This window comes from Sphingosinicella xenopeptidilytica (genome assembly GCF_042676985.1).
GTDB classification, from domain to species: Bacteria; Pseudomonadota; Alphaproteobacteria; order Sphingomonadales; family Sphingomonadaceae; genus Sphingosinicella; species Sphingosinicella xenopeptidilytica.
Genome location: NZ_JBHTIK010000002.1, coordinates 173,015 through 282,561, shown reverse-complemented (window position 1 = coordinate 282,561; position 109,547 = coordinate 173,015). Strand labels below are relative to the sequence as shown.

The following is a 109,547-nucleotide window of genomic DNA, read 5'->3' as shown; positions in this document are numbered from 1 at the left end:
TTGAAGCCCTTGGAATAGCTGGCGTAGAGGTTGTGATCCGGGTTCGGCTTGAAGCTGACCGAGGCGCGCGGGGTGAATTCCTTGAAATTCGCCTTGCCCGTGAAATCGGACGTGGTGGCAAAGAGTGTGCCGCCGCCCCCGAAAAAGGGCGAGCCGCCGCCAAGGTACGTCTGCCTGAGGATCGTCGAGCTGCGCTCGTCCCACGTATAGCGACCGCCGACAGACAGGCTGAACTGGTCGCTGAGGTCATAGGTGAAATCGCCGAAGACCGCGAAGGTCTCCGTATCGACATCGCCGAAGGTGAGCGCGGTGACACCGCCCGGCAGGCGCACGTCGAACGCCGTCTGCGAGCTTGCATCGAGGAAGTATCCGCCTATGAGGCCGCTGAAACCGCCGTTCTGGTAGAGGAACTGGATTTCCTGCGAGAGCTGCTTGTTGTTGTACGTGGCAGGCACATCGACGTTGACCGACGGAAGCGCATCGAAATCGATCGGCGTGCCGCTGTCGTCCTTGCGATAGGAGGTGATGCTGCGCAACGTGACGACATCAGACGGGTTCGCCTCGATGAACAACGCGGTGCCCCACGCCTTCACTTCCTGCTTCGGATCATCAAGTCCGCCGCGGCTGTCGTAAACGTCGTCCAGCACCGGCGTGCCGCTCGTGATCCCGGCGATCAGGCGGTGGCCGCCGCGCGGATTGCTCTTGTCCTTGGTGTAGTCGCCCGAGAGACGGATGAAGACGCTGTCGCCGTGGACCTCGGCAGTGGCGCGGCCCGCCCAGATATCCTTGTTGTAGTTGTCGTCGCCCGTGGTGAGGTTTTTGCCGAAGCCGCCGCGGCTGAGACGCGCGACCGAACCGCCAAGGCGGAGCGTGCCATCGCCCACAGGGATGCTGCCGGTAACGACGAGGTCCGCCTGCTCATCGGTGCCGAGCGAACCACGCAGGCGCAGCATCGGATCGGCAGCGAGCTTCTTGGTGACGTACTTCACCGCGCCGCCGATGGTGTTGCGGCCATAGAGCGTGCCCTGCGGGCCGCGCAGCACCTCGATGCGTTCCACATCATAGATGTCGAGCACGGCCGCCTGCGGACGGTTGAGGTAGACGTCGTCGAGATAGAGGCCGACGCCCGCCTCGAAGCCCGCGACCGGATCCTGCTGGCCGACGCCGCGGATGAAGGCGGTGAGCGTGGTGTTGGTGCCGCGCGACACTTCGAGCGTCACGTTCGGTGCGGCCTGGCTGATTTCGGTGATGTCGAGCGCACCCTGCCGCTCAAGCGCGGCGCCGCTGAACGCGGAGATCGCGATCGGCACGTCCTGCAGGCTCTCCTCGCGGCGGCGGGCGGTGACGACGATCGCGTCCTCGATGGCCTCGCTGGCCGCAGTGTCCTGCGCGAACGCCGGAAGCGGCGCGAACGCGGCAAGCGCGGTGGTGGCGACAAGAACGGAATGAATCGAAATGCGGCGCATTCTTCCTCCCCAATGCTGTAAGGCCGAGCCCGATGGCTCTTGTGTTGAATCGCCAATACTGAAAGTTGAACCACCTTTCAAATTGAATTATGGGGTCGGGAAAGAATGAAGGGGAGCTCGATGCCAACCGATGCAATTCCGCAACACACGGACCGCGAGCCGCGGACCGCGCGCGGGCGCAAAACACAGCGCGCGCTGCTCGACGCCGCCGCGGTCGAATTCGGCGAAAAGGGCTTCCATGAGGGCTCGATCAGCGGGATCACGCGGCGTGCGGGCGTGGCGCTCGGCAGCTTCTACACCTACTTCGAATCGAAGGATGAAATCTTCCGCGCGCTTGTGCGCGACATGTCCGCCCGCGTCGGCCAGCGCGCCGGTGAGGCGATCGCCTGCACCACGGATACGCTTTCGGGCGAGCGCGCGGCGCTGAAGGCTTTCCTGGAATTCGCGCGCGAGCACAAGGAGGTCTACCGAATCATCGACGAGGCCGAGTTCGCGGACCCCGAAAGCTACCGGCAGCACTATCAGGGCACGGCGCGCCGCATCCTCGACAGGCTGAAGGTGGGCGCCGCGCGCGGCGAGATTCGCGAGGACGTGAGCGAGGCCCACGCCTGGGCGATCATGGGCATCAACGTCTTCCTCGGCCTGCGCTACTGCGTGCTCGACGATTCGTCCGACCCGGAAACCGTCGCGACGCTCGCCAACGAGATGATCGCCGAGGGGATTCGGCGGCGCTAGTCTTTGATTGCGGGAAGCGGCGCGGCCTCGATGTCGTGCGCGGGCAGTTCGGTGAGAGCTTCACGGCCTTCGATTGCCGGGCCTTCCTGCGGCAGTGCAGCGGCGGCGCCCCGTGTTTTTCCGACTGACGGGTTGGCGATACCCGCACGAACGGCGGCGGAGATGGTGGGCAGTGTCGCCGAAGGCGGGCGGTAGCCCGGGGTCGCGGCGTCGGGCACCGGCGGCGGCACCACGGTGCTGCCGTCCGACAGCGTCTCGGTGAGCGCAGGAAGCGGGACGGGCTCGTCGATGATATCGCCGGTGCCCGGCAGCACGGCGAGTTCGGGCTCGGAGAAGCCCGGCGCGGGGCCTTGCAGGACCGGACGCAGTTCGCTGGTTGCAGGTCGCGCGGTCTCGGGAAGATGCAGGAACGCGGAGATGCGGTCCCACCCGAAAGTATCGACCGCGTAGGCGAGCGCTGCCGCGATCAGAAGGCCGAGGGCCCCCGTGGCCGCGATGAAGCCGCGCGCGCCGAAACGGCGGCGCGGTTCTTCCGCTACCCACGATTTCATCGGCTGTAGTGCTTCGGGTTCCGGCTCCGCAACCACGATCGGCGCGGGCTGCAGCGGCGTGGTACGCTGCGGCCGCTGCGGCGCTTCGAGGACATAATCGGGCTCCGCCGCGGGAAGCGGCGGGCGGGCGGCGATCGCCGCGAGCACGTGGCGCTGCTCGACGACGACCCCGCCCTCGAACATCGCCTCCAGAAGCGCAGCGCCGGCGATCTGCTTCAGAACGCGCGGATTGCCCGAGACCGCCTCGACAATCGCTTCCTGCGCGGCGACCGTGAACAGATCCGGCCGTCCCGCGGCGGCGGATGCATCGACGAGGAAATCCGCGATTTCGCTGCCCGCCATCGGCGCCAGCCTGACGAGCCGCCCCGGCTTGCCAAGCCGCGAAGATTCGAGCGCGGCAAGCACGGCGGTGACGCGGTGCTGCGCGGCCTTGGCGAGCACGGCTTCAAGCACGCGCGGCGCAGCGGCATCGGCCTCGTCGACGAGGATCGCATCGAGATTGGCGAAATCGGCCTGTGCGGCGAGCGTGGGGCCGGCGAAGCTCGCCGCCGAAACGCCGCGCGCGGCAAGCTCCCGCGCTGCCGCCGCCAGCAGCTGCGATTTGCCCATGCCCGCGGCGCCCGTGAGCGTCACGCCCTCGCACGCCAGCACGGCGTCCACGATTTCCGAGAGTGCCGTCTCGAAGCCATGGTGCAGATAGAGCTGCCCGTGCGGTTCCTGCCGGAACAGCACATGCTTCAAACCGAAATGCCGAAGAACGTCCATGAAGATCCATCGCGCCGTGGGGCCGGTGAAAGAGGAACGCCTACAGACCCGATACGGCGCATGTGCCGCAGCGCGGCCGGAGCGTCAACGTCATGACGTCATGAAAGTCGCCGATTCGGCCTTGCGTTCATTCGATACGGCCACCGCGCCCGGCACCGCCGGCGAAACGCGCTGCGCCCGCCCGACCCTCATCCGAGGCCAGCGTTTCCATGCCGAGCGCGAACTCGCGCGCCATCGCCTCCACTTCCGGTGAACCCCACTGGCCGCGCGCGCTGGCGCGGTCGTTGCGAAGACAGGCCTGCGGGAACGCAGAGATCGTTTCCGCCAGCGCGACCGCGGCCTCCAGAGCCGCACCATCCTCCACGACGCGGTTCGCGAGGCCCCAGCCGAGCGCCTCCTCCGCCGCAACCGCCCGCCCGGTGAGGATCATGTCGAGCGCGTGCGATTCGCCGACGAGGCGCGGCAGCCGCACGGTGCCGCCGTCGATCAGCGGCACGCCCCAGCGGCGGCAGAAAACGCCGAACACCGCCGAGCGCGCGGCGACGCGCATGTCGCACCAGACGGCAAGCTCCAGCCCGCCCGCGACCGCATAACCCTCGATCGCGGCGATCACGGGCTTCGAAAGCACGAGGCGGCTCGGCCCCATCGGTCCGTCGCCCGCGACATCGACGCGGTTTCCGCGTGCGGTGCCCATCGCCTTCAGGTCCGCACCCGCACAGAAATTGCCGCCCGCGCCGGTCAGCACGGCAACCGACAGCGACGCATCGGAATCGAACGCACGGAAAGCTTCGACGAGCGCGGCGGCGGTGGGGCCATCGACGGCATTCCGCGCATCCGGACGATTGATCGTCACGACGAACACCGGGCCACGGTGTTCGCTGAGGACGTTTATTTCGGAAGAACCTGCCGCCATGCCGTTACCGCAACCGAGGCGAACAGCCCGGCCTGCGCATAGGGATCATCCGCCGCGAACTGGATCGCGGCCTTGCGATCATCGAAGTCGATGATGAGCAGCGAGCCGATCGGCCGCCCCTCTTCATCGAGCAGCGGCCCGGCGACGAGGAGGCGATCGCCGACGCTTTCCAGATGTTCGAGGTGCGTGGGCCGGGTTGCGGTACGCAGATCGCCGCTGGCGGGCTTGTCGATGCAGTGGATCGCGAAAAGAGGCATGATTCCCGTCTAGAACGGAAAGATCGGCGATGAAAGAGCGGTTTGCGTGCACCCGGCCCGGCGAGACTTTTGGGATACACTGCGCTATGCCGGGGCATCAGCGAGGCGTGCGGGGGTGCGGTGCCGCAGTGGCTTGAAGCAGGCTTGTGGGGGTTCGGCAGCGGCTGCGCGCTGCTGATCGGCGCCGCGTTCGCGACGCTCCGCCGCCCGTCGCAGCGGCTGATCGCGGTGGTGATGGCGTTCGGTTCGGGCGTGCTCATCTCCGCCGTCGCCTTCGACCTGATGGACGAGGCCTATCGCCAGGGCGGCTTCGATGCTGCTGCCGTGGGCTTCCTGGGCGGCGCGATCCTCTACACCGCCGCCAACATCGCGATATCGCGCCGGGGCGCGCAGCACCGCAAGCGATCCGGCTACAACCCCGGCGAAAGCCAGACACCGGCCGCGGAGAGCGGCGGGCTCGCCATCGCCGTCGGCGCACTGCTGGACGGTATCCCCGAATCGATCGCGATCGGCGTCAGCCTGCTCGACGGCACGGGCGTCAGCCTCGTGATGGTCGCCGCCGTGTTCCTCTCGAACGTGCCGGAGGGGCTTTCCAGCGCCGCCGGGATGCGCGCGGCGGGGCGCGGGCCAACATATATCTTCGGCGTTTGGGGCGGCATCGCGCTTGCCTCGGGGCTGGCAGCGATGCTCGGCAACCTGCTGCTCGCGGGCGCCGACCCGAACGTGCTCGCCGCGACCACGGCGGTTGCGGCAGGCGGCATCCTCGCCATGCTCGTCGACACGATGATCCCCGAGGCGACCGAGGAAACGCCCGAATTCGCAGGGCTCATCGCGGTGACTGGATTTCTGTTCGCCTTCGTGCTTTCGAAGCTCGGCAGCGGATGAGCGCGGTTGACGGGGAGGCCTGCCTCCCCTATAGGCGCCCACTTTCAAGCCACGGCTGAAACACAAGATTCGAGGACGAAAAGCATGTCGCGCGTTTGCGAGCTGACCGGTAAGGGCCGCCAGGTGGGTCACAATGTGTCCCACGCCAACAACAAGACCAAGCGGGTGTTCCTGCCGAACCTCCAGAACGTGTCGCTGATTTCCGACGCGCTCGGCCGCACGGTTCGCCTGAAGGTTTCGACGCACGGCCTGCGCTCGGTGGAGCACAATGGCGGCCTCGACAACTGGCTGGTCAAGACGCGCGACGAGAAGCTGAGCCTGAAGGCCCGCCGCCTGAAGCGTGACATCAAGAAGAAGCTGAACGCCGCCACAGCCGCCTGAGCGGGTTCATTTTCGAAGATTTCGAAGGGCCGGTGGAGATGATCCGCCGGCCCTTTCTCTATGCGGGGCTTACGGGAGCAACTCGAACTTCAGAAGCAGCGTGCGCTGCGCGGCGTTGAAGTTGTCGTCGCTGACGAGATAGATGAACACGCGCCCGTCCTCGCGGCGGATGTCGATCCCCTCCATGTTGTCGATGCTGACAGGCGGCCGCAGCCGCGTGATCTCGCGGCCCTGCACGGTGGCGCCTTCCTTGATCTCCACGAGCGGCACCTCGACGAGCGCCATCGCCACGCCGGTAAGCGGCGAGAACGCGCGGTTCAGGATGATGAGGCGTTCATCATCGAGGAGCGCGGCGTCGGTCGGCGAGAAATTCGCGGGCGGGCGGTAACGGAATGCAAGGTTCGCGCGCGTGCCTTCCGGGCGCTTCACCGCGCCGATGGCGATCGCGGGCCGGTCGCCGCCGTCCGGCGCCTCCTCGGCGATGACGAGCGGTACGCCGCCGGGCAGCATGACAAGCGTCTCCGCGCCGCCGTTCAGCGGCCAATCCTTCATTTCGGGAAGCGTGTAGACCTGCCTTGCGCGCCATTCCGGCTGCCCCAAAGGCACCACCCACAGGCTGTTGGACCGCTCGAAACCGACGAGCGCCTCCGCGCCGCCGGGACTGAGCACGAGCGATTCCGCATCGCGCGCCGCCTTGGCCCCGGCCGCACCTTCGCGATCGAGAAGCGCACCGCCACGGACATTTTCGATGCCGACGAGCCGGCCGTTCCGCTCCACGCGGTCGAAGCTGAGGAGAAAACCGGCATCACCGACCGCATAACAACGATCCGGGCAGCGTAGCCCCGAGAGGCCGCCGAACCATGACGTCGCCGAGCGCAGCGCCACACCGCCCGCATAGCTGAGGCGTCCCTCCCCCTGCCTTGCAGCGTCGCGCGCATCGAAGGGCACGGCGATGCTTTCGACGGCAAGCGGCTCAATGGCGGGCGGGGCGGCGTTGCCGCAGGCGGCGATGGCGAGCGAAAGCAGGACGGGGACGCGCATGGGCAAGCGGCATAAGCGGGGCCAACGGCGAATGCAAACAGCGGCCCGCGGGCAAAGGAGACCGCGAGCCGCTGCAGGCGTCTATCCGGGGATTACCAGTAGGGGTTCACACCGTAATGTGAATAGACGCGGTGCTGATACGCGCGGTCGAGCGCCGTATCCGTATTCGCCTCGTCGAACGTCGGACCGCTGCGAAGCTGGTCTTCGGTAACATCGAGACGGTAGCCATCCACATCCGTGTCGTACTTCAGCGTCGACCACGGCAGGCTGTGATACTGCTCGCCGATCCCCAGGAAGCCGCCGACGGAGACCACGGCGTCCGTCACACGGCCCCCACGTTTCTCGATCATCAGCGACTTGACCGACCCGATCCGTTCGCCGTCGCGGGCATAAACGGAGGTGCCGTCCACCTTCTCCGAAGAGATGAGGTCGTTGGTCTCGCGCGTTCTTTCGTTCTGCATGATGAGCTCTCCTCCTTTGGATGTGCTTGATCAACGGAGGCATCCCCGGCCTGTTCCCGCCATCGGGACGAGCCGTGCACCAAAACGCGCGGTTCATCGCATCCGCCCCGTTGACGCGCGCCGCGCAGACGGCATTGTGCGCGCGAGGAGACAGGTATGCGCATCGGAATTCCGGGAGTTACGGCACGGCTGGCAATGATCGCGGTGGCGGGAGGCCTTGTCCTCGCCGGGTGCGAGAAGAAAAAGGACGCGGAAAAACCGGTCGAAAGCGAAACGGCCGCGTCGCAGCCGTCGCAGACGCCTGCGGCCGCGCCCGCCGCGCGGCTGCCCGAGGGCAATCCGCCGCCGCCCTCCGAACTCTCGCGCGACGTCCCGGCCATCACGCGCGGCAAGGCGCTCGCCGAAGCGAACTGCACACGCTGTCACGCGACGCAGGCGGGACAGACGAGTTCGCACGCCTCGGCACCATCATTCGCGACGCTGTTCACGAACTACCCGCCCGACTACATCGCCGAAGCTTTCGCGGAAGGCGTGTTCGTCGGCCACGGCGACATGCCGGCGTTCGAGTTCTCGCCCGAGCAGATCAACGACCTCGTCGCCTATCTCAAGACGCTCGGTCCTCCGGGCTGAGCGGATCGCAGAGCGCCGGCAGGCGGCGCGCATCGTCGACACCGTCTGCAAGGCGCTTCAGCACAACGTCGAGAAGCGCGCGGCCCGCCATCCGCGCATCGTCGTCCTGCCCCGCGTCGAACAATCCACCGACATTGATGGCATCGAGCAGCGCCTTCGCCTCGCTGACCCGCCCGGCCAGCGCAAACGCCGCGCACGACTGGCAATTACTGCACATTCGATTTGCCGATTGGCATCTCACGGAAACGCACGGCATCGCGCCGCGAATCCGCGACTCTGGTGTCCAGCATGTTTCGAACCCGCCACCCCTTTCGGGGCGACGCCTCCTCAGGCAACCGCTGAAAGCGCCTCTTCGGACGGCAGCAGCGATTCCTTCACCCCCCAGTTGCGGCGGATCAGCGTCAGCGTTTCAGGCGTGACGTTGATCCGCATCGCGGCGATCGATTCCGTGCCGTCCTCGCGCGGCAGGCCGAGCAGCTCGATATCCCAGCCCACCGACAGGATCGTGGGTACCCAGCTCGAATGCGTGACGAAGATCAGCTGCTTGATATCGCGCATCAGCGCGAACTCGATCGCGGCGACCGTGATGTTCTTGCGGCCCGTCCACTGGGCGAGCTTGTCCTTCACGTTCGGATTGGCGCACAGGCGCGTCATCTCCCACGCGGTATCGTCCGCCGGGACCGGGCTCTGCACCATATCCGCGAAATGCTCCGCCATCAGCGTCGGCACCGAGCACGGCAGCAAGCGGATCGAGGCGACGTGGTTGCCCTCCGCATCCACGTCGATGATGTAGATGGCGTCGTCGGTGTCGTACTGGTCGATTTCCTTGTCGCCGACGACCGGGATGTTCCACTTCAGCCAGTCCACGAACACGCGCTTGCGGTCCTGGTGCATCTGATCGATGAGCGCCCGATATTGCGACTTGTTCTTCGCCGTTATGAACTTGATCATAGCCCCCTCACGAAACACCGCGCCGTACAGCGCACCAGCAGTATTTCCTTCTTAACTCAAAAATATGCATGGTTACTATCCCGGTAACTACCGGGGGCGATTTATAAAGTGCGGCACCCCCTTTCACCAGCCCGACGCCCGCCTGCGCACGGGCAGGATCACGCAGAGTCGCGTAGCGCCAACAAGGGAGTCGCATCCCGTCAATACGGCTGCCGTTCGAGCGGTTATCAGCACCGAAGATTAACGGGCGAGCCGCTTCGCCCATTTTGAGGTGCTATCGCAATGAACCGCTATGGATTTCCGAGCCTTGCCGCGCTGAAGGGACACACTGCAGTTGCCGCTCTCCTGTTGCTCGGCTCGGCAATCGCAAACCCCGCGCTGGCTGGCGCTCAACTTAAAGCGGTCGTAAAAACCGGTGGCAGCCACGCAGCGCTGGTCACATTCGACCCGGTCACGGGCGAGAACGTCGGCGGTGCGCATCTCAACACCGACGGCGCCAGCTACGACTTCGACAGAATCGGATCGATCACCGCCGCGCCTGACGCCACCATCCGCGGGGTCGTGAAAACCGGCGGCAGCCATGCCGCGCTGGTTACCTTCGACCCGGCCACGGGCGAGAACATCGGCGGCACGCACCTCAACACCGAGGGCGTCAGCTACGACTTCGACAGAATCGGATCGATCACCTACGCTTCCGACGGCACCATCCGCGGGGTCGTGAAAACTGGCGGCAGCCATGCCGCGCTGGTTACCTTCGATCCGGCCACGGGCGAGAACATCGTCGGCACGCACCTCAACACCGGCGGCGTCAGCTACGACTTCGACAGAATCGGGTCGATGGCCTATGCCTCCGACGGCACCATTCGCGGCGTCGTGAAAACCGGCGGCAGCCACGCAGCGCTGGTCACATTCGACGGGCTTACCGGCGAGAACATCGGCGGCGTCCACTTGAACGACCTTGGCGTGAGCCTCGACTTCAGCGACGTCGGCTCCATCCTGTTTGCGCCCGACGGCACCTTCCAGGCGCTCGTGCGCAGCGCCGGCAACTTTGCAGCGCTGGCGACCTTCGACTTGGCGACCGGCACGCAAATCAGCAAAACCTACCTCAACGTGTCGGGTGTGAACTATGATTTCGACCGCCTCGGTTCGCTCATTTACGTCACGTTGAGCGACGGCGTTCCCGGCGATGTTCCTGAGCCCGCCTCTTTGGCGCTGGTGATCTGCGGCCTCGGCGCGGCAGGTATTGCCATGCGACGCAGGCCGGTAAGCCGGGCTTAGGCAAACGAAGGCGCCGCCTCAGCGGACGTCGCCGGGCCTGAGGCCATATTCCTGACGGAACGCCCGATTGAGCGCGGACGCTTCGGGAAAACCGCACTCGAGCGCGATCGAAAGGATCGTGCGGCTCGCGCTGCGCGGATCTTCCAGCAGCGCCCGCGCCTTCGCCACCCGCGCGCGCCGGAGCATGTCGTTGAAATGCAGGCCTTCGCGCGCGAGGATGCGCTGAAGATGACGCGGCGTGACGTTCTGCCGGGCTGCGATCCATTCCAGCCGGAGGTTGCTGTTGCCGAGATGAGCGGCGATTTCGGCCCTGATGCTGTTCAGCCGAACGGCGGCAACCGTTGTCTCTTCCGCGTGCTTCCGGAAATCGGCCGAGGCACCGATCGCGAGCGACATCATCTCCTGCAGTTGCCGCACGACCATTTTTTGCTGGGTCGCGCCGGCCAACGGCTCGGTTTCAAGAATGCGCCCATATCGTTTCAAGAGCGACAACATCGGCGTGCCCGCCGGCAGGGAAAGGACAGGCGCCGACCCAAGGCCCGGGACCATCGCGGCAATATCCGCATGAGGGACACGGAGCGCCCACGCATGTCCCGCATCAGGGTGCACAATGCGCATTTCCCTCGCCTGCGAAAACAGAACCGCCTCTCCGGGCCGGACTTCAAGATCGTTCGCGCCTCGCGCCTGTATGATCATACGGATATCCGGCACCACAAGCATCAGGTCGTCCTGACCGTCCTGGGCGAGCGTTGCGGTGCGTGTCGTCACGACCGCGGATGCATAGGCGCTTCCCCAGCTCGCCCCGGGCACAACGCACAGGCCCGCAGAATAATCGATCGGCGTTTCCGCAACGAGCGATTCAACCTCTACGCGCATCATGTCGGCGAGATAATCGCGCATTGCATGAAGACGGATGTCGGTGGGAAGAGCCTTGGTTGAGAAGGTGATCGCCGATGCGTTTTCCGCAGTCTCTGACGCCATGGCTACTTTCCGGTGTTGTCGGCCTGCACTCTAAACAAGCCATGCGGGCTAACAAGACGGCTCAGCTCAGGATATCCGCGAAGCTGAGCTGGCCGTTCCAGAGCACGCGCGCGAGCAGCTGCTGGCGGGTCGCGACGCCATAGCGGCGCTTGGCGATCTCGATATGCTCGTTGCACGTCTTGGGGCTGATGCCGAGCAGCCGCGCCATCATCGCGTCGCTCTTGCCGCGCGCGTAAAGCACGATGCAATCGAGCTGGCGCGGGGTGAGCGCCGCCGCCGGGGGCAACAGGATCGGCTCGTGCGTGCTGATGCGGCGTGCCGCCTCGAACGCGAACCAGCCGACCGATTGCGCAGCGGCCGCGCCATAATGATCGTTGCGACGTTCGCGGCGCGTCGCGAACGAGCAGAGGCCGACCGTAGTGCCGCCCTTGGGCATCGGAACGGTGAAGCCGTCGAGCAGGCCTTCATCGCGCGCGACACGCATCACGTCGCGCTGGCGTTCGCTCAGCACGACCATTTCGGGAATATGCTTCCACGGGAAGCCCGCAACCGCGATCTCGCAGGCCGCGAACACCGGATCATCCACCCAGTAGGCGCGGTCGCGCACCATTTCCACCCACGCACCCGGATAGGTGGTGAGCTGCACGGTTTCGGCCGGCACGCGGTTTTGCCGCGGCGAATGCAGCAATGCGAAACAATCGAAACCGAGCTCTTCGGTGATGGCTTGTGTAAGATCGGTCAGGGTCAGCAGGTCGTCGGCCTTCTTGGCCTTGTCCACGAACGCCTGCACTTTTTTGAACAGCATTTCTCGTCCCTTGCGGTGACGACCCCTTGCACTCCCGGAACCCATGATTCGGATAAAATCTATCCGGCATCGGCACTTAGACTCAAATGTTGAGGCGAGTGTTAACGCCGCGCCGCAAAAAATTCGCGCAGCAGCGCCGCCGCGGGGGACGCGGAAATGTCCGGGTACACCTCCGGCCGGTGATGACAGGAGGCGGCCGCGAAGATACGCGGGCCATGTTCGACGCCGCCGCTCTTGGGATCGGACGCGCCGTAGTAGAGCCGCCGGATCCGCGCCGCGCTGATCGCCGCCGCGCACATCGGGCACGGTTCCAGCGTAACATAGAGGTCGCATCCGGTAAGCCGCTCGGAGCCGAGGCGCGCGGCGGCTGCGCGGATCACCAGCATCTCGGCGTGCGCGGTGGGATCCGAATGTTCACGCGTCCGGTTGCCGTCCGCCGCGAGCACGGTTCCATCCGCATCGACGATGACGGCGCCCACCGGAACCTCGCCGCGTGCCGCCGCCGCCCGCGCCGCGCCGAGCGCCACGCTCATCGGACCTTCCTGCCCCGGATTCGCTTCGTACTTGGTGCCCATGCCGATGCTGCATAGAGCATCGCGGTGCAGCGGTCATCGGGTGCTCGGAACTCGAAATACTGAGCGCCCCGGCGGAGGGGGATTCCGGCCGGGGCGCTCGACGGCAACAGCAGGCTTATTGCTTGGCGCTGCCGTCGTCTCCGGCCGGTTTGATATCCACCGTCGGAACGTCGATTTCGACGTTGTCGGTTTTCACGTCGACCTCGGGGACCGGAACGGTTGCCTTTTCGGTACCGATATTGATCTCGCCGGTTTCGACCTGAACCTCCGGTATCTCACCGCCCGTGACGCTGACTTCGGGCGTCTTCAGATCGCCGCTCGCATCCACGTTGAACAGGCCCAGCGCATAACCCACCACGGCCAGCAGAACGATCACGGCAACAACGATCACTATGGTGCGACTGCCTTTATCCACGGCACGTCTCCCTGTTGTTTCCACTGAGCCGCCAACGCGTGGCCCGCGCGTTTGGTTTCATCCATTGTTTCAGGGTCGACACGATTTTCCGCCCGCGTTCTCTTGCAACCGCGCGCCGCATCGTCCAATGCCCGTGCCGTTCGAACCCGAGAGCAGGAAAGCCGGAAACGATGACTGAGGCCCCGACCGCGAAGCCCTGGATCAGCGCCATCGAGGCTTATGTGCCGGGCCGCGCGAACGCCGCACCGGGCGTGACGCTCGTCAAGCTCTCCTCGAACGAGAACCCGCTCGGCGCGAGCCCCAAGGCGATCGAGGCGATGCGCGCCGCCATCGGCAAGGCCAACCGCTATTCCGACGGAAGCAGCCACGACCTGCGGGAAGCCATCGCCGCGGCACACGGCATCGAAGCGGATCGCATCGTGTGCGGCACCGGCTCCGACGAGATCCTGCAATGCCTTGCACTTGCCTACGCAGGTCCGGGCGACGAGGTGCTGTTTTCGCGCCGCAGCTTCATGGTCTACCCGATCGCGGCGCAGCGCGCGGGCGCCACGCCCGTTGAAGCCCCGGACACCGATTATACGGCCGATGTCGATGCACTGCTTGCCGCCGTCAGCGAACGCACGAAGCTGGTCTACATCGCCAACCCCAACAACCCTACGGGAACGCTGATCTCAGGGGCCGAAATGAACCGGCTGCACGCCGGCCTTCCGCCGCACGTGCTGCTGGTGATCGATTCCGCCTATGCCGAATACGTCGACGACCCCGAGTATGACGACGGTATCGCGCTCGCCCGCACGTATCCAAACGTCGTGACGACGCGCACCTTCTCCAAGATCTACGGGCTTGCCGCGGAACGCATCGGCTGGGCCTACGGTGCGCCGGACGTGATCGACATGGTGAACCGTATCCGTGGCCCGTTCAACGTCACGAGCGCGGGGCAAGCCGGTGCGGTCGCGGCGCTGGCCGACCCGGACTGGCTGGCGAAGTGCCGCACCGACAACGCCCGCAACCGCGCGGCGCTCGTCGAAGCGGTGGAGGCGCTTGGCAACAAGGGGCTGGGCACAGTGCCTTCGGCCGCCAACTTCGTCCTCGTGACGTTCCCCGAAACGGGCGCGCACACGGCCGGGGCGGCGAACGCCTACCTCACCGAGCGCGGCTTCCTGACGCGCTGGCTGCCGAACCAGGGCCTCGGCCACGCGCTGCGCATCTCGATCGGCACGGACGAGGAAACGCAGGCCGTGATCGCGGCGCTGCGCGCCTTCCTCAGCTGATGCTGCCCTTCTCTCGCGTCGCCATCATCGGGCTCGGGCTCATCGGTTCGTCGCTCGCGCGCGCCGTGCGGCTGCACATGCCGACCGTGCACCTCGTCGGCTACGACGGCAGCGACGCGGTGCGCGCGCGTGTCGATGATCTCGGCCTCGTCGACGATGTCGCCGACACACCCGGCGCCGCCGTGATCGACGCTGATCTTGTCGTGCTGTGCGTACCAGTGGGTCAGATGGGCGCAGCAATCGAGGAAATGCGCGACGACCTGCCCGAAGGCGCCATCGTCAGCGATGTCGGATCGGTGAAGGCGAGCGTCGCTGCACTCGCCGGGCTGCTGCCCGAAGGCGTGCACTTCATCCCCGCGCACCCGGTGGCGGGCACCGAAAAATCGGGGCCGGACGCGGGCTTTGCTGAACTGTTCCACCAGCGCTGGTGCATCCTGACGCCGCTTCCGGGCACGGACGAGACGGCGATCGAGCGCCTTGCGGAATTCTGGCGGCGGCTCGACAGCAAGGTAGAGACGATGGACCCGCAGCACCACGATCTGGTGCTCGCGGTGACGAGCCACCTGCCCCACCTGATCGCCTATTCGATCGTCGGCACCGCTTCCGACCTTGAAGGCGTCACGCGGTCCGAGGTGATCAAATACTCGGCGGGCGGCTTCCGCGACTTCACGCGCATCGCCGCGTCCGATCCCCAGATGTGGCGTGACGTGTTCCTTGCCAACAAGGACGCGGTTCTAGAGGTGCTGCAGCGCTTTACCGAAGACCTGACCGCGCTTCAGCGTGCGATCCGCTGGGGTGACGGCGACACTTTGTTCAACCTCTTCACGCGTACCCGCGACATCCGCCGCACGATCATCGATGCGGGACAGGACACGGCGGCTCCTGACTTCGGACGGGACCACCGGTAGCGCCTTCGGGCTCGCCGACGACGAACCCCGCCGCGCTGTCTCCGGTGAGCGCCATCGTGCGGGCACGGCGCGCGCGATATTCAGCAGCCGGGGCCGCGCCTTCGAGAAGCGCCTTCACCGTGAACGGACATTCGCTCCTGATCGTGCCGGAGACGGCGATGCGGCCATCGGGGAGCGGTGCGAGCGTGGCGTCGATATCGGCGAGCGGCTTGTCCTGCGCGAGAAGCTGCGCGCCTTTCACCTCGATCGTGCCGCCGTTCCGCCAGCCGTCTATCGCGCCGATCGGCGCGCGCGCGGTCACGAACAGCGGAATGTCGATGCCGAGGCTGGCACCGGCGCGGTCCAGCGTTCCGGCGATGCGCGCCTCGGCCTGAACCGGCAGCGTCGGAGACGTCCCCTGCGGCTCGCCACCGGGCGTTTCGCGCAGGTGCAGCTCGAAATTCTTCGCGTCGAACGGCCCGCCCGTGAACGGCAGCCACACCTTCGCGGTTTCGAATTGCATCGACAGGCGTTCGAGCGTGTCGCCCGGCCGCCGCACGCTCGCCAACATCGCCGGCGCTTCGACATCGAGACGCATTCCAGCGAGCCGCGTGAGCGCGATCTGCAGGCGCGGCTGCTCCGCCACGATCACGACATGCCCCGTTCGCCACGGCTGACGATTGACGACCATGGAAGACGCATGTGCCGCAAACGAAAGCTCGCGCGTCTGCCGCCGGACCGCGATGTCGGCCGCGCGTGCCTCGATCCGGTACGGGAAGCCTGCCGTCTCGACGGGCACGCCGACCCGCGCGGCCACGACCTCGCCGAAGGCTTTCGCCTCGCCCTGCCAATACAGCCAATACGCGACGAGCCCCAGCAGCAGCGGCAGCACCGGCACCCAGAACGGCAGGCGACGCATCACGGCACCTCGTTGATGGCGGCGTGCAGCCGCGCCTCGAACGTCTTGCGGTCGAGCCCGGCGGGAATCACCTCGCCGAAACGCATGGTGATCGTGCCGGGCCGCTTCCAGAAACTGCGGCGCGGCCAAAGCGTTCCCGAATCGAGCGCAACGGGAACGACCGGCAGCTTCATCAGCCTGTAGAGCCCCGCCACGCCGGGCTTCAGTGGCGGCGCCTCACCCACCGGCGTACGCGTGCCTTCGGGGAAGATCACGATCTCGCGGCCTTCGGCGACCGCCTGCTCGGCAACGCGAAGCATCGTGCGCATCGCCGCCGAAGACGCATCGCGATCGACCGGGATCGAGCCGTGACGGCGCGCGACCCAGCCCCAGACCGGAATCTGCATCAGCTCCGCCTTCATCACGACGGCCGGCCATTTGAAAAGGCGCGGCGCGGCCATCGTTTCGTAAGCCGCCTGATGCTTCATCGCGACGATCACCGGGCCTTTCGGCGGTTCACCGACGATCTTCAAGCGCACGCCCGCGATCCGCGACGACGACCACAGGAAGAACGCCGACCAGCGCCGCGCGCCGACGTGCGCACGGCGGCGCGAGATCAGCGCATCAAACCCCGCGGCAATCACGAGGAGCGCACCCACGACATAGAAGACAAGGGCAAAGGCAATCGAACGCAACACAACCATCAGGCCTCACCCAGTAGCAGCAGCAGGCGCCGGAACAGGAACTTGCTGTATTCAAGCGCGAGCAGGCGCGCAGAGAGGCGCGCAGGGACCGCATCGGGAACGAGCGTGACCCCCGCGCCTATGCGCGCGCGCGCTTCCGCCGTCGCGCGCTTGATGTGGAACTGCGAGGTGACGAGGCGCACGGACTTGTATTTGTGCTGCTTCACCCACGCGGCCATCTCCTCGCCGTTGCCGCGCGTGTCCGCGGCCTCCTTGCCGAGATCGATGCAGCATTCGAACACGTCCGCCGGCACGTTCAGCTCGACGGCGAGCTCGATCGGCCGGACGCTGGCATCGACGCCCGAGATGAGCAGCCGCTCCGCCTTCTCCGCGCGCAGCAGATCGACGCCGCGCGCGATGCGGCCGGGGCCGCCGGTGAGCACGACGATGCCTTCGGTGCGGATGTCATCCGGCGCGGGTTCGGGCAGGCTGAGCACAAACCAGACGAAACCCGCGATCCATGCGAGCGCGAGCAGCATGGCGGAGCGCACGAGAACCGCGGTCATAACTGCTGCCTCAGCCTCCGTCCGACAGTGATGCGTACCGTGAGGATCGTGAGCAGCGCCACGAGCAGCGGCACGGCGGCAAGCGCCGTCCAGCCGAGCGGCGACAGGCTGACTTCACCCGCAAGCCCGCCGCCGAACTGGCCGAGCAGATTGCCGATGACGATGATGACGGCGAGCCCCGCGATCGCGCCGATCACGCCCCCGACGAGGCCCTGAATGGCATAGCGATATTCGAACAGCGCCGCGACGGTGCGATCCTCGGCGCCCATGATGTGCAGCGTCTCGATCGTCGGGCCGTGCGTGCTGAGCGCGGCGCGGACGGAGAGCGCGACGATCGCCGCGGTCGTGGCGACGACGAGCACGCCGATCGAAACGGCAAGCCATTTCAGCACCTCGACGACCCCCGCGAGCGGGCGGAACCACTGGGCGTGCGTGTCGATGCGGGCGGTGGGGGCGAGTGCGCGAACGGCCTCGCCGATCGCGGCCATGTCGCCCGTACCGGTCTTCCAGCGCGCATCGATCATCGTCGGAAGCGGCAGCTCCTCGCCGATGTTGCCGGAGCCGAGCCACGGCTCGACCAGCGCACGCAGTTCGCTGTCGCCGAGCACGACGACGTCCGCGAGATCGGCACGCGCGCGCAGCAAAGCGGCGACGGCCGCGGTCTGCTCGCGCTTCAAATCAGGGTTCGGCTCGACGATCTGCACGGTGAAGCTGCGCGAAAGCCCCCCGGTGAGCGCAGCCGCACCATTCGAAAGCGCCATGCCGCCCGCGAGTGCGAGCGTTGCGAGAAACGTCATCATGCCGATGATCCACGGCAACGCGCCGCCTGCCCAGCGCCCTTCGGGCAGGAACCGATAGCGCTGCGCGCGCGGTTGCAGCCACGCGATCATGCGCGAAGCTCCGCGGGCTCGACCGGCGGCGGGTTGCGCAGCACGCCCATCGGATCGAGCATCTCGCCGCGATCGAGCCGCAGCGTGATTGCGGAAGGCACGCGCGACATCAGGTGCAGCGCGTGCGTCGCCACCACGACCGTGGTGCCGAGGCGGTTGAGTTCATGGAACAGGTGCAGGAGCCGCCCGGCCATCTCGGGATCGACGTTGCCGGTGGGCTCGTCGGCAAGCAGGATATCGGGCCGCGCGATCACTGCGCGCGCGATGGCGACGCGCTGTTGCTCGCCGCCCGAAAGCACGGCGGGGCGCGCATCGCGCCGCTCGGCGAGGCCGACCCATGCCATCAGCTCGTCGACATGCGCCTTCACCTCCGCCTCGTGCACGCCCGCGATGCGGAGCGGCAGGGCGATATTGTCGAAGGCGGTGAGGTGCTCGATCAGGCGGAAATCCTGAAGCACGACGCCGATGCGGCGGCGGAGCGCAGGGAGCGCCGTGCGCGGCAGGCTGGTGATATCACGCCCGAACATGTCGATGCGGCCGCGCGACGGGCGCTGCGCGAGATAGAGCAGCCGGAGGAGCGAGGTCTTGCCCGCGCCCGACGAGCCGACGAGGAACATGAACGCGCCGGTTTCGAGCCGGAAACCGATGTCGCGCAGCACCTCCGCGCCCGTGCCGTAGCGCAGGCCGACATTGTCGAAGCGGACGATGGTGCTCATCCGGGTATCACGGCTTGGCAAGCCAGTCCGGCACCGGCAGGCCTTTTTCCGCCAGCCACGCGGGATTGTAGAGACTGGAGAGATAGCGCAGCCCGGAATCGCAAAGCACGGTGACGATCGTGTGACCCGGCCCCATCTCGGCGGCGAGCTTTTCCGCGCCGACGATGTTGATGCCCGAGGAAAGCCCTAGGCTGATCCCCTCCTCGATAAGCAGATCGTGGATGGCGCGGAGCCCCTCCTTGTCCGTCACGCGGAACTGCGTATCGACCGGCGCGCCGTCGATGTTCGCCGTGACACGGCCCTGCCCGATGCCTTCGGCGAGCGACGAGCCCTCCGGCTCCAGCACGCCGCGCGAAAACCACGAATACATGGCCGCGCCGTAGGGATCGGTGAGCGCAATACGGATCTCCGCGTTCTTCGCCTTGAGGCCTATCGCCGTGCCCGCGAGCGTGCCGCCGGTGCCCACAGAACAGGTGAAGCCGTCCACAGCGCCGCCGGTATCCGCCCAGATCTCCTCGGCGGTGGTCTCGATATGCGCCTGCCGGTTCGCGAGATTGTCGAATTGCCCGGCCCAGATCGCGCCCGGCGTTTCCTCCGCGATGCGCCGCGAGCGATGCTGGAAATGCTCGGGGTCGGCATATTTCGTCGGCGGCACCAGCACCAGCTCGGCGCCGAGCGCGCGCAGCGTCGCCATCTTTTCGACCGACTGGTTCGAGGGCATAACGATGATCGTGCGATACCCCTTGGCGTTCGCCACGACGGCAAGCCCGATGCCGGTGTTCCCGGCCGTGCCTTCGACAACGACGCCGCCGGGTTTCAGCCGGCCTTCGCGCTCCGCCGCCTCGATCATGTAGAGCGCCGCACGGTCCTTCACCGAGCCGCCGGGATTGAGGAACTCGCACTTGCCGAGGATCGTGCAGCCGGTCCGTTCGGATGGGCCGCGCAGGCGGACAAGCGGCGTACCGCCGATAAGCTTCAGGATATCGTGCGCTGGCGCGCGGGAGGCGTGACTTGGCATGGTGAATGCAAGGCTTACCGACGCGCGCCGCCCCATGCAATCGCGCCTTCATGACAGGGTGCATGAAAGATCGGCGGCGCATTTCTGCGCCGCCGGCAAAGTCGGTTTGGGGGAACCGCAGCGCGCAGGAAAAGACCTCCGCGCTTCGAGAATCTGAGCCTAGCGCACGTGCGGGTCAGATTCGTGACGAAATCCAAAAACTCGTGGCTGAAATTGCCACACTGCTGGTCTGGACCGCGATCGTTTCAGGCTTCTTCAGCCTGAAACGTGAATCGCTGTCCAAAGCTAATAATAGAGACTGATTCACGTTTGGGATGAAAGCGCACTGCGCTTCCATCCCAAACGATCAGGCTCTAGACCGAACCCGATGATCCGCGCCGCCCTCATAACCGCCTGCACCCTGCTCGCCCTCGGCGGCTGCGACCGCGCTGCGGACGGCGACGGCGACAGCACGCTGCGCATGGCCTTCGTGAACGACGACGGCGCGAGCCTCGTTGCCGACGACAGCCTCGAAAACGCCGCGGCGCGCGCCATGCACATCGGACTCACGACGCTGGAGCCGAGCGGACGGGTCGTGCCGTCGCTGGCGCTCAGCTGGCGGGTCAGCGACGACGGGCTCACCTACGTGTTCAAGCTGCGCGAGGCCTATTGGGCGGACGGACGGCGGCTCACCTCCGGCGATGTCGTTGCCGTGATGCGGCGCATCGTCAGCCCCGGCTCCGGGAATCCGCTCCGCGACGAGCTGATGATGATCGAGAACGCCGCGCTGATCACCGCGAACCGGCGCCCGGCGCGGATGCTCGGCGTTTCCGATCCACGGCCCGATACGGTGGTGATCACGCTCGCCAAGCCCGAACCGGCGTTGCTGCAACTGCTCGCCGACCCGGCGGCGGCGATTGCCCGCGCGGGCAAGGCTCCGCCGGCTTCGGGCGCATTCACGAAGGCCGACGACGCGGGCGACGCGGACGGCACACTGCACCTCGTGAAGAACAGCGCTTACTATGCGGCCGATACGGTCTCGCTCGCCGGGGCCATACTCTCCCGCGCCGATGCAGAGGGCGCAATCCGGCGCTTCAACGCGGGCGAGCTCGATATCGTGAGCGGCGGCCGCCTCACCGGGCTGCGCGCCGCGCGGACGAGCGTCGATTCGCAGGCGCTGCGGCTGGAGCCGACATGGGGGCTCTATTTCTATCTGGCACGCACAGGCTCCGGCCCGCTCGCCGACGTGCGCGTGCGCCGCGCGCTCGCCATGTCCTTCGATCGCGCCGGCGTCCTTTCGCGCCTGTTCGGCGTCGCCGGCTTGCAGCCCGCCTATTCGGCGCTGCCGCCGACGCTGCCCGACGCCTATGCCGGAAGCGCGGGCGACTGGGCCGGGTGGTCCGCGGACGTGCGCGAGAGCGAGGCGGTGCGGCTGCTCGCGGAAGCCGGCTACACGTTCGACCAGCCGCTGACGCTGTCGGTCGCGATCCCGCACGGCCGCGAACATGCCGATCTGCTCGCCGCGATCAGCAATTCGTGGGGCGCGATCGGCGTGCGCGTGAAGGCCTATGCGCGTGGGCCGCTTTCGCACCGGCGCGCGATCGAGAAGGGCGACTTCGACCTTGCCGCCGTCGAGCGCATCGCGCGCGCACCGGTCGCCGACACGTTCCTGCAACCCTTCACCTGCGCGGTGCGGCTTGGCGGCTATTGCAACCCCGCGGTCGACCAGCTACTCGCCGACGCGGCCGCCGAGGACGACCCCGGTACGCGCATCCAGCTCCAGCGGCGCGCGAACCGGCTGATTTCCGAGGATGCGCCGCTGATTGCCGTCCTGTCGCCGATCCGCTGGTCGCTGGTATCGCCGCGTGTGACGGGCTGGGAAAACAATGTCGCCGGCGCGCATCCGCTGTCCGGCCTCGCCATGAGCGGAACGAAAGAGGAGTAGCACCCGTGGACCCAATCGTGATCGTCGGCGCGAAGCGCACCCCCATGGGCGGCTTTCAGGGTGACCTTTCCGGCCTCACCGCAAGCCAGCTCGGCAGCGCCGCGATCCGCGCCGCGCTCGAGGAGGCGGGCGTTCCAGCAGCTGATATCGATCAGGTGATCATGGGCAACGTGCTCGGCGCAGGCCAGGGCCAGGCCCCGGCGCGTCAGGCGCTGCTCGGCGCGGGGCTTCCCGAAAGCGTCGGCGCGACCACGCTCAACAAGATGTGCGGATCGGGCATGAAGGCCACGATGGACGCGCACGACATCATCCTCGCAGGCAGCGCCGAGATCATGGTCGCGGGCGGCATGGAATCGATGACGAACGCGCCCTACCTGCTGCCGAAGGCGCGCAGCGGATACCGGATGGGCCACGGCGAGGTGAAGGACCACATGTTCCTCGACGGCCTTGAGGACGCCTACGACAAGGGCCGCGCGATGGGCACGTTCGCCGAGGAAACCGCGCGCCACTATCAGTTCACGCGCGAGGCGCAGGACGTTTACGCCGTGCGTTCGACGACGCGCGCGCAGGCCGCGATCGCGAACGGCAAGTTCGCGGACGAGATCGTGCCGGTAACGGTTTCCGGCCGTGGCGGCGACGTGACGGTGAGCATCGACGAGCAGCCCGGCAAGGCGAAGCTCGACAAGATTCCGACGCTGAAGCCCGCCTTCGCGAAGGACGGCACGGTGACGGCGGCGAACAGCTCGTCGATCTCTGACGGCGCCGCGGCGCTGGTGCTGATGCGCGAATCGACCGCGAAGGCGCGCGGGCTAACGCCGATCGCCCGCATCCTCGGCCACGCGACGCACGCGCAGGCCCCGGCGTGGTTCACGACCGCGCCGGTGTTCGCGATCGAGAAGCTGCTGAAGAAGGTCGGCTGGTCGGCAAGCGACGTGGACCGCTACGAGATCAACGAGGCCTTCGCGGTGGTGGCGATGTGCGCGATCCGCGACCTCGGGCTCGACGAGGACAAGGTGAACGTCCACGGCGGCGCCTGCGCGCTCGGTCACCCGATCGGGGCGAGCGGCGCGCGCGTGATCGTCACGCTGCTCGGCGCGCTGCGCGACGCGGGGCTCACGAAGGGTGTCGCCAGCCTCTGTATCGGCGGCGGCGAAGCAACAGCGCTGGCGGTCGAACGGCTGAACTAGCCAAAAAATCACTGCGTTTTGGCTGGGTAACGGTTTTTCTTAACGCGCCATCATAGGAAGCGTGTCGAGCGCGCGGTCAACGCGCGCAACGGCCGCCGCGTACTCCGCGCTCGAAATGTCGCGGTAGCGGCGTTCGAAGGCATCGCTGTTCATACCTTCGCTGAAACCGAGCGCGGTGAGTGGCAGCAGGTCCGCGCCGGCTACGAGCCGCGACATGAGCCGTGCCGCGCGCGCAGGATCCGTCGTCGCCTCGCCGAAGCGCAACCCGGCACGGTCGGCCGCCAGATCGACAAAGGAGAAGCCGCTGCCGCCCGCGAGGCTGTCGTCGAGTTCTTTCCACGTGCCGAGTGCCCGCCCGATGGCGGGATCGGCGGACGCGGCAAGCGCCGCCGACAGCGCGAAGTGCTTGGCAAGATCGTCGCGACCGGCCAGCGAGACATCCAGCGTCGCCGGAAATTCGGGATTGAAGCTTGCCTCCGCGCCACGCGCAAGACGCGCGGTGCGCGGCCCGACGACCACCATCGCCGCAGCAACCATCGCGGCGCGCGCGTGCGTTCGCGCGCCATCGCCGCTTCGCGGCGCACCGGCGAACATCGCTGCGTAAACTTCCGACAGGTCAAGCGGCCGGCCAGCCAGACTCGCCATCGTCCTTGCATAAAGTCTGTTCACCCGCTGCCCGTCGATTGCGTCATCGGACGGCGCGAGCTTGCTGACACCCTTGAGCAGCCCCTGCGGGAGATCGAGCACGACGTTCGCCGTCCCCTTCCCCGCCTCGAACGCCAGGATCGCCTCGCGCGTCGTGGGGAAGCGTGTGCCGGCGCGCATCTCCGCCGCCTTGTGGGCAAGGCCAAGCAGCGGTTCAAGCAGCAGCGCCGGGATCGGCAGCGTGCCGATGTTCGCGGAAATCTGCGGGTAGCCGTAGTCCTCCACCTCGGCGATGCGCACACCGCCCGTGAGCCATGTGCCGCCTGAAAGGCGGAAAGCCGCCTTCACGGCGAGCGCGTCGTCCGCGACGCGGGGGGACAGGCGAAGCCGGGGCACACCGTTGGTGAGCACGCGCGCGGCGCCCTCCATGTCCGCGATCGAGGCCGTGACCGGCGAAGGCTCGTCGGCAGCGGCGACCTCAGCCAGCGCAACCGCAAGGTTGCGCGCGGCGCGCACGTCGGATGCGCTCGGCACGCCGGGCGCGGCGATCCGCTCGCCGGTGAGCGCAGCCGCCCCGGCGAACAGGATAAGAGCCAGCAATCCAAGCACGAATCGAATGGGGGCCACTCCCGCCAGATACGGCAGCGTTCTACCCGCGCGCCGGGCGCGCTCACAAGCGGCAGATGCCCTTTCGGACGATGACTTACAGCGTGGGCGGGCTGAGCGCCGCGTCGCGCAGGCCCCGCCAGACGCGGATGGCCTGCACCGATTCGAAGGCATCGTGGACGCGCACCATCTGCACGCCCTGCCCGATCGCCGTCATCACCAGCGCGAGCGAACCGCCGAGGCGGCGATCGACCGGCGCCTCGTTCGAAAGCGCGCCGACGATGCGCTTGCGGCTGGCGCCGAGCAGAACGGGCACGCCGAGGCCATGGAACAGCGACAGGCCGTTCAGGATTTCGAGGTTATGCCGCACGGTCTTGCCGAAGCCGATGCCGGGATCGACGAGGATCTTGTCGCGCGCGATACCCGCCGCGACGGCCGCATCGATGCGCGTTTCCAGCCAGTCGTACACGTCGAGCAGTGCGTCTTCGTACTGCGGATCGCGCTGCATCGTCTCGGGGCCGCCCTGGGTGTGCATGATGACGACGGGACAACCGGCGTTTGCGATGGTTTCGAGCGCGCGTTCGTCGTGCGTGAGGCCGGAGACGTCGTTGACCATGCCCGCGCCGCGCGACAGGGCATCGGCCATCACGGCGCTCTTGCGCGTGTCGATCGAGACCGCGACACCTGCCTTCGCCAGCCGCTCGATGACGGGCGCGACACGCAAGATTTCGTCCTGCTCCCACACCTCGGCAGAACCCGGACGGGTCGACTCGCCGCCGACATCGATGATCGCCGCACCCTCCGCCGCCATCGCGACGGCAGCGGCAGCGGCCTCGTCGTCGGTCGCGTGGCGGCCGCCATCCGAGAAGCTGTCCGGCGTGCGATTGAGGATCGCCATCACCGAAGGCTCGGAAAAGCGCACCGTGCGCTCGCCGAGCTGGATCGCCGCACGCGGCGCGGTGAGCCGCGCCCAGAGCGGGTTCGCCGTATCGATTTCCGAGATGGGCACCAGACGCTGCGAAACGCGCTTGCCGCCGCTGCGCTCGATGACCTCGACCGCCGAGAACCACGTGAGCCCACCCGCGAGCCGCGCTACCCGCCCGTCGTAGCCGAAGGGCGCATCAACGAAGCCGGTGGGGCGGAAATAGGACTTCACGGATCAGGCCGCGAGGTCGCGCCTGTAGGCCTCACGCACCGTATCGATCGGTTCGAGCGCGCCGCCGCGCTCCATGTGCCAGAAGGTCCAGCCGTTGCACGAAGGCGCGCCCTGCGCCGCCGCGCCCATCTGGTGGATGGAACCGGCATCGCCGCGGAAAGCGAGGCTGCCATCGGCGCGGACGCGCGCCTTGTAGCGGCGCGCCGTGTCCACGAGTTCCTGACCCGGCAGGATGAGCCCGGCCTCGACAAGCGTGCCGAACGCAACGCGCGGTGCCTGCCGCTTGCCGCGCGTGATCTGCATGGCGTCGGGCGAAAGCGGCTTCGTTTCCGCGATGCGTTTCTCGGCAACCTCGACATAGGCCTGCTCACGGTCAATGCCGATGAAGTTGCGGCCGAGCATCTTCGCCATCGCGCCGGTAGTGCCGGAGCCGAGGAACGGATCGAGCACCGTGTCGCCGGGGTTCGAGGCCGCCATCATCACACGGTAGAGCAGTGCTTCGGGCTTCTGCGTCGGGTGCGCCTTGACGCCGCCGACCTTGACGCGCTCGCCGCCGGTGCAGATCGGGATCGTCCAGTCCGAGCGCATCTGCACGTCGTCGTTCATCATCTTGAGCGCGTGATAGTTGAACGTGTAGCGCGCCTTTTCGGACTTCGAACACCAGATCATCGTCTCGTGCGCGTTGGTAAAGCGCGTGCCCTTGAAGTTCGGCATCGGGTTCGTCTTACGCCAGACGATATCGTTCAGGATCCAGTAGCCGAGATCCTGCAGCACCGTGCCGACGCGGAAGATGTTGTGGTAGCTGCCGATCACCCAGATCGTGCCGTCGTCCTTCAGGATGCGGCGCGCAGCGGAGAGCCAGCGGCACGTGAAATTGTCGTAGGCGCCGAACGTATCAAACTTGTCCCAGTCGTTGTCGACGGCGTCGACGCGGCTACCTTCGGGGCGGAAGAGGTCGCCGTTCAGCTGGAGGTTGTAGGGCGGATCGGCGAAGATGAGGTCCACCGACTTTGCCGGCATTGCCTCCATCTCCGCGATGCAATCGCCGAGAATGATGCGCGAGGAGACGCGCGACGCCTCGTCGATGCTGTCCGGTCTGGCCGCCATGATGCCCCCTGTTCGCCCACTTGATCCAAAAGCGCGCGGACCTTGGCCCGGCACGGACTCTTGCGTCAAGAGTCCATGGATTCAAAGAGTTGCAGAGTTAACTTAAGATTTCATTAAACATGAAGTCTTGACCGCAACCCCTTGCGATGGCGCAGATCGGCATACGCCAGCCCTTGTGGGTGTGGCGGAAACGACTCAATGGAAAATTTCAGGCGGAAACTTCGGAGGCGCGCTGCACCGGGCCGAAGCTGCGGCGGTGATGGACGGTAACGCCGAGCCGTGAAACCGCCTCCAGATGCGTGCGCGTCGGATAGCCCTTGTTCTCGTGCCAGCCGTAATCGGGATGCGTTTCGTGGAGCCGAACCATGAACCGATCACGTGTCACCTTCGCGATGATCGAGGCCGCCGCGATCGACACCGAGCGCGCATCGCCGCCGACGATCGTGTCCGAGCGATAGCTCCAGCGCGGCGCCCGGTTGCCGTCGACCAGCACATGATCGGGCGCGACCGGCAGCGCAGCGACCGCGCGCGTCATCGCGAGGAAGGTCGCCTGCAGGATGTTGATCCGGTCGATCTCCTCGGGGCTCGCCTCGCCGATGCCGACGCGCGCGCAGCCAAGGATGATGTCAAACAGCGCCTCGCGGCGCGCGTGCGTGAGCTTCTTGCTGTCGTTGAGGCCGTCTGGAATGCAGGCGGGATCGAGGATCACCGCCGCTGCAACGACGGGGCCGGCGAGCGGTCCCCGCCCTGCCTCGTCAACGCCCGCCACAAGGCCGGTGCAGCGCCCCTCGTGACTGTAGTCCGGCCCCGCAGCCCGCTTCACCGCGCGAGCGGCCAGCCGTGACCGAGCGGCCCGTGCCCGGCGCCGAAGCCCGGCGCGGCGAGAATCGCCTGCCGCACATAATCGCGCGCGCGCCATGCCGCCTGTTCGAGCGGCAACTTCTGCGCGAGACCCACGGCGAGCGCCGAGGCAAGCGTGCAGCCCGTGCCGTGCGTGTGCTTGGTGGCGATGCGGGAATCGACCCATTCCTTCGCGCGGCCCGGCGTCACCAGCCAGTCGCTGATCTGATCGCCCTTCAGATGCGCGCCCTTCACCAGCACGGCCTTCGCGCCGAGCCCGAGGATCGCTTCGCCAGCGTCGCGAGCGTCTTCCGGCGAGCGTATCTTCTTGCCGGAAAGCGCCTCCGCCTCGACGATGTTGGGCGTCACCACGTCCGCCATCGGCACGAGCAGCGATGTGAGTGCCTCGACCGCATCGGGGCGCAGCAAGTGCGCGCCGCCCTTCGCAATCATGACCGGATCGAGCACGATCGGCACGGCAACGTCGGTGAGCGCACCGGCAACCGCCTCGATCACCGCCTGGCTGCCAAGCATCCCGATCTTGACGGCATCGGCGCCGATATCGGCGAGCACCGCCTCGATCTGCGCCGCGATCACATTGACCGGGACAGCGTGCACATCGTGGACGCCGTTCGTGTCCTGCACCGTGATGGCAGTGATCGCGGTCATGGCATAGCCGCCGAGCATCGCGATCGTCTTGATATCGGCCTGAATACCGGCACCGCCGCCGGAATCAGACCCCGCGATGACGAGGACGCGTGCCGGCTGGGGCCTGGTCATGCAGCCTTTGCCACCGCTTCACAGATTTCATCGACGACGCTTTCGACGAGGCCCATGTCTTCACCCTCCGCCATCACGCGGATGAGCGGTTCCGTCCCCGATTTGCGGATGACGAGCCGGCCCGTGCCGCTGAGACGCGCCTCGGCGGCGGCAATGACGCCCTTCACACTATCGGTGTCGAGCGGCTGGCCGCCGTTGAAGCGCACATTCTTGAGGAGTTGCGGCAGCGGATCGAACAGCGTGAGCACTTCGGACGCAGGCCTGCCGTCTTCCACCAGCACGGCAAGCACCTGAAGCGCCGCGACGAGGCCGTCGCCGGTCGTCGAGTAGTCCGAAAGGATGATATGGCCCGATTGCTCACCGCCGACATTGAAGCCCTTGGCGCGCATCGCTTCCAGCACGTAACGGTCGCCCACCTTGGCGCGCTCCAGAGCGAGGCCGAGACCGCCGAGATAGCGTTCGAGGCCGAGGTTCGACATCACCGTTGCAACGAGCCCGCCGCCCTTGAGACGGCCCGCAGCGTGCCAGCTGCGCGTGACGAGCGCCATGAGCTGGTCGCCGTCCACGATCTGGCCGCGCTCGTCCACGATGATGAGCCGGTCGGCGTCGCCATCGAGCGCGATGCCGATGTGTGCGCCCGTCTCCACGACCTTCTTCTGGAGCGCCGCGGGCTTCGTGGAGCCGACATCGTCGTTGATATTGAAGCCGTTGGGATTGACGCCGATCACCTCGACGTCCGCACCGAGTTCCCAGAGCGCGCTTGGGGCAACGTTGTACGCGGCACCGTTCGCGCAATCGACGACGAGCTTCAGCCCATCAAGGCGCAGGTGATCCGGGAAGGTCGATTTCGCGAAGTGGATATAGCGCCCGCGCGCGTCTTCGATCTTTTTCGCGCGGCCGATCTGCGCCGGATCGGCGAGTTTCGGTTCGGCCTCAAGCAGGGCTTCGATCTCAAGCTCATCCGCATCCGACAGCTTGTAGCCATCCGGGCCGAAGAGCTTGATGCCGTTGTCCTGATACGCGTTGTGGCTCGCCGAGATCATGACGCCAAGATCGGCGCGCATCGAGCGGGTGAGCATGGCGACCGCCGGAGTCGGCACCGGCCCCACCATCACCACGTCCATACCGACGCTGGTGAAGCCCGCGATCAGGGCCGATTCCATCATGTAGCCGGAGAGCCGCGTGTCCTTGCCGATGACGACACGGTGCTTGTGATCGCCGCGCAGGAACTTCGCACCCGCCGCCTGCCCGACACGCATCGCGATCTCCGGCGTCATCGGTACGGTGTTGGTGAGACCCCTGATCCCATCGGTGCCGAAATAGCGCCGGCCCATAATCGTCCTCTCCAGCCCCCGCGTATCTTGCACACGCGTTCATAACAGGCTCTTTATGCCTCTAAATCGTTAAAATGAAGGGCGGGCTGCACGCGATGATCGAGACAATGGGTCGTTTCATCGACCATCTTTCGGCGTTCGTCTTCATGAAGGTGCCGTTTTTCGGCGCCCAGATCGAGCTTGTCGTGCTGGCGCTCGGCTCCGCGATGATCTTCTTCACGCTGTGGCTGGGCATTCCGCAGCTGCGCGGCGTCGGCATCGGCCTCCAGCTCATCCGCGGCCGCCACATCGATGACAGCGCCCCCGGCAGCGTCAGCCAGTTCCAGGCGCTTTCGACCGCACTTTCGGGCACGATCGGCCTCGGCAACATCGGCGGCGTCGCCATCGCCATCGCGCTCGGCGGACCGGGCGCCGCCTTCTGGATGTTCGTGATCGGCTTTTTTGCGATGGCGCTGAAGGCTGCCGAAGTGACGCTGGGGCTGATGTACCGCGAGTTCACGCCTTCGGGCGAAGTGCTCGGCGGGCCGATGTACACGCTCAAGAACGGGCTTGCCCGGCTCGGCCTGCCGAAGACGGGGCGGAATCTCGGGGGGCTTTACGCGTTTTTCGCACTCGGCGGCGCGCTGCCGCTTTTGCAGGTGAACCAGAGCTTCAGCCAACTCACCCTCATCGCGGAAATCGACAACGGGCCGGGCAACGGCCTTATCTACGGGCTGTTCCTCACGATCGCGGTCGGCGTCGTCATCATCGGCGGTGTGCGCTCCATCGCGAGCGTCGCCGCGCGGCTGGTGCCGCTGATGTGCGTGATCTACCTCGGCGCCGGCATCGTCATCCTGATGGTGAATGCAGGCGCCATTCCCGCCGCGCTGGAGACCATCGTGCGCACCGCCTTCGCGCCCGAGGCCGTGGCGGGCGGTGCGATCGGCAGCTTTGTCGTCGGGATGCGGCGCGCGGTGTTCTCCTGCGAGGCGGGGGTTGGCAGCGCGGTTATGGCGCACGCGGCCGCGCGGACGCATCACCCGGCGTCGGAAGGTATGGTCGGGCTGATCGAACCGCTGCTCGACACGATGATCATCTGCACGATGACCGCGCTCATCATCGTCGTCACCGGCGTCTACGACGACGGCCACGGCGACATCGCGATGACCTCTGCGGCGTTCGGCACGGTCGCGTCGTGGTTTCCCTATGTGCTTTCGGTCGCGGTTTTTCTGTTCGCCTTCTCGACGCTGATCTCTTGGGGTTACTACGGGCTGCAGGCGTGGGGCTATCTCTTCGGACACAGCCGCGCGAGCGAGCTTGCGTTCAAGCTGCTTTACTGCCTGCTGCAACCGATCGGCGCGATCCTTTCGCCCGGCAAGGTCATCGACCTCATCGACAGCCTGTTCTTCCTGATGGTCGTACCGAACCTGATCGGGCTTGCACTGCTCGCCGTACCCGTGAGACGCGAGATGAACGGCTTCCTTGCCGGCGTGAAGGCCGGAACGATCTATGGAAAGGGTATCGACGATGAAACGGCGCAACCTCGGCACGACTGACGTTTCCGCCATCGGGCTCGGCTGCATGGGCATTGCCGGGGTTTCCGGCATGGCGGCGATGTACGGCGAGGTGGACAAGGACGAAGCCGTCCGCACCATCCACCGCGCGCTCGAAATCGGCATCGATTTCCTCGATACCGCCGAAGTCTATGGCCCGTATGCGAACGAGGAATTCCTCGGGGAGGCGCTGAAAGGCAAGCGTGGCAAGGCGTTCATCGCGACCAAGTTCGGCTTCAAGATCGTCGATGGGCGTTCGCGGGGAACCGACAGCCGGCCCGAGAACATCCGCGCTGTTTGCGAGGCGAGCCTCAAACGTTTGCAAACCGATGTGATCGACCTGTTCTACCAGCACCGCGTCGACCCCGACGTGCCAATCGAAGACGTCGTCGGCACGATGGCGGACCTGCAGGCCCAAGGCAAAATCCGCTTCATCGGCCTCTCCGAAGCCGGTGTCGGCACTCTGGAACGCGCCACTGCGACGCATCGCATCGACGCGCTGCAATCCGAATATTCGCTGTGGGAACGAGAGGTGGAGAAGGACATTCTGCCCGCCTGCCGCAAGCACGGCATTGCCTTCGTGCCCTATTCGCCGCTCGGGCGCGGGTTCCTGACCGGCGACGTGAAACGGGCAGAGGATTATCCGGAAACCGACTACCGCCGGAATGACCCCCGCTATCAGGGTGCGAACTTCGATGCGAACATGGAACTCGTCGCGACCGTGAAGCGCATCGCGGACGCGCACGGCGCGAAACCTGCACAGGTCGCGCTCGCATGGCTGCTGGCGCAGGGGCCCGACATCATTCCGATCCCCGGCACAAAGAAGGTGAAACGGCTGGAGGAAAACGCAGGTGCGGCCGACCTCGCCCTTACCGCTGCAGACGTCACCGCGCTGAACGCCGCCGCACCGGTCGGCGGTACGGCGGGCGAACGCTATGATACGCCGGCCAAGCTGGCGATGCTTCGAATCTAGCGTTTCGGCGCCATCTTCGCGACGCGGCTGAACACATAGCGTGGTGCCAAACGCTTCAGCCAGAGCGCGTGCATTTCGAGGCCTCTGCCCACGGGGATTTCGGGCTTTCCAGCGCGCAGGCCGGCGAGGATTTCAGCCGCAGCCTCGGCAGCGCTGATGCCGTGGCCGACGGGGTCTTCTTTGGGACCGAAGCGTTTGCCATGGCCGTCGAGCGCATTCTCGGCGATGTTCGTCTGCACGAAGCCTGGCGTGACCACGGTGACGCCGATGCCGTGCTGGGCGACCTCGGCGCGCAGCGCATCCGAAAAGCCCACGAGCGCGTGCTTCGCCGCGCAGTAGCCGGTGCGCATCGGCACGCCGATCTTGCCTGCGACGCTCGCGATCTGAATGACATGACCCTGCCCCCGCGCGACCATCTTGGGCAACACGAACTGTGTGAGCCGGAGCGGCGCGAAGAAATCGACCTCCATGATCTGCCGGTACACGTCGAAATCCGTGTCGAGTGCGATCGAGCGCTGCGAGATGCCCGCGTTGTTGACGAGGATGTCGATCGCGCCGCGCCACGCCCACGCCCGGTCGACGATGCCCGGCAGTGCGGCGTAGTCGGTCGCCTCGAAAGGCAGGACGAAGCGCTCGCCTTCCAGCCGCCGGGCAATATCTGCCAGCGCGGCCTCGCGCCTTCCCGAGAGGATGATTTGCGCTCCCGCCTTCCCGAACGCCTCTGCGAGCGCCGCGCCGATCCCCGACGACGCGCCGGTGATCCAGACGGTTTTGCCCGTCAATTCCACAGCATCGCCCCTGTCGATTTCCCGATCACGAGCGGATGCGCCATGACGAGGATGACGTAGAGCGCGACGCCCATCACGATCGGCAGAACGCCGGGCCAGATCCGCGACCAGCCGAGCCGCCCGGAAAGCTGTGCGCCAAGCGGCCAGTAGCTGGTGTGCGCGGCATAGGCCGCCCATCCCGCACCGAGCTGCGCGGCTTTCTTGCCATCCTGCAGCCATGCGCCGACGAGCGCCAATATGCCGATGCCGCCCGCGAGGATCAGCGTTTCGAGCCGCCCTGTCGACATGACGTGTACCACGGCCCAAAGGCCGAACGCCCACATCATCGGATGGCGGGTGATGCCCATCACACCCTTGGGCGCGGTGCCTTTCGACAGGAGTTTGCCCGCCTCCACCATCGCCGGATTGGGTGCGAGGAACGATCCCACGAACAGGATGCAGGCGACGAGCATCAGAAGCCAGCCGACATGCACCGCCCAGAGCGGCGGCACCCAGAGCTGTTCGATCGGCGCGGCGCGATAGGCGAGCACCGCCCAGATCAATGTTGCGAAGGCAACGAGCGAATAGAGGCCGAGAAAGCCTCTCTCGCCGAGCTTCGCCACAATCGGCGCGCGGAGCGGGTGGGACAGGATGAAATGGGTAAGCACAAACGACGCAACGGCGATTGCAAGCTCGGCCATTTCCCGGCCCTCCCCTTCTCCTAGCGGCTGTACTGTTTGGGCAGCGTATCCTGTTTCAGCGGATTGTAACGATCGCGCAGCTTCGTCTGCCGCGATTCGAGCGGCGTGGCACGACCATCGATGAACAGCGCGGTCGGTGCCGAGGCAAGCTCGATGGGATCGCCCGACCAGACGACGACATCGGCGCGCTTGCCGGGTTCGAGCGTACCGAGTTCGCCGCCGAGACCGAAGATTTCGGCGGGGTTCCTCGTCAGCGCCGCGAGCGCCTCGGCGTGGCTCACCTGAACGCCGCCCGGAATTCGGCCCTGCGCCACGAGGTTGCCTGCCTGTTGCGGAATGAGGCGCACCTGATGGTTGAGATCGCGCCCGATCGGCACGATCGCGACCTTCACGCCCGCGCGGATCAGGCGCCCGACGTTCGATTGCGTCGCGGCAAGCACCTCGAAGCTTTCAGGAAGGTTGGGCGCAACGGAAGCGAGCACCGGAACACCCGCCGCGGCGATCTTGTCCGCAACCGTCCAGCCTTCCGCCGCACCGGCAAGGATGAGGCGCAGGCGCGGGTAGGTTTTCTTGAGCGCAAGCACATTCACGATGTCGCTGGCGCGGTTGACGCTGACGACCGCCGGAACCTCGCCGCTGATGACCTTCGCGAGCGCGGCGGCGTCAGCGCGTTTGAGCAGTGATCCCCGGTCGCGGCCGTAACCGTAGCCCGCCGGATTGCGCGCGTACGCCGCAGCCTCGGCGAAGGCATCGGCGAGGCGCGCGAACAGGGCGCCGCGCGAGCCGCCCGCGAGCCGCGCGCCGTCCTCGCCCATCACGATGTATTGGAAGGCCTGTTGCCTTGTGATCGGCGTGCCGTCGCCGAGCGACATAACGAGACCCTGCCCGCCGAAGATGTCGTTCCCCGCATCGGGCATCACGGCGGCGCGTGTCACGCCTTCGATACGGGTGACCGCGATCGCCGTGGTGAGCGGGTTCACGGCGGGCGCGATATCGATCGCTGCGGCATAGGGTGCGGAGTTGGCCTGGATGTCGTTGGTGCCGGAGACCGCATCGACCTCGACAATGCCGACGCGCGAGTAGCCGGCGAACAGGCCCGGCGTCACCCAGCCGCCGGCTGCATCGACGACGCGCGCGTCCGCCGGGACGGCTACGTTCGAACCGACCGAGACGATGCGTCCGTCGCGGATGAGGACGGTGCCGTTTTCGATGGGTTCGGCGCGGGCGATGGTGGCGACCTTGCCGTTTACGATGGCGATGGTTTCCGCCGACGCAGGCGTCGCGATCGTCAGTGCGAGGAGCGAAAGCAGGCGCTTCATTTCGGATCTCCTTCACCGGGCTGGCCAAGCTCGAAATCGCTGACCGGACGCATCCGCGACAGCGCATCAAACATCAGCGCGCCATCGATCCAGACTTTCTCCGCCTTTGCATAGACCGAGAGCGGATCGCCGTTCCAGAGCACGACATCGGCGCGCTTGCCGGGGGCGAGGCTGCCGATCTCCTTGTCGAGACCGAGCGCCTTCGCGGCGTTGATACCGATCCACGTCCACGCCGTCTCGGGCTTGATGTCGAGCCCGGCGCGGTTGCCGTCCGCCAGCGCCTTCGCGGTTTCCTGATTGAGCCGCTGGATGCCGAGATCATCGTCCGAGTGCGTGACCGCGCAGCCGCCCGCCGCGTGAACGAAAGGCAGGTTCTCGCGGATGCCGTCGTAGGATTCCATCTTGAAACCCCACCAATCCGCCCACATCGCGGCGCAGGTGCCGTTCGCCTTCAGAAGATCGGTGATCTTGTAGGCTTCGACCGCGTGGTGGAAGGTGGTAACCTTGTAGCCGAACTCCTTCGCCATATCGAGAACGAGCGCCATCTCGTCGGCGCGGTAGCAGTGGTTCTGCACGAGGATTTCGCCATCGAGCACGCCGCGCAGCGTATCCATCGCGATGTCGCGCGCAGGCACATCCTTGAGCGCTGCGGTGCCCGCCTTCACCTTGCCTTCGTATTCATCCCACTTGCGATCATATTCCTGCGCCTTCGCCCACGTCGCGCGATCGACCGCGATGTTGCCCATGCGGCTTCCCGGCTTCTGATTGCGACTGCCGTAAACGCGCTTCGGATTTTCGCCGCACGCCATCTTGAGCGTGTAGGGCGCGCCGGGGAATTTCATCTCCTGCACCGTGCGGCCCGGCACGTTGCGCAGGGAAACGCCGCGCCCGCCGAACAAATTCGCCGAGCCGGGCAGGATGTGGAGCGTGGTGATGCCGCCCGCGAGTGCGCGGGTGAAACCGGGGTCCTGCGGCCAGACGCCATGCTCGGCCCACACGTCCGCTGTGTTGGCGCCGGTGACCTCGTTACCATCCTGATGCGCATCCACCGAGGGCGTCGGATAATTGCCGAGATGGCTGTGCACATCGATGACGCCGGGCGTTACCCATTTGCCGGCGCCGTCGACGACGGTGACGCCTTCGGGCGCCGTGACGCTCTGCCCGATCGCGGCGATCTTGCCATCCACCAGCAGCACCTCGCCGCCGATGATCTTGCCGCCGGCGCCATCATAGATGTTGACGCCGCGGATCAGCGTCGGCTGCGACGCGTAGGGCTTGTAGGTCGACGGGAACGGGTTCTTGTCGATCATCGGCAGATCGCGCGCGGGCTTGCTACCGGCGGTTTTCGGCGCCTCCTGCTGACCTGCGCAGGCGGAAAGCAGCGCCGCCGATGCAAGCGCAAAAACCAGACTCTTCATGAACGCGTCTCCGCTGCCGTATTGATTCCTGCCGCCTGCGGCTCCCCGATTTCCCCAGCGCCCGCCAAAACGCCATCGTCCTTCAGCGTATCAAGATGCATCAGGCGGCGAATGAACGGCGAGATCAGCAATATGAATGCCCCCGCGCCGACCGCGAACCAGCCGACATTCGTATAAACGGAAAGCACGACTTCCTTCGCCGCCTCCGCACTTTCGGCATGATCCCCGCCCGTCGCCGCCGCGATCTGTCCGGCCGCGAAATTGCCGACGGCGGATGCGAAGAACCACGCCCCCATGATGAGGCTGGCCATATGCGCCGGGGCCAGACGATTCATGGCGCTGAGCCCCACGGGCGACATGCAGAGTTCACCGGTCGTGTGCAGCAGGTAGATCAGGAAGAGGAAGAAGAGAGGGGTTGCCGCGCTCATGCCAGCCGCCTGCGCGCCGCCGACAAGCACGAGGAAACCGAGCCCGACCTGCAGGATGCCAAGCCCGAACTTGAAGGGTGTCGACGGTTCGAGGCCGCGCCGCGCGAGCCAGACCCACAGGCCCGCGAACAGCGGTGCCAGAACGATGATGTAGATCGAGTTCAGCGACTGGAACACGGATGCGGGCACGAGAAATCCGAAAGCCTCACGATCGACATGCCGATCCGCGAACAGGTTGAGCGACGATCCGGCCTGTTCGAAGAACGCCCAGAACAGGACCGAGCCGATGATCAGAAAGATCGCCGCGAAAATCCGGTCCCGGTCCTCCCGCTCCAACTTCACAACTGCTGTGAACAGGATGTAGCCGACGAGGAGTGCACCCGAGATACCAAGGAGAACGCCGATGATCTCCTGATACTGGATCATCAGCCACACCACCGCCACGGCCACGAAACTGAGCACGTAAAGCTGCCATTCGAACGAGATTCCGAACGACTTTGCCCGCAGGCGCTCCGGCGATGGCGGCTCACCGCGCCCGAGCAGATACGGTTTGCCCCAGACGAACACGGCGAGGCCGAGAAGCATTCCGATCCCCGCCGCACCGAAGCCATAGGCCCAGCCATAGGTCTGCCCGAGCCACCCAGCGATCAGCGCGCCGAGCGCCGCGCCCACGTTGATGCCCATGTAGAAGATCGTATAGGCGCCGTCGCGCCGCACATCGGTGCGCGGATAAAGCTGCCCGACGATCACCGAGATATTGGCCTTGAGGAAACCCGAGCCGACGACGATGAAGGCGAGCGCCAGCCAGAAGATACCGATCGCGGTGCCGTTCTGACCGCCGTCGCCTTCGACGGCCATGAGCAGGTGCCCGAAGCTGAGCAACACCGCGCCGAACAGCACAGCCTTGCGCTGCCCAAGCCAGCGGTCCGCGAGATAGCCGCCGATCACGGGCGTGATGTAGACGAGCGCCGTGTACGCGCCGTAGATCACCGAGGCCTTCTGGTCCGAGAACATCCAGTGCTGGACGAGGTAGAAGATGAGCAGCGCGCGCATCCCGTAGTAGGAGAAGCGCTCCCACATTTCGGCGAAGAACAGCACGAACAGCCCCTTGGGGTGCCCGAGGATGGTGCCCATGGAATCGCTTGCTGGAAGGGCGCCGGCGGCAGCCCCCGTCGGTTGAGTCATTGGCGTCCGGACCCTTTATCCCTTGCACGAACGGACTTCGACGAAGCCGCGCCGCGCTCCCATGGTCTGAGACTAGTCTTGCGTCTGGCGCATTGAAAGAATGTTTCGGCGCTTGGTGACGCTTATCGTCCTGGTTTCCATCTGATGCCGATCCAGAGTGTTCTGGGCTGGCCGCGATCGATGATGCCGTCGCTGGTGCGCCCGGCATCGATGTTGGCATCGGCGAGATTTTCAGCGGCGAGGCGGAGCGACACACCCTTCCCGAGCGGCGCTTCGGCGAAGGCGTCGAGCGTGAGGGCTTCACCCAGACGGAGCGTTTGCAGATCGTCCTCGTAGCGCACGCCATCGTAGCGGGCAACGACGCCCGCGCTCCATCCACCTGAACGCCATCTCGCCGTTGCGCTCGCCTGATGCTTCGGGGTCTGCGCGGGGCGCATCCCGTCGAGCGCCGCGGACACGCCGCTCGCCTCCACGGTCGCATCGGTGAACGTGTAGGAGAGCCCGAGAGACCAGCGGCCGAGATCGAGGCCGGCGTTCGCCTCCAGCCCCCACGCCTCGATCGCATCGAGATTGAGCCGCTGGCGATAGGCGCCCGCGACGAAGCCGACGCCGGGGAACGTGCCCGGCCCCTGCGCGAGCGTGACGTTGCCGATCGCGTTCCGCGCGCGGTTGTAGAAGACCGTGGCCGAGAGGTGCGCGGTGCTGAGCGGGCGGTAATCGAACCCCGCCTCGATGCCGCGCAGCCGCTCCGGCTTCAACGCGGCGTTGGCGGCGGTCGCATCGGCGCCGACGCGGAACGGGCGGTACAGCTCATTGAGCGTCGGCACGCGGAAGCCGAGATAGCCGGCGGTGCGCAGCGTGAGCGCCGGGGTGGCGGCGAGCGCGAGGCCGAGCCGGGCGCTCGGCTCCGTACCCGACCGCTTCGCGAAATCGGTATCGGTGAGCACCGTGCCCGCCATCTGGCGCTCGTCGAGGTGGCCGTTCGTGAGCGACCAGCGATCGACGCGGACACCTCCTGTCAGCAGCAGTGCGTCCGTCAGCCGCCAGTCGTCCTCAATGAAAACGCCGTAGATATTGCTGTCGCCGCCCGCCTCGCGCATCCGCGTGTAGACGCCGGCGACAGGCGTGTAGAACTCCTTCGTCTCGCCGGTCGCGCCTCGCCAGTCGGCACCGAGGCGCAAGGCGTGCGCACCGAGCGTGGGGCGGATCTCCACCTTCGCGCCGTAGCCGGTGGCCGGGACCGCATACTGGTCGAGCGTCGGGAAGGCGGCGCTGCGATCCGCCTCGATGCGCGCGAAGCGCGAGGAGAAGTCGCGCGTCTGCAGATAGGCGACGGCCTCCCACGGCAGCGCACCGCGCGACACCAGCCGCACGCTCGCATCGGCACCGCTGTTCGCCGAATCGACGATCTCGACGCCCCGCACGCGGTCGTCCGCGAAGGCCGCGCCGCGCACCTGGAGCTCGGTCTCGTCGCCGACCGGCACGACGAAGCGCACCGATCCGCCATATTGCTTGTAGGACGCCGGGATATCGACCGCGCCGCGCTGCGAGCGCTGGATCAGATGGAAGCCGTCGCCGCGATCGTATCCGGCGTCGAGCGCGATGAAGCCGCCACCGAGCGGCACGGTGACGCCCGCCGACGCGGCGACCGAATCGCGGCTGCCATAATCGATGCCGACGAAGGGCGTGCGGTCTCGCCCCGCGCTCGACAGCTCGATGACGCCGGTGAGCGCGCCCGCGCCGAACGCCCCGGCGCCGCCACCGGTGGTGATACGGACCGACGAGAGGCTTTCGGGGCGGATCGCGGGCCACGGGATCCATCCCGCGAACGGATCGGCCACCGGCACGCCGTCGAGCAGCACCAGCGCGCGGCTGGACGCATTGCCGCCGATGCCGCGAAGCTGCGCGCCCTGACTCGTCGGGTTCGCCGAGCGGCTGTCGGTACGGCGGAACATCTGGAAGCCGGAGGCGGCCTCAAGCGCCGTCTCCAGCCCGCCGGGCACATCCTGCAGCGCAGCGCCGTCCACGACCTGCACGGCATAGGCCTGTGTGCCGAGCGGCTGTTCGAGCGCGTGGCCGGTGACGACGATCGTCTCCTCGGCAACCGCCGGCTGAGCGAGGACGGCAGGGGCGAGCAAAAGACAAAAACGATTCCGCACCGTCGCGACCTGACTTTCTTTTCCGGAGGCGCTTCTGCTAGCGAGCGGTCTCCCTCCCGGCAACGGCCTATCGGCGAACGGCAAGAAGGCAAACCATTCGTGACCGTGTTCAACGACCGCACCACCCCCATGTCCCTGCTTCTCACGCGCCGTTCCGGCAAGGCGCGCGATATGATCGCACCCGGCCCGGACGAGGCCCAGCTGCGGCGTATCCTGAGCGCGGCGGCGCGCGTGCCGGATCATGGCAAGCTCGCGCCGTGGCGCTTCGTGGTGGTGCCGGAGAGCGAGCGTGCCGCGCTCGCCGAGGCGCTGGACGCGATCTACGTGGCTGAGAAGCCCGAAGCCGGCCGCATCGAGCGCGAGGCGATCCGCGACTTCGCGCGGCAGGCGCCCACGCTGGTCGTGACGCTGTTTCGCCCCAAACCCGAATCGCACATCCCGCTCGCCGAACAGGCGGCATCGGCTGCCGCCGCAACGATGACGCTCGCGCACGCCGCACACGCCGAAGGCTTCATGTCATGCTGGTTGACGGGCTGGCCGGCCTATTCGGAGGGCGTGACGCGACTCTTCGGCGAACCGAGCGACAGCATCGTCGGCTTCATGTTCCTCGGCACGCCGGGGAAGCCGCTGGAAGAGCGCCCGCGCCCGGACCTCGACGATATCGTGAGCGTGTGGCACGCTACCTGACGCGCGCGGCGCGGACGGTCGTGGACCGGCCCTCTATCTTCAGTCGATAGCCACCCGTCGCCGAGCGCTCCAGAACAGCCGTGTCTCCCGAACGGACCGTGGCCAGCGTTCCATCGAGCTGCTTCCACACCTGCCCGTTTTCGAGGCTAAGGTAATAGCGCCCAAGCTCGTCGAGCTCGGCGCGCGAAATGACCACCTTGAGCTCCGACAGCCTGTCTTCCGCAATCATGTCGCGCTTCGACGTGCTCTCGGCTCCAAACGTCTCCACCTTCCGCGCAGCAGCGTCGATTTCGGCCTTGCGCGCGGCTTCCGCAGCCGCGACCCTGCGCGCAGCCACCGCAGCCGATGCCGCCGGGATGCGATCGCCGATCGCGTCGTAACAGGCAAGGCGATCGGCATTGGACGCGAGTGCCGTGCATTGCAGCACGTCACTTTCAGGGATTTGCGCCAGGGCCGAAGCCGGAACCAGCGCAAACAGGACTCCCGTCAGAAGGCGCTCCATATGCCTCTCCCCAAGCTTAGGGGACTACCCTAAGCCTCGGCTTCAGGAACACAAGCCGGTTGACCGTACTACTGTCTTATGGTCTTATAACACTATGTGGCAGACAACACGTCCGATCTATGTGCAGATTCGCGATCTGATCGCGGCTGCGATCATTGACGGCCAGTACGGCGTCGGAGATTCGCTGCCTTCGGTGCGGGCGCTTGCCGCCGAGCAGCAGGTCAATCCACTCACCGTTTCCAAGGCCTATCAGGAGTTGCAGACCGCCGGGCTCGTCTCGGCGCGGCGCGGGCTCGGGCTGTTCGTGGAGCCGGGCGCACGCGAGCGGCTGGTCGCCGACGAGCGCAAACAGTTCCTGACGCGCGAGTGGCCGGCGATCCGCCGCCACATCGATCGGCTCGGCTTGAAACCCGCAGAACTCTTCGATACCGCGGATGCGTGACACGACCCTTTCTTGACACGCTGCTCCCGGTGATCCGGGACGCGGCAACCCTCATCGAACAGATCCGCGAAACCGGTGCCGCATCGCGCACCAAGGCCGATCGCTCTCCCGTGACCGAGGCGGACGAGCGCGCCGAGGCGCTGATCGTCGCCGCGCTCAAGCGGATCGATCCCGAGACGCAGATCGTCGGCGAGGAAGCCTGCGAGGCGGACGGGAAGCCGGCGGTTGCCGAGCGCTTCTGGCTGATCGATCCGCTCGACGGCACCAGGAGCTTCCTCGACGGCGGGGCGGATTATTCGGTGAACATCGGGCTGATCGACAAGGGCGCCCCCGTGTTCGGCATGGTGATGGCGCCGCGCACGGGCACGATCTGGGCGGGCATCGTCGGCGACGGCGCGTGGCGGTTCGATGGTGATGAGAAGACGGCGATCCGCTGCCGGGTGCTGCCCGCACGGCCCGTCGTCGTGACCAGCCGCTCGCATAACGACGACCGCACGATGGCCTATGTCGCGCGCATTCCCGGCGCGGACGTGAAGCCGAGCGGGTCGTCGCTGAAGTTCTGCATGATCGCCGAGGGTGAGGCGGACGTCTATCCGCGCTTCGGGCCGACATCGGAGTGGGACACCGCCGCCGCGCACGCCGTGCTGCTCGCGGCGGGGGGCGCGATGGTCGATGTGGCGGGCGCGCCGTTCCGGTACGGGAAGGCGGATTACCTCAACGGGCCGTTCCTCGCGTGGGGCGACCCCGCCGCCTACGCCGCGCTGCCTTCGATCACCGGATAGGCCGACACCGCTTCCGTGACGGCCGCGAGGACGCGCGGATCGCGCGGGGCGTTCACAAGGGCTTCGAGCGCGCGGGCGGGTTGGCCGCGCATTGTGCGGTAGCGCCTTTCCAGACTGCGGAGCCGGTCGCGATCGTCCTGCCGGGCGGCGGCGACGGCGACGCGGAGGATGAGGCCCGTGTCCTGTGCGGACGCCGTACCTTCGGGCAGCAAGGGTTCGAGACCGGCGATTACGGCCTGCCAGTCCCCCTGCGTCCACGCGGCTTCGGCGCGCAGGAGGTCGGCGTGGCGGCCATCGATTCCGGCGAGGAGCGCGCGGGCCTTGGCTGCGTCACCGGTGCGGATGCGTGCGGCGGCTTCCGCCTGACGGCGGCGCAGATCGAGATCGGCGGGGAGCGCGGCGCGGGTTTGCGCAAGGACGGTGAGCGCGCGCTGCGGATTGCCGCTCGCCACGAGGAGCTCGGCGAGTCGGACCGCCACGCTCGCCCGCGCCGTGCCTTCGAGGCGGTGTGCGACCTGATGATCGAGGAGGCGCGCGGCCTCTGCGGTGCGGCCCGCATCGGCAAGGCGCTCGGCGAGGCGGCGAATCTGGGTGTCGGCTGCGGGGCCTTGCGGAGCATAATCGGGATACGCGCCCAGCAGCGCGACGGCCTGATCGGGCGGCACGTCTGCGACGGCAGCCCTGAACCGCTTCGGAAGCTCCGGGAAACCGCCCGCAACCGCGCTCCACGCCGCGAAGGCGCCGGAGACATCGCCGGACGCATCCCGGAGACTGCCGAGCGCCATCAGCAGATCGCGTTCGGCAGCGCCGCCGCGCCAGACAGTATCGAGCCCTTCGAGGCGGGCGAGCGCGGCTTTCGGGGTAAGGCGACCGGCCGCGACCTCGATTTCGGTGGCCGCGACCTCGGCGCGCAGCGCAGCGATCGGGTTCGGACCCGCGGCGGCGCGGCGGAAATGTGCGAGCGCCGCCGGTGCATTGCCGCGCAGCGTGACGCCACGCCAATATTCGGCCTCGCCCTGCTGCACGGGAGACAGCCCATCCATCCGGCGTAGCACGCCCGCAGCCGCATCCATGTCGCCCGCCTCGGCATAGGTGCGAACGGCGGCCATCAGATAGGACGCCCGCGCCGTGGCCGGCAGCGCTGCAAGCGCAGGAGCGGCGCAGCGGTGCGCGGCGGCAACCCCGGCGCGGTCGCGTAGCCGCGCGGACGCGGCAAGACGCTGAAGACAAGCGGCCGGAACCTCCGCGAGCGCTGGCGTATCGAGCTCTGCCAGCGCCTTTTCCGGCGCGCCAAGCGCGGTGAAAACCTCGGCGCGCAGCAGGTGGAATTCGGCCGTTTCGGCGTAGCGCGGCGAATCGGCGGCAAGTACGCCGAGCACGCCGTCCGCCTCCGCATGGAGACCGGCGGCGGCATAATCCTGCGCCAGCCGCCAGCGCCGCTCCGGGCGCTCGGCATCGGGCGCGACGCTGAGCGCCTGAAGCGCGACGCGCACGTTCGGCGCGTCTCCCGAAACGGGTGCGGGGACCGCCAGAGCAAGCGCGGCGAACAGCAGAAGGCGTTGGGGGGCGTGGCGCACGGGCCTAGTCCTCGCCGCGCAGGCGGAACGTCTTTCCGGGCTGGTGTTCGGTTTCCCGGTCGGTGAGGCGCACCGCCACCTGACTGCCCGAGCGGCCCATGCGGCCATGCCCGATCGTGCGCCCGCCGCAGCGCAGCGCGACCGGATGCTCTTCGCGCGTGCCGAAAAGCAGCGTCTGGCCTAGCTTGAAGCCCATCACCTCGGCAAGCGTCATCTGCTGCTCGCCGAGAACGGCCTCCACCTCGACGCGGGTACGCTGAAGTTCCGACGCCAGATGCCGTTCCCAGATCCGGTCGCGGCCGAACGTCTCGCCCGTGAAACGCTGGAGAAGCAGCGCGCGCACCGGCTCCAGCGTCGCATGGGGAATCACGAGATCGAGGAGCCCGCCGCGCTCATCGATCTCGATGCGGAAGCGGGCGTTGACGGCGACGCTGGTGGGACGCGCGATCCCGGCGAAACGGGGATTGGTTTCGATCCGGTCGCGCGCGAAGCTGACCGAGGCCAGCGGCGCGAAGGCGGCGCCGAGGTCGCTGAGCACGACATCGATGAGGCGCGTGACGAGTTTCGTTTCGATCGCCGTGAAACCCCGCCCGCCGATGCGTGCGGGGGGCACGCCGCGCCGCCCGCCGAGCAGCACGTCGACGATCGCGAAGGCCAGTTCCGGGCGGACGATAAGCAGCGCCGAATTGTCCCACGCGCGCGCCTGCGCGACGCCGATCAGCGACGGCCGCGGCAGATCGTTGAGGAACGCACCGAAACGCACCGGGGCGACCGTTTCGATGGAGACCGCGACCGTATCGGAGGTGAGGCTGCGGAGGCTCGCCGTCATCAGCCGGACGAGACGATCGAAGACCACATCGAGCATCGGCAGCCGTTCGGTGGAGACGAGACCGGCGTTGATGATGGCGTCGATACCCGCCTGATCAGAGGCCGGTATCCCGCGCGGCGTTTCGCGTGGCTGCAGCCCTTGCGGCGCGGCGCGCTGCATCTGATCACGCGTCAGCGCCCATTCCGCCTCGATATCGTCGCGAAGCCAGGCTTCGGGATCGAATTTCATGCTGCGGCTGGTCATTGCTGGATCAGCTCCTGCACCAGCACGTCGCTCGCCCGCCCCGGCCCCGCGCGGTTGATCCGCACCATCAGCTCTTCCTTGATGCGGTACGTGCCCGAGGCCCCGCCGAGATCCTGGGGATGCAGCGCGCGCAGATAGGACTGGAAGCCGTCGATCACCGCCGGAAGCCGGGCCTTGATCGCGTCGGCGTCCTCACGGCTCGCGGCCTCGATGACGACATGCACCTTGAGGTAACGGCGTTCGCCGCCCTTCGTGCGCAGATTCACGGTCATCGCCGGAACTTCGACATAATGGGGAATCGCGGGCGTGAGCACGCCGGGCGCAGTCGCCCACTGAAGACCGTAAAGCGCAACGACGAGGGCTGCAGCGATCAGCGCAGCCGTGACAATGCGCTTGCCGCTCCACCACTTGCGCGGCAAGGCAGCCTCCAGCGCGGCCAGCTCCTCCGGCCGTATGGCATCATCGATCGGCGTCATCGGCCCCGCCAGTTTGCAACCCAGAGGTACAAACTAGCCGCTGCGTAGTTAACGAGGCGTTGCGGATGACGGACGGATGACAGCGCGCAATCCCGCAGGCGGGCGCGGATTCCCGTGACTTTCGCGTAACGATCTACCCGGAGGCAAGACCGTGCTACTCGTCGCGCGTGATCTTCTCGTTGCGCTCGTGGCGTTCCTGCGCCTCGACCGTCATCGTAGCGATCGGGCGCGCATCGAGGCGCTTCAGCGAAATCGGCTCGCCGGTGACCTCGCAGTAGCCGTATTCGCCCGCATCGATGCGGCGGAGCGCCGCGTCGATCTTGTTGATCAGCTTGCGCTGCCGATCCCGCGCGCGCAGCTCGATTGACCAGTCGGTCTCGCTCGATGCGCGGTCGGTGGCGTCGGCTTCCTGCAGCGGCTCTTTCTGGAGCTGGGCGAGCGTTTCCTTCGCTTCGCGAAGAATGTCGTCCTTCCAGTCGAGCAGCTTCTTGCGGAAATACGCCAGCTGCAGCGGATTCATGAAGGGCTCGTCCTCGGTGGGGACATAGCCTTGTGGCAGTTCGATGCCGTTCCCGGCAGCCGATTTCTGATTTTCGTCGTCGGCCAGGACGGACATTCCTTCAACCGTATCCATCATTCAACGCAACTCCTGCCCCGACCGTTCCGGCCCGCGAGCTGGTGAGGCGCGCGCGAAACGACCGCTCCCGGCGCGGGCTATACCGTCCGCACCTGCACGCGGCAAGCGGCTAGATGAGTGCCGCGCAAATTCGTACGCCGAACCGTTGCGGGGCTGACGGCATTAAGGCTTTGCTAACCTTTTCCGCGCCATCGTCCGGCCATGTTCATGGCTCCCATCTCCCGCCGCCGCGTGCTGCTGTCGAACGCGCTCAAGACCGCCTTCATAGCGGCTATCGCGCTTGGGCCGGTGATCGCTCCGCACTTTATCTGAGCGGGCTTGAGGCCGCGAAAAACCGGTGCTAAGCGCAGCCTCCATGAACGCCACCGCCCCGAAAGACGAGTTCGTCCCCGAAATCCGCTACGTCGACACCACGCGCGTGTCGTGTGACGGCGACGAGGGACCGCTCGGCCATCCCCGCGTTTTCCTGGAGATGGAGCACGGCTTCGTCGACTGCGGCTATTGCGACCGGCGCTTCATCCTTTCGGGCGGACCCGCTGACACACGTGACAAATAAGGGCGGAGCGCCCATATCGGGCGCATGACCGACCCGACCCGCCTGTTTTATTCCGAGCTCGACCCGGCCCGTGCCGAACGCGTCGTCGCCGACGTTCTCGCCGGCACCGACGACGGCGAACTCTACATGCAGCACACCGTCGCCGAGAGCTTCAGCTTCGACGACGGGCGCATGAAATCCGCGAGCTTCGACACGACGCAGGGCTTCGGTCTGCGCGGCGTTTCGGGCGAAACCACCGCCTTCGCGCACGCCAACGAGATCAGCGAGGCCGCGATCCGGCGCGCAGGCGAAACCGTGGCGCTGGTGCGCGGCGGGCATGGCGGCACGATCGCCGCGCCGCCCGCGCGAACCAACCGCAAGCTTTACGTGGACGATGACCCGATCAGTGCGATCCCCTTCGCGCGCAAGGTGGCGCTGCTGGAGCGAATCGATGCCGCCGCGCGCGCGCGCGATCCGCGCGTGGTGCAGGTGTCCGCCTCGCTCACCGCGAGCTGGTCCGCGATCGAGATCCTGCGCGGCGACGCCTTCCGCGCCTCCGACATCCGGCCGCTGGTGCGGATCAATGTGCAGATCGTCGCCGAGAAGGACGGGCGGCGCGAGACCGGCTATCACGGCATCGGCGGGCGCTACCTTTACGATCAGTTGTTCGAGGATGCGACGTGGGAGCGCGCGATCGATGTGGCACTCGCTCAGGCGCTTGTGAACCTCGACGCGGTCGCGGCCCCGGCGGGCGAGATGACCGTGGTGCTGGGGCCCGGCTGGCCGGGCGTGCTGCTGCACGAAGCTGTTGGGCATGGGCTTGAAGGCGATTTCAACCGCAAGGGTGCATCGACCTTTTCGGGAAGGCTCGGCGAACGCGTCGCTTCACCCGGCGTCACGATCGTCGACGACGGCAGCCTCGAACACCGGCGCGGGTCGCTCACCATCGACGACGAGGGCACGCCGACGGGCCGCACGGTGCTGATCGAGGACGGCATCCTCAAGGGCTACATGCAGGACCGGCTGAACGCCCGCCTGATGGGCGTGGCGCCCACCGGCAACGGCCGCCGCGAGAGCTTCGCGCACGCGCCGATGCCGCGCATGACGAACACGTTCATGCTGGCAGGCAAGGATGATCCCGGCGAGATTCTCTCCCGCGCCAAGTCCGGCATTTACGCCAAGAGCTTCGGCGGCGGGCAGGTCGACATCACCAACGGCAAGTTCGTATTTTCCTGCACCGAGGCCTACCGGATCGAAAACGGCCAGCTCGGCGCCCCGATCAAGGGCGCGACGCTGATCGGATCGGGACCGGAAGCGATGCAGAAAGTGGTCGCGATCGGCAACGACCTCGAACTCGACGAGGGCGTGGGCATCTGCGGCAAGGGCGGGCAATCGGTGCCCGCGGGCGTCGGGCAGCCCACGCTGATGCTGGAAGGGTTGACGGTGGGCGGCACCGCCGCCTGAGACGAAAGGAGAGCGGCGCGTGGCGGACTTCTTCGATCACCTTACCGAAGAGCACATCGCCTTCATCACCCGCCAGCCCGTGTTCTTCGTGGCGACCGCCGCTGCGGACGCGCGCATCAACCTCAGCCCCAAGGGCTATGATTCGTTTCGGGTGCTCGGGCCGAAGCGCGTCGCCTATCTCGATCTCGGCGGCTCTGGGAACGAGACGCACGCGCACCTCGCGGCTGACGGGCGCATCACGCTGATGTTCTGTGCGTTCGACAACCCCGCGCTCATCTTCCGCATTTATGGGTACGGCCGGGCGGTGCTGCCGCAGGACGCGGATTGGAAGGCGCTCGCCGCGCATTTCACGATCCTGCCCGGCACGCGGCAGATCTTCGACATCACGGTGGAGAGCACGCAGACGAGTTGCGGCTGGGGCGTGCCGCACATGACGCTGGAGCGCGAACGGCCGACGCTGGTGAAATACCACCGGCAGGCGGGCACGGACCCATCAGCGTGGGTGAAACGCCGCGCCGACCGCACGCGGAGCATCGACGGGCTGCCGATCCGCGTGACCGACCGCTACGTGAGCGAGGACGCCTGATGCCGCTCGTGATGGTCCGCGAATATTCGAGCCGCATCGATGGCGATGTGGCCCGCCTTGCACTCGAGGCGGAGGGAATTCCGGCGGTGCTCTTCGACGCGGGCGTAGCGAGCCTGGGACTGGGGCCGATCGCATCAGCACGGCTGATGGTCGATGAAAGCGACATCGATCGCGCGAAAGCGATTCTGGACGGGGCGGACGATTAAACTTTCGTCAATATCTTCGCCTAGAATCTAGGCGACCACCTTTCATCGCCTAAATTTTAATCACAAACCAGCTCGAACGGGGTTGGAGTCGCCTGTTTTGCTGCGCTGCAGCAGTTGGCACGCATCATGCAGAATGCCTCCCCGGCACAACCACACAGGAGGGGGCAAGGCATGAAGCTGATCATTGCTATCATCAAGCCATTCAAGCTCGACCCCGTGCGGGAAGCCCTGAGCGACATCGGCGTTCAGGGACTGACCGTGACGGAGGTGAAGGGTTACGGGCGCCAGAAGGGGCACACGGAAGTGTACCGCGGCGCTGAGTACAGTGTGAACATGGTTCCGAAGCTGAAGCTCGAGATCGTCGCTGCCGACGACCTTGCTCCGCGCGTGGTTGAAACCATCTCCGCCGCCGCCGCAACCGGAAGCATCGGCGACGGCAAGATCTTCACGCTCGATGTCGGCGGCGCCGTGCGCATCCGCACCGGCGAGACCGACGAAACCGCTCTTTAGGACTGGGGGTAAGGAATGAAACCAACTCTTGGATTGGCGGGACGCGCGCTGGCTTTCAGCGCCCCCCTGCTGTTTTCACTGCCTGCCTTCGCGCAGGAAGCGGCCGAAGCCGCCGCTCCGGTCGTCGACAAGGGCGACGTTGCCTGGATGATGACCGCAACGGTCCTCGTCATGGCGATGATCGTTCCCGGCCTCGCGCTGTTCTACGGCGGTCTCGTCCGCACCAAGAACATGCTGTCGGTGCTGACGCAGATCATCGCGGTGGCCAGCCTCGCGATGCTGATGTGGGCGATCTACGGCTACACGATGGCGTTCGGCGACGGCGGCAACGCCTTCATCGCGGGCTTCGGCAAGATGTTCCTGTCGGGCATCACCGCGGACTCGACGGCGGCGACCTTCAGCGACGGCTTCGTCATCCCTGAATTCGTCTTCATCTCGTTCCAGATGACCTTCTCGGCGATCACCGTCGCGCTCGTCATCGGCGGCCTCGTCGAGCGCATCAAGTTCTCGGCGGTGATGGTGTTCGCCATCGTCTGGCTGACGATCGTCTACTACCCGATCGCGCACATGGTGTGGGCGACCGGCGGCCTGATCTTCGAATGGGGTGCGCTGGACTTCGCCGGCGGCACCGTCGTGCACATCAACGCCGGTGTCTCGGCGCTGGTCGGCGCGATCATCCTCGGCAAGCGTATCGGCTACCAGAAGGAAGTCATGGCGCCGCACTCGCTGACCATGACGCTGGTCGGCACGGGCCTGCTGTGGGTGGGCTGGTTCGGTTTCAACGCCGGTTCGGCGCTCGAAGCGAACGGCGGCGCGGGCCTCGCGCTTATCAACACCTTCCTCGCAACGGCCTCCGCAGTGCTCTTCTGGATGCTCACCGAGCGCGTGCTCGGCCACAAGAGCTCGCTGCTCGGCGCCTGCTCGGGTGCCATCGCGGGCCTCGTGGCGATCACGCCGGCGGCCGGCAACTCGGGCCCGATGGGCGCGATCCTGCTCGGCCTCGTGGCGGGTATCCTCTGCTGCGTGTTCGTGATGAAGATCAAGGCGAAGCTCGGCATCGACGAGTCGCTCGACGCCTTCGGCATCCATGCCGTCGGCGGTATCATCGGCTCGATCCTCACGGCCGTAACCATGCTGCCCTCGCTCGGTGGGCCGGGTGGCGACGACTACGCCGTGGGCGCCCAGCTCATCATCCAGATCCAGGCGGTCGTGGTCGCCATCATCTGGGCAGCGGTGGGCTCGGCGATCGCTTTCACGGTGGCCAAGGTCATCACCGGCCTGCGCGTCTCCGAGGAAGTCGAGCGCGAAGGTCTCGACCTCGGCGAACATGGCGAACGCGCCTACAACTACTGAGTATAGTACGCGTAAAATCCCGGGGCGGCGTGGGCGACCACGCCGCCCCTCTCCTTTTTGAAACGGGTGGCGGCGTGGGCAACCACGCCGCCCCTCTCCTTTTCTAGATATCCGAGGGCTTCCGGCGCAGCGCCTTCACCTTGCCGCGCCCGGTCTTGGCATCGGCGCGGCGGGCCTTCGCGGCCTTGCTCGGCTTTGTCTTGACGCGCGGTGTCGGCGGCACGGCGGCTTCGGAGAGCAGCGCGACGAGCCGCGCCTCCGCGTCCTCCCGGTTCATCTCCTGCGTGCGGAACCGCTCAGCGCGGAGCACGATGACCCCGTCCAGCGTCAGCCGACGCCCGGCGAGCCGCGCGGCGCGGCGCTTGACGGCTTCGGGCAGCGACAGCGAACGCGCGAGATCGAAACGAAGCTCCACCGCCGTCGACACCTTGTTGACGTTCTGGCCGCCGGGGCCGCTCGCGCGGATGAAGCTGAGCGTGATCTCGTCTGGATCGATGGCGAGCCCTCGCCCGATAGAGATCATTCGGCAGGCTCTGCCGCGAGCCGCGCCTGACGCTCCGCCCAGCGTGCCTTGATCGTCTCCGACGTGTCACGGCTGCCGTCGTGGCTCCAGCCCGGCGGCTTCACCATGTAGTTCCAGCGCGCCGCCCACGTGGGCGCGTGCCACACGTCCTTCGCGATGCCGATCCATTCGTGGAACGCCGTCCACAGCACGTTGAAGCTGCCGAGGTTCTTGACGATGCCGTAGCGGCAGGGCTCGTCGTCGCGCTCCGGCTCGAACGTGCCGAACATCCTGTCCCAGATGATGAACATGCCTGCGTAGTTCTTGTCGAGATAACGCGGGTTCGTCGCGTGGTGGACGCGGTGGTGCGAAGGCGTGTTCATCACCGCTTCGAACCAGCGCGGCATCCGGCCGACGACCTCCGTGTGAATCCAGAACTGGTAGACGAGATTGATCGCCGAGGCGAAGAGCACCATCGCCGGATCGAACACGAGGAACAGCGGCATCCGGAAAATGAACGACAGCGCGATGAACCCCGTCCACGTCTGCCGGAGCGCCGTTGAGAGATTATAATGCTGGCTCGAATGGTGGATGACGTGCGCCGCCCAGAACCAGCGCACGCGGTGCGCGCTGCGGTGGAACACGTAATAAGCGAGATCGTCGGCAAGGATGCAGAGCGCGAACACCCACCAGTGCCAGCCGAGATCCAGAAATGCGAACTGGTGCAGCCAGTAAGCCGCCGCGATCACCGCGCCGCCCGTGATCAGGCCGGCGATCGTACTGCCGAAGCCCATGGCGAGCGAGGTCGCGGTATCGCGCCATTCATATTCGCCGCGCCCACCGAAACGCACCCACATCACCTCCGCCACCATCAGCAGGATGAACGCCGGAACGGCGAGGGCGACGGGATCGGGCAGCTTCATTGACGTCCAGCCTGTGCCCGCAGCCGCACGGCAAGCGTTTCCGCCGCTTCCGCGCCGATCCGCAGGCGAACCGGGCCGAACATGGGATCGCCGCTCTCCACGATCAAGTCAGCGTTTTCGACAGTAACGGCCACCGGCGGGGCAAGACCCCGCACCGCCCAGTGCGATCCGTGCGGCTTGATGAGTGCGAAACGCCCTCCCTGCCCCGAAACCAGCGCCCCGCCGCCATCTGCGCCAAGCGCGACATCATCCGCCACGAACCCGGCAAGCGTGAATTCGGCAAGATCGGCCGCCGCCTTCGCATCAAGGCTTGCCGCCGGCCGCCGCACACCGAGCCAGCGCGCCAGCACGACCACGAGCGCGATGCCGCCGATCGAGACCAGCGTCTGCGCGAGCATGGCGTTACCGCGTCGCCATCTGCTGCATGACGCCGTAAATCGGCGACAGGTCGTATCCTGCAGCGCGCGCAGCCTCGGCGAGCTCTTCCGGATTCTTACCGGCGGAGGCTTCGGCAAGGCCCCAGAGCATCGTCGAGCGCGTGCCTGAGCGACAGAACATGAGCGTGGTCTGGCCTTCGAGCGCCTTGCGCACGGCCTCGATCATGTCGGGGGTTATGCCGCCCTGGGACATCGGAATATAGGCGTAAGCGAGCCCTTCCGTCGCTGCCGCCGCCGCGATCGTCTCGCTTGGCGGCTGGTCGGGCGCCTCACCGTCCGGCCGGTTGTTGATGATCGCGGTGAAGCCCGCCGCCTTCGCAGCGCCGACATCGGCAGCCGTGATCTGCGGCGCGACCGAAACGGTTTCGCTGAGCTTCAGGAACATGGTTTCCTCCAAAAGACCGGGCACGGGCGTGCATGACATTCATGCCTCGTCTATCCTGTGCAGACGATACTGGCGACTAAAACAGTGTGGGAGGCGCCCTATCAACATTCCCAATCTGCTCACCATCTTCCGGCTGCTGCTTGTGGCTCCGATGGCGCTGTACCTGATTTCGGGCGATCTGACGCGGGCGGGCATCCTCTTCGCCATCGCCGCCATCACCGACGCCGTGGACGGCTGGATCGCGCGGCGGTGGGACATCATCACGACGTTCGGGCGGCTGATGGACCCGGTTGCCGACAAGCTGCTCGTCGGCACCGCCGTGGCGCTGCTGTGGTGGACGGAGCTGCTGCCGGGCTGGTTCGCCGTCGTGGTTGCGGTGCGCGAGGGCCTCGTGCTCGCCGCGAGCGTCTGGGCCCGGGCGCGCGGGCACGCCGACGAACTGCACCCCGGCCGCTTCGGCAAGGCGGGAAACGCCGTGCAGATGCTGCTTGTGGCGCTGATCCTGCTGCCGCTGCCGCCTGCGCTCAAATCGCCGCTTCTGCTGCAAACCCTGATGATCGCAGCAACTTTCCTGACGATCGTATCGGCCGTCCGCTACGCACAGCGCTGGAAACGCGCCCGGAACGAAACGGCTTCGTAATGTCGCGTCTGCTACGCACTCCACCCGGCTTTCGAGGGGCACGCGATTGAAACCGTCATCATTTGCAGGGCATGAGCGGCCCGCGCGGTCGGGGGTCTCGCGCGGCATGGCGGCAATGACGAGGTCGGCGGACATGACATTGAGACTCGCTCTGGCGACGGCGCTCGCATCCGGCTCGGCCGGCGCATCGGCGGCAACGCTCGCGGTCGGCGGCAACGGCGCCTATGCGACGCTCGCCGAAGCGGCGCGCAATGCCGAGGCCGGCGATACGATCGTCCTCGCCCCCGGTCTTTACGAGGGCGCACGCTTCCATGCCAACGACCTCACCATCCGCGCCGCGGCGGACGCCGTGCCGGGTAGCGTCGTGGTGGGCGGCGATACCGTGGCCGGCAAGGGGCTGTTCGTGATCGCCGGGGACGACGTGACGATCATGGGGATCACGTTCGAAGGCGCACGCGCGCCTGACGGCAACGGCGCGGGGATCCGCGTGGAAGGCCGCAACCTTACGGTGACGGACGCGCGCTTTTCCGGGAACGAGATGGGCATCCTTGCAAACGGCGTAGACGGCAGCGTGCTGACCGTGCGCCGTTCGCGCTTTACGGGGACGGCCAGCCGCGCACCGGACCGCCTGGGCCATGCGATTTATGCGAACAGCATCGCGCGACTGGTGGTGACGGGATCGACGTTCGCGCGCGGCACGCGCGGCCACTACATCAAATCCCGCGCGCTCGACACGCGCATCACCGACAACCGGATCGACGACACGAACGGCTCCGCCTCCTACCTTATCGATCTGCCGGAAGGCGGCGGCGCGACGATCAGCGACAATCTGCTGGTGAAGGGCCCCAATCCCGACAATTGCTGCACGGCCATCGCCTATGGTTTCGAGATGCGAAAGGGCGGCAGCTACGTGAACCCGCCTGCGCTAGTGCGCGTGAGCGGCAACCGCTTCGTGAACCGCGCGCCCGGAACCGTGACGTTCTTCGCCAACCGCGCGGCGCCCGCCAATGCCGCGACGCTCGCCAACAACGAGATGATCGCGGAGCAGGGCCGCATCGTCGCAGCCTCAGGGAACGCGACGGTGAACGGCAAGGCCGCCGCAAGCTATTTTGCGAACGCCGCGGCCTTCGCGGAAATGGCCCTGAAACCGCCGATGTCCGGCATTTTCGCGCTGCTCGGTTTCGGGCTTGCGGGCATCATCGTCGGGCGCCGGAAACCCGTCACGCGCTGAACGCGGAAGGGGCGCGAGGCCCCTTCCCTTACGCCCGCTACTTTTTCGGAAGATGCCGGTGCGCGATGGACCGCTTGCGATCCGCGATGAGACCGTTCCACTCTTCGAGCAGCTTGTCGGAGGCTTCCTTGCTGCCGGTCAGCTTGTGGAGCTCCGCGAACCAGGCGACATCATCGGGTGAATACTGCCACTCGATCTCGGCCCCGCCCTTCATCGGCCAGACGAGCACATCGTCCCAATCGCCGAACTGGACATGATACTCTTCGGGAATCGGGGTTTTCGAAGCCACGGATGCGGGATCGAAATACTTCGTCACGATCTCGTAGGCGCGCTCGCCCTTGCCTTCCTTGTACTTCACGAACTCCAGGACATGATACGAGACGTTCTCGCGCTTTTTCGCCGTGTCCTGCGCGGCGACGGGTGAGGCAACGACAAACGCGGACGCAACGCAAAGCGAGACAAATTTCCGGTAAGTCATGACGTGTCTCCCCTGTTTGGAGGCGGCGAGACATATCACGATTTCGGTACGGGTCCGAATCGGGCCGGTGCCCGCGGGCGCAGCTACTCCGCCGCTTCAGCAAGCCCTGCAGGCGGCATGTTGTGGCCGAGCAGGCGCAGCACGTCCGCCGCGCATTCCACGACATTCGTGCCCGGGCCGTAGATGCCCTGCACGCCCGCATCGCGCAGGAAATCATAGTCCTGCGGCGGGATGACGCCGCCCGCGATCACCTTGATGTCGCTGCGGCCCTGCTCGCGCAGGCCGCGGATGAGTTCGGGGATCAAAGTCTTGTGACCGGCGGCGAGCGACGAGGCGCCGACGACGTCGACACTGGTTTCGAGCGCGAGCACAACGGTTTCCTCGGGCGTCTGGAAGAGCGGCCCGGAGACCACGTCGAAACCCATGTCGCCGAAGGCCGACGCGATGACATTGGCGCCGCGGTCATGGCCATCCTGGCCCATTTTGGCGACGAGCAATTTTGGCTTGCGGCCGAGGCGGCGCTCGACGGCCTTGACGCCATCCACCACTTGCTCCCAACGCGGATCGCCTAGGTACGGCGCGGCGTAGACGCCCTTCACCGGCGTCGGCACGGTGCCGTAGCGCTGGAAACTCTCCTCCATCGCCGACGAGATTTCGCCGAGCGTGGCGCGGGCGCGCGCGGCATCCACGGCGAGGGCGAGCAGGTTGTTTTCGATGCTGGAGGGTTTGGCCGCACCATCGCGGAGCGCTTCGAGCGCGGCGCGGCAGACGGCCTCGTCGCGCGCGGCCTTCACGGCGTTGATGCGCGCGATCTGGGCTTCGCGGACCTTGGTGTTGTCGACCTCGAGCGTTTCCAGCAGGTCTTCGTTCGCAAGGCGGTATTTGTTGACGCCGACGATCACGTCCTCGGCGCGGTCGACACGCGCCTGCCGCGCGGCGGCGGCTTCCTCGATCATCGCCTTCGGCCAGCCCGCCGCCACGGCCTTCGCCATGCCGCCTTCGGACTCGACACGCTCGATGATCTCCCACGCCTGATCGACGAGTTCCTGCGTCAGCGCTTCCACGTAGTAGGAGCCGCCGAGCGGATCGACGACCTTGGTCATCCCCGTCTCTTCCTGGATGACGATCTGCGTGTTGCGCGCGATGCGGGCGGAGAAGTCGGTGGGGAGCGCGATCGCCTCGTCGAGCGCGTTGGTGTGCAGCGACTGCGTGCCGCCAAGCATCGCGGCCATCGCCTCGATCGTGGTGCGGATCACGTTGTTGTAGGGATCCTGCTCGGTGAGCGACACGCCCGAGGTCTGGCAGTGCGTACGCAGCATCTTGGAGCGCTCGTCCTTGGCGCCGAGGTTCGTCATCACGCGGTGCCAGAGCACACGCGCGGCGCGGAGCTTCGCAACTTCCATGAAGAAGTTCATGCCGATCGCGAAGAAGAACGACAGGCGGCCCGCGAACTTGTCGATGTCGAGGCCCGAGGCGACGCCGTAGCGCACGTATTCGGCGCCGTCGGCGATGGTGAAGGCAAGCTCCTGCACCTGCGTCGCACCGGCTTCCTGCATGTGGTAGCCGGAGATCGAGATGGAGTTGAACTTCGGCATCTCCCGCGACGTGTAGCCGAAGATGTCGGAGATGATCCGCATCGAGGGCTCGGGCGGGTAGATGTAGGTGTTGCGGACCATGAACTCCTTGAGGATGTCGTTCTGAATGGTCCCGTCGAGGAGCCTCCGGTCGACGCCCTGCTCCTCGCCCGCGACGATGAAGAACGACAGGATCGGGATCACCGCGCCGTTCATGGTCATCGACACGGACATCTGATCGAGCGGGATGCCGTCGAACAGGATCTTCATGTCCTCGACCGAGTCGATCGCAACGCCCGCCTTGCCGACATCGCCGACAACGCGCGGGTGATCCGAATCATAACCGCGGTGCGTGGCGAGATCGAAGGCCACCGAAAGCCCCTTCTGCCCGGCGGCGAGGTTGCGGCGGTAGAAGGCGTTCGATTCCTCGGCGGTGGAGAAACCTGCGTACTGGCGGATGGTCCACGGGCGGCCCGCGTACATGGAACCGCGCACGCCGCGCGTGAACGGCGCGAAGCCGGGCAGGCCGGGATCGACGGTGACGTCTTCGGCCGTGTAGAGCGGCTTCACGGTGATGCCCTCAGGCGTCTCCCAAGCGAGGCTCTTGCCCTTCACTTCCTTGTCGGCGAGCGCCTTCCAGGCGTCCAGCGTCGGCTTGTCCGTCATAACCTCTCCGTAATCCCTGTCCGGCTCAGGACAGCGTGACGTCTGTCACGCGCGCGGAAGCGCCGCCCTTGCCATCGGCTTCAAATCGGACTGTCACGGTCGCGCGGCGACCGCAAGCCACAAAGTCCCACGCCTCGCTCCAGCCGCCCGCGAAGCGCGTGCCGAACTGCATGGGCGAAAGATCGCCGTCCGTCGCGGCGATCCGCGTCTGACGCATCCCGACGCTCGTCACTTCACACGACGGCTGCTGCTGCTTCGCGCGGTCGTAGGCGGCCTTGGCAGCGAGCTTGCTCGTCTCGCGCATCTGGCTCGGCGTCGAGATCGCCTCGCCGCGATTGACGACGAGGAGGAGGTTCTCGCCGCCCGTCTCGGCGATGTAGAGGTAACGGAGCAGCGGCGTTTCGGCGCAATCGGTGCGCGCGTAGAACGTCCACGCGCCGACGAACGCGCCCGCCTTCAGCCCTTCGCTGACCAGCCGGTCGGCAGTTGCGGGCTGGAGACCGTAGGGCTCGGTGCGGGTAAGCGTCTTGCAGGCCTGCGTGGTGGTGGACCAGCGGGCGCGGTCGAGCACATCCTTGGCAAGCGCGTCGAGATCGGGCGTGCGCGCCGCGGCGGCACCTTCCTTCGCGGCGAACCATTCGGCGGGAATGCCCGGCACTTCCGCCGCCTGCTGCGCGGCTGCAGGTGCGGCGAGCAGCAGAATGAAAGGGATCAGGCTGCGCATGTCCCGCGCTATATCGCCGCCGGGTGGCGGGGTCGATTCCTAAAGCACGGCCTGAACGGCGAGCCCGAGGCCGATGCCGATCAGCAACAGCCAGCCGATGCCGACCTTCCAGCGCCACGCGATGACACCGAGCAGCGCGGTGAGCGCGAGCGCCGCGACATCGAGGCTCGCCCAGTCCGGCAGCGCAGCGTCGAACGGCCCCGCATCGAGACGCACGGTGCGCGCGAACAGGAAATGCACGCCGAACCAGATGCCGAGATTGGCGATGACGCCGACCACCGCCGCCGTGATCGCCGCGAGCGCGCTTGCAAGCGCACGGTTGCCGCGCAGGCGTTCGACATAGGGCGCACCCGCGAAAATCCAGAGGAAACAGGGCGCGAATGTCACCCATGTCGTCAGCAGCGCGCCGAGGATTCCCGCGCCGATCGAACCGCCGCCTTCGCGCCACGCCGCAACGAAGCCGACGAACTGCGTGACGAGAATGAGCGGGCCGGGCGTGGTTTCGGCAAGGCCGAGCGCATCCATCATTTCGCCGGGGCGCATCCAGCCGAAACTGCCGACGACGACGTCGGTCATGTAGGAGAGCACCGCATAAGCGCCGCCGAAAGTGATGACCGCAAGCCAGGAGAAGAAGCGCGCGATCTCCGCATAGACGCTGCCCGGCAGCAGGAGCCACAGGAGACCAAGCGGCGCGAGCCAGAGGACGGCAAGGCTGAGGATCGCAAACGGCGAGCTGCGGCGCGGGGTCTCATCGAGCGCGGCATCGCCGGGCGCGCGCGCGAACAGCGTCGAGCCACGCCGCCCCGCCATGTAGCCGATCAGCCCCGCCGCGAGCACGACGACCGGAAACGGCACGCCGAACAGGAACAGCGCTGCAAACGCCAGCACGGCGAGCAGCCGGGCAACGCCCGAACCGAGCGCGCGGCGGCCGACGCGTTCCAGTGCCTCGGCAACGACGACCAACACCGCCGCCTTGAGACCGAACAGCAGCCCTTCCACCGCGGGGACCTGCCCCAGCGTCACGTAGAGCACCGAGAGACCGAGCATGACGAGCATCCCCGGCAGGATGAACAGCAGCCCCGCGACGAGCCCGCCGCGCACGCCGTGCAGCAGCCAGCCCACATAGGTTGCGAGCTGCTGCGCTTCCGGCCCGGGCAGCAACATGCAGAAGTTGAGCGCGTGCAGGAATTGCGCCTCGCCCACCCATTTCCGTTCGTCGACAAGCACGCGGTGCATCAGCGCGATCTGCGCCGCCGGACCGCCGAACGACAGAATCCCGATCCGTGCCCATACGCGCGCGGCATCAGCGAACGGAACGGAGGGGGCAGACACATACATGATACATACGATCCTTTTATGATACATGTGTTGCACAGAGCGCTTCCGCTTTCAATCCTGTTCCGACGCCTTGCGAAAGCCGCTACACGGTCCCGCCATGACTGGAACGACACCGCCGCTCGGCCTCATCGAAGGCTATTTCGGAGAGCCCTGGACATGGGCGGACCGGGCCCATGTGATGCGCAACCTCGCGCCGCACGGTTTCTCGTTCTTCATCTATGCGCCGAAGGCGGACGCCTATCTCCGGCGCCAGTGGCAGGAAGACCATCCTGCCGAGATGATGGAGGCGCTGGCGCGCTTCGCGGATACCTGCCGCGATGCGGGCGTCGCGTTCGGCATCGGACTCACGCCGTACGAGTTGCACAACGACTGGACGGGTGAAGGCAAGGCTGCGCTGACGGCACGGCTGAAGGCTCTGAACACGCTCCAGCCGGATATCGTCGCCATTCTGTTTGACGACATGCACGGCGACATTCCGGGCCTTGCCGAAACGCAGTCGGAAATCGTGCACCACGCCGCGAGCACCCTGCCTGCGCGCGTGCTGATGTGCCCGAGCTATTACAGCGACGACCCCGTGCTCGACCGCGTGTTCGGCGCGCGGCCCGCGAATTACCTCGAAGACCTCGGGAGGCTTCTCGATCCGGCGGTGGATGTGTTCTGGACCGGCGAGGAGGTCTGCAGCCGCGAGTTCACGTGCGGGCACCTCGACCGCGTCGGCGAAGCGCTTCGCAGGAAGCCCGTGCTCTGGGACAATTACCCCGTGAATGACGGCCCGCGCATGTCGCGCTTCCTGCACCTGCGCGCCTTCACGGGGCGGCACGGCATTGCGGAAAGCATCGCAGGACACGCGATCAACCCCGCGCTACAGCCGTGGCTGACGCTCGCGCCCGCGATGACGCTCGCGATGAGCTATGCCAAGGGCGACATGTATCGCTATGCCGCAGCGTTCCTCGAAGCCGCGCGGCAATGCTACGGCAGCGACCTCGCCGTCGCGCTGGAAACCGATCTGCTGACGCTGAACGACAGCGGCCTTGACCGCATACCCGGTGAGCGCTGCACGTCCCTGCGCGCGAAATACAAGGCGTTCGACCACCCGGCGGCGGACGAGGTCGCGCGCTTTCTGGAAGGCGGCTACATGATCACCGGCGAGGCCGTACAGACACAGTAGGACCTGATCGACATTCAGCCCTGACGGTCTGCAAATGGCAGCTTTCCGTGCTTCCGGTGCTCACGCACCTGTAGTGCGCTGCGCTCCGGGTCACAGAAATCCACCATTTTCGACACGTCATCTTCTGAATGTCGATCAGGTCCTAGCGTTCAGCGCCCGCCACGCGGCGGGCGAGAGGCCGAAGGCGCCGGAAAAGCTCTTCGTGAAATGCTCCGGCGAGGAGAAGCCGCACGCCGAGGCGGCGGTTTTTACCGGCGCCCCTTCGCCGAGCAGCGCGCGGGCGCGGTCCAGCCGCGCGGCGGTGACGAAGGCCGCCGGCGTTTTCCCCGTCGCTTCGCGGAAGTTGCGGTGAAAGCTGCGCGGTGTCTCGCGGACGCGCGCGGCGAGCGCTTCCACATCGAGCTTCCGATCGAGGTTCGCGGCGATGTAGCCGACGAGGTCGGCATAGCGTCCCGCAGCCGTCGTCTGCGCGCGTAGCAGCGGCGAATATTGAGACTGGTTGCCGGGGCGACGCACCGAAAGCACCAGCCGCCGCGCGATGGCGTTCGCAAGGCGCGGACCGTGATCGCGCTCCACCATCGCGAGCGCCATGTCGATGCCGGCCGTTACCCCCGCCGAGGTCCAGAGCGCGCCGTCTTCCACGAACATCGCGTCGGCATCGACCTCGGTGCCGGGGAAGCCTTCGGCTAGCAGGTGCGCACCGTTCCAGTGCGTGGCGACACGGTGGCCATCGGTGAGCCCCCACGCCGCGAGTGCGAACGCGCCCGAGCAGATCGAGCCGTAGCGGCGCGCCGTAGCGGCGGTGCGCCGGAACCATGCGCCCGTGCGCTCATCCTCCATCAGCGCGCGCAGGCCGGGGCCGTCGCCGCCGACCACGAGCACCGTGTCAACGGCATCGAACGCCGGCAACGCGAGCGTCGCGACGGCAACGCCGCAGCTCGACATCACCGCCCCACCCTCAGCCGACACCGTGACGACCTCGCCGCCGTTTCCGAGCCCCTCCGCAGCGCCGCCAAAGACGGCGGCAGGGCCTGAAAGGTCGAGCAACTGAAAGCCCGGGAAGACAAGGAGAACGGTCTGCATGGCAGGATTATATAGATGATTGTCATTTCCGCCAACCCGCCGATTGCCTAGGAGCATCCCGCCAACCCGAGGACACATGCCATGACTGAAACATTCGACATCGGCTTCCTGCTCTACCCAGAGCTGACCCAGCTCGACATGACCGGCCCCGCGCAGGTGCTGGCGCGAATGCCGGGCGCGAAGCTGCACTTCGTGTGGAAGGATCTGGAACTGATCCGCGACGATTGTGGACTCACCTTCCTGCCGACCGCGACCTTCGCGGACTGCCCGCAGCTCGACATGATCTGCGTACCGGGCGGCTATGGCTGCACAGCGATGATGCAGGATACGGCGGTGCTGGACTGGCTGCGGCGGCAGGCCGAGGGCGCGCGGTTCGTCACCAGTGTGTGCACCGGGTCGCTGATCCTCGCCGCTGCGGGGCTGATGACCGGCTACAAGGCGGGCTGCCACTGGGCGTGGCGCGAGCACCTGGCGGCGTTCGGTGCGATCCCGGTCGCGGAGCGCGTCGTCGAGGACCGCAACCGCATCTCTGGCGGCGGCGTCACCGCCGGGATCGATTTCGGCTTCCGCATCGTCGAAAAGCTGCACGGCCGGGATCTCGCCGAGATGATCCAGCTCGCGCTCGAATACGATCCCGCGCCGCTTGGCGGCGGCACGCCGGAGACGGCGCGCAAACCCATTCTGGACAAGACGCTGGCGGCGATGGCCGCCCGCGGCTTCGACCTTCGGCGCGCGGAAATATCCTCCCTCGCATCCGTGCGCTGAAAACAAAGGCGCCGGCGGACCCACCCGCCGGCGCCTGATCGTTTATGCTTCGGTTCAGCCCTTGATGAAGGCGAGAACGTCGGCGTTGAAGCGGTCGGCTTCCTGTTCCGAGATGCCGTGGCCGCTGCCTTCGTAGACCTTCAGCGTCGCTTTCGGCGCCAGTTTCGAGGAGAGCAGCGCCGAGGCGCCGATCGGCACGATCTGGTCGTCGTCCCCGTGGATGATGAGCGCAGGCACGTCGATCTTCTTCAGGTCTTCGGTGAAATCGCTTTCCGAGAAGGCCTTGATCGAGTCGAGCTGGCCCTTGAGGCCGCCCATCATGCCCTGCCGCCAGAAGTTCGCGCGGATGCCTTCGGACATCGTCACCCCTTCGCGGTTGAAGTTGTAGAAGGGGATCGTCGCATCCCAGAAGAACTGCGCGCGGTTGTCGAAGGTGTTCTTGCGGAAGGCATCGAACACTTCGAGCGGCAGGCCGCCGGGATTGGCCTCTGTCTTCAGCATCAGCGGCGGCACCGCGCCGAGCAGGACCACCTTCGCGACCCGGCCCGTGCCGTGGCGGCCGACGTAGCGGGTGACTTCGCCGCCGCCCGTCGAGTGGCCGATGAGGACGACGTTCCTGAGGTCGAGCTGTTCGATCAGCTCGGCGAGGTCGTCCGCATACTGATCCATCGTATTGTTCTGCCAGACCTGATCGGAGCGGCCATGGCTGCGGCGATCGTGGGCGATGACACGGTAGCCGGCGTTGGCGAAGAACACGAGCTGGGGATCCCATGCGTCGGCCGAAAGCGGCCAGCCGTGCGAGAAGACGATGGGCTGCGCGTCCTTCGAACCCCAATCCTTGTAGAAGATGCGGGTGCCGTCCTTTGTGGTGATGGTGCTCATGACAAGGTTCCTTCCTGAATGTCTGCCGCCGCGTTCGCGTCGGCTTCTGATGGACGTTCTACGCGGCGTGCGGCAGGGTGCGGATTGGCGGAACCGACATTGTAGGGGCCAAAAGTGACAAACGATCGCGCAGTCGCCGAAATCGGCATCGTTCTCTATCCGGGCGCGCAGCTCGGCATGATCCACGGCATGAGCGACCTGTTCTGGATCGCGGGCGAGCTTTCGGAAGCGCATGGCGGCGAGCGCCTGCGGGTGAGCCACTGGGAACGAGGCGATGATGGCTTCCGCCGCAGTTTCGATACGATGCCCGGCGCCGGTTCGTGCCCCGCCGTGCTCGTCGTGCCGGGCTCGCTGTCGAAGGTGCCCAGCCCGCAGGAAACCGAGCCCTATGCGCGCTGGCTGCTCGACCGGCACGCGCAGGGCGCGACGCTCGGCTCCGTCTGCGGCGGCGCGTTCATCCTTGCCGCGACCGGCCTGCTCGCCGGACGCCCGGCGACGACGCACTGGATGTTCGGCGAACCCTTCCAGCGCCGCTTCCCCGACGTGAAGCTCGATACCGACAAGATGATCGTGGAGGACGGCGACATCATTACAGCGGGCGGCCTGATGGCGTGGACCGATCTTGGCCTCCGCCTCGTCGACCGCTTCCTCGGGCCTTCGGTGATGCTGGAGACCGCGCAGTACCTGCTCGTCGACCCCGTGGGGCGCGAGCAGCGCCACTACAGCACGTGCGCGCCGCAATTGACGCACGGCGATGAGGCCATACTGAAGGTGCAGCACTGGCTGCAGGCCAAGGGCGGCCGCGACGTGAGCGTGACGGCGATGGCCGAACATGCCGGGATGGAGGAGCGCACCTTCCTGCGCCGCTTCCGGGGCGCGACGGGCATGAAGCCCACCGAATATTGCCAGCAGCTCCGCGTCGGCAAGGCGCGCGAATTGCTGGAGTTCTCGAAACGCCCCGTCGACCGGATCGCGTGGGAGGTCGGCTACGAGGACGCGGGCGCCTTCCGCAAGGTGTTCCAGAAACGCGTCGGCCTCACCCCCGGCGACTACCGCCGTCGCTTCGGCACTGCGGCTGCTGCCTAAGCCGCGAGGCGGCGGCCCATGAACAGCTTGAAGAGCAGGAACACCACGCCCGCGCCCGCCGCGAGCCCGGCATGGAGCAGCCAGAACTCGGTTGTCCGCATCGTTTCGTAGAAGCCGCCGATCCAGCCGACGAGCGCGTTGCCCGAGAAGAAGGCGAGATAATAGAGACCGATCACGGTCGCGTTGATCGCCCTCGGCGCGAGCTTCGCGAACAGCGCGAGGCTTACGGGCAACATGTGCGCGAAGCCGATGCTGTTGATGACATGGAAGGCGACGGGCCAGGCGAGGCCGATCTTCTGTCCGGCGCCCTGCGTTTCCGCCGCCATGTAGAGACAGAGCATCCCGCCGACCGAGAAGGCAGAACCGATGATGATCTTGGTGATCTCGTCCGGCTCCTTCCAGCGCTTGCCGTACCAGCGGTAGAAGAGTGCGACGAGCGCGAGGAAGCTGACGCTGACGATGGCGTCCAATGTGACAAGCCACGTTGTCGGCAGTTTCTCACCCATGAAATTTAAATCGAACTGCTGGTCGCCCCAGACGAGATAGGCGTTGAAGATCTGGTTGTTGGGCACGATCGCGACCGCGAGCACCGGGATCAGCAGCACGAGCGCGATCACCGCAGGCCAGTCTCCGGCCTCCAGCTTGGGCGCGGCTGCTGCGGCTTTGCCCTGCGGTTCGAAATGCTCGCGCGGCAGGTGCTTCTGCCCGGCGAGATAGATGGCGAGGCCGATGAGCATACCGACGCCCGCCGCGCCGAAGCCCCAGTGCCAGCCGACCGTTTCGCCGAGCGTGCCGACGATCAGCGGCGAGGCGATGACGCCCGCGTTGATGCCGAGATAGAAGATCTGGAAGGCGTCGGCGCGGCGGAGATCTGTGGGACCGTAGAGCGCGCCGACCTGGCTTGCGATATTGCCCTTGAACATGCCGCTGCCGAGCACGAGGCAGAGCAGCGCGAAGAGGAACGCCGCCTCGAACGCCATCAGGAAATGGCCGACCGCCATCGTGACCGCGCCGAGCAAGACGGTGCGTCTCTTGCCGAGGACGCGGTCGGCGAGGAAGCCGCCGAGGACGGGGGTGAGGTAGACGCTTGCGGCATAGGTACCGAAGATCGCCGAGGCGAGCGCCTGGCCTTCGATGCCGCCGAAAAGCGCGCTGAACGGCTTGAAGAGCGCGACGTTCTCGACATGGCCGGGAAGCAGCAGTTCCTTCGTCATGTAGAGCACGAGCAGCGCCTGCATCCCATAGAAGGAGAAGCGCTCCCACGCCTCCGTGAACGCGAGATAGCCGAGGCCGATGGGGTGGCCGAGGAAACGGCGGTCTTCCGATATCGTCATCTTGCGCTCCCCGGCAGCCGCCCTATCGTGCGACCGTATAACAATATCCTCAGGGAGACCCACATGAAACTCGGCCTCACGGCAATCGCCCTGTCGCTTGGCGCAACCGGGGCGTGGGCGGCGCCCGCCGACGACTTCGCGAAACTGCGCGACGACATCTGGCAGATGGCGCTCGCCGAGAACCCACGCCTTGCCACCAGCATCGGCGACCGGCGCGGCGATGGCAAGCTCGACGACATATCGCTCGCCGGATACGAACGCCGGGTCGCGGCGGACAAGGCCTTCCTGAAACGGCTGGAGGCGATTTCCATCGACGCGCTGCCGAAGGCAGACCGCATCGATTACCGCATCCTGAAACGCAGCCTTGAAAGCAGCATCTCGGGCGCCGCTTTCGGCCAGGAAGCGACCGTGCTCTTCACCAACCGCTACGGCTGGCATATGGCGTTCGCGGGTCTCGCCGACGAGTCCCCGTTCTTCAACACGGCGGACTATGAAAGCTACGTCGCCCGCCTCGAAGCCTACGGCAAGCAGAACGCCGACGGCATCGCCGTCACGCGCCGCGCCATCGCGGAGGGCTTCACGCAGCCGTGCGTGCCGATGGCGGGCTTCGAGAAGACGATCGAGGGACGCATCGCGCCGAGCGCCGCAGCAAGCAGCTTCATGTATCCGTTCCGCGCGAAACCCGCGACGATTTCCGACGGCGACTGGGCGGCGCTGAAAACGCGCGCGGCAAAGGCGGTGGACACGGTGGTGACGCCCGCCTACCGCGATTTCCTGAAGTTCTACACGGCCGAATACGCGCCCAAATGCCGCAAGAGTGTGGGCATTTCCGCGACAAAGAACGGCGCGGCCTATTACGCCTACCGCATCAACCAGCAGACGACGACGGACAGGACGGCCGAGGAGATCCACCAGCTCGGTCTCAGCGAAGTCGCGCGCATCCGCGCGGAGATGGATGCGGTCGTGCAGAAATCCGGATTCAAGGGCGCCCGCAAGGCCTACATCGCCATGCTGCGCACCGACCCGCAATATTACGCGAAAACCGGCGAAGAGCTGATGCTGCGCGCAGGCGCGCTTGCCAAGACGATCGACGGCCACTTGCCGAAACTGTTCGGCAAGCTGCCGCGCCTGCCCTACACGGTGCAGCCGATCCCGGACGATCAGGCGGCGGGCAATACCACCGCCTATTACGAGCCGGGCGCGATCGCCGCGGGCCGCGCCGGTGTCTACCGCGTCAACCTCACCGAACTCGATCAGCGCCCGCTGTTCGAGCTTCCCGCGCTCGGCGTGCATGAAGCGGTGCCGGGCCACCATCTGCAGATCGCGCTGCAGCAGGAACTCGACCTCCACGATTTCCGCAAGCACGGCGCGTTCTTCACCGCGTTCGTGGAAGGCTGGGGGCTTTATTCAGAGCGGCTCGGCATCGAGATGGGGCTTTACGACACACCCGAGAAGGACATGGGCCGCCTCTCCTACGAGATGTGGCGCGCGTGCCGCCTCGTCGTCGACACCGGCATCCACGCCAAGGGCTGGACGAAGCAGCAGGCGGTGGATTTCATGCTGGAGAACACGGCGCTCTCCGCAGCCAACGTCGATGCGGAAGTGAACCGCTACATCACATGGCCGGGACAGGCGCTCGCCTACAAGATCGGCGAACTCAAGTTCCGCGGGCTGCGCGCCCGCGCTGAAAAGGAACTCGGCGACAAATTCGACGTTCGCGCCTTCCACGACACGGTTCTGGAAAACGGCGCGGTGCCGCTCGACGTGCTGGAAGCCTATTTCAACGAATGGCTCGCGGCGCAGAAAGCCGCGTAACCCTGCCTTGGCAGGTTAGACCGCGATCGTTTCAGGCTTGTTCAGCCTGAAACGTGAATCGCTGTCCAAAGCTAATAATAGAGACTGATTCACGTTTGGGATGAAAGCGCACAGCGCTTCCATCCCAAACGATCAGGCTCTAGGCGCCAGACGTCGCCACCAGCCGCAGCCATGCAATGCTCCGCTCGCGCACGCTCGGCGCGAGTGGCAGCGGGTCGAAAATTCTCGCGGGCTTTTCGGCATAGCGGGGATCGGCCGCCACGACCTGGTTCCACGCCTCCCGCGCCTCTCCCATCCGCCCGCCGCGGGCAAGCGCCATCGCCATCATGGCGTGCTGCAGCGGCGGCCCGGCGGGCGACTGGAACTCCTCGGCGGCGGAGAGCGCGGTATCGGGATCATCACGCGCAACCGCCGCGAAGAACAACCCGGACTGCACCCATTGCGGCGGGTTGGCGTGGAGCGAAAGCGCCTTGCGCAGCACCGCCTCGCCATCGGCATCGCCCATCATGACCTTGAACATGCCAACCCCGGCCATGAATTCCGGATTGTTGCCGTTGTAGTAGACGACGCGGTCGGCTGCGGCGCGCGCCTGACGATCGAGCCCGAGATAGAGCGCCGTGCGCATCACCGAATATTGCGCACCCGGATCGTTCGGCTGCAGCGCGACCGATTTCAGCGCCTCGGCGTGCGCCGCGCTCAACTGATCAATGCGCTCCTGACCGGAGAGTTTCAGCGCATCCTGCGCCATGAACCACGACCGGGCGCCGTGCGCCATTGCCGATTTCGGATTCTCCGCCGCCCACGCTGCGACGCAGCCCCTTACGGCCGGTTCGTCTTCGGGCGGCATCATCCGCCAGTAGCTGCGAAGCGCGAGCCAGCAACCATAAGGCGTGTTGATATCGATATCGCGCTGATCGCCATCATTGTGGATGACGCCGGAAGGCTGCGCGAGCCGCGCGCTGACAGTCGCAGCGACCTCGTCGACATCGAACAGCCGACCTTCGATCGGCTCTCGCAGGCCCGAACGCGACCAGACCACGCGGCCGGTATCGAGGCTGGTGAGCGTGATGTTGATGCGCGTACCGCCGGGCACGGTGCGAAGCGTCGTATCGATCCGGTAGTCGGTGCCGGACGACAGCTTGCGCACGACATCGATCGCGGTGAAACGGTCCAGCCCTTCGCCAAGACTTGCGGTGAGATCAACCGCGGCGTTGCGCTGCGGCTGGGCCGGATCGAGCGCCGTCGCGGGGGCGAGATAGATCGTGGGGAAATTGCGAACGTGCCATGCATTCTCGTTTCCGCGCCACAACAAAAACGCGGCGAGCAGGGCCGCTGCCGCGATAGCGGCGAGCACTGCGTAACGCCGCATTTCCGTTTTCGGTTCGGAAATTTTGGCAACGATCGGCGCAGGCGTTTCACCGATGAATTCAACGGCGTAGCCGCCGCTCGGCACACGGATCTGCACACCGCCCACGGGTGCCGTCTGCGCGTAGTGCGCATCGAGCAATTTGCGCAGCCGCGCGACCTGAACGCGCGGGTAGGAATCGGTTTGCGGATCAAAATCGGATTCGCGCCCGAGCGCCTCGACCGCGATGGCATAGGATTTCAGTGTATCGCCGCGTCCCGCGAGCGTTTCGGTGACAAGGAAGTGCAGCAATCGCCGCATCACCGGCGATCGCTGGAATGCCGGATCCGACTCGATCGCATCGAGCTCCGTGTCCACCTTCCGCCGCAAGACGTCAGCCGGATGGATCGGGTCGTGGTGCATCAGTAGACCTCCCTCCCCCGTGCGACCGTTCCCTTGATGCGGTCGTTCACCAGATCGTTACGAACTAGAAACGTCCTAATATTCCGTTAAAGACGCAGGTGCCTGAATTCGCGGGAAAGTTGAGAGCTCCGCTAACTCCATCTGTAACAGTTACAAGCTGCCACCTGCCACTCGTGACGATACGGTCACCAAAGCGAGGCCCTAGGCCAAATCTATCGCAAGGCGAGAGTCCGGCAACCGGTTTTTACTCCCCCTCGACCCGCGCATCCGCTCTCCTCCAGCGTACGAAAGAAAAGCACCAACACTCTTGGCCGTGATCCTGTTCCTCTCATCGATCACGGTCACACCCCGGCGGCGGCGGCTGCGTCCTCCGAAGTCGCCGCCGCAAACCGGCCGGAGGGGCCGCGAGACGGGGTCCGTGTTGGTAACGAAGACAAAAACAGGGTTGCACCAAAGTTGCATCACGTGGGGGAGAGCTGGAATGATTGACGACAGCGAAGGCGATGCGCGCGGACGGGTTTCTACCCGCATGTCCGGGGCGATCACGGTCGGCCGCAGACGCAGCACGGTTGCTGTCCGCAACATTTCGCTCGGTGGCGCGATGATCGAGCTGCCGTCCCCGCCCGAGGAAGGCACGCGCATCCGCTTCGAAACCGAGACCACCGGCAAGATCGATGCGCGCGTCGTTTGGGTGATCGGTAACCGATGCGGCCTCGTATTCGAACGCACAGCCCAAAAGTCGGCCCAGAAGGCGGCGGCGGCAACCGCCTGAAGCTTCAGGCAGCCAGCGGAACGATTTCGAGGATGATGTCGCCGGCAGCGATGCTTGCCGCGCCGGGCTCCCAGAAACCGATCGCCTGATCGCCGCGAATGATGCGCACCGCGAGACCGCCCTTGCAGGAGGCGAGCGGCTTTCCGATTTCATCGGCGTGCGCCGGCCGCTCGACGAGTTGCACGCGCCCGTCCGCCGTTACGAGATCGGTGATGTAGTCGACGACATGGCTGCCGCCCGCCGCGCGCGCGAGCAGATGCCCGCCGAGCGTGACCGGGTTGATCACGGTGTCGGCGCCCGCCTTCCTGACGAGATCCTCATTGTCTTCGGACTTGATGATCGCGCTGATCCGCACGTTCGGATTGAGCTGGCGCGCGGTGAGCACGAGCAGCGCACTCGTATCGTCGCGGCCGCCACAGGCGATGAAGCTCTCCGCCGCCTCGATGCGCGCGAGAGACTGGGTTTCGTTGCGCGTGGCATCCCCTTCGAGCCCCATGACACCCACGCCGAGCGCCGCTTCCACGCGCGCGGGCGACGGATCGATCACCACGATGCGCTGCGGATCGATACCGTTTGCCACGAGTTCCTCGACCGCGGCGGTGCCCGTGGTGCCGTAGCCGGCGACGATGTAGTGCTGCGTCAGGCGCGCACTGATGCTTTTCATGCGCCACTTCTCCCACATGTGCTGGACGAGGAATTGATACGCGGTGCCGAGGAACAGCAGCCACACGAACAGGCGGATGGGCGTCACCACCATCGCATCGAACAGGCGCGCGCGATCCGTGACGGGAACGATGTCGCCGAAGCCCGTGGTCGTTACGGTGACGGCGGTGAAATACACCGCGTCAACAAAGCTGATCTCGTTTTCGGGATCGTTCGCGTCGCGGTAGCCGCCGCGATCGAGCCAGTGACCGGCAAGCGCGATGCCGAGCAGCGCGAGAACGATACCGACACGCACCGCGAGGCTGCCGAGCGGTGAAAGCCTGGGTGGACGCCGCAGCCGACCGCCCTCTTCGCGGGCACGCGCCAGCAGGCTCGGCAGCGTCGGCCGCATGACGCGGCGAAACTCGCCGATCCTCACGCCGTCTCCATCGCGCGGGAATAAACCTCGCGGTAGCGCTCCACCATCACCGCCTCATCGTATTCCGCAACCACGCGCGCGCGGTTCGCGGCGCCGATCTCGGCGCGCAGCAGCGGATCGCCGATCATGCGCGCGAGCAGCCTGCCGAACACCATGTCGTCGTCAACGCGCGCGATCATAGGCCGGTTGCGTTCGGAAACGATGGCGCGGACGTCGCCTACATCCGTGGAGACCGCCGGAAGCCCCGCCGCCATCGCCTCGACGAGGCTCAAGGGGAACTGCTCGCTGTCCGACGACAGAGCGAAGATGTCGAAATGGCCGACGCAGGTTTCGGGCTTGCCGAGGAAACCGGGCATGAGCAGGCGGTCGGCGATGCCCGCGTCGGCTGCGGCAGCGAGGATCGCCTCGCGCTCCGGTCCCTCGCCGACGATGACGAGGCGCGCGGGGACGGAAACGATGCGTGTCGCAGCGGCGAAGGCGCGGACAAGGCGCGGCAGGTTCTTCACCTTGCGGAGACCCGCGAGCGTGCCGACGATGACCTCGCCCTCGCGCCGTTCGAAGCCCGGGATGCTGCCCGCGGGCGGCGGCGCGGCGAAGAGCGCGCTGTCGATGCCGTTCGGAATGCGGATCACGCGGCCGCGTGGCTGCTTCCACGGGCCGAGCGCGATCCGCTCCAGCACCTGCGACGGCACGACGAGCGCGGACGCCGAGGGCAGCGCGAGGCGACGGTAGAGCACGCGCGCGGGTTTCTGTCGAAGGGCTTCGTCGTCGTTGAACCCGTCCTCGTGGTGGACGAGCGGGCGATGCGCGAACAGGCGGTTTGCCATCAGGCCGTCGAGCGCGCCCCAGTTGTAGGTCAGCACGAGGTCATAATTGCCGCGTACGATGGCCGCGCCGATCGCCTTCAGCTTGCCGGGCGTGAGGCGTCCGGCGAGCGGTGGGAAATCGGTGAGCACGCGCGCATCGACGTGCGGGGCGATCTGGCGGGCGGCGCCGACGGCCGTCGGCACGGCGCTCACGATGTCGTGTGTGTAGGCATCGCCGAACGCATTCATCAGGCGCACGGCACGCGCTTCCTTGCCGCCGAGATCGAAGGTCGAGTGCAGGTGCAGCAGGCGCGGCCGGCTGGAAGGCGGCGTAAGAGACATGGTTTCGGCTTATAGCAGTGTTGAAACACCGATAAAGGCGTGACAAAGCGCGAGAAATTAACGATCACGCGGCATTCGTTGAACGTACACGAACAGGAAAACGGGGCGGCATGGGCGGCTTTTATCTGTGCCGAGTGACGGAAGGCGACGCCGACGACGCGCGCATCGCCGCCGCCGAGGCGCAATTCCGCCTGCACGGATTCACCCGGTTCACGCCGATCCGCAGCGCCGCGCACGCCGGCTTCCACGCCGCACCGATCCACGGCAGCCATGTCTGCGTGCACCGCGACGGCGAGGATTTCATCGCGGTCGCGGGGACGCTGATCCACGGCGGCAAGTTCGGCGAGGCGGCGCTCCGCGCGCTGCTTGGCGACTTCCGGTTCCCGTTCGAGGACTGGTCGAACACCACGGGCCAGTTCGCCGCCATAATCCACAAGGGCGGGCGGACCTTCGCGTTCACCGATTTCTTCGGCGCCTTTCAGCTCTTCCACGACGCGGACTGGGATGTCGTCTCGACGAGCTTCCTCGCCGCCGCGAAGAGCCTCGACCGCGTGACCTTCGATCCGCAGGGCGTCTACGAGTTCGCGTTCAACGTGTTTCCCACGGGCGACGACACCGTCGTGAGCGAGCTGAAGCGGCTGGGACCGGACGCGCAGATGGAGCTGGGCGCGAACACGGTGCGGGTGACCGTCTCGAAGCCGCTGCCCGAGCGCATCTCCTCGACGCCGATGGAGAAGCGCATCGCGGCGCAGGCCGAACGGCTGCGCGGCGCGGCGCGCATCTATGCCGAGGCGTTCGGCGACCGGATGCAGTGCCCGCTCTCCGGCGGACTCGACAGCCGCCTCGCGCTCGCGCTGCTGCGCGACGCGGGGGTCAGCCCGCAGGTATATGTCTACGGGAGCGCCGGCGACGGCGATGTCGAAGTGGCGCGGCACATTGCGGATCACGAACACTTCCGCTTCGAGCCGTTCGAGAAATCCGCGTTCGCGAGCATCACGCCCGACGACTTCCCGGCGATCGTCGCGCGCAACTTCCACGAGACGGACGCCCTCGTCACCGATGGCGGCCTGTTCGACAACGGCGGCAATGCCTTTGCGCGCCACCAACGGCAGGAAGGCGGCCAGCTCGCCGTTTCGGGCGGATGCGGCGAGGTGTTCCGCAACTTCTTTTACCTCCCCGACCGCGCGCTGACCGCCCGGCAGGTGATGGGCGCGTTCTTCGCGCGCTATACGCTGAACGACGTGACGGACACGTTCGATCCCGAAGGCTTCATCGACCGCCTGGAAGCGAAGGCGCTGAAGGCGATCGAAAAGCCGGGCGCGACGGGCAAGCTGCGCCGCACGCTGATCGAACAGCTCTACCCGCGGATGCGCTGCCGCGCCTTCTTCGGCCGCGAGATCAGCCTTGTCGGGCGGCAGGGCGCCTATTTCATGCCGTTCTTCGATCACGAGGTCGTCGCCGGCGCGCTGCAACTGCCGATCGCGTGGAAGAACGCGGGCCGCTTCGAAGCCGCGCTGCTGACGCACATCGACCCCGTCCTCGCCGCCTACCCTTCGGACTACGGCTACAGCTTCGACCGGCCGCCGACGCTCTCGCACCGCATGAACGAGCTCGGCACACGCGTGCGCCCGCCGTGGCTGCGTCAGCGCAGCTATGCCGTGCGCCGCCGCCTCGGGCCGATCCGCGACGAGCATGGCGGGCTGCTGACTCCCGCCTTCCTCGGCCGCGTCCTCGATCTGCATTTTCCGCACATGCAGCAATTTTTCAAAATGAAAGCTGTAAGCGACAGCGGGCTCTATCGCCGCATCGCGACGCTCGAATATCTGGCGCAGCACCTTGAGCGCCAGATCGCCTGAAGGAATCTTTTGACTCTCACTCAAAAGTTCCCATATCATCCATCTCGACTGTGGGAAGATACCGAGGGTTTATGGCGACGCGCTTAGCGGAAAGTCGTTCGCGGCGATACGATCCGGCGGAAACGCGCCAGCGCGTGCTGGAAGCGGCGAACCACCTGTTTTCAACGCAGGGCTTCGCGAAAACCGGCACCGCCGACATCGCCCGTGCCGCGGACGTTTCGGAAGGATCGATCTTCTATCACTTCGGCTCGAAGCGCAGCCTTCTGGAAGAGCTGGGCCGCATGTACGGCGAACGCATGTGCGCCGCGATGGAAGCGGGCGACAGGCTGGAAGACCTTGAGCCCGGCATCACCATCCAGCGCTGCTTCGATTACTGCACCACGCAGAAATCATGGGAAAACATCGTGAACGCCAACTGCGCAGGCACGGCGAGCCACGGCAAGATGGGGCTGAAATCGAACCCGGACGCCGAGCCCTTCTACCGCGCCTCGCACGAAGTCGTCGCGGCGTGGGTGGAAAACCAGTACCGCGCCATGGCGAAAAAATTCGATCTCACCGACGTCGATACGAAGATCGCCGCGGAGCTGACCTATTCCGCGGTCGGCGCCGCGCTCGACATCGCTTTCGCACCCGGCGCCGATGAGGCGCTGAGAAAGCGCGTGGAAGCGGAAACCATCCGGTACGTGCGCTGCGCCTGCGGGATGCCGCACCCGCGCGAGGCATGACGGGACGGTATCGTCCGGACCCCGCGATCCTCGAACTCGGCAGCGACTACTACGACCCCGTTCGGGCCGCGGACTTTCCGCAAACGATCCTGCGCTTCCGCAATCAGCACCATGCCGAAACGTTAGGACTCGGCGAGCTTTCCGATGAGGACTGGCTGCGCCACTTCGGCCGCTTCGCACCACTGCCGGGCAATCTGGAGCAGCCGCTGGCGCTGCGCTACCACGGCCACCAGTTCCGCACCTATAACCCCGAGATCGGCGACGGGCGCGGCTTCCTGTTCGCGCAGATGCGCGACGGCGAGGACCGGCTGCTCGACCTCGGCACCAAGGGATCGGGCCAGACCCCCTACAGCCGCTTCGGCGACGGACGGCTGACGCTGAAAGGCGGCATGCGCGAGGTGCTGGCGACCGAGATGCTGGAGGCGCTCGGCGTCTACACCTCGAAGAGCTTTTCGCTGATCGAGACCGGCGAGGCGCTGACGCGCGGCGACGAGCCCTCCCCCACCCGCTCTTCCGTGCTCGTCCGTCTCAGCCACAGCCATATCCGCTATGGCACGTTCCAGCGGCTCGCGTATCTGAAGCATCTGGAGGCGATACCGCCGCTCGTCGACTATTGCCTCCGCCATTTCGTCGGCGGCGCGCACGATGATCCCTATGCGGCGCTGATGGACCATGCCGTGGCGGGTGCGGCGCGGCTTGCGGCGAGCTGGCGCGCGGCCGGATTCGTGCACGGCGTGCTCAACACCGACAATATCAATGTCACCGCCGAGAGCTTCGACTACGGCCCGTGGCGCTTCGTACCGCGCTGGGACGACGGCTTCACCGCCGCCTATTTCGACCAGTTCGGCCTCTACAGCTTCGGACGGCAGGCCGAGGCGCTGCAATGGAACGTGCACCAACTCGCGATGGCGCTGCGCACGGTTGCGCCCGCCGAAAGCCTGATCCCGGCGCTGAAGACCTATCCCGAACGCTATGAGGCGGCGCTTGCCGAGCGTTACCTGTGGCGGCTCGGCGTGAAGCCGCTCGGCACGAAAGCGGATGAAGCGCTGGCACTTGCGATCGAGGCGGCGCTCGGCGCGAGCGATATCGAGCCCGACCGGTTCTGGTTCGACTGGCGCGGCGGGAGGCGGCGGGGGCCGAGTCCGGCGGATGCGGTGTACGAGAGCGATGCTTTCGCGGCGTTCCGCACGGCGGTTTCGGCGTACGAACCAGCCGCGGACATCTCCCACTCTTACTGGTCAGACGCCGAACCCTGCACGATGCTGATCGACGAGGTGGAAGCGATCTGGGCGCCGATCGACGCGGCCGACGACTGGGGCGCCTTCAACGCCAAGATCGCCGCTATCCGCCGGATGGGCGAGGCTTATGCATAGCCGTCATCCCGGCGCAGGCCGGGATCCATGCCAACACGGTTATGGATCCCGGCCTGCGCCGGGATGACGAATTCAGAGGTGCAACAGCTTCAGCAGCGCCCGGCGGGCTTCCCACGCCGTTTCCCAGAGCGCGGGATTGCCGAGGTCGTCGGGGGCGATGCTTTCCGGCCAGTGCGTCTCGATCATGCGTTCGAGCGCATCCGCCTTTGCATTATCGAGCAGGAAACGCGGGTCTATGGCGGCGTAGGCCGCTTCACTCACTGCAACGCGGAGGCGGAGGCACGCGGGGCCGCCGCCGTTTTTCATGGATTCGCGCACGTCGATGAAATGGCAGCCGCGGATCGGGCCGTTGCCGGCGAGCATGGTCTCCAGCCACGCCTTCACGCGCGCGTTTTCCTCGCTCTCCTTCGGCAGCACGAGCACCATCTCGCCTGAGGGCAGCGTGACGAGCTGCGAGTTGAACAGGTAGGAACCGATGGCGTCTTCGAGGCTGACCGCGCTTGCCGGAACCTCGACGATCTCGACCTCGGGCAGGCGGCGGCGCAACTCCGCATAGAGCGCCTCCCTGTTTTCGAACGCCTGCTCATGCGCGAAGAGCACGCGTTCGTTCGCGACCGCGACAACGTCGTTGTGGAACGCGCCCGCCTGGATCGCCGCATCCGCCTGCGGCCAGACGATTGCGTCATTCACGGCGTTCAGCCGCGCGACCGCCTCTGAAGCGCGCCGGTCCTGCCGCGAGGGGAAACGGCCCTGCCGCTCCTCGCCGTAGATAAAGACCTCGACACCCTTCTCTCCGTGCGACGGGCAGAGGCGCATGAAGTTCGCCGCGCCTTCGTCTCCGAACTTGGGCGGTACGGCGGCGTGAACGGCGAAGTGGCGCGTGTCCGCGAAGGCGATGGCGAGCTGTCGGTGCGTTTCGGTGTGTTCGATACTGCGATGCGCCATCGTGGAGAGGTTGGCGGCGGTGAGGTGCACACGCCCATCCGCCGTATCCGGCGCGGGCGAGACCGTGGCGGCATTTGCCGTCCATGTCGCCGAGGCCGACATGGCGTTGCGGAAAAGTACAGGGTCCGCCGCAAACCCGGCCGCGCAGACCTCCGCATCGCTGCCCGCAAAGCCGAGCGTGCGCAGCCACGGCGCGTTCGGGCGGTCGTGCGGGAGCAGGAAGCCTTGCGGCAGCCCGAGCGACATCAGGAAGCGCATCTTGCCGATGCTCTGCAGCGCGGCGGCGCGCGGACGCGAGGTGCCGCCCGCGTTCTTCGCGCTGGCGATATTGCCGAAGCTGAGCCCGGCGTAATTGTGCGTCGGGCCGATCAGCCCGTCGAAATTCACCTCGACCGTTTTCATGCCTCGTCCGCCTTCAAACCCGTGAGAATCGCGCCGCGCACCTTGCTTTCCTCAAGGCTGGCGACGGGAAATGCGCAGTAATCCGCCGCGTAATACGCGCTCGGCCGATGGTTGCCGCTGGCACCGATGCCGCCGAACGGGGCGTTGGACGCTGCGCCGTTCGTTGGGCGGTTCCAGTTGACGATGCCTGCGCGGGCGCCCGACCAGAAGCGGTCGTAAAGCGCCTGATCGCCGCCGATGAGTCCGGCGGAAAGCCCGAAGCGCGTATTGTTCGCTTCCATCATCGCGGCGGAGAAATCCGGCACGCGGACGAGTTGCAGCACGGGGCCGAACATCTCCTCGTCGGGGCGGTGCGGAACCTCCGTCACGTCGATAAGCGCGGGGGTGAGGAACGGCCGGTCCGGCACGCTGCGCGTAAGCGGCCGGATGGCGAGTGCGCCTTTGGCCTTGAGCGCCGCGACCTGATCCAGAAGACGGTCGGCGGCGCGATTGTCGACCACCGGCCCCATGAACGGCTGCGGCTCGTCGAAAGGCGCGCCGACGATGAGCTTGTCCATGAGTGCGGTCACGTGCGCGATGAGTGCCTCGTGCTTGCCCTCCTCGACGATCAGGCGGCGCGCGCAGGTGCAGCGCTGACCGGCGGAGAGAAAAGCGGACTGGACGATGAGCGCCGCGGCGGCGGGAAGGTCAGCCTCGCGCACATCCCACGCGACGAGCGGGTTGTTGCCGCCCATTTCGAGCGCGAGAATCTTGTCCGGCGTTTCGGCGAACTGGCGGGCGAGCGCGTGGCCGGTGCCAGCGCTCCCCGTGAAGAGCAGACCGTCGATGCCTTCATGCCCGGCGAGCGCGCGGCCGACATCGCCGCCGCCCTGCACGATCTCGAGCGCGCCTTCGGGAAGCCCGGCCTGCATCCAGCATTCGCGCATCAGCGCCGCCGTGCCGGGGGTCAGCTCCGACGGCTTCAACACCACGGCGTTGCCCGCGAGGAGCGCAGGCACGATGTGGCCGTTCGGCAGGTGCGCCGGGAAGTTATACGGGCCGAGCACTGCGAGGACGCCGTGCGGCCGGTGACGAAGCTGCTGCGTGAAGCTCTCGCCCTCCTTCTTCCGGCTCCCCGTGCGCTCCTGATAGGCGGAGAGCGAGATATCGACCTTGGCGATGACGCTCTGCACCTCGGTCTTGGTTTCCCAGAGCGGCTTGCCGGTTTCGCGGGAGATCATCGCCGCGAGATCGTCACCGCGATCGCGCACGATGTTCTGGTACTTCCGCATCAGCTCGACGCGTTCCGAAAGCCGCAGCGCCTCCCACCCCGGCTGCGCGGCGCGCGCGGAGACGACCGCGCGGTTCACGTCCTCGAGGCTGGCGACCGGCCCGCTCCAGACCACCTCGCCCGTGGACGGATCGATGGAGACGAGTTCAGGCTGCGACATGGCTGATCGTTTCCCCGGCCTCCAGGCCGTGCAGGCGGGTTTCCGCGGCGGTGAGGGACAGGCCCTGCGCGGTCTCGGCGGCGCTGCTCTGCCATGCGCGGAAATCGTGGAGCGTGCCCTTCGCGAGGAGAGCGCTTACCGCTCCGCCTTCGGCGAGCGCGCCATCCGCGACCGCGAGCGGACGGCACTGCTGCACGGTGCGGATGTTATCGATGTAGGCGAAGACGGTGGGGCCGCCGTCGAAGATGTCGATGTAGCCCTCGTAGATGAAGCCCTCCTTCTCCAGCAGCTTCAAGGCCGGAACGCCGGTGTCGTGCGGCTTTCCGATCACCGCGCGCGCGTCTTCGGGCAGCAGCGCCGTGTAGATCGGGTATCGGGGCATCAGATCGGCGATGAACTGGTTGCCGTGCAGCGAATTGAAGTGGTCGGCTTCCTGGAAGGGCATTTCGAAGAACTTGCGGCCGAGCCCGTCCCAGAAGGGTGAGCTGCCGTCGGGATGGTGCCAGCCGCGAAGCTCGGCGACGACGCGCGTGGGGAAACGTGCGCGGTGGCGGGCCATGAAGAGGTAGCGGCTGCGTGCGAGCAGGCGGCCGAGGCCTTCCGCGCGCAGTTCTGGGAGCAGGAAGAGGCCGCCGACCTCGGCAGACCCGTTGAAATCGTTGGTGAGGTGCAGCACTTCCATCGTGATGTTGCGCCCGAGTTCCTTCGAGGTCTGGTTCACGGTGGCGATCTTGTAGGTGTAGAAGGGCCATTCGCCGCCGAGGCGCGAAAAGATCATCGCGCTGCCGCCGATGCGGCCCGTTTCGGCCTCCTCCATCAGCAGCATGTAGAGTTCATCGTGCGGGAGCGCGCCTTCGCGCGCGAAACTCTCGCAGCTCCAGCCGATACGGCGCGCGAGCGCATCGCGGTCCGGCGGCAGGTTGGTGAAACCGCCGCCCGTCTGCCCGGCAAGCACGAGCAGGGCATCGACATCGTCCGCACGCGCGGGCCGAATGAACCAGACCATATAATCTCCCCCGGCGCGGGCGCGCCTTCACACGCGTTGTCGTGTTTTCGGGGACGATATCGTTTCCGGCGAACGGCGCCGGTGCCGATCAGGCCCCGTGGCCGTCCCAGGCACCCTGCGCGAGACGCATCAGGATCAGTGCCGACAGCCGCGCCCTTTCAACAAGGGACGCGGTAAGCAGATACTCTTGATCCGAGTGGATCGAGCCACCTCGTACTCCAAGCGTATCGACGACCGCAAGCCCCGCCGCGGCGAGATTGTTGCCGTCGCAGACGCCGCCGGTGTCGCGCCAGCCGATGTCGAGGCCGAGATCGAGGCCGCAGGCGCGCACGAGATCGAAGAGCTTCTGCTGATGCGCGTCCATCGGTTTCGGCGGGCGCGCAAAGCTGCCGGAAAGCTGGATCGAGACGTCGTGCGCGGCCGCCACCGCGCTGATCGCATCGGCGACGGCGTGCGCGGCACGGTGCTGGTCGTCGAAGGTCGAAGGGCGCATGTTCCAGCGCAGCACGGCGGTATCGGGAACGACGTTGTTCGGCCCGCCGCCGTCCATCTTGGCGACGTTCACCGACAGCGTCGGGCCTTTCAGCGCATCGAGCCGGAGTGCGAGATCGGACGCGGCGATGATCGCGTTGCGCCCTTCCTCCGGGTTGCGGCCCGCATGTGCGGCCCTGCCCGCGACGGCGGCGGCGAAGTTGCCGCTGCCCTTGCGCGCACCCGCAAGCGTACCGTCAGGCAGCGAGGCGGGCTCGAAGGTGAGGCCGATCTGGCAGCGCCGCCCGGCCTCGGCGAGCAGCGGTCCGGAACCGAGCGAGGACACCTCCTCGTCGCTGTTCAGCACGATCTCCCAGCCGAGCTGGCGTGCGAACGGCGACGCTTCGAAGCATTTGAGCGCCCAGAGCATGACGGCGATGCCGCCCTTCATGTCGGCGACGCCCGGCCCGTTCAGCACCCCGTCCGCCAGCCAGCGCAGCGCCTGGAACGCGTGGTCGGCCGGGAACACCGTGTCCATGTGACCGGTGAGGAGGACGCGCTTGTTCGCCGGGCGGTCCATGACGATGTGGAGATTGTCGCCGTGCGCGAGCGCGAAGGTGCGGCCCGCCGCGTCCACCGCCTCGACGGGCGCTGGCGGCACACGTCGGATCTCGCCGCCGAGCGGCGCGAAGGCTTCCGTCAGCACGTCCGCGTACTGCGCGAGGCCCAGAAGGTTGCGGCTGCCGGTGTTGATCCCCGCCCAGCTTTCGATCGCCGCGAGCATGGGCGCATGGGCATCATCGAGGAACGCAAGCGCCCCCGCTTCGGCATCGCTGAGCTTGGTCATACCGCTTCGTCCAGCCGCCTTCCGGGAGAAATCTCGCGCGGATCGGTTTTCACGGTGATGAGCGCGGGGACGCCGCTTTCGCGGGCGCGAACGAGCGCTGCGGGGAAATCCTCGGTGCGATCAATGGTTTCGCCATGGCAGCCGAAGCTGCGCGCAAAGGCGGAGAAATCCGGGTTCACGAGCGCGGTGCCCGATTGCCGACCCGGGTAATCGCGCGCCTGATGCATCCGGATCGTGCCGTACTGGCCGTTATCGACGACGATGAAGATCACGTTCGCGCCATAACGCGCGGCGGTGATGAGTTCATTGCCCGACATCAGGAAATCGCCGTCGCCCGCGAGCACCACGACCTCACGCTCGGGCTGGAGCAGCTTCGCGGCGATCCCGGCGGGGACGCCGTAGCCCATCGCGCCCGATGTCGGCGCAAGCTGCGTGCCGATGCGGCGGTGCTGATGGAAGCGGTGCAGCCACCCGGCGAAATTGCCCGCGCCGTTGCAATAGATGGTGTCGGCGCCGAGCACGTCGTCCAGATGCCCGATCACCTCGGCCATGTTGACACCGTTCACAACGTTCGTTGGCTGCACCCACGCCTCGTAGTCGGCACGCGCCGCGCGGGTCCAATCCGTCCAACGCGAACCATCGATGGCGAAGCCGAGTTCGCCGAGCGCGGCGCAGGCCAGCCGGATCGAGGACTGGATCGCGAGCGCCGGGCGGCGGACGCGCCCGAGCGTATCGGCATCGGGATGGATATGGACGAGGCTCTGCGCGGGACTCGGCACGGCGGGCACGGTGTAGCCCTGACTCGCGACCTCACCGAGCCGCGTGCCGAGCGCGATGACGAGATCGGCCGATTTGACGCGATCGATGAGCTTCGGGTTCGAACCGAGGCCGAGTTCGCCCGCATAGTTCGGATGCGCGTTGTCGAAGCGGTCCTTGCGGCGCCATGAGGTGATGACGGGAAGCTTCGCGCTTTCCGCGAAGCTTTGGACGGCGGCAACATCGTCTGCCGTCCAGCCCGGCCCGCCGAGCCACAGCAGCGGCCGCTCGGCAGCGTCGAGCATGTTGGCAAGCGCGGCGATGGCCGACGCATCGGGCGAGGCCTGCGGCGGCTCGATCCGCGTGGCAACCGCGGGCAATGCTTCCTCGGTGAGGATATCTTCCGGCAGCGCGATCACCACCGGACCCGGACGGCCCGAGAGGCTGAGCGCATAGGCGGAAGCGACGATCTCGTGCGCGCGGTCGGCGCGGTCGAGCACGAACACACCCTTGGCGAGCGCGCCAAACATGCGGCGGTAATCGACCTCCTGAAACGCTTCGCGCCCGATCATGTCGGTGCCGACATCGCCGACGAACAGCAGCATCGGCGTCGAATCCTGAAACGCGGTGTGCACGCCGATCGAGGCGTGCGTGGCGCCCGGCCCGCGCGTGACCATCGCGACGCCCGGCCTGCCGTTCAGCTTGCCGTAGGCCTCCGCCATGTTTGCGGCAGCGGCTTCGTGGCGGCAGGTGATGAGCGCGATTCTGTTCTGCACGCCGTGCAGCGCATCGAGGACGGCAAGGTAGGATTCGCCCGGAACGCAGAATACGTGGCTAACGCCCTGATGGACGAGAGTTTCGGCGATGGTTTCGGCCACGCTCGGCATAGGTGGATCGGTGCCCGCGTGGCGGCGCGAAGTCAAGCCGCGCGAAGCCTCTTCCCTCTCGCAGCTATCGGCTGGGGCGTATTTCCGGCATTGAGCCCGGCATGACCGACCACATTCGCATCGAACGCGACGGCCGCGTGCTCGTCGTCACCATGAACCGCCCCGACAAGAAGAACGCGCTGACGCACGCCATGTATGCGGCGATGGCGGACGCGATCGACGGGGCGCAGACGGACGACGGCATCCGCGTGGTGCTGCTGACCGGTGCGGGCGAGGCGTTCACCTCCGGTAACGACCTCGTCGATTTCCAGTCGAACCCGCCGCGTGGGCAAGATACACCGGTGGCGCGCTTTCTGCGCTCGATCCTGAACGCGGAAAAGCCGCTGATGGCGGCGGTGGGCGGCGTCGCGGTCGGCGTCGGTACGACGATGCTGCTCCACTGCGACATCGTGGTGGTTTCCGAGAATGCCATGCTGCAGACGCCGTTCACGGACCTTGCGCTGGTGCCCGAGGCGGGATCCTCGCTGCTGCTGCCTCAGGTGGTCGGCACGGCGATGGCGAGCGACATGTTCCTGACCGGGCGGCGGCTTTCGGGCGAAGAGGCGGTGAAGATCGGCCTTGCCTCCCGTTTGGCGCCACATGCCGAGCTAGACACCGAAGCGCGGCGCATCGCGCATGGCATCGCCGCGAAGGCGCCGGAATCGGTGAAGCTGACGAAGGGCCTGCTGCGCCGGAACCGCGAGGACACCGCCGCGCGTCTGCTGCTGGAAAGCGAGCTTTTCACGGAGCGGCTGAAATCCCCGGAATTCATGGAGGCCGCCATGGCTTTCATGCAGAAGCGGCCGCCGAATTTCAGCTGATCCGCGCGCCCGCCAAGCCCCGCTTGGCCGGGCCAAAGAAAGCCTTGCTTGGCCTTCGCGCGTGCGAGGATCATCTACCCCGCCATGACCATGGGCAAACTCATCCTTGTCGGCGCCGGGCCGGGAGATCCCGACCTTTTGACGCTGCGCGCGGCGCGGGCGCTCGGCCTTGCCGATGTCGTCGTGCACGACGGGCTCGTCGACGCGCGCGTGCTGGCACTTGCGCCGCACGACGCCCGCCGCATCAGCGTCGCCAAACGGCGCGCACGCCACACCATGGCGCAGGATGATATCAACGCGTTGCTGGTTGCCGAAGCGCAGGCGGGAAACACGGTTGTGCGCCTGAAGGGCGGCGATCCGTTCATCTTCGGACGCGGCGGCGAGGAAGTGGAAGCCGCGCGGGCCGCGGGCGTGCCCGTGGAAGTCGTCCCCGGCATCTCATCACCGCTCGGCGCGGCGGCCGAAGCGCTGATGCCGCTGACGCACCGCGACCATGCCTCGATCGTCAGCTTCGTCGCGGGGCAGTGCAAGGGCCTTACCGAGCAGAACTGGGCGGGGCTTGCGGGCAAGGGCCGCACGCTTGTGATCTACATGGGCGTCGCCACCGCTGCCGCCATCGCCGAGAAGCTGATGGGCGACGGGCTGACGCCGGATGTGCCGGTCGCGATCCTCGAGCGCGGCACGCTGCCGGGCGCGCGCGTCATTCGCAGCATCCTTGCCGATCTTGAAGGCACGGTGGTGCGGCACGGTGTGAAGAGCCCGGCGCTTATCGTCGTCGGCGCGGTCGCCGCGCTCGGCACGGACGTAGACATTAAAAAACTGGAGATGCAGGCGTGAAGCTGCTGACGGGGAACGATCTCAAGACCGGCGATGTCGTCTGGTGGACGGGCAGCGACTGGTCTCGCCATATCGCCGAGGCCGCGGACGTCGATGGGCATGGCGAGGCGATCGCCGCCGCGGAAGAAGCCGCGCGCCGCGTGAACGCGCCTTATGTGATCGACGGAGAAGCGACCCCCGAAGGGCCCCGCCCCGGCCATATCAAGGACCGTATCCGTGCCGCCGGACCGACCGTGCGGCCCGACCTCAACATCAAGCCCGCCGACCCGACGGCGGGAGGCTGGGTGATCTGATGTACAAGTACGATGAATTCGACCAGTCGATCGTCGACACGCGCGTCGCGGAGTTCCGCGATCAGGTTGCGCGCCGTATCGCGGGCGAGATCAGCGAGGACCAGTTCAAGCCCTTGCGGCTGATGAACGGACTCTATCTGCAGCTCCATGCCTACATGCTGCGCGTCGCCGTGCCTTATGGGACGCTCAGCAGCCGCCAGATGCGGATGCTCGCGCATATCGCGCGCAAGTACGACCGCGATTACGGCCATTTCACCACGCGCCAGAACATCCAGTACAACTGGATCAAGCTGGAGGACGCGCCCGACATTCTCGCCGATCTCGCGAGCGTCGAGATGCACGCGATCCAGACGAGCGGCAATTGCATCCGCAACACGACGTCGGACCAGTTCGCCGGTGCCGCCGCCGACGAGGTGACGGACCCGCGCCCGTGGGCGGAGCTGCTGCGCCAGTGGTCCACCTTCCACCCGGAATTCAGCTATCTGCCGCGCAAGTTCAAGATCGCCATCGTCGCGGCGGAGGAAGACCGCGCGGCGATCAAGCTGCACGACATCGGGCTGCAGCTTTACAACAACGACGCCGGCGAACTCGGCTTCCGCGTGTTCGTGGGCGGCGGCATGGGCCGCACGCCGATGGTGGCGCCGGTGATCCGCGAATTCCTGCCGACGGGCGACTTCCTCAGCTATCTGGAAGCGTGCCTGCGCGTCTACAACCGCTACGGGCGGCGCGACAACATCTACAAGGCTCGCATCAAGATCCTCGTCCATGAACTCGGCGCAGCAGAATATGCGCGGCAGGTGGAAGAAGAATGGGCGCACGTGAAGACGCTCGGCCTCGATCCGCCTCCCGGCGAATTCGAGCGCATCGCCGCGCAGTTCGCGCTGCCCGCGTTCGAGACCGGCATTGCCGACACGGTCGATCGCTCCGACCCCGATTTCGCGGTGTGGCTCGACCAGAACGTGAAGGCGCACAAGCAGCCGGGTTATGCGATCGTCAACATCAGCCTGAAGCCGGTGGGCGGGATTCCGGGCGATGCGTCTTCGGCGCAGATCGACCTGATGGCGGACCTCGCGGAAACGTACAGCTTCGACGAGCTTCGCGTCACGCACGCGCAGAACATCGTGCTGCCGCACGTGAGGAAGGCCGATCTTTACACGATCTGGCAGAAGCTGGTGGCGGCCGATCTCGCGAGCGCGAACCTCGACCTTATCAGCGACATCATCGCCTGCCCCGGGCTCGACTATTGCAGCCTTGCGAATGCGCGCTCGATCCCGGTCGCGCAGAAGATCGCGAAGCGCTTCGAAGGGCTCGACCGGCAGCGCGATCTTGGCGAACTGAAGCTGAAGATTTCCGGCTGCATCAATGCCTGCGGGCATCATCACGCCGGGCACATCGGCATCCTCGGTGTCGATCGCAAGGGCACGGAGAATTACCAGCTGCTGCTCGGCGGATCGGGCGCGGAAGACGCGAGCCTCGGGCGCATCACCGGCCCCGGTTTCGACGAGGACGGTGTCGTCGATGCGATCGAACGCGCAATCGAAAAATACCGCACGCTGCGCACCGATGGCGAGCGGTTCCTCGACACGTACCGCCGCGTCGGCATGGACCCGTTCAAGGAGGCGATTTATGGGTGATGCGCTTCGCTTCCGCGACGACACCGCGCACGAAGAACCGGCGGTGACGCTGGATGCTTTCCTCGGCCAGACCAATGCCACCGCCGTGCGGCTGGAATCGGACGAGGATGCGCGGAAACTGATCCCGCAGCTCGGCCAGCTCGCGCTCATCGAGGTCGCGTTCCCCAAGTTTCGCGACGGGCGCGGCTATTCGGCGGCGCGCATCCTGCGCGAGGCCGGATACACGGGCGAGCTGCGCGCGGCGGGCGACGTGCTCGTCGACCAGATACCCTACATGCGCCGCTGCGGCTTCGACAGCTTCGCGCCCGAGGCCGACATCGATACCGATGCGCTGGAGCGCGCGCTGTCGCGCTACGAGCATGTCTATCAGAAGGCGGCGGACGGGCGTTCGCCGGTGTGGGCGCTGCGTCATGGCTGAGGCCGCCCGCAAGCTCGACACCATCGACGTGCGCCCTGCCTACACGCAGGCGGACGCCGACGTGCTGAACGCGCGCTTCGTGGGTGTCGATACGCTTGAAATGCTGCGCGCGGTGTTCGCGGAAAAGCTGCTCGGGCGGACGGCGGTCGTCTCATCGTTCGGCACCGAGAGTGCCGTGCTGCTCGACCTCATCGCGCGCGTCGATCCGACTGTGCCGGTGGTGTTCGTCGATACGCTGAAGATGTTCCCGGAAACCGAGCGCTACCGTGTGCAGTTGCTGGACAGACTGGGGATGGCCAATCGCGACGTGGTGACGCCCGACCCCGCCGCGCTTGAAGCGAAGGACGCGACCGGGCTGCGCTGGTCCTACGACCCCGACGGCTGCTGCGCGATCCGCAAGGTGGAACCGCTCGCGCGCGCCAAGCAGGGGCTCGACAGCTGGATTTCGGGACGCAAGGCGTTCCAGTCGCAGACACGCGCCAACATTCCCCGTTTCGAGATCGAGGATGGGCGTCTGAAGATGAACCCGCTCGGCGACTGGGTGAAGGCTGATCTCGAGGCCTACTTCGCGGAGCGCGAACTGCCGCGGCATCCGCTGGAGGCGGAAGGTTATCTCTCGATCGGCTGCCAGCCGTGCACGAGCGTCGTGAAGCCGGGCGAAGACCCGCGCGCCGGGCGCTGGCGCGGCTGGGACAAGACCGAGTGCGGCATCCACACCGACAACGTGAGCGAACTGCCGAGCTTCTGAGGCTTTCCAGCCTCGCGCGGGCGTGGCATTCCTGCCGCCGATGGATCAGCTTCCCGTCTTCCTGAACCTCCGGGGCATGTCCGTGCTGCTCGTCGGCGAGGGTGAAGCCGCAGAGGCGAAGCGCCGACTGATCGAGAACGCCGGCGGACTCATAACCGACGATCCGGATACGGCGCGCATCGCCTTCATCGCCGCCGAAGCCAGCCCCGCGGACGTTGCGGTTCTGCACGCGCAGGGGCTGCTGGTGAACGTCGTCGACCGCCCCGATCTCTGCGACTTCACGGTGCCCGCGATCGTCGATCGCTCGCCTGTGCTCGTCGCGATCGGTACGGGCGGGGCCTCGGCGACGCTTGCGAAGGCGCTCCGCGAACGGCTGGAAGCCCTGCTCCCCGCCTCACTCGGCGCTCTTGCCCGGAGCATTCGCGCCGCGCGCGAGCGTGTGACGGACGCGCGGCCGACAGCATCGGGGCGTCGGCGGTTCTGGGACCGGCTGCTCGCGCCCGGCGCGACGCTCGATCCGTTGCACGAGGTCTCCGACACAGCGGCGCGGATCGATGCCGCGCTCGCGCTCAGCGATACGGACGTGGCTGAACGCCACGAGATCGTGCTCGTGAGCGACGATCCCGACGATCTTACGCTCCGGCAACTGCGCCTGCTGTCGCGCGCCGACACGATCGTGCAGGGCGAAGATATTCCCGCCGCCGTGCTCGACCGCGCCCGTCGCGACGCCGTTCGCATGCGCGATGACTCCGGTGCCCCGCGCCCCGGACTGACCATTATCCTGCGGAGACCTTCATGACGTCCGACGGTAGCTTCGCCTACACGATCCTGCCCGACGGCACGGCGACGCGCATCGATACGCCGCCCGGTTCCGGCGAGGCACCGGCGTGCGCGCTGCTGTGGCGCCACATCGACGGCAACGACACCGCGTGCCGCGAATGGCTGGAAAAGCGATCAGGCATCCCCGAAGCAGCGGTCTGGTCGCTGCTGGAACTCGAAACCCGGCCGCGCGCCGTGAAAATCGGCGAAGGTGCGCTCGTCATCCTGCGCGGCGTCAACGAAAACCCGGACGCGGACCCCGACGATCTCGTTTCGATCCGCCTGTGGGTGACGGCGGGCCATGTGCTCAGCATCAATTTTCGTCCGCTGCTCGCCATCGCAGACATGGAACACGTGCTGCGCGACCGTGCGGTGCGCGACGCCGGCGATTTCATCGTGGAGCTTGCCGACGTGCTCATCCGGCGCATCGATCACACGCTCGATGATCTTTCGAAAAGCCTCGACCTGCTGGAGGAGGACGTGATCGACGAGCGTCGCAGCCACCTGCGCCCGCGCATCGGCAAGGTGCGCCGCACCGCGATCGGGCTACGGCGCTATATCTCGCCGCAGCGCGACGCGCTCACGCAGCTTGCAAGCGGGCCCTACGGGTTCTTCGACGAGAGCGACCGCATCAATCTTTCGGCAGCGGCGAACAGCGTGACTCGGATCATCGAGGAGATCGATGCCGTGCGCGATCAGGCGGCGGTGCTTTCAGACCAGCTTTCCGATCTTCGGCAGGAGGCGGTCGGCAACCGTACGCTCGTGCTGTCGATCGTCTCGGCAGTGTTCCTGCCGCTGACGTTCATCACGGGCCTCATCGGCATGAACGTCTCGGGAATTCCCTACGCGGACGAAGCGTGGGCCTTCTATGCTGTCGTGGCTTTCAACGTGGCCCTTGGCCTTGGCGTCGTCGCCTGGCTGCGCTTGAAGGGCTGGTTCCGCTAGCGAACGGCGCCCAGCGCCTGACGCGCGAGTGCCGCGATCTCGGCGATTGCGGCAGGGTTCACCGGCATGTCGGCGCGGCCCGGATCGGCGAGGCTGTCGGCGATCTGCGCGATGCGCTGGAGCGGCGGCTCGATGAGATCGGGATTGATACCGCCGGTGAGCACGGCCTTGCGGTCGGCGATCAGGCGCTCGACCTCGGTCTGCAGGACGCGGCGCTGCTCGCTTTCGAGTTCGAGCTGTTCCTCGAGTTCCGAAAGCTCGATCGCGCGGCGCGTGACGCGCTCGTCGAGCTTAGCGTTGGCGAGCTTCAGGTTGGCGGCGTGTTGACGGCGCTGGAGCTGCGCCTCAATGCGCGCGGCGAGCACGTCGAAATCGATCGGCTTCGAGACATAATCGTCGGCACCCGCTTCGAGCGAGGCGACCACGGTCTGCGCGTCCGCGCGCGCGGTGAGCATGATCACCGGCACCTCGCTGACGCGCGAATTGGTGCGCAGTTCACGCAGCACATCGATACCGTTCATGTTCGGCATCATGTAATCGAGCAGCACGAGATCGGGCGGCGATTTTTCGATAAGCTGCAACGCGGCCTCGCCGCTTTCCGCGGACACCACCGTATAATTCAGGCGTTCAAGACGCCTGCACACCACCGAACGGTTCGCTTCCACGTCGTCCACGACGAGGATTCGGCATCCGTTCCTGTCTCCCGCATTCACAGTCATCGATACGCCCATGTCTTGTTCTTTATGCCGCCATGGTCTCAGGATTTGGTTGATTATTAATTGACCCTTTTTGCGAGCCCGTCGCATCGTCCCATTCGCGCAGCGATTCCTGATGCTTGCGCGGCACACGCAGGTTGAATGTGGAGCCGACGCCGGGCAGGCTATCGACCGAAAGCCGCGCGCCCATCAGCTCGGCAAGCCGCGCAGTGATGGCAAGGCCAAGGCCGGTGCCGCCAAAGCGGCGCGTCGTCGAGGCATCCGCCTGCACGAACGGCTGGAAGAGTTTTTCGACCTGCTCCGACGTCATGCCGATGCCCGAATCCGAAACGCTGATTTCGATCCAGTCGCGCCGCGCGATGGTGAGCGGCCGCGCCGACAGGATGACATGACCCTGCTTCGTGAACTTGCAGGCATTACCGCCGAGATTGATGAGGCATTGGCGCAGCTTCATCGAATCGTGCTCGGCGATGCCGACATCGGGCGAAATGCGCAGCTCGAGACGGTTGCCCTGCTGCTGCGCCAGAGGCTCCAGCGTCGCGCGGACCTCTTCGAGGAGGCCCTGCACGCTGAACTCGTGGACATCGACCTCCATGCGGCCCGCTTCGATCTTCGCCATATCGAGCAGTTCGTTGATCATGCTGAGCAGGTGCCGCGCCGAACCATCGATCCAGCGCGCATCTTCGGAAAGCTGTGTCTGGCCCTGTTCGGAGAGATCCTGCCTCAACACGTCGGCATAGCCGATGATCGCGTTGAGCGGCGTGCGCAGCTCGTGGCTCATGTTGGCAAGGAACTGCGACTTCGCCTCGTTGGCGTGCTGCGCGACGTCGCGCGCCTCGGCAAGCTCCGTTGCCGCGGTCGCCAGCTCGTGATCGCGGCGTTCCACCTCATCGAGCATGGCGTTCAGCGAATCGATGACGCGGCGCGTCTCGTCGTCGCCCAGACGTTCGACGCGCTGCGCATAGTCGCCGCTGTCGCGGATGCGCTCCATCGCCAGCGTCATCACCTTGAGCGGCCGGAACAGCAGCACGCTGATCCCCGCCGCGAAAAACAGCGAGACGAGGAACGCGACGGCGATGATCCCGATGACGGCGAAGAGATAAGCGAACGAGGGCTTGGTTTCGAACTTCTGGACCGTGGTGATCTCAATCGAACCGAGCATCTTGCCCTTCGCGACGATCGGCGCCGAAGAGACCGCCCTTCGCCCCGTGGGGTCAGCCGCCGTGCGCTTCAGCGTGATGATATCCTTGCCCGACACGTCGCGGACGCGCACCTGCCGGATCACCTCCACCGAATCGAGCTGGCGCAGCACGCGCAGCGTCTCGTCCGTATCTCCTGCGAGGATCGGCCCCGCCGCGATACTGGCGACGCCCTGCGTGGTCAGTTCCTGGATCTTGTAGGTGGCCGCGACGACGGTTTGATACTGGAGATAGGCGAACACCGAGCTCGCGAGCGCGAGCGCCACCGTACACGCGAACAGAACCGCTGCCGCAAGTTTTACACGGAAGGGCAGACGCTCAAGACGTGCCCTGAAGCCCGAGCGCGCCTTCGCATTGGTCAAAGCGCCGCTCCGAGATGCTCCGGCTCATGCGCGTCGCGCCAGGTTTCGAATTCGGCGAGCGGGATCGGCTTCGAAATCCAGTAGCCCTGCAGGATTTCACAGCCGATGACGCTGAGGATATCGGCCTGGATCTCGCTTTCGACGCCTTCGGCGACGCACTCGTAGCCGAGCCCGCCGGCAAGGCTGACGATCGCCTGAATGATCGTGCGCGAATCCGCGCTGGTGGCGACGTCCTTCACGAGAGAACGATCGATCTTAAGGCGGTCGATCGGCAGATCCTTCAAACGCGCGAGGTTCGAATAGCCCGTGCCGAAATCATCGATGGCGATGCTGATGCCGAGCCCACGCACTTCGGCGAGGCGATCGACGATCACCGGATCGGACGACATCACCGTTGATTCGGTGATCTCGATTTCCAGCATCTCGGGCGGTGCCGACGACGCTTCGATGCACGCGCGGACATGTCGCACGAAATCGGTGCGCTCTACCTGCTGCGGCGAGACGTTGACGCTGAGCTTGAGCTTGTCGCCGCGGGCGTGCCATTCGCCGACGATCCGCGCGGCTTCCGCGATCACCCAGCGGCCCACATCGACAATGAGGCCGCTATCTTCGGCGATATCGATGAACGAAGCCGGGGCGCGCAGCGTCTTGTCCGGGTGGCGCCAGCGGATGAGCGCCTCCGCCGAGACGAGCTGGCCGCTTTCCGCATTGATCTGCGGCTGCATGTGCAGCTCGAACTGCCCGCCCGCGATCGCCGCGCGCAGCATCGATTCGAGCTGCAGCCGATCGCGCACGCGCTCGTGCATCGCGGCCTCGAACAGGTGATACTGATTCCGTCCGCTGTCCTTCGCGTAATACATCGCCGTGTCGGCGTTGCGGGTGAGCGTCTCGTAGGTCTCGCCGTCGTCGGGCGCGATGCAGATGCCGATGCTGGCGCCGATCACGATCGACTGGCCCGCGAACTCGAAGGGTTCCTGCATGGCGCGCAGGATCTGCCGCGCGAGCTTGGTGGCATCGGCGGGACCCGCCACATCGGGGAGGAGGACGGTGAACTCATCACCGGCGAGACGCGCCAGCACGGCCTCGCCGCAGCCCGGCCCGCGGCGATTCGATTCGGCGGAAAGCAGCACGCGCATCCGTGCCGCGAACATCGCCAGCAGCACATCGCCCTGCGCGTGGCCGAGGCTGTCGTTCACCGACTTGAAGCGATCAAGATCGATGAACAGGATCGCGCTCTTCGCACCCTCACGGCGCGCCATGCTGCGCAGGTGGCGCTCGACGGTGCGGCGGAAGCTGAGGCGATTGGGAAGATCGGTGACGGGATCCTGCAGCGCGGTCTGCTGGATCGTGTCGATATTGGTCTGGATGCGCTTCTTGAACAGCTCGATCGCCGCCGTCAGCTTCGGGAGCGTGCGGCGCACGGTCCGCGGGATCGGCGGTGGAACGTCGCCGTCGCGGCGCGGGCGCACGAAATCGGTGATCTTCTCGACCGCGATCACGACCGGCGCCATCGTATAATGCACCGCCGCGAAGACAGCCGCGGCACTGGCGATCACGACACCGGCCAGAACGAGCAGCGAACCTGCCGACGGCAGGCTCGGCGGCCAGCCAAGACTGTAGGCGAACACCAGCAAGGCGATCACGGCAGAGGCCGCGCCAGCATAGACAAGCGAACGGATGCGCAGCTGTGTTTCGAACAATCCGAATACTCCGTGCCCCCGCGCGGACCGGTGCGCGAGGCTCGGGAGACACTCGCAGGATAAGGTAAATATTCTCTAAGCCACGCTGCTCGAACGAAAAGGGGCGGCCCCAAAGGACCGCCCCCGCTCACGTGGCCTTGCGCCGCGCGCTTGGCTTAGATCGGCCAGGACTGGTAGGCCGCCATCGCATAGAGCATCGGGATCGAGAGCACCGTGTTGGTGCGGCTCGTCAGCATCGCAACGCGGGCAGCCTTGGCCTTCGCCGCGTCTTCCGCCGGTACGATACCGAGCGCCTTCTTCTGGTTCGGCCAGATGATGAACCAGACGTTGAACGCCATGATCAGCGCCAGCCACATGCCGATGCCGATCAGGCGGAACGGTGACTGCAGCGTCAGCGCCTCGACGAGGTAGCCGAGGTGGCCGGCCAGAAGCAGGCCGAACAGCACCGTGAACGCCGCGCCCCAGCGAAAGAAGAACAGCGCCTTGGGGGCGATGTGCTTGCTCACCGCCGGCTTCTGTTCGGCCGGAATCGCCGGCATCGTGGGGATCTGGACGAAATTGAAGTAGTAGAGCAGCCCGATCCAGGTGATGCCCGCGAACACGTGCAGCCAGCGCAGCACAGTCTGCCCGAAAAGTGCGCCGTTGGCGGCGAAATCGCCATGCAGCCCGAAGATCAGAGCGATCGCGAGGACCAGCCCCAGACCCAGCGTAAGATGCAGATTTTCAAGAATTTTGCCCATCAGCAGTTTCCCCCGCGGCGTTCCCTGTTTCGACCCCGATGCGCGCCGCGTACGCAGCAAGGGCCCGTCCCACAGTGTGATTGAGAAACATAACTACGCTGAAATTGTTGAAGGTAGAAGCGTTCAGGTGATGATAAACGGCATTTCCGGCAACAACTGGCCGAACGGACGGGGTGCCGCTGCTGATCCGAAAGGAAGAACGATGATCCTGCTCCATGCCGCGCTCCTGATGGCCGCGCAGGTGCTGCAGCCGGTGGCCGTACCGGAACCGGTGCCCGCCGCCCCACTCCCGGCCGTGGATGAAGGCGCCGCGCCCGACGATGCCGCCGCGATCAGCGCCCGCAAGCGGCTGAACGCGGAGGTGAAAGCGCGCACGGATGCCACCGATGCGGGGTATGCCGCTGCGCAGGCCGCATATCAGGCGCAGATGCGCGAGCATCAGGCTGCGGTCGAGAGCACCGCAAGGGCACAGGCCGAGTACGAGGCCGCGCGCGCCGCTTATGATCAGCGCCAGCGCGAGATCGCCGACTGGCAGGCCTGCGTGAACGGCGACAAGACGCGCTGCCCGCCGAAGCCCCAAAAATAGCCGCCCTCCCACTTCGCGCGGATTGACACCACCGGCCGCGCCTCGGCAAGCAGCGGGGACATGCGCCCGTCCTCCGCCCCGCCGATGCTGCTCGCCTTTCTGGCGATCGCGCTGCTCTGCGCGATGGACGCCGCGATCAAGCTCGGCGCGCAGACGCACGCCATCATCACCGTCACCTTCATGCGCTATTTCGCGGGCACACTGCTTGCGCTGCCGCTGCTGCGCTTCGGCAAGATCGCGTTCTCGCGCGAGACTTTGCGGGGCCATGCCGTGCGCGGGCTCGTGATCGCCGCCGCGGCCTACCTGTTCTTCTACGGGCTCTGGGCGATCCCGATCGCCGAAGCGATCGCGATCTCCTTCATCGCGCCGCTGCTCGTCCCGCTGTTTGCGCGCGCTCTGCTCGGCGAGCGGATGCGCGCGATCAATGTGGCGGCGTGCCTCGTGGGGTTCGGCGGCGTTCTGGTGACGGTAACCGGCCATGTCCCGGTGCCGACACCCAACCGCACCGAAGGGGTGGCCGCCGTATTCGTATCGGCGGTGCTCTATGCACTCTCCGTCGTTTTGCTCAGACAGCGGGCGATGCGCGACGATCCGCAGGTCATCAGCCTCCTCGCCGCCGCCTTCCCGGCGCTCTATACGGCACCCTTCGCGCTGTTCGCCGCGCCACTGCCTGCGCCCGGCGCGCTCCCGCTGTTCGCGCTGATGGGTGCGCTCGGCACGGGCGGCATCCTGCTCCTTGCCTATGCCTATGCACGCGCCGAGGCGCAGAAACTCGTGGTTCTCGAATATACAGCGCTCGGCTGGGGGGCACTGTTCGGGTGGTGGCTGTTCGACGAAGGCGTGCGGCCGCAGGTCGTCCTCGGCGGCGCGATCGTGGCGGGCGCCTGCCTGATGACGGCATGGTCGGGCCGGCGGAAAGCGGTTACCGCATGAACCCGGCAAGCAGCCTGCGTGGCGATTTCTCGCTGCTGTTCCTCGTGCTCTTCGTCGTAGCGGCAGGCAACACGGCGCTGCAATCGGTGCTGCCCACGATCGGGCGCGAAATCGGCATCCCCGACCTGCTGGTGGCGACGATCTTCTCGTTTTCGGCGCTGATGTGGACCTTCGCCGCGCCGCGCTGGGCCGATGCTTCGGACCGCTACGGCCGCAAGGCGCTGATTCTATTGGGACTCGGCGGCTATTTCGTCTCCAAGCTGATCTGCGCGTTCGTGATCCTCGCTGGGCTCAAGCACCTGATCGCGCCGATCGCCGTGTTCATCATCTTCGCCGTCGCGCGTTCGCTGTTCGGCCTGTTCGGTTCGGCCTCCAACCCGGCGGCACAGGCCTATGTCGCCTCGCGGACCAGCCCCTCGGAGCGCACGCGGGCGCTCTCCGTGCTCGCGTCCGCGTTCGGACTCGGTACAATCGTGGGGCCAGCGGTGGCACCGTTCTTCGTGCTGCCTTACGTCACGCTTTCGGGGCCGATGTTCGCCTTCGCGGCCTTCGCGCTCGTCACGCTCGTCATGGTTTCGCGCCGCCTGCCCGCCGATGCGCCAAGCGCGGGCGAGGAACGGCCGATCGCCAACCTCGAGCCGACCGTCGCGACCGGCCCGCGCAGCACGCATGGCGCGCGGACGCGGACACACCATCGCCTTTCGTGGCGCGATCCGCGCATCCTGCCCTTTTCGATCTACGGGCTCGCCATCGGCAACGCGCAGGCGGCGAGCGGCCAGTCGCTCGGCTTCTTCATCATCGACCGGCTGGGCCTGCCACCCATCGAAGCGCAGACCTTCATCGGCATCACGCTGATGGCGGCGGCCGCCGCAACGCTGCTCGCGCAGTGGGCGCTCATCCCGATGTTCCATCTGGGGCCTAAGCTGCTGCTGCGCTGGGGCGCTGGCCTTGCCGCCGTGGGTTCGATCCTGCTTGCGGTTTCGGCCGATTTCTACGGGATCGTGCTGTCGTTCGCCATCGCCTCGCTCGGCTACGGCTTCGCGCGGCCGGGGTTCAGCGCAGGGGCATCGCTCGCCGTGGGGCTGGAGGATCAGGGCGGCGCGGCGGGCGCGATCACCGCCGTGAACGGCGCGGCGTTCATCATCGCGCCCACGATCGGCATCGCGCTCTACCAGATCTGGCAGCCGCTGCCCTACCTGCTGAGCGCAGTGCTTCTCGCCGCCATGCTCGTCTATTCGCTGAAGAACCCGCTGCTGGGCTCAGATCTCGACCGCGACGAGATTCAGACGCAGTAGTTGGCGGCGGGATAAGCGCCCGTCGGCGGTCCTGCCTTCGCCACCATCGAGGGCAGCGCCTTGCCCATCACGGTTTCGAACCAGTGGTTCGTCGCGATGGCGGCAGCGAGGTCGACGCCGGTCGAAACACCCGAGCCATCCAGCATGAACAGCAGGTCTTCGGTCGAGATGTTGCCGGTCGCCTTCGGCGCGAACGGGCAGCCGCCGAGGCCGCCGAGCGACGAATCGAGCACGTTCACGCCCGCCGCATAGGCAGCCCATGCGTTCGCGATGCCGGTGCCGCGCGTGTTGTGGAAGTGGGCGCGCAGGCGAACGCCGTCTCCCACGGCGGCGCGCACGCGGCCGAACAGGTCCGTCACCTGCGCGGGCACGCCGACGCCGATCGTGTCGGCAAGCGCGATCTCCTCGGCGCCCGCCTCGGCCATTGCCTCGGCGCAGCGCACTACGGTTTCGGGCGGCACGTAGCCTTCGAAGGGGCAGCCGAACGCCGCCGATATCGTCACCTGCGCGACGAGGCCGTTTTCGCGCGCCAGCCGCAGCATTTCGCGGTTTTCAGCGATTCCCTGATCGATCGTCTGGCCCTGATTGCGCTCGCCGAATGTATTCGAGGCGACCAGTACGCAGCCCGCCTCGTCAACGCCGCGCTTGTTGCCCTCGCGGCTTTCAATGGCGCGCAGCACGCCGCGCTTGTTGAGGCAGAGCCCGATGTAGGAGACGTCGCGGCGATCGGGCAGGCCCGCGATCACGGCTTCCGCATCCGCCATCTGCGGCACGCGCTTGGGATTGACGAAGCTCGCGACTTCCAGGCGCCGCACGCCCGCGTCGATCATGCGCGTGATGAGGCCAAGCTTGTCTGCGGTCGAAACGATCTCCGGCTCGTTCTGAAGGCCGTCGCGCGCGCCCACCTCCACGATCGTCACGTCCGCCATGCCGTCTCTCCTGCAAATCGCTGCGTCCGACTTGGGCATTTCGGCGGCAAGGTCAATCCCTCTCAAAACCGAGATGCTCTCAAGTTGGGGGGCCTGCACCGGAAAACATTTGGCGCAATGATGGCAGGGCTCTGGGGAGAGACCGCCATGACTAGAGGCCGAATCGAAACCGCACTCACCGAAGCGCATATCCCGTCGCTGATCTGTGCGCTCGTCCATCTGACCGGGGACGCGAGCCTGCTCGCCGAAAACCGGCCGACCTACGATTTCTTCGGCGACGGGCAAGGCAACCTGCCGCCCGCACTGCAGGATGCCGTTCGACAGCGCGCAGCGGAGGCGATCAGTGCGCATCTTGCGGGCACACCCCTGCCCCCGGCGCCCGATGCGGCAACCGTACGAAGGATGATGGATTTCATCGCCGGGGCCGATATCCCGAAGCACTACGTGCCGTTCCTGATGGAAGAACTCGGGATCGAAAGCGCCGATCCGAAGCGGCCCGAGCCCGCGCCCGTGAAGAAGCGCGTCGCGATCGTCGGCGCAGGCATGTCCGGGCTTCTGGCCGCGATCCGGCTGCGGCAGGCCGGGCACGAGGTTGTGATCATCGAGAAAAACGCCGACGTGGGCGGCACGTGGCTGGAAAACACCTACCCCGGCTGCCGCGTCGACAACCCGAGTCACCTCTATTCCTACTCGTTCGAGGCGAACCACCACTGGCCCGCGCATTATTCGACGCAGCCGACGCTGCTCGCCTATTTCCGCGACATTGCAGACAAATACGACCTTCGCCCGCTGATCCGCTTCGGGACGACCGTCGACCGCGCGGAATGGGACGAAGGCGCCTCGCTATGGCGCCTGACGCTCTCGGGGCAGCACGCGGGCAGCATCGAGGTCGACGCACTTATCAGCGCCGTCGGCCAGCTCAACCAGCCGCGCCTTCCCGACATCCCGGGTGTCGGCACGTTCGAGGGCCCAGCCTTTCATAGCGCGCGCTGGCGGCATGACGTCGACCTCAAAGGCAAGCGCGTCGCTGTGATCGGCACGGGTGCGAGCGCCTATCAGTTCGTGCCGGAGATCGCTCCCGAGGTCGGCCAACTCACGGTGTTTCAGCGCACGCCGCCATGGGGCGGGCCGACGCCGAATTACCACGATCCCGTGACCGACAATGTCCAGTGGCTGCTCGAAAACGTGCCCTTCTACGAGAAGTGGTACAGGTTCTGGCTGTTCTGGATGATGACCGACGGCATCCTGCCGTTCGTTAAGGCCGACGAAGGCTGGAACGGCCCGGCGGGCACGATCGGCGCGATGAACCTCGAACTCCGAAACGCGCTCGTGCAGCAGATCGGCCTGCAGTGCGAGGGGCGGCCCGATCTCTTCTCGGCCGTGATCCCGGACTATCCGATCGGCGGCAAGCGCAGCCTTCGCGACAACGGCGTGTGGATCACCGCACTGCGCCGCGACAATGTGCATCTCGAACAAAGCCCGATCGCGCGCATCACGGAAACGGGCATCGAAACGGCGGACGGGACGCAGCACGAATACGACGTGATCGTCTACGGCACGGGCTTCAAGGCGAGCGACTTCCTTTCGACCTTCAAGATCGTCGGCCGCGGCGGCACGGAGCTTCACGAACGCTGGCAGGGCGACGCGCGCGCCTATCTCGGCATGACCGTGCCGGGCTTCCCGAACTTCTTCATGCTCTATGGGCCGAACACCAACATCGTCGTCAACGGCAGCATCATCTTCTTCTCGGAATGTTCGGTGCGCTACGTCGTCCGCGCGCTCGCGATGCTCGGCGAAGAGGGGGCGACGACGCTCGACGTGCGCGAGGACGTGCACGACGTGTTCAATACCCGCGTCGATGCCGGAAACGCGCGGATGGCGTGGGGCCAACCTAGCGTTTCGAGCTGGTACAAGAACGCCACCGGCCGCGTCAGCCAGAACTGGCCGTTCGCGCTCGTCGACTACTGGGCGGCGACGCTGAAGCCCGATCCCTCGGACTTCGAGATGGCCTAGAGCGACTGCCCGTCGTCGAGCGTGAAGCTGGAGCCGGTGATCGCCGCACTTGCGTCCGAGGCGAGGTAGAGCAGCATCGCGTCGAGACTGTCCTCCGCCATCAGTCGGCGGCGGGGGAACTTGGCGATGTGTTTCTGCCCGGCTTCGGTATCGAACCATTCGCTGTTGAGCTCGGTGCGCACATAGCCGGGGCAGATCGAATTGACGTTGATACCCTGCCGCACCCAGTCGCGCGCCAGCACCTTGCCCATCTGCTGCACGGCCGCTTTCGAGGCCGAGTAAGCGGCAAGGCCGGGCTCCACCGTGTTCGCGGTGATCGACGAGACGATGACGATACGGCCGTGCCCGCGCTCGCGCGCGCCCGCCGCCATCAGCCGCCGCGCGCCTTCGCGCACGGTGAGGAACACGCCGGTGAGGTTCACGCCCATCACGCGGTTGAAATCCTCGACCGCGATTTCTGTCGCGGGACCTTCGATGTTCATGCCGGCGTTGGCGATGATGCTGTCCGGTGTGCCGAACGCATCCTCGATGCGGTCGTAGGCCGCGATCACGGAGGCCTCGTTCGACACATCCATCTCCACGGCGAGCGCTTCGCCACCCGTACCCGCGATCTCGTCGGCAAGAGCGCTCAGCATATCGACGCGCCGCGCACCGAGCGCGACCTTGGCGCCGCTCGCCGCGAGCTGCCGTGCGAAACGCGCGCCGAAGCCCGACGATGCGCCTGTCACCAGCGCGACGCGCCCCGAAAGATCGAACGAAAAACCCGCCATCACCACTCCCCTACACTATGCCCATCGCAAGGCCCGCCGCCAGCGCATGGCCCATATCGCGACACGCCTCAAGATCGTCCGGGCCGATCACCTTTGGCGCGAGGATCGCTTCGGACGTGTCGGCGTGGGTAAGGACGATGCGCGGTTCGGCGGCGGGTTTCAGCCGCCAGCCGGTCGCGATCCGTTCGATCTGGCGCACGGCGTTCGTGCCGTCCGTGCCCGCGCAGACGAGCGTCACGTAGGGCCGTCCCTCGATCCGGCCGAGCGCCGGGTAGTAGCAGCGGTCGAAGAAAGCCTTCATCACGCCGGCGATCGCGGCAAGGTTTTCCGGGAACGCGAAGATGTAACCGTCGGCCGCAAGCAGGTCGTCGGCCCCGGCCTCTGCCGCCGGTTTCAGCACGACCGCAACGCCGTCTTCGCGGCGCGCACCGTCCGCCACCGCCTCGGCCATCTGCCGCGCGCCGCCGGTTGTCGAGTGCCAGACGATGAGGAGCGTCTTCGCCATCTACGCGCCCGCCAACGCGGCTTTCCGCGGTCCCATATAGCCGAACAGGAACGCGGCCACCTTGCGCATCTGGATCTCCTCGGCGCCTTCGGTGATGCGGTAGCGGCGGTGGTGGCGGTAGATGTGCTCGAACGGCTTGTGGCGCGAGTAGCCGATGCCGCCGTGCACCTGCATGGCGCGGTCCGCTGCTTCGCAGACGAGCCGGTTCGCCCAGTAGTTGCACATCGAAACGCGGTCCGAAAGCTCGCGCTCAATCGCCTTGTGCGGCGTCCGGTCCATTTCCCACGCTGTCTTGCGGATGAGGAGCCGCAGCATTTCCGCCTGCGTCGCAAGCTCGACGAGCGGGAACTGGATCGCCTGGTTTTCCGCGAGCGCCTTGCCGAAGGGTTTGCGCGTTCGTGCGTACTTCACGCTCTCCTCGATGCAGTAGACGGCCGCGCCGAGCGATGAGGCCGCCTGTCGGATGCGGTTCTGGTGGACGAACGACTGCGCGAGCGCGAGGCCCGCGCCGGGCGCGCCAAGCACGGCAGTCTCCGGCACCCAGACGTTCGTGAACGACACGCGCGGGTGGTCGGTGGGCATGTTGAAGGTCCAGAGATACTCCTCGATCTTCACGCCCGGCGCATCGGAGGGCACCAGCAGGCAGGTGATGCCCCGCGCGTCGCCGGCCGCACCGTCCGTCCGCGCGAAGGTCGCGCAGTGCGTGGCGACGTGCATCCCGGTCGTCCACATCTTCTCGCCGTCGATACGCCAGCCGGGCACGCCTCCGCGCACCTCCGGCACGGCGCGCGTCTCCATATGCGTCGCGTCGGAGCCGTGCTCGGGTTCGGTGAGGCCGAAGGCGACGATGCGCTCGCGTTTGAAGCCGCCGAGGATGAACTCCTGCTTCTGCGCTTCGGTCCCGAACTCCTCGAACATCGCGACGAACGGGAAGTTGCCGACGATCGAGTGCTCGTTCTGAAGGTCGTTGTGGAGACCGAGCCCCTTCGCGGCGAAATGCTCGCGGATCACCGCCATCCAGAGGTTCGAGCCATCCCTGCCGCCATATGTCTTCGGCGCGGAGAAGCGCCAGTGCCCGGCGGCGTCGGCGCGGCGCTGGGCTTCGGCGAGCAGCGCTTCCCATTCGTGGCGCGGGAGGCCGTCGTTCTCGAAATCGGTGCGCGCCCATTCGCGGCGGTGGTCGAAGAAGCGGATGTTGTCGTCCGCGGCCTCAAGAGGCCTGATTTCGGCCGCGATGAAGGCATCAAGCTCGGCGAGATAGGCGACGAGGTCGGCGGGCAGATCGAAATCCATGGGTCCTCTCCTTACCCGCCAGATAGACATGCGCGCAGGCACGCGTCCACCGCGCGGGATTGAGAGGTCGTTAGATTTCTAAGTAAGGCTACCGTTTTCCTTGTAGCGCTGTTCGAGGAACTTACCCTCGATGGCGAGCGCATCGAGGTCGCCGCGCACGAGTTGTTCGGAAAGGCGGCGAAGCTCGTCTGCGATGGTGACAAGGCCTTCGAGAAGCTGCTGCTCAGGCTCGCTGCCCGGCGTGCGGTAGGCCTGCGGCACCTTGAGGTAGGTGTCGACGAGGCGCGGCAGATGCTCGCCGATGAGGCGGCGCGCATCGCCCGCGATCGGTTGGCCCGAGGGCACCTGACCGAGTTGCTCCCCGAGCACTTCGAGGCGCAGCAGGATCTCGTCGATCAGTTTCGACGCGCGCGACGGGAGGCTGCGGCGCTGGCGCTCGAGCCACGCCTCGACACGTCCGGGAATCGCCGCGAGATCGGCATTTTTCATGGCCTGCGGGGTCGGCATGTCCGGTTGCGGGCGGCGCAGCAGGAACCAGCCGCCGACGCCCGCCACCGCGAGTACGAGCAGCAGGAAACCATTGATGCCGAGCGGCGCCACGAACATCGCGAAGAGCAGGGCGGCAACCGCGAGCCCGGCCGTCGCCATCGCCGCATTCGCCACGCGCTGCGCCACCGATTTCGCATGGCGCTGCGTGCGCCTGAGCGCCGCCGCGCGTCCTTCCGGCGTCTGGCCGAGGCGTTTCAGCGCCTCATCGGCGCGGCCGAGCATCTGCGAAACGTCACGCGCCACGTTCAGCCCTCGATCGCCTTGAAGGTGGTCGTCGGGCCTTTGATCTGCGCCTGAGACGCACCCTCTGCGCGGGCGATGTAGCCGCGCGACTTCTCGACCTCGCCCGAGAGCGTCTCGACCGTCTCCTTCATCGAGGCGAGCGCTTCCATCTTGAACGTGTCGATCGAATCCATCGTCGCGTAGATGTTCTCGAAGGCGCGCTTCAGCGTTTCGATGGGAATGGTCGCCGATGCCGCCTGCTTGTGGATTTCGCCGGTCTGGTTCCTGAGCATCGTGCTCGTCGAGTCGATCACGCCCGCCGTCGTCGTGTTGAGCGCGGTGATCTGATCGAGCACGAGGCGCTGGCTGGTGAGCGCCTGCGCGACCGTGACGGCCGTGCGCAGCGCCGAAACCGTCGTCGTCGAGGCACGGTCGACGCCCTTCGTCAGCTCGACGTTGTTTTTCTTGACGAGATCGAGCGCGAGGTAGCCCTGCACGCTCACGGCCATCTGCGTGAGGAGATCGGTCGTGCGCTGGCGCGCGTAGAACAGCGCGCTTTCGCGGATCGCCTTGGCCTTCGCGGGATCGGAAACCTCAAGCTCAGCCGCTGCGGCTTCGAGCTTCGCATCCAGCGTCTTCGAGACGTGGATCATCTGCTCCAGCTTTTCCATCGTCTTCCAGAGGTTCTGGCGTTCGACGTCGATCGCGGCATTGTCGCGGAACAGCTCCTCGCGGCTGTTCGAAAGGTTTTCGAGGATACCCGAGATGTGGCTCTGCGCGGAACGGTACTTGTCGAAATAGCGGTTCGCGCGGCTGCCGAACGGAATGACGCCGAGAATCTTGCGGGGCGCAAGCTTCTTGCCGTCCGTGCCCGGATCGAGGTCTTCGACCGTCCGGCGCAGCGCGACGAGATCCTTGCCGATATTGCCCTCGGCATTGATCGCCTTCACCGGGCGATCGAGGAAGCGGTTGGATTGCTGCGCAGCCTCGGCGATTTCGCGGCGGCCAAGCGCCGTCACTTCGTCGACGAGCTTGCCGAAGGCGGGGCTGTTCGCATCCTGCGCCAGAAGATCCTCGACGAAGCTGTCGACGGTGGTTTCAAGCTTCGACTTCTTCTCGTCGCTGATCGGCACAAGCCCGGCGGCCTTTTCGGGCGCCACGGCGATCACGGGATCGGGGGCCTGAAGCTTCAGCTCGGTTTCGGTCTGCATTACCGCTCCTAATGATCCGTTTCCTGTCCTATGCTTATCACCATATTGGGTGTGTTGCCCACATAATACAAGGGGACGCCGTGAGGACCGTGAACCGCCTGATGCTGACCGCGCTGCCGCTGCTCATCGCCGCGGGTGCCGCCGCGCAGCAGCCCGACCCGACGAGCGCGGCGGATTCCGCGCTTCACCTGTCGCGCACGCTCGGCATCAGCCTTGAAGAGGCGGAGGCGCGGATGCGGCTTGCGGACAGGCTCGCCGTGTTCCAGCTCCGCGTGCGCTCCGATCCGGATTTCGCGGGCCTCTACCTCGAACACGAGCCAAAGGCGCAGGCCGTGGTGCTATTCAAGGGCGATGCCGCCGCGAAGCTGAAACGCTACGTGGGGGACGACGCCTTCGTGCCGCGCAGCGTCGAATATTCGCTCGCCGACCTCACCGCCGCCGAAACGGAAGCGAAGGAGGCATTCAAGGCCGCCGCGCTGGCGCTTGTCGGCACCGAGCGGGATATCGAAGCGAACCGCGTGCTGTTCCATGTCGTCGACGATGCGGCGGCGAAGGCCGCCATCGCAGCGGGGCGTCTGAAACTCTCGCCGGCGGTCGTGATCGATGCCGTCGGCGACGACAGCATCCCGCAGCCGCAGAAGCTTGGCGCCGTCGCCCACTTCCCGCAGGCGCGCGATCCTTCGGGCGCCGCAATGCAGGCGCTGTTCACGGGCACGCTGTTCGTGAAGGATGGCTGTCTGCGCGTCGGCAGCGAAACAGGCGAAAGCCGCCTCGTGCTCTGGCCCTCCTCCGCCCGGCTCGCCGAAGACGGCGGCAAGCTCGTCGTCCGCGACGGTGCGGCGGGTGGCACGCTGACGGTGGGCAGCCCCGTGTCGCTTTCCGGCGGCGGCACCACCGAACCGCCGCCGCCCGGCTATCTGCTTGAAGGCATCCCGCGCGCCTGCGCCGGACCCTACTGGATCGCCGCGAAGGGCTGGTAGCGTGATCGTCCGCCGCCACAGGCTGCCCGTCAGGCTCTGGCACTGGACGAACGCGGTCGCGGTGTTCGTGCTGCTGATGAGCGGCCTGATGATCTTCAACGCGCACCCGCGCCTCTACTGGGGAGCGTACGGCGCCAACCCAGACCCGGCCTGGCTGGAAATCTACGCAACGCGCACGTCCGGCGTGCTGCGGATCGGCGATCTGCATGTCGAGACCACCGGCGTCCTCGGCCGCTGGACGGATCCGGAGGGCGTCTCGCGGGCGCGCGCCTTCCCGTACTGGGCGACGATCCCTTCCACCTACAGCCTTGCGCTCGCACGGCGCTGGCATATCGCGTTCGCGTGGGTTCTGACCGTCGCCGGGAGCCTCTACCTCATCTGGACGGTCGCTGGACGCCACACCGCCGCGCTGCTGCCCGGCAGGCAGGAGCTTGCGCCCCGCCGCCTGTGGCAGGACATCAAGGCCCACGCCCGACTCCGCTTTGCGCACGGCAAAGCGGCGATCGGCTACAATCCGCTGCAGAAGCTTGCCTATGCGGGCGTCGTGTTCGCGCTGCTGCCCGCGATGGTGCTGAGCGGCCTTGCCATGTCGCCGGCGATGGACGCGGCGTGGCCGTGGCTCGTCGACCTGTTCGGCGGACGACAATCGGCGCGCTCCGTGCATTTCATCAGCGCGATGCTGATCGCCGCGTTCATCGCCGTCCACCTGCTGATGGTGCTGCTGGCGGGCCCCTTGAACGGGATCGGGTCGATGATCACCGGCCGCTACCGCATACCGGATGATACGCCATGAAACATCGTGTTACCCGTCGTGGACTCGTGGGCAGCCTCGTTGCGGGCGCGGGGCTCGTGGTTTCGGGCTGCGACCGGCTCGGGCAGAGCCAAAACTTTCGAAAATTACTGTCCGGCGCCGAGACGCTGACCATGCGCGCGCAGCGTCTGATCAGCAGCCGCGACGCGCTCGCACGCGAGTTCGGCGCGGCGGAAATGTCGCCCGTGTTCCGCATGAACGGCAACACGATGCCCGCCGACCCCGCCTATGCGCGCCATGCGGCGAACGGCTTTGCGGACTGGCGCCTCGTGGTGGACGGGCTGGTCGAGCGCCCGCTGGCCCTGTCGCTTGGGGCGATCCGCGCCCTCCCCACACGCACGCAGATCACGCGGCACGACTGTGTGGAGGGGTGGAGCGCGATCGGCAAATGGACCGGCGTGCCGCTGAAAACGCTGCTCGACGTCGCCGGGCTTCGGGACGGCGCACGCTATGTGATCTTCCACTGCGCCGACGACTTCGGCGGTTCGCGCTATTACGAATCGATCGACCTCATCGACGCCTTCCACCCGCAGACGATCCTCGCCTGGGGCATGAACGACACGCCCCTGCCCATCGGCCACGGCGCGCCGCTTCGGCTCCGCGTCGAACGGCAGCTCGGCTACAAGCACGCGAAGTTCGTGATGCGCGTTGAGGTCGCGTCAACCTTTGCTAACACGGCCGGCGGAAAAGGCGGCTATTGGGAGGACCGCGGCGACTATGAATGGTACGCGGGCATCTAACCGTTTCGCCTGGGAAACGGCAGAATCGCTACGTTTTCGCAACGAAACCGTGTTTTTTGCAATACATTGAGAATTAAGGATTCCTTGTATAAATTTCGTTAACCATTTCACCGTTAAACCCTGTTTCACGGTATCGGGGTGATGCCGAGGGGGAACATGATGACGGTTGCAACGGGGGCTGCAGCGGGCGGCAATCTGGCCGAGCTTGAAACGCTGCTTATTGGTCGCAGCGAAGCGATCGTCAGGGTCCGGAATCTCATCATGCGTCTTGCCGGTTCGCAGGCTTCCGTGCTCGTCACGGGCCCGTCCGGCACCGGCAAGGAAGTCGTTGCGCGCTGCCTCCACCTCGCCTCTGCCCGCCGGAACAACGAATTCGTCGCCGTGAACTGCGGCGCCATCCCCCGCGAACTCATCGAATCGGAACTCTTCGGCCACGAGAAGGGCGCTTTCACCGGCGCACTGCAGAGCCGCAAGGGCCGCTTCGAGGCCGCTGACGGCGGCACGATCTTCCTCGACGAGATCGGCGACATGCCCGCCGACATGCAGGTGAAGCTGCTGCGCGTGCTCGAAGAGCGCAAGATCGAGCGCGTCGGCAGCAACAAGACGATGGCCGTCGACGTGCGCGTCGTTTCCGCCACGCACAAGAACCTCGAGCAGGCGATCGCCGAGGGTCGCTTCCGCGAAGACCTTTTCTACCGCCTCAACATCTTCCCGCTGCACCTGCCGGCGCTCGCCGACCGCCGCGAGGACATTCCGATGCTGGTCGCGCACTTCCTGAAGCAGTCGGGCACGAAGCTGCGCTTTGATGCGTCGGCGCTGCGCGCGCTCTGCCAGCACAACTGGCCGGGCAACATCCGCGAGCTGCGCAATGTCGTCGAACGCGCGGTCGTGCTGTTCGGCGAAGGCGAGATCAGCATCGACGATGTCGAGATCCTGCTCGGCGCGACGCTTGAGCGCCGCGAACCGCTGAACGAAGACGCCGCGATCTGGGACGCCACGACGGTTTCCGAAGAGGAAGCGGATACGCGTTTGCCCGCGGCCACCGTCGTTCCGCTACGCCCCTACGGCGAAAGCCTCGACATGGACCCGCGCGCGCTTCTCGGCGCCGGCACGTGCGACATGCGCGCGCTCGTCGCAAAGCTCGAACAGTCGCTGATCCACGCGGCGCTCGAACAGAGCGGCGACATCGTCGCCGACGCCGCCCGCGTCCTCGGCCTGCAGCGCACCTCGCTCATCGAGAAGATGCGCAAATACCAGATCAGCCGCGGCGAACGCGCTTTCGCATAAAGCGCGCCTAAGCCGTTCTCGCTTTTCCGTAAAGTCTGCGCGCAGTGCCGGATTGGCGCAGTGCCTGAGCGCTGCGCTCGTGCGCGTGGCGGCCGACCTCGATGGCGTGGCCGATCGTAACCGCCTGGGATTCGGCCTGACGCAGCGCACCAAGCGCCTCGGCCCGCAGCGCCGGATCAGCGGCGAGCCCAGACAGTGTCTTCACGAGCGCGAGGCGGACCGTCTCGAAACGTTCCACAGCGGTCCAATCGCCGCCGGCAGCGGCGTGAGCGGTCATGCCGGAGAGCGATTCGATATCGGTGAGAAGAGCCGGAATCGCGGTCACGGGCGAATCTGCCGCCAGGCATCGGAAAGGCCGACGGCGGCCTCCGTGGCGGCGGCAAGACGGCGCGAATCATTGTCGCGGCCAGCCGTGATCGTCTCCTGACGGAGATAACCGTAAGCCGCCGAAAGCGATTGCGCGACCGAACCGCCACGATTGAAATCGAGGCTCGATTCGAGACCGTGCAGGATGGAGAGCGCGCGGCTGATGCGGCTGCTCTTCATGGCGAGATCGCCCCGATCGATCGCGATGCCGGCCTGCCGAAGCGCGGAAAGCAGCTCGTCGTACAGCATCTCGATCAGGCGGTGCGGATTGGCCTGTTCGGTGCGGGTGGCGGTGTCGATGGCGGCATACTGCTGCCGCGCGCGCATGGCCTGCATCATCAGCCTTGATCCCGTGTCCACATGGCAATCTGCTGTTTCA

The 109,547-nt window shown here is 66.5% G+C and carries 114 protein-coding genes (2 of these 114 running past the window's edge); 47 read left to right on the top strand and 67 right to left on the bottom strand.

Annotated elements, in window-relative coordinates:
• Positions 1 to 1,466: the 5' portion of a TonB-dependent receptor gene (locus ACFQ00_RS04215; RefSeq protein ID WP_381486660.1), read on the bottom strand. It extends 847 nt beyond the left edge of the window; only the first 1,466 of its 2,313 coding nucleotides appear in the window; it begins with the start codon at positions 1,464 to 1,466; the stop codon falls past the left edge of the window.
• 120 nt (positions 1,467 to 1,586) lie between these two features.
• Between ACFQ00_RS04215 and ACFQ00_RS04210 the strand changes: the two genes are divergently transcribed.
• On the top strand, positions 1,587 to 2,201 hold the full coding sequence (locus ACFQ00_RS04210) for a TetR/AcrR family transcriptional regulator (RefSeq protein WP_381486657.1): 615 nt from the start codon (positions 1,587 to 1,589) through the stop codon (positions 2,199 to 2,201).
• On the opposite strand, the gene ACFQ00_RS04205 is transcribed toward ACFQ00_RS04210, so the two are convergent.
• The 3 genes from ACFQ00_RS04205 to ACFQ00_RS04195 all read right to left on the bottom strand — a co-directional run bounded on the left by ACFQ00_RS04205 (position 2,198) and on the right by ACFQ00_RS04195 (position 4,687).
• A complete protein-coding gene (locus ACFQ00_RS04205; RefSeq protein ID WP_381486655.1) occupies positions 2,198 to 3,517 on the bottom strand; it encodes a hypothetical protein in 1,320 nt (439 codons plus the stop codon). The genes ACFQ00_RS04210 and ACFQ00_RS04205 overlap by 4 nt on opposite strands.
• Positions 3,518 to 3,644: 127 nt before the next feature.
• A complete protein-coding gene (locus tag ACFQ00_RS04200) occupies positions 3,645 to 4,430 on the bottom strand; it encodes a crotonase/enoyl-CoA hydratase family protein (protein ID WP_381486652.1) in 786 nt (261 codons plus the stop codon).
• Positions 4,406 to 4,687, bottom strand: coding sequence for a YciI family protein (locus ACFQ00_RS04195; RefSeq protein ID WP_381486649.1), 282 nt, complete (start codon positions 4,685 to 4,687; stop codon positions 4,406 to 4,408). Before ACFQ00_RS04195 ends, ACFQ00_RS04200 begins: the two co-directional genes overlap by 25 nt.
• A gap of 120 nt (positions 4,688 to 4,807) precedes the next feature.
• Between ACFQ00_RS04195 and ACFQ00_RS04190 the strand changes: the two genes are divergently transcribed.
• The gene (locus ACFQ00_RS04190) at positions 4,808 to 5,572 is read left to right on the top strand and encodes a ZIP family metal transporter (RefSeq protein WP_381486646.1); all 765 of its coding nucleotides are present in this window, start codon (positions 4,808 to 4,810) and stop codon (positions 5,570 to 5,572) included.
• A gap of 84 nt (positions 5,573 to 5,656) precedes the next feature.
• Complete coding sequence (rpmB, locus tag ACFQ00_RS04185; protein WP_381486642.1) at positions 5,657 to 5,953, top strand: 50S ribosomal protein L28; 297 nt, start codon at positions 5,657 to 5,659, stop codon at positions 5,951 to 5,953.
• Positions 5,954 to 6,022: 69 nt separating this feature from the next.
• Here rpmB and ACFQ00_RS04180 read toward each other — a convergent pair whose 3' ends face one another.
• Complete coding sequence (locus tag ACFQ00_RS04180; protein WP_381486639.1) at positions 6,023 to 6,994, bottom strand: esterase-like activity of phytase family protein; 972 nt, start codon at positions 6,992 to 6,994, stop codon at positions 6,023 to 6,025.
• Between the two features lie 92 nt (positions 6,995 to 7,086).
• The gene (locus ACFQ00_RS04175) at positions 7,087 to 7,455 is read right to left on the bottom strand and encodes a PRC-barrel domain-containing protein (RefSeq protein WP_381486636.1); all 369 of its coding nucleotides are present in this window, start codon (positions 7,453 to 7,455) and stop codon (positions 7,087 to 7,089) included.
• A gap of 156 nt (positions 7,456 to 7,611) precedes the next feature.
• Here ACFQ00_RS04175 and ACFQ00_RS04170 point away from each other — a divergent pair, with 156 nt between their 5' ends.
• Complete coding sequence (locus ACFQ00_RS04170) at positions 7,612 to 8,085, top strand: c-type cytochrome (RefSeq protein ID WP_381486633.1); 474 nt, start codon at positions 7,612 to 7,614, stop codon at positions 8,083 to 8,085.
• On the opposite strand, the gene ACFQ00_RS04165 is transcribed toward ACFQ00_RS04170, so the two are convergent.
• Both ACFQ00_RS04165 and ACFQ00_RS04160 read right to left on the bottom strand, forming a co-directional pair.
• Entirely contained in the window at positions 8,060 to 8,302 is a 243-nt protein-coding gene (locus ACFQ00_RS04165) for a hypothetical protein (protein WP_381486630.1), read from the bottom strand. The two genes, ACFQ00_RS04170 and ACFQ00_RS04165, sit on opposite strands and share 26 nt — an antisense overlap.
• Positions 8,303 to 8,412: 110 nt before the next feature.
• Positions 8,413 to 9,036, bottom strand: a complete 624-nt coding sequence (locus tag ACFQ00_RS04160; RefSeq protein ID WP_381486627.1) for an acyl-homoserine-lactone synthase — start codon at positions 9,034 to 9,036, stop codon at positions 8,413 to 8,415.
• A 282-nt stretch (positions 9,037 to 9,318) separates the two neighbouring features.
• Between ACFQ00_RS04160 and ACFQ00_RS04155 the strand changes: the two genes are divergently transcribed.
• The gene (locus tag ACFQ00_RS04155; protein ID WP_381486624.1) at positions 9,319 to 10,314 is read left to right on the top strand and encodes a PEP-CTERM sorting domain-containing protein; all 996 of its coding nucleotides are present in this window, start codon (positions 9,319 to 9,321) and stop codon (positions 10,312 to 10,314) included.
• Positions 10,315 to 10,332: 18 nt separating this feature from the next.
• Here ACFQ00_RS04155 and ACFQ00_RS04150 read toward each other — a convergent pair whose 3' ends face one another.
• From ACFQ00_RS04150 to ACFQ00_RS04135, 4 genes are all read right to left on the bottom strand, one after another.
• The gene (locus ACFQ00_RS04150; RefSeq protein WP_381486621.1) at positions 10,333 to 11,295 is read right to left on the bottom strand and encodes a helix-turn-helix domain-containing protein; all 963 of its coding nucleotides are present in this window, start codon (positions 11,293 to 11,295) and stop codon (positions 10,333 to 10,335) included.
• A 61-nt stretch (positions 11,296 to 11,356) separates the two neighbouring features.
• The gene (locus tag ACFQ00_RS04145; RefSeq protein WP_381486618.1) at positions 11,357 to 12,100 is read right to left on the bottom strand and encodes a helix-turn-helix transcriptional regulator; all 744 of its coding nucleotides are present in this window, start codon (positions 12,098 to 12,100) and stop codon (positions 11,357 to 11,359) included.
• 101 nt (positions 12,101 to 12,201) lie between these two features.
• Complete coding sequence (locus ACFQ00_RS04140; protein WP_381486615.1) at positions 12,202 to 12,675, bottom strand: nucleoside deaminase; 474 nt, start codon at positions 12,673 to 12,675, stop codon at positions 12,202 to 12,204.
• A 115-nt stretch (positions 12,676 to 12,790) separates the two neighbouring features.
• The gene (locus tag ACFQ00_RS04135) at positions 12,791 to 13,090 is read right to left on the bottom strand and encodes a hypothetical protein (RefSeq protein ID WP_381486612.1); all 300 of its coding nucleotides are present in this window, start codon (positions 13,088 to 13,090) and stop codon (positions 12,791 to 12,793) included.
• A 170-nt stretch (positions 13,091 to 13,260) separates the two neighbouring features.
• On the opposite strand from ACFQ00_RS04135, the gene hisC reads away from it, so the two are divergent.
• Both hisC and ACFQ00_RS04125 read left to right on the top strand, forming a co-directional pair.
• On the top strand, positions 13,261 to 14,361 hold the full coding sequence (gene hisC, locus ACFQ00_RS04130) for a histidinol-phosphate transaminase (RefSeq protein WP_381486609.1): 1,101 nt from the start codon (positions 13,261 to 13,263) through the stop codon (positions 14,359 to 14,361).
• A complete protein-coding gene (locus ACFQ00_RS04125) occupies positions 14,361 to 15,269 on the top strand; it encodes a prephenate/arogenate dehydrogenase family protein (protein WP_381486606.1) in 909 nt (302 codons plus the stop codon). Before hisC ends, ACFQ00_RS04125 begins: the two co-directional genes overlap by 1 nt.
• Here ACFQ00_RS04125 and ACFQ00_RS04120 read toward each other — a convergent pair.
• The 6 genes from ACFQ00_RS04120 to ACFQ00_RS04095 are packed head-to-tail and all read right to left on the bottom strand — an operon-like array spanning position 15,214 to position 20,019.
• Complete coding sequence (locus tag ACFQ00_RS04120) at positions 15,214 to 16,167, bottom strand: DUF2125 domain-containing protein (protein WP_381486603.1); 954 nt, start codon at positions 16,165 to 16,167, stop codon at positions 15,214 to 15,216. The genes ACFQ00_RS04125 and ACFQ00_RS04120 overlap by 56 nt on opposite strands.
• Positions 16,167 to 16,850 (bottom strand): lysophospholipid acyltransferase family protein, encoded by a 684-nt coding sequence (locus tag ACFQ00_RS04115; protein ID WP_381486599.1) that lies wholly within the window; start codon positions 16,848 to 16,850, stop codon positions 16,167 to 16,169. Before ACFQ00_RS04115 ends, ACFQ00_RS04120 begins: the two co-directional genes overlap by 1 nt.
• On the bottom strand, positions 16,850 to 17,395 hold the full coding sequence (locus tag ACFQ00_RS04110) for a YdcF family protein (RefSeq protein ID WP_381486596.1): 546 nt from the start codon (positions 17,393 to 17,395) through the stop codon (positions 16,850 to 16,852). The genes ACFQ00_RS04115 and ACFQ00_RS04110 overlap by 1 nt, the downstream gene beginning before the upstream one ends.
• Positions 17,392 to 18,285 (bottom strand): cell division protein FtsX, encoded by an 894-nt coding sequence (locus ACFQ00_RS04105; protein ID WP_381486593.1) that lies wholly within the window; start codon positions 18,283 to 18,285, stop codon positions 17,392 to 17,394. Before ACFQ00_RS04105 ends, ACFQ00_RS04110 begins: the two co-directional genes overlap by 4 nt.
• Positions 18,282 to 19,001: a cell division ATP-binding protein FtsE gene (gene ftsE, locus ACFQ00_RS04100; RefSeq protein WP_381486590.1), complete on the bottom strand. Its 720-nt coding sequence runs from the start codon at positions 18,999 to 19,001 to the stop codon at positions 18,282 to 18,284. The genes ACFQ00_RS04105 and ftsE overlap by 4 nt, the downstream gene beginning before the upstream one ends.
• 7 nt (positions 19,002 to 19,008) lie before the next feature.
• Positions 19,009 to 20,019 carry a cysteine synthase A gene (locus tag ACFQ00_RS04095; RefSeq protein ID WP_381487837.1) on the bottom strand — a complete coding sequence of 337 codons (1,011 nt, stop codon included), beginning with the start codon at positions 20,017 to 20,019 and terminating at the stop codon, positions 19,009 to 19,011.
• Between the two features lie 62 nt (positions 20,020 to 20,081).
• Here ACFQ00_RS04095 and ACFQ00_RS04090 point away from each other — a divergent pair, with 62 nt between their 5' ends.
• From ACFQ00_RS04090 to ACFQ00_RS04080, 3 genes are all read left to right on the top strand, one after another.
• Complete coding sequence (locus ACFQ00_RS04090; protein ID WP_381486587.1) at positions 20,082 to 20,321, top strand: hypothetical protein; 240 nt, start codon at positions 20,082 to 20,084, stop codon at positions 20,319 to 20,321.
• A gap of 65 nt (positions 20,322 to 20,386) precedes the next feature.
• A complete protein-coding gene (locus tag ACFQ00_RS04085; RefSeq protein WP_381486585.1) occupies positions 20,387 to 21,943 on the top strand; it encodes an ABC transporter substrate-binding protein in 1,557 nt (518 codons plus the stop codon).
• A gap of 5 nt (positions 21,944 to 21,948) precedes the next feature.
• Positions 21,949 to 23,130 carry an acetyl-CoA C-acyltransferase gene (locus ACFQ00_RS04080; protein WP_381486583.1) on the top strand — a complete coding sequence of 394 codons (1,182 nt, stop codon included), beginning with the start codon at positions 21,949 to 21,951 and terminating at the stop codon, positions 23,128 to 23,130.
• Between the two features lie 39 nt (positions 23,131 to 23,169).
• Here ACFQ00_RS04080 and ACFQ00_RS04075 read toward each other — a convergent pair whose 3' ends face one another.
• The 6 genes from ACFQ00_RS04075 to glmM form a co-directional block, all read right to left on the bottom strand.
• A complete protein-coding gene (locus ACFQ00_RS04075; protein WP_381486580.1) occupies positions 23,170 to 24,402 on the bottom strand; it encodes a hypothetical protein in 1,233 nt (410 codons plus the stop codon).
• Positions 24,403 to 24,478: 76 nt separating this feature from the next.
• Entirely contained in the window at positions 24,479 to 25,537 is a 1,059-nt protein-coding gene (folP, locus tag ACFQ00_RS04070) for a dihydropteroate synthase (RefSeq protein WP_381486577.1), read from the bottom strand.
• Positions 25,538 to 25,540: 3 nt separating this feature from the next.
• On the bottom strand, positions 25,541 to 26,644 hold the full coding sequence (locus ACFQ00_RS04065) for a site-specific DNA-methyltransferase (RefSeq protein ID WP_381486574.1): 1,104 nt from the start codon (positions 26,642 to 26,644) through the stop codon (positions 25,541 to 25,543).
• 208 nt (positions 26,645 to 26,852) lie between these two features.
• A complete protein-coding gene (gene rnhB / locus ACFQ00_RS04060; protein ID WP_381486571.1) occupies positions 26,853 to 27,467 on the bottom strand; it encodes a ribonuclease HII in 615 nt (204 codons plus the stop codon).
• Positions 27,464 to 28,264, bottom strand: a complete 801-nt coding sequence (gene thiD, locus ACFQ00_RS04055; protein ID WP_381486568.1) for a bifunctional hydroxymethylpyrimidine kinase/phosphomethylpyrimidine kinase — start codon at positions 28,262 to 28,264, stop codon at positions 27,464 to 27,466. The genes rnhB and thiD overlap by 4 nt, the downstream gene beginning before the upstream one ends.
• Complete coding sequence (gene glmM, locus ACFQ00_RS04050) at positions 28,261 to 29,598, bottom strand: phosphoglucosamine mutase (RefSeq protein ID WP_381486565.1); 1,338 nt, start codon at positions 29,596 to 29,598, stop codon at positions 28,261 to 28,263. Before glmM ends, thiD begins: the two co-directional genes overlap by 4 nt.
• 74 nt (positions 29,599 to 29,672) lie before the next feature.
• On the opposite strand from glmM, the gene ACFQ00_RS04045 reads away from it, so the two are divergent.
• Positions 29,673 to 31,133 carry an alanine/glycine:cation symporter family protein gene (locus ACFQ00_RS04045; RefSeq protein ID WP_381486562.1) on the top strand — a complete coding sequence of 487 codons (1,461 nt, stop codon included), beginning with the start codon at positions 29,673 to 29,675 and terminating at the stop codon, positions 31,131 to 31,133.
• Complete coding sequence (locus ACFQ00_RS04040; protein ID WP_381486559.1) at positions 31,105 to 32,103, top strand: aldo/keto reductase; 999 nt, start codon at positions 31,105 to 31,107, stop codon at positions 32,101 to 32,103. Before ACFQ00_RS04045 ends, ACFQ00_RS04040 begins: the two co-directional genes overlap by 29 nt.
• Here the strand turns inward: ACFQ00_RS04040 and ACFQ00_RS04035 are convergent.
• From ACFQ00_RS04035 to ACFQ00_RS04010, 6 genes are all read right to left on the bottom strand, one after another.
• The gene (locus tag ACFQ00_RS04035; protein WP_381486556.1) at positions 32,100 to 32,891 is read right to left on the bottom strand and encodes an SDR family oxidoreductase; all 792 of its coding nucleotides are present in this window, start codon (positions 32,889 to 32,891) and stop codon (positions 32,100 to 32,102) included. The two genes, ACFQ00_RS04040 and ACFQ00_RS04035, sit on opposite strands and share 4 nt — an antisense overlap.
• Entirely contained in the window at positions 32,882 to 33,571 is a 690-nt protein-coding gene (locus tag ACFQ00_RS04030; protein WP_381486553.1) for an NnrU family protein, read from the bottom strand. Before ACFQ00_RS04030 ends, ACFQ00_RS04035 begins: the two co-directional genes overlap by 10 nt.
• 20 nt (positions 33,572 to 33,591) lie before the next feature.
• Positions 33,592 to 34,890, bottom strand: a complete 1,299-nt coding sequence (locus ACFQ00_RS04025) for an amidohydrolase family protein (protein WP_381486550.1) — start codon at positions 34,888 to 34,890, stop codon at positions 33,592 to 33,594.
• Entirely contained in the window at positions 34,887 to 36,308 is a 1,422-nt protein-coding gene (locus ACFQ00_RS04020) for an amidohydrolase (protein WP_381486547.1), read from the bottom strand. Before ACFQ00_RS04020 ends, ACFQ00_RS04025 begins: the two co-directional genes overlap by 4 nt.
• On the bottom strand, positions 36,305 to 37,870 hold the full coding sequence (locus tag ACFQ00_RS04015; protein ID WP_381486544.1) for a peptide MFS transporter: 1,566 nt from the start codon (positions 37,868 to 37,870) through the stop codon (positions 36,305 to 36,307). The genes ACFQ00_RS04020 and ACFQ00_RS04015 overlap by 4 nt, the downstream gene beginning before the upstream one ends.
• A gap of 173 nt (positions 37,871 to 38,043) precedes the next feature.
• Complete coding sequence (locus ACFQ00_RS04010; protein WP_381486542.1) at positions 38,044 to 40,080, bottom strand: TonB-dependent receptor; 2,037 nt, start codon at positions 40,078 to 40,080, stop codon at positions 38,044 to 38,046.
• A 105-nt stretch (positions 40,081 to 40,185) separates the two neighbouring features.
• Between ACFQ00_RS04010 and ACFQ00_RS04005 the strand changes: the two genes are divergently transcribed.
• Positions 40,186 to 40,767, top strand: coding sequence for a nitroreductase family protein (locus ACFQ00_RS04005; RefSeq protein ID WP_381487835.1), 582 nt, complete (start codon positions 40,186 to 40,188; stop codon positions 40,765 to 40,767).
• Here ACFQ00_RS04005 and ACFQ00_RS04000 read toward each other — a convergent pair.
• Positions 40,760 to 41,269 (bottom strand): hypothetical protein, encoded by a 510-nt coding sequence (locus ACFQ00_RS04000; protein ID WP_381486539.1) that lies wholly within the window; start codon positions 41,267 to 41,269, stop codon positions 40,760 to 40,762. The genes ACFQ00_RS04005 and ACFQ00_RS04000 overlap by 8 nt on opposite strands.
• Before the next feature lie 94 nt (positions 41,270 to 41,363).
• Here ACFQ00_RS04000 and ACFQ00_RS03995 point away from each other — a divergent pair, with 94 nt between their 5' ends.
• Complete coding sequence (locus tag ACFQ00_RS03995; protein WP_381486537.1) at positions 41,364 to 41,711, top strand: GntR family transcriptional regulator; 348 nt, start codon at positions 41,364 to 41,366, stop codon at positions 41,709 to 41,711.
• Positions 41,708 to 42,493, top strand: a complete 786-nt coding sequence (gene cysQ, locus ACFQ00_RS03990; protein ID WP_381486535.1) for a 3'(2'),5'-bisphosphate nucleotidase CysQ — start codon at positions 41,708 to 41,710, stop codon at positions 42,491 to 42,493. The genes ACFQ00_RS03995 and cysQ overlap by 4 nt, the downstream gene beginning before the upstream one ends.
• On the opposite strand, the gene ACFQ00_RS03985 is transcribed toward cysQ, so the two are convergent.
• The 4 genes from ACFQ00_RS03985 to dksA all read right to left on the bottom strand — a co-directional run bounded on the left by ACFQ00_RS03985 (position 42,463) and on the right by dksA (position 46,234).
• Positions 42,463 to 44,070, bottom strand: a complete 1,608-nt coding sequence (locus ACFQ00_RS03985) for a hypothetical protein (RefSeq protein ID WP_381486533.1) — start codon at positions 44,068 to 44,070, stop codon at positions 42,463 to 42,465. The genes cysQ and ACFQ00_RS03985 overlap by 31 nt on opposite strands.
• 4 nt (positions 44,071 to 44,074) lie before the next feature.
• Entirely contained in the window at positions 44,075 to 45,142 is a 1,068-nt protein-coding gene (gene fliM, locus ACFQ00_RS03980) for a flagellar motor switch protein FliM (RefSeq protein WP_381486531.1), read from the bottom strand.
• Positions 45,139 to 45,618, bottom strand: a complete 480-nt coding sequence (locus tag ACFQ00_RS03975) for a flagellar basal body-associated FliL family protein (protein ID WP_374594712.1) — start codon at positions 45,616 to 45,618, stop codon at positions 45,139 to 45,141. The genes fliM and ACFQ00_RS03975 overlap by 4 nt, the downstream gene beginning before the upstream one ends.
• Before the next feature lie 154 nt (positions 45,619 to 45,772).
• Positions 45,773 to 46,234 carry an RNA polymerase-binding protein DksA gene (gene dksA, locus ACFQ00_RS03970; protein ID WP_381487832.1) on the bottom strand — a complete coding sequence of 154 codons (462 nt, stop codon included), beginning with the start codon at positions 46,232 to 46,234 and terminating at the stop codon, positions 45,773 to 45,775.
• Positions 46,235 to 46,610: 376 nt separating this feature from the next.
• On the opposite strand from dksA, the gene ACFQ00_RS03965 reads away from it, so the two are divergent.
• From ACFQ00_RS03965 to ACFQ00_RS03940, 6 genes are all read left to right on the top strand, one after another.
• On the top strand, positions 46,611 to 46,811 hold the full coding sequence (locus tag ACFQ00_RS03965) for a zinc-finger domain-containing protein (RefSeq protein ID WP_381486528.1): 201 nt from the start codon (positions 46,611 to 46,613) through the stop codon (positions 46,809 to 46,811).
• A gap of 24 nt (positions 46,812 to 46,835) precedes the next feature.
• A complete protein-coding gene (gene tldD / locus ACFQ00_RS03960) occupies positions 46,836 to 48,254 on the top strand; it encodes a metalloprotease TldD (RefSeq protein ID WP_381486525.1) in 1,419 nt (472 codons plus the stop codon).
• Between the two features lie 19 nt (positions 48,255 to 48,273).
• The gene (locus ACFQ00_RS03955) at positions 48,274 to 48,840 is read left to right on the top strand and encodes a pyridoxamine 5'-phosphate oxidase family protein (RefSeq protein WP_381486522.1); all 567 of its coding nucleotides are present in this window, start codon (positions 48,274 to 48,276) and stop codon (positions 48,838 to 48,840) included.
• Entirely contained in the window at positions 48,840 to 49,046 is a 207-nt protein-coding gene (locus ACFQ00_RS03950) for a putative signal transducing protein (RefSeq protein ID WP_381486519.1), read from the top strand. Before ACFQ00_RS03955 ends, ACFQ00_RS03950 begins: the two co-directional genes overlap by 1 nt.
• A 171-nt stretch (positions 49,047 to 49,217) precedes the next feature.
• Positions 49,218 to 49,556: a P-II family nitrogen regulator gene (locus ACFQ00_RS03945; protein ID WP_374594722.1), complete on the top strand. Its 339-nt coding sequence runs from the start codon at positions 49,218 to 49,220 to the stop codon at positions 49,554 to 49,556.
• Positions 49,557 to 49,571: 15 nt separating this feature from the next.
• Positions 49,572 to 50,909 carry an ammonium transporter gene (locus ACFQ00_RS03940; protein ID WP_381486515.1) on the top strand — a complete coding sequence of 446 codons (1,338 nt, stop codon included), beginning with the start codon at positions 49,572 to 49,574 and terminating at the stop codon, positions 50,907 to 50,909.
• A gap of 103 nt (positions 50,910 to 51,012) precedes the next feature.
• Here the strand turns inward: ACFQ00_RS03940 and arfB are convergent, their stop codons facing one another.
• Genes arfB through ACFQ00_RS03920 form a run of 4 tightly spaced genes read right to left on the bottom strand, consistent with a single transcriptional unit; the run spans position 51,013 to position 53,156 of the window.
• A complete protein-coding gene (gene arfB / locus ACFQ00_RS03935) occupies positions 51,013 to 51,432 on the bottom strand; it encodes an alternative ribosome rescue aminoacyl-tRNA hydrolase ArfB (RefSeq protein ID WP_381486512.1) in 420 nt (139 codons plus the stop codon).
• Complete coding sequence (locus tag ACFQ00_RS03930) at positions 51,429 to 52,334, bottom strand: sterol desaturase family protein (RefSeq protein ID WP_381486509.1); 906 nt, start codon at positions 52,332 to 52,334, stop codon at positions 51,429 to 51,431. Before ACFQ00_RS03930 ends, arfB begins: the two co-directional genes overlap by 4 nt.
• Entirely contained in the window at positions 52,331 to 52,732 is a 402-nt protein-coding gene (locus ACFQ00_RS03925; protein WP_381486506.1) for a hypothetical protein, read from the bottom strand. Before ACFQ00_RS03925 ends, ACFQ00_RS03930 begins: the two co-directional genes overlap by 4 nt.
• 4 nt (positions 52,733 to 52,736) lie before the next feature.
• On the bottom strand, positions 52,737 to 53,156 hold the full coding sequence (locus ACFQ00_RS03920; protein ID WP_381486503.1) for a TIGR01244 family sulfur transferase: 420 nt from the start codon (positions 53,154 to 53,156) through the stop codon (positions 52,737 to 52,739).
• On the opposite strand from ACFQ00_RS03920, the gene ACFQ00_RS03915 reads away from it, so the two are divergent.
• Positions 53,062 to 53,796 carry a CDP-alcohol phosphatidyltransferase family protein gene (locus tag ACFQ00_RS03915; RefSeq protein ID WP_381486500.1) on the top strand — a complete coding sequence of 245 codons (735 nt, stop codon included), beginning with the start codon at positions 53,062 to 53,064 and terminating at the stop codon, positions 53,794 to 53,796. The genes ACFQ00_RS03920 and ACFQ00_RS03915 overlap by 95 nt on opposite strands.
• A 133-nt stretch (positions 53,797 to 53,929) precedes the next feature.
• On the top strand, positions 53,930 to 55,027 hold the full coding sequence (locus ACFQ00_RS03910) for a right-handed parallel beta-helix repeat-containing protein (protein ID WP_381486497.1): 1,098 nt from the start codon (positions 53,930 to 53,932) through the stop codon (positions 55,025 to 55,027).
• Positions 55,028 to 55,064: 37 nt separating this feature from the next.
• Here the strand turns inward: ACFQ00_RS03910 and ACFQ00_RS03905 are convergent, their stop codons facing one another.
• From ACFQ00_RS03905 to chrA, 4 genes are all read right to left on the bottom strand, one after another.
• Positions 55,065 to 55,505, bottom strand: coding sequence for a hypothetical protein (locus tag ACFQ00_RS03905; RefSeq protein ID WP_381486495.1), 441 nt, complete (start codon positions 55,503 to 55,505; stop codon positions 55,065 to 55,067).
• Between the two features lie 83 nt (positions 55,506 to 55,588).
• A complete protein-coding gene (scpA, locus tag ACFQ00_RS03900; protein WP_381486493.1) occupies positions 55,589 to 57,745 on the bottom strand; it encodes a methylmalonyl-CoA mutase in 2,157 nt (718 codons plus the stop codon).
• Between the two features lie 25 nt (positions 57,746 to 57,770).
• Entirely contained in the window at positions 57,771 to 58,469 is a 699-nt protein-coding gene (locus tag ACFQ00_RS03895) for a hypothetical protein (protein WP_381486490.1), read from the bottom strand.
• A gap of 39 nt (positions 58,470 to 58,508) precedes the next feature.
• Positions 58,509 to 59,807 (bottom strand): chromate efflux transporter, encoded by a 1,299-nt coding sequence (chrA, locus tag ACFQ00_RS03890; RefSeq protein WP_381486487.1) that lies wholly within the window; start codon positions 59,805 to 59,807, stop codon positions 58,509 to 58,511.
• Positions 59,808 to 59,904: 97 nt separating this feature from the next.
• Between chrA and ACFQ00_RS03885 the strand changes: the two genes are divergently transcribed.
• Positions 59,905 to 60,975, top strand: coding sequence for a beta-N-acetylglucosaminidase domain-containing protein (locus ACFQ00_RS03885; RefSeq protein ID WP_381486485.1), 1,071 nt, complete (start codon positions 59,905 to 59,907; stop codon positions 60,973 to 60,975).
• A 135-nt stretch (positions 60,976 to 61,110) separates the two neighbouring features.
• Here ACFQ00_RS03885 and ACFQ00_RS03880 read toward each other — a convergent pair whose 3' ends face one another.
• Positions 61,111 to 62,058 (bottom strand): GlxA family transcriptional regulator, encoded by a 948-nt coding sequence (locus ACFQ00_RS03880; RefSeq protein WP_381486482.1) that lies wholly within the window; start codon positions 62,056 to 62,058, stop codon positions 61,111 to 61,113.
• 81 nt (positions 62,059 to 62,139) lie between these two features.
• On the opposite strand from ACFQ00_RS03880, the gene ACFQ00_RS03875 reads away from it, so the two are divergent.
• The gene (locus tag ACFQ00_RS03875) at positions 62,140 to 62,823 is read left to right on the top strand and encodes a DJ-1/PfpI family protein (RefSeq protein WP_381486475.1); all 684 of its coding nucleotides are present in this window, start codon (positions 62,140 to 62,142) and stop codon (positions 62,821 to 62,823) included.
• A 54-nt stretch (positions 62,824 to 62,877) separates the two neighbouring features.
• Here the strand turns inward: ACFQ00_RS03875 and ACFQ00_RS03870 are convergent, their stop codons facing one another.
• Positions 62,878 to 63,705 carry an alpha/beta fold hydrolase gene (locus ACFQ00_RS03870; RefSeq protein ID WP_381486472.1) on the bottom strand — a complete coding sequence of 276 codons (828 nt, stop codon included), beginning with the start codon at positions 63,703 to 63,705 and terminating at the stop codon, positions 62,878 to 62,880.
• 114 nt (positions 63,706 to 63,819) lie between these two features.
• On the opposite strand from ACFQ00_RS03870, the gene ACFQ00_RS03865 reads away from it, so the two are divergent.
• Positions 63,820 to 64,791 (top strand): GlxA family transcriptional regulator, encoded by a 972-nt coding sequence (locus ACFQ00_RS03865; RefSeq protein ID WP_381486469.1) that lies wholly within the window; start codon positions 63,820 to 63,822, stop codon positions 64,789 to 64,791.
• Here ACFQ00_RS03865 and ACFQ00_RS03860 read toward each other — a convergent pair.
• Entirely contained in the window at positions 64,788 to 66,125 is a 1,338-nt protein-coding gene (locus tag ACFQ00_RS03860; protein WP_381486466.1) for a peptide MFS transporter, read from the bottom strand. The two genes, ACFQ00_RS03865 and ACFQ00_RS03860, sit on opposite strands and share 4 nt — an antisense overlap.
• Positions 66,126 to 66,188: 63 nt before the next feature.
• Between ACFQ00_RS03860 and ACFQ00_RS03855 the strand changes: the two genes are divergently transcribed.
• Positions 66,189 to 67,940, top strand: a complete 1,752-nt coding sequence (locus tag ACFQ00_RS03855) for a DUF885 domain-containing protein (RefSeq protein ID WP_381486464.1) — start codon at positions 66,189 to 66,191, stop codon at positions 67,938 to 67,940.
• Between the two features lie 139 nt (positions 67,941 to 68,079).
• On the opposite strand, the gene ACFQ00_RS03850 is transcribed toward ACFQ00_RS03855, so the two are convergent.
• Positions 68,080 to 69,708: a hypothetical protein gene (locus tag ACFQ00_RS03850; RefSeq protein WP_381486461.1), complete on the bottom strand. Its 1,629-nt coding sequence runs from the start codon at positions 69,706 to 69,708 to the stop codon at positions 68,080 to 68,082.
• Between the two features lie 481 nt (positions 69,709 to 70,189).
• Here ACFQ00_RS03850 and ACFQ00_RS03845 point away from each other — a divergent pair, with 481 nt between their 5' ends.
• A complete protein-coding gene (locus tag ACFQ00_RS03845; protein WP_381486458.1) occupies positions 70,190 to 70,480 on the top strand; it encodes a PilZ domain-containing protein in 291 nt (96 codons plus the stop codon).
• Between the two features lie 4 nt (positions 70,481 to 70,484).
• Here ACFQ00_RS03845 and ACFQ00_RS03840 read toward each other — a convergent pair whose 3' ends face one another.
• Complete coding sequence (locus ACFQ00_RS03840) at positions 70,485 to 71,561, bottom strand: potassium channel family protein (RefSeq protein WP_381486455.1); 1,077 nt, start codon at positions 71,559 to 71,561, stop codon at positions 70,485 to 70,487.
• Positions 71,558 to 72,709: a glycosyltransferase family 4 protein gene (locus ACFQ00_RS03835; protein ID WP_381486452.1), complete on the bottom strand. Its 1,152-nt coding sequence runs from the start codon at positions 72,707 to 72,709 to the stop codon at positions 71,558 to 71,560. Before ACFQ00_RS03835 ends, ACFQ00_RS03840 begins: the two co-directional genes overlap by 4 nt.
• A 110-nt stretch (positions 72,710 to 72,819) precedes the next feature.
• Here ACFQ00_RS03835 and ACFQ00_RS03830 point away from each other — a divergent pair, with 110 nt between their 5' ends.
• The 3 genes from ACFQ00_RS03830 (at position 72,820) to ACFQ00_RS03820 (ending at position 76,663) form a co-directional block, all read left to right on the top strand.
• On the top strand, positions 72,820 to 74,565 hold the full coding sequence (locus ACFQ00_RS03830; RefSeq protein ID WP_381486449.1) for a hypothetical protein: 1,746 nt from the start codon (positions 72,820 to 72,822) through the stop codon (positions 74,563 to 74,565).
• Positions 74,566 to 74,636: 71 nt separating this feature from the next.
• Positions 74,637 to 75,290, top strand: a complete 654-nt coding sequence (locus tag ACFQ00_RS03825; protein WP_381486446.1) for a TetR/AcrR family transcriptional regulator — start codon at positions 74,637 to 74,639, stop codon at positions 75,288 to 75,290.
• The gene (locus ACFQ00_RS03820) at positions 75,287 to 76,663 is read left to right on the top strand and encodes a protein adenylyltransferase SelO family protein (protein WP_381486443.1); all 1,377 of its coding nucleotides are present in this window, start codon (positions 75,287 to 75,289) and stop codon (positions 76,661 to 76,663) included. Before ACFQ00_RS03825 ends, ACFQ00_RS03820 begins: the two co-directional genes overlap by 4 nt.
• A gap of 72 nt (positions 76,664 to 76,735) precedes the next feature.
• Here ACFQ00_RS03820 and ACFQ00_RS03815 read toward each other — a convergent pair whose 3' ends face one another.
• The 5 genes from ACFQ00_RS03815 to ACFQ00_RS03795 all read right to left on the bottom strand — a co-directional run bounded on the left by ACFQ00_RS03815 (position 76,736) and on the right by ACFQ00_RS03795 (position 83,443).
• Positions 76,736 to 78,010: an N-succinylarginine dihydrolase gene (locus ACFQ00_RS03815; RefSeq protein WP_381486440.1), complete on the bottom strand. Its 1,275-nt coding sequence runs from the start codon at positions 78,008 to 78,010 to the stop codon at positions 76,736 to 76,738.
• Positions 78,007 to 79,440, bottom strand: a complete 1,434-nt coding sequence (gene astD / locus ACFQ00_RS03810) for a succinylglutamate-semialdehyde dehydrogenase (protein ID WP_381486437.1) — start codon at positions 79,438 to 79,440, stop codon at positions 78,007 to 78,009. The genes ACFQ00_RS03815 and astD overlap by 4 nt, the downstream gene beginning before the upstream one ends.
• Positions 79,427 to 80,446: an arginine N-succinyltransferase gene (locus ACFQ00_RS03805; protein WP_381486434.1), complete on the bottom strand. Its 1,020-nt coding sequence runs from the start codon at positions 80,444 to 80,446 to the stop codon at positions 79,427 to 79,429. Before ACFQ00_RS03805 ends, astD begins: the two co-directional genes overlap by 14 nt.
• 88 nt (positions 80,447 to 80,534) lie before the next feature.
• The gene (locus tag ACFQ00_RS03800; protein ID WP_381486431.1) at positions 80,535 to 81,764 is read right to left on the bottom strand and encodes a hydrolase; all 1,230 of its coding nucleotides are present in this window, start codon (positions 81,762 to 81,764) and stop codon (positions 80,535 to 80,537) included.
• Entirely contained in the window at positions 81,761 to 83,443 is a 1,683-nt protein-coding gene (locus ACFQ00_RS03795; RefSeq protein WP_381486428.1) for a thiamine pyrophosphate-binding protein, read from the bottom strand. The genes ACFQ00_RS03800 and ACFQ00_RS03795 overlap by 4 nt, the downstream gene beginning before the upstream one ends.
• Before the next feature lie 65 nt (positions 83,444 to 83,508).
• Between ACFQ00_RS03795 and ACFQ00_RS03790 the strand changes: the two genes are divergently transcribed.
• The 8 genes from ACFQ00_RS03790 (at position 83,509) to ACFQ00_RS03755 (ending at position 89,961) form a co-directional block, all read left to right on the top strand.
• A complete protein-coding gene (locus tag ACFQ00_RS03790; protein WP_381486425.1) occupies positions 83,509 to 84,267 on the top strand; it encodes an enoyl-CoA hydratase in 759 nt (252 codons plus the stop codon).
• Between the two features lie 84 nt (positions 84,268 to 84,351).
• Positions 84,352 to 85,104, top strand: coding sequence for a uroporphyrinogen-III C-methyltransferase (gene cobA / locus ACFQ00_RS03785; RefSeq protein ID WP_381487829.1), 753 nt, complete (start codon positions 84,352 to 84,354; stop codon positions 85,102 to 85,104).
• Positions 85,101 to 85,397 (top strand): DUF2849 domain-containing protein, encoded by a 297-nt coding sequence (locus ACFQ00_RS03780; protein ID WP_381486422.1) that lies wholly within the window; start codon positions 85,101 to 85,103, stop codon positions 85,395 to 85,397. Before cobA ends, ACFQ00_RS03780 begins: the two co-directional genes overlap by 4 nt.
• A complete protein-coding gene (locus tag ACFQ00_RS03775) occupies positions 85,397 to 87,031 on the top strand; it encodes a nitrite/sulfite reductase (protein ID WP_381486419.1) in 1,635 nt (544 codons plus the stop codon). The genes ACFQ00_RS03780 and ACFQ00_RS03775 overlap by 1 nt, the downstream gene beginning before the upstream one ends.
• Positions 87,024 to 87,449 carry a DUF934 domain-containing protein gene (locus tag ACFQ00_RS03770; RefSeq protein ID WP_381486416.1) on the top strand — a complete coding sequence of 142 codons (426 nt, stop codon included), beginning with the start codon at positions 87,024 to 87,026 and terminating at the stop codon, positions 87,447 to 87,449. The genes ACFQ00_RS03775 and ACFQ00_RS03770 overlap by 8 nt, the downstream gene beginning before the upstream one ends.
• On the top strand, positions 87,442 to 88,197 hold the full coding sequence (locus tag ACFQ00_RS03765; protein WP_381486413.1) for a phosphoadenylyl-sulfate reductase: 756 nt from the start codon (positions 87,442 to 87,444) through the stop codon (positions 88,195 to 88,197). Before ACFQ00_RS03770 ends, ACFQ00_RS03765 begins: the two co-directional genes overlap by 8 nt.
• Before the next feature lie 40 nt (positions 88,198 to 88,237).
• Positions 88,238 to 88,996, top strand: coding sequence for a precorrin-2 dehydrogenase/sirohydrochlorin ferrochelatase family protein (locus ACFQ00_RS03760; RefSeq protein ID WP_381486410.1), 759 nt, complete (start codon positions 88,238 to 88,240; stop codon positions 88,994 to 88,996).
• Complete coding sequence (locus tag ACFQ00_RS03755) at positions 88,993 to 89,961, top strand: zinc transporter ZntB (protein WP_381486407.1); 969 nt, start codon at positions 88,993 to 88,995, stop codon at positions 89,959 to 89,961. Before ACFQ00_RS03760 ends, ACFQ00_RS03755 begins: the two co-directional genes overlap by 4 nt.
• Here the strand turns inward: ACFQ00_RS03755 and ACFQ00_RS03750 are convergent.
• The 4 genes from ACFQ00_RS03750 to ACFQ00_RS03735 all read right to left on the bottom strand — a co-directional run bounded on the left by ACFQ00_RS03750 (position 89,958) and on the right by ACFQ00_RS03735 (position 94,678).
• Entirely contained in the window at positions 89,958 to 90,692 is a 735-nt protein-coding gene (locus ACFQ00_RS03750; protein WP_374594803.1) for a response regulator transcription factor, read from the bottom strand. The two genes, ACFQ00_RS03755 and ACFQ00_RS03750, sit on opposite strands and share 4 nt — an antisense overlap.
• A 10-nt stretch (positions 90,693 to 90,702) precedes the next feature.
• Entirely contained in the window at positions 90,703 to 92,238 is a 1,536-nt protein-coding gene (locus ACFQ00_RS03745) for a sensor histidine kinase (RefSeq protein ID WP_381486403.1), read from the bottom strand.
• Positions 92,235 to 93,938, bottom strand: a complete 1,704-nt coding sequence (locus tag ACFQ00_RS03740) for a putative bifunctional diguanylate cyclase/phosphodiesterase (RefSeq protein ID WP_381486400.1) — start codon at positions 93,936 to 93,938, stop codon at positions 92,235 to 92,237. The genes ACFQ00_RS03745 and ACFQ00_RS03740 overlap by 4 nt, the downstream gene beginning before the upstream one ends.
• A gap of 155 nt (positions 93,939 to 94,093) precedes the next feature.
• On the bottom strand, positions 94,094 to 94,678 hold the full coding sequence (locus ACFQ00_RS03735) for a urate hydroxylase PuuD (RefSeq protein WP_374594809.1): 585 nt from the start codon (positions 94,676 to 94,678) through the stop codon (positions 94,094 to 94,096).
• A gap of 127 nt (positions 94,679 to 94,805) precedes the next feature.
• Between ACFQ00_RS03735 and ACFQ00_RS03730 the strand changes: the two genes are divergently transcribed.
• Genes ACFQ00_RS03730 through ACFQ00_RS03720 form a run of 3 tightly spaced genes read left to right on the top strand, consistent with a single transcriptional unit; the run spans position 94,806 to position 97,492 of the window.
• The gene (locus ACFQ00_RS03730) at positions 94,806 to 95,264 is read left to right on the top strand and encodes a hypothetical protein (protein WP_381486396.1); all 459 of its coding nucleotides are present in this window, start codon (positions 94,806 to 94,808) and stop codon (positions 95,262 to 95,264) included.
• 60 nt (positions 95,265 to 95,324) lie between these two features.
• Positions 95,325 to 96,197 carry a DMT family transporter gene (locus tag ACFQ00_RS03725; RefSeq protein ID WP_381486393.1) on the top strand — a complete coding sequence of 291 codons (873 nt, stop codon included), beginning with the start codon at positions 95,325 to 95,327 and terminating at the stop codon, positions 96,195 to 96,197.
• A complete protein-coding gene (locus ACFQ00_RS03720) occupies positions 96,194 to 97,492 on the top strand; it encodes an MFS transporter (RefSeq protein ID WP_381486391.1) in 1,299 nt (432 codons plus the stop codon). Before ACFQ00_RS03725 ends, ACFQ00_RS03720 begins: the two co-directional genes overlap by 4 nt.
• On the opposite strand, the gene ACFQ00_RS03715 is transcribed toward ACFQ00_RS03720, so the two are convergent.
• Positions 97,480 to 98,421 carry a hydroxymethylglutaryl-CoA lyase gene (locus ACFQ00_RS03715; protein ID WP_381486388.1) on the bottom strand — a complete coding sequence of 314 codons (942 nt, stop codon included), beginning with the start codon at positions 98,419 to 98,421 and terminating at the stop codon, positions 97,480 to 97,482. The two genes, ACFQ00_RS03720 and ACFQ00_RS03715, sit on opposite strands and share 13 nt — an antisense overlap.
• 147 nt (positions 98,422 to 98,568) lie before the next feature.
• Between ACFQ00_RS03715 and ACFQ00_RS03710 the strand changes: the two genes are divergently transcribed.
• Positions 98,569 to 100,434 carry a flavin-containing monooxygenase gene (locus tag ACFQ00_RS03710; protein WP_381486385.1) on the top strand — a complete coding sequence of 622 codons (1,866 nt, stop codon included), beginning with the start codon at positions 98,569 to 98,571 and terminating at the stop codon, positions 100,432 to 100,434.
• On the opposite strand, the gene ACFQ00_RS03705 is transcribed toward ACFQ00_RS03710, so the two are convergent.
• The 5 genes from ACFQ00_RS03705 to ACFQ00_RS03685 form a co-directional block, all read right to left on the bottom strand.
• On the bottom strand, positions 100,431 to 101,204 hold the full coding sequence (locus ACFQ00_RS03705; protein WP_381486382.1) for an SDR family NAD(P)-dependent oxidoreductase: 774 nt from the start codon (positions 101,202 to 101,204) through the stop codon (positions 100,431 to 100,433). The two genes, ACFQ00_RS03710 and ACFQ00_RS03705, sit on opposite strands and share 4 nt — an antisense overlap.
• A 10-nt stretch (positions 101,205 to 101,214) precedes the next feature.
• On the bottom strand, positions 101,215 to 101,709 hold the full coding sequence (locus ACFQ00_RS03700; RefSeq protein WP_381486379.1) for a flavodoxin family protein: 495 nt from the start codon (positions 101,707 to 101,709) through the stop codon (positions 101,215 to 101,217).
• Complete coding sequence (locus ACFQ00_RS03695) at positions 101,710 to 103,002, bottom strand: acyl-CoA dehydrogenase family protein (protein WP_381486376.1); 1,293 nt, start codon at positions 103,000 to 103,002, stop codon at positions 101,710 to 101,712.
• Positions 103,003 to 103,080: 78 nt separating this feature from the next.
• Complete coding sequence (locus ACFQ00_RS03690; protein WP_381486374.1) at positions 103,081 to 103,794, bottom strand: hypothetical protein; 714 nt, start codon at positions 103,792 to 103,794, stop codon at positions 103,081 to 103,083.
• 2 nt (positions 103,795 to 103,796) lie between these two features.
• Positions 103,797 to 104,984 carry a toxic anion resistance protein gene (locus ACFQ00_RS03685; RefSeq protein ID WP_381486371.1) on the bottom strand — a complete coding sequence of 396 codons (1,188 nt, stop codon included), beginning with the start codon at positions 104,982 to 104,984 and terminating at the stop codon, positions 103,797 to 103,799.
• 80 nt (positions 104,985 to 105,064) lie between these two features.
• Here ACFQ00_RS03685 and ACFQ00_RS03680 point away from each other — a divergent pair, with 80 nt between their 5' ends.
• The 4 genes from ACFQ00_RS03680 (at position 105,065) to ACFQ00_RS03665 (ending at position 108,802) form a co-directional block, all read left to right on the top strand.
• The gene (locus ACFQ00_RS03680) at positions 105,065 to 105,964 is read left to right on the top strand and encodes a hypothetical protein (protein WP_381486368.1); all 900 of its coding nucleotides are present in this window, start codon (positions 105,065 to 105,067) and stop codon (positions 105,962 to 105,964) included.
• 1 nt (position 105,965) lies between these two features.
• Entirely contained in the window at positions 105,966 to 106,757 is a 792-nt protein-coding gene (locus tag ACFQ00_RS03675; RefSeq protein ID WP_381486365.1) for a cytochrome b/b6 domain-containing protein, read from the top strand.
• Complete coding sequence (locus tag ACFQ00_RS03670; protein ID WP_381486362.1) at positions 106,754 to 107,515, top strand: molybdopterin-binding protein; 762 nt, start codon at positions 106,754 to 106,756, stop codon at positions 107,513 to 107,515. The genes ACFQ00_RS03675 and ACFQ00_RS03670 overlap by 4 nt, the downstream gene beginning before the upstream one ends.
• A gap of 156 nt (positions 107,516 to 107,671) precedes the next feature.
• Entirely contained in the window at positions 107,672 to 108,802 is a 1,131-nt protein-coding gene (locus tag ACFQ00_RS03665; protein ID WP_381486359.1) for a sigma-54 interaction domain-containing protein, read from the top strand.
• A gap of 7 nt (positions 108,803 to 108,809) precedes the next feature.
• Here ACFQ00_RS03665 and ACFQ00_RS03660 read toward each other — a convergent pair whose 3' ends face one another.
• The 3 genes in view from ACFQ00_RS03660 to fliD are tightly spaced (each overlapping or abutting the next) and all read right to left on the bottom strand, a layout consistent with a single transcriptional unit that may run on beyond the window.
• On the bottom strand, positions 108,810 to 109,127 hold the full coding sequence (locus ACFQ00_RS03660) for a hypothetical protein (RefSeq protein WP_381486356.1): 318 nt from the start codon (positions 109,125 to 109,127) through the stop codon (positions 108,810 to 108,812).
• Entirely contained in the window at positions 109,124 to 109,507 is a 384-nt protein-coding gene (gene fliS / locus ACFQ00_RS03655; RefSeq protein ID WP_381486353.1) for a flagellar export chaperone FliS, read from the bottom strand. The genes ACFQ00_RS03660 and fliS overlap by 4 nt, the downstream gene beginning before the upstream one ends.
• On the bottom strand, positions 109,507 to 109,547 hold the end of the coding sequence (fliD, locus tag ACFQ00_RS03650) for a flagellar filament capping protein FliD (protein WP_381486351.1). Its footprint extends 1,945 nt past the window's final position; only the last 41 of its 1,986 coding nucleotides appear in the window; its start codon lies off the right edge, out of view; the stop codon is at positions 109,507 to 109,509. Before fliD ends, fliS begins: the two co-directional genes overlap by 1 nt.

Bases quoted from the DNA above. Each gene is read 5' to 3' on its own strand.
- ACFQ00_RS03735 (WP_374594809.1), bottom strand. From the start codon at position 94,678: ATGGGCAAAATTCTTGAAAATCTGCATCTTACGCTGGGTCTGGGGCTG.
- ACFQ00_RS03770 (WP_381486416.1), top strand. From the start codon at position 87,024: ATGGGTGATGCGCTTCGCTTCCGCGACGACACCGCGCACGAAGAACCG.
- ACFQ00_RS04040 (WP_381486559.1), top strand. From the start codon at position 31,105: ATGAAACGGCGCAACCTCGGCACGACTGACGTTTCCGCCATCGGGCTC.
- ACFQ00_RS04175 (WP_381486636.1), bottom strand. From the start codon at position 7,455: ATGCAGAACGAAAGAACGCGCGAGACCAACGACCTCATCTCTTCGGAG.
- ACFQ00_RS03875 (WP_381486475.1), top strand. From the start codon at position 62,140: ATGACTGAAACATTCGACATCGGCTTCCTGCTCTACCCAGAGCTGACC.
- rpmB (WP_381486642.1), top strand. From the start codon at position 5,657: ATGTCGCGCGTTTGCGAGCTGACCGGTAAGGGCCGCCAGGTGGGTCAC.
- ACFQ00_RS03915 (WP_381486500.1), top strand. From the start codon at position 53,062: ATGATCGCGGTGAAGCCCGCCGCCTTCGCAGCGCCGACATCGGCAGCC.
- ACFQ00_RS03850 (WP_381486461.1), bottom strand. From the start codon at position 69,708: ATGCACCACGACCCGATCCATCCGGCTGACGTCTTGCGGCGGAAGGTG.
- ACFQ00_RS03965 (WP_381486528.1), top strand. From the start codon at position 46,611: ATGAACGCCACCGCCCCGAAAGACGAGTTCGTCCCCGAAATCCGCTAC.
- ACFQ00_RS03805 (WP_381486434.1), bottom strand. From the start codon at position 80,446: ATGGTCTGGTTCATTCGGCCCGCGCGTGCGGACGATGTCGATGCCCTG.
- ACFQ00_RS04160 (WP_381486627.1), bottom strand. From the start codon at position 9,036: ATGATCAAGTTCATAACGGCGAAGAACAAGTCGCAATATCGGGCGCTC.
- ACFQ00_RS03755 (WP_381486407.1), top strand. From the start codon at position 88,993: ATGACGTCCGACGGTAGCTTCGCCTACACGATCCTGCCCGACGGCACG.
- ACFQ00_RS04110 (WP_381486596.1), bottom strand. From the start codon at position 17,395: ATGACCGCGGTTCTCGTGCGCTCCGCCATGCTGCTCGCGCTCGCATGG.
- ACFQ00_RS03775 (WP_381486419.1), top strand. From the start codon at position 85,397: ATGTACAAGTACGATGAATTCGACCAGTCGATCGTCGACACGCGCGTC.
- ACFQ00_RS03695 (WP_381486376.1), bottom strand. From the start codon at position 103,002: ATGGATTTCGATCTGCCCGCCGACCTCGTCGCCTATCTCGCCGAGCTT.
- ACFQ00_RS03905 (WP_381486495.1), bottom strand. From the start codon at position 55,505: ATGACTTACCGGAAATTTGTCTCGCTTTGCGTTGCGTCCGCGTTTGTC.
- ACFQ00_RS03685 (WP_381486371.1), bottom strand. From the start codon at position 104,984: ATGCAGACCGAAACCGAGCTGAAGCTTCAGGCCCCCGATCCCGTGATC.
- ACFQ00_RS03760 (WP_381486410.1), top strand. From the start codon at position 88,238: ATGGATCAGCTTCCCGTCTTCCTGAACCTCCGGGGCATGTCCGTGCTG.
- ACFQ00_RS03835 (WP_381486452.1), bottom strand. From the start codon at position 72,709: ATGTCTCTTACGCCGCCTTCCAGCCGGCCGCGCCTGCTGCACCTGCAC.
- chrA (WP_381486487.1), bottom strand. From the start codon at position 59,807: ATGTATGTGTCTGCCCCCTCCGTTCCGTTCGCTGATGCCGCGCGCGTA.
- ACFQ00_RS03940 (WP_381486515.1), top strand. From the start codon at position 49,572: ATGAAACCAACTCTTGGATTGGCGGGACGCGCGCTGGCTTTCAGCGCC.
- ACFQ00_RS03820 (WP_381486443.1), top strand. From the start codon at position 75,287: ATGACGGGACGGTATCGTCCGGACCCCGCGATCCTCGAACTCGGCAGC.
- ACFQ00_RS03725 (WP_381486393.1), top strand. From the start codon at position 95,325: ATGCGCCCGTCCTCCGCCCCGCCGATGCTGCTCGCCTTTCTGGCGATC.
- ACFQ00_RS04115 (WP_381486599.1), bottom strand. From the start codon at position 16,850: ATGGTTGTGTTGCGTTCGATTGCCTTTGCCCTTGTCTTCTATGTCGTG.
- ACFQ00_RS03765 (WP_381486413.1), top strand. From the start codon at position 87,442: ATGGCTGAGGCCGCCCGCAAGCTCGACACCATCGACGTGCGCCCTGCC.
- ACFQ00_RS03830 (WP_381486449.1), top strand. From the start codon at position 72,820: ATGGGCGGCTTTTATCTGTGCCGAGTGACGGAAGGCGACGCCGACGAC.
- ACFQ00_RS03860 (WP_381486466.1), bottom strand. From the start codon at position 66,125: ATGACGATATCGGAAGACCGCCGTTTCCTCGGCCACCCCATCGGCCTC.
- ACFQ00_RS04025 (WP_381486550.1), bottom strand. From the start codon at position 34,890: ATGAAGCGCCTGCTTTCGCTCCTCGCACTGACGATCGCGACGCCTGCG.
- ACFQ00_RS04165 (WP_381486630.1), bottom strand. From the start codon at position 8,302: ATGTGCAGTAATTGCCAGTCGTGCGCGGCGTTTGCGCTGGCCGGGCGG.
- ACFQ00_RS04195 (WP_381486649.1), bottom strand. From the start codon at position 4,687: ATGCCTCTTTTCGCGATCCACTGCATCGACAAGCCCGCCAGCGGCGAT.
- fliM (WP_381486531.1), bottom strand. From the start codon at position 45,142: ATGACCAGCCGCAGCATGAAATTCGATCCCGAAGCCTGGCTTCGCGAC.
- ACFQ00_RS03715 (WP_381486388.1), bottom strand. From the start codon at position 98,421: ATGGCGGACGTGACGATCGTGGAGGTGGGCGCGCGCGACGGCCTTCAG.
- glmM (WP_381486565.1), bottom strand. From the start codon at position 29,598: ATGGGCCGGCGCTATTTCGGCACCGATGGGATCAGGGGTCTCACCAAC.
- ACFQ00_RS03925 (WP_381486506.1), bottom strand. From the start codon at position 52,732: ATGCTCGCGCAGACGCTGGTCTCGATCGGCGGCATCGCGCTCGTGGTC.
- arfB (WP_381486512.1), bottom strand. From the start codon at position 51,432: ATGATCTCTATCGGGCGAGGGCTCGCCATCGATCCAGACGAGATCACG.
- ACFQ00_RS03885 (WP_381486485.1), top strand. From the start codon at position 59,905: ATGACTGGAACGACACCGCCGCTCGGCCTCATCGAAGGCTATTTCGGA.
- ACFQ00_RS03705 (WP_381486382.1), bottom strand. From the start codon at position 101,204: ATGGCGGGTTTTTCGTTCGATCTTTCGGGGCGCGTCGCGCTGGTGACA.
- thiD (WP_381486568.1), bottom strand. From the start codon at position 28,264: ATGACCAGGCCCCAGCCGGCACGCGTCCTCGTCATCGCGGGGTCTGAT.
- ACFQ00_RS04030 (WP_381486553.1), bottom strand. From the start codon at position 33,571: ATGGCCGAGCTTGCAATCGCCGTTGCGTCGTTTGTGCTTACCCATTTC.
- ACFQ00_RS03750 (WP_374594803.1), bottom strand. From the start codon at position 90,692: ATGGGCGTATCGATGACTGTGAATGCGGGAGACAGGAACGGATGCCGA.
- ACFQ00_RS03870 (WP_381486472.1), bottom strand. From the start codon at position 63,705: ATGAGCACCATCACCACAAAGGACGGCACCCGCATCTTCTACAAGGAT.
- ACFQ00_RS03895 (WP_381486490.1), bottom strand. From the start codon at position 58,469: ATGCGCAGCCTGATCCCTTTCATTCTGCTGCTCGCCGCACCTGCAGCC.
- ACFQ00_RS03720 (WP_381486391.1), top strand. From the start codon at position 96,194: ATGAACCCGGCAAGCAGCCTGCGTGGCGATTTCTCGCTGCTGTTCCTC.
- ACFQ00_RS04150 (WP_381486621.1), bottom strand. From the start codon at position 11,295: ATGGCGTCAGAGACTGCGGAAAACGCATCGGCGATCACCTTCTCAACC.
- dksA (WP_381487832.1), bottom strand. From the start codon at position 46,234: ATGTCCGTCCTGGCCGACGACGAAAATCAGAAATCGGCTGCCGGGAAC.
- ACFQ00_RS03800 (WP_381486431.1), bottom strand. From the start codon at position 81,764: ATGACCAAGCTCAGCGATGCCGAAGCGGGGGCGCTTGCGTTCCTCGAT.
- ACFQ00_RS04180 (WP_381486639.1), bottom strand. From the start codon at position 6,994: ATGCGCGTCCCCGTCCTGCTTTCGCTCGCCATCGCCGCCTGCGGCAAC.
- ACFQ00_RS04015 (WP_381486544.1), bottom strand. From the start codon at position 37,870: ATGGGCACCATCCTCGGGCACCCCAAGGGGCTGTTCGTGCTGTTCTTC.
- tldD (WP_381486525.1), top strand. From the start codon at position 46,836: ATGACCGACCCGACCCGCCTGTTTTATTCCGAGCTCGACCCGGCCCGT.
- ACFQ00_RS03975 (WP_374594712.1), bottom strand. From the start codon at position 45,618: ATGACGCCGATCGATGATGCCATACGGCCGGAGGAGCTGGCCGCGCTG.
- ACFQ00_RS03880 (WP_381486482.1), bottom strand. From the start codon at position 62,058: ATGCAGACCGTTCTCCTTGTCTTCCCGGGCTTTCAGTTGCTCGACCTT.
- ACFQ00_RS04155 (WP_381486624.1), top strand. From the start codon at position 9,319: ATGAACCGCTATGGATTTCCGAGCCTTGCCGCGCTGAAGGGACACACT.
- ACFQ00_RS04120 (WP_381486603.1), bottom strand. From the start codon at position 16,167: ATGCGTCGCCTGCCGTTCTGGGTGCCGGTGCTGCCGCTGCTGCTGGGG.
- cobA (WP_381487829.1), top strand. From the start codon at position 84,352: ATGACCATGGGCAAACTCATCCTTGTCGGCGCCGGGCCGGGAGATCCC.
- ACFQ00_RS04170 (WP_381486633.1), top strand. From the start codon at position 7,612: ATGCGCATCGGAATTCCGGGAGTTACGGCACGGCTGGCAATGATCGCG.
- ACFQ00_RS04065 (WP_381486574.1), bottom strand. From the start codon at position 26,644: ATGGCGGCCAGACCGGACAGCATCGACGAGGCGTCGCGCGTCTCCTCG.
- ACFQ00_RS04095 (WP_381487837.1), bottom strand. From the start codon at position 20,019: ATGCCAAGTCACGCCTCCCGCGCGCCAGCGCACGATATCCTGAAGCTT.
- ACFQ00_RS03825 (WP_381486446.1), top strand. From the start codon at position 74,637: ATGGCGACGCGCTTAGCGGAAAGTCGTTCGCGGCGATACGATCCGGCG.
- ACFQ00_RS03910 (WP_381486497.1), top strand. From the start codon at position 53,930: ATGACATTGAGACTCGCTCTGGCGACGGCGCTCGCATCCGGCTCGGCC.
- ACFQ00_RS03710 (WP_381486385.1), top strand. From the start codon at position 98,569: ATGACTAGAGGCCGAATCGAAACCGCACTCACCGAAGCGCATATCCCG.
- ACFQ00_RS03920 (WP_381486503.1), bottom strand. From the start codon at position 53,156: ATGTTCCTGAAGCTCAGCGAAACCGTTTCGGTCGCGCCGCAGATCACG.
- ACFQ00_RS04090 (WP_381486587.1), top strand. From the start codon at position 20,082: ATGAAAGATCGGCGGCGCATTTCTGCGCCGCCGGCAAAGTCGGTTTGG.
- ACFQ00_RS03930 (WP_381486509.1), bottom strand. From the start codon at position 52,334: ATGAAGCTGCCCGATCCCGTCGCCCTCGCCGTTCCGGCGTTCATCCTG.
- ACFQ00_RS03855 (WP_381486464.1), top strand. From the start codon at position 66,189: ATGAAACTCGGCCTCACGGCAATCGCCCTGTCGCTTGGCGCAACCGGG.
- ACFQ00_RS04105 (WP_381486593.1), bottom strand. From the start codon at position 18,285: ATGATCGCGTGGCTGCAACCGCGCGCGCAGCGCTATCGGTTCCTGCCC.
- hisC (WP_381486609.1), top strand. From the start codon at position 13,261: ATGACTGAGGCCCCGACCGCGAAGCCCTGGATCAGCGCCATCGAGGCT.
- ACFQ00_RS04000 (WP_381486539.1), bottom strand. From the start codon at position 41,269: ATGGAGCGCCTTCTGACGGGAGTCCTGTTTGCGCTGGTTCCGGCTTCG.
- fliS (WP_381486353.1), bottom strand. From the start codon at position 109,507: ATGATGCAGGCCATGCGCGCGCGGCAGCAGTATGCCGCCATCGACACC.
- ACFQ00_RS04085 (WP_381486585.1), top strand. From the start codon at position 20,387: ATGATCCGCGCCGCCCTCATAACCGCCTGCACCCTGCTCGCCCTCGGC.
- ACFQ00_RS03995 (WP_381486537.1), top strand. From the start codon at position 41,364: ATGTGGCAGACAACACGTCCGATCTATGTGCAGATTCGCGATCTGATC.
- ACFQ00_RS04045 (WP_381486562.1), top strand. From the start codon at position 29,673: ATGAAGGGCGGGCTGCACGCGATGATCGAGACAATGGGTCGTTTCATC.
- ACFQ00_RS03945 (WP_374594722.1), top strand. From the start codon at position 49,218: ATGAAGCTGATCATTGCTATCATCAAGCCATTCAAGCTCGACCCCGTG.
- ACFQ00_RS04205 (WP_381486655.1), bottom strand. From the start codon at position 3,517: ATGGACGTTCTTCGGCATTTCGGTTTGAAGCATGTGCTGTTCCGGCAG.
- ACFQ00_RS03790 (WP_381486425.1), top strand. From the start codon at position 83,509: ATGACCGACCACATTCGCATCGAACGCGACGGCCGCGTGCTCGTCGTC.
- ACFQ00_RS04200 (WP_381486652.1), bottom strand. From the start codon at position 4,430: ATGGCGGCAGGTTCTTCCGAAATAAACGTCCTCAGCGAACACCGTGGC.
- ftsE (WP_381486590.1), bottom strand. From the start codon at position 19,001: ATGAGCACCATCGTCCGCTTCGACAATGTCGGCCTGCGCTACGGCACG.
- ACFQ00_RS04145 (WP_381486618.1), bottom strand. From the start codon at position 12,100: ATGCTGTTCAAAAAAGTGCAGGCGTTCGTGGACAAGGCCAAGAAGGCC.
- ACFQ00_RS03665 (WP_381486359.1), top strand. From the start codon at position 107,672: ATGATGACGGTTGCAACGGGGGCTGCAGCGGGCGGCAATCTGGCCGAG.
- astD (WP_381486437.1), bottom strand. From the start codon at position 79,440: ATGTCGCAGCCTGAACTCGTCTCCATCGATCCGTCCACGGGCGAGGTG.
- ACFQ00_RS04020 (WP_381486547.1), bottom strand. From the start codon at position 36,308: ATGAAGAGTCTGGTTTTTGCGCTTGCATCGGCGGCGCTGCTTTCCGCC.
- ACFQ00_RS03950 (WP_381486519.1), top strand. From the start codon at position 48,840: ATGCCGCTCGTGATGGTCCGCGAATATTCGAGCCGCATCGATGGCGAT.
- ACFQ00_RS03845 (WP_381486458.1), top strand. From the start codon at position 70,190: ATGATTGACGACAGCGAAGGCGATGCGCGCGGACGGGTTTCTACCCGC.
- scpA (WP_381486493.1), bottom strand. From the start codon at position 57,745: ATGACGGACAAGCCGACGCTGGACGCCTGGAAGGCGCTCGCCGACAAG.
- ACFQ00_RS03815 (WP_381486440.1), bottom strand. From the start codon at position 78,010: ATGAAAACGGTCGAGGTGAATTTCGACGGGCTGATCGGCCCGACGCAC.
- ACFQ00_RS03670 (WP_381486362.1), top strand. From the start codon at position 106,754: ATGAAACATCGTGTTACCCGTCGTGGACTCGTGGGCAGCCTCGTTGCG.
- ACFQ00_RS04210 (WP_381486657.1), top strand. From the start codon at position 1,587: ATGCCAACCGATGCAATTCCGCAACACACGGACCGCGAGCCGCGGACC.
- ACFQ00_RS04140 (WP_381486615.1), bottom strand. From the start codon at position 12,675: ATGGGCACCAAGTACGAAGCGAATCCGGGGCAGGAAGGTCCGATGAGC.
- ACFQ00_RS04125 (WP_381486606.1), top strand. From the start codon at position 14,361: ATGCTGCCCTTCTCTCGCGTCGCCATCATCGGGCTCGGGCTCATCGGT.
- ACFQ00_RS03700 (WP_381486379.1), bottom strand. From the start codon at position 101,709: ATGGCGAAGACGCTCCTCATCGTCTGGCACTCGACAACCGGCGGCGCG.